At 31.9% G+C, this 115343-nt stretch carries 94 protein-coding genes, 1 pseudogene and 2 riboswitches (1 of these 97 running past the window's edge); of the genes and pseudogenes, 71 read left to right on the forward strand and 24 right to left on the reverse strand.

Annotated features, from left to right (window positions below):
• The first annotated feature begins 112 nt into the window (after window positions 1–112).
• The 7 genes from GXK57_RS09070 (at window position 113) to GXK57_RS09100 (ending at window position 9221) form a co-directional block, all read left to right on the forward strand.
• Window positions 113–1225, forward strand: coding sequence for a histidine kinase (locus GXK57_RS09070; RefSeq protein ID WP_160674688.1), 1113 nt, complete (start codon window positions 113–115; stop codon window positions 1223–1225).
• A 12-nt stretch (window positions 1226–1237) separates the two neighbouring features.
• Complete coding sequence (locus GXK57_RS09075) at window positions 1238–1864, forward strand: response regulator transcription factor (RefSeq protein ID WP_160674691.1); 627 nt, start codon at window positions 1238–1240, stop codon at window positions 1862–1864.
• A gap of 160 nt (window positions 1865–2024) precedes the next feature.
• Window positions 2025–2960 (forward strand): ABC transporter ATP-binding protein, encoded by a 936-nt coding sequence (locus GXK57_RS09080; protein ID WP_160674694.1) that lies wholly within the window; start codon window positions 2025–2027, stop codon window positions 2958–2960.
• 11 nt (window positions 2961–2971) lie between these two features.
• On the forward strand, window positions 2972–4090 hold the full coding sequence (locus GXK57_RS09085) for an ABC transporter permease (protein WP_160674697.1): 1119 nt from the start codon (window positions 2972–2974) through the stop codon (window positions 4088–4090).
• Window position 4091: 1 nt separating this feature from the next.
• On the forward strand, window positions 4092–5237 hold the full coding sequence (locus tag GXK57_RS09090) for an ABC transporter permease (RefSeq protein ID WP_160674700.1): 1146 nt from the start codon (window positions 4092–4094) through the stop codon (window positions 5235–5237).
• A gap of 180 nt (window positions 5238–5417) precedes the next feature.
• Entirely contained in the window at window positions 5418–7583 is a 2166-nt protein-coding gene (locus GXK57_RS09095) for a methyl-accepting chemotaxis protein (RefSeq protein WP_160674703.1), read from the forward strand.
• 573 nt (window positions 7584–8156) lie between these two features.
• Window positions 8157–9221 (forward strand): right-handed parallel beta-helix repeat-containing protein, encoded by a 1065-nt coding sequence (locus tag GXK57_RS09100; protein ID WP_160674706.1) that lies wholly within the window; start codon window positions 8157–8159, stop codon window positions 9219–9221.
• 153 nt (window positions 9222–9374) lie between these two features.
• Here the strand turns inward: GXK57_RS09100 and hydE are convergent, their stop codons facing one another.
• Window positions 9375–10439, reverse strand: a complete 1065-nt coding sequence (hydE, locus tag GXK57_RS09105) for a [FeFe] hydrogenase H-cluster radical SAM maturase HydE (protein WP_160674709.1) — start codon at window positions 10437–10439, stop codon at window positions 9375–9377.
• Between the two features lie 399 nt (window positions 10440–10838).
• Between hydE and GXK57_RS09110 the strand changes: the two genes are divergently transcribed.
• From GXK57_RS09110 to GXK57_RS09155, 11 genes are all read left to right on the forward strand, one after another.
• Window positions 10839–11552, forward strand: coding sequence for a pirin family protein (locus GXK57_RS09110; RefSeq protein ID WP_160674712.1), 714 nt, complete (start codon window positions 10839–10841; stop codon window positions 11550–11552).
• Window positions 11553–11685: 133 nt separating this feature from the next.
• Entirely contained in the window at window positions 11686–11961 is a 276-nt protein-coding gene (locus GXK57_RS09115; RefSeq protein ID WP_160674715.1) for a sugar phosphate nucleotidyltransferase, read from the forward strand.
• A gap of 362 nt (window positions 11962–12323) precedes the next feature.
• The gene (locus GXK57_RS26860; RefSeq protein ID WP_279285492.1) at window positions 12324–12455 is read left to right on the forward strand and encodes a hypothetical protein; all 132 of its coding nucleotides are present in this window, start codon (window positions 12324–12326) and stop codon (window positions 12453–12455) included.
• A gap of 215 nt (window positions 12456–12670) precedes the next feature.
• The gene (locus GXK57_RS09120) at window positions 12671–13786 is read left to right on the forward strand and encodes a 3'-5' exonuclease (RefSeq protein WP_160674718.1); all 1116 of its coding nucleotides are present in this window, start codon (window positions 12671–12673) and stop codon (window positions 13784–13786) included.
• A gap of 17 nt (window positions 13787–13803) precedes the next feature.
• Window positions 13804–14349 carry a hypothetical protein gene (locus GXK57_RS09125; protein ID WP_160674721.1) on the forward strand — a complete coding sequence of 182 codons (546 nt, stop codon included), beginning with the start codon at window positions 13804–13806 and terminating at the stop codon, window positions 14347–14349.
• 109 nt (window positions 14350–14458) lie between these two features.
• Window positions 14459–15886, forward strand: a complete 1428-nt coding sequence (locus GXK57_RS09130) for a hypothetical protein (RefSeq protein WP_160674724.1) — start codon at window positions 14459–14461, stop codon at window positions 15884–15886.
• Between the two features lie 538 nt (window positions 15887–16424).
• Window positions 16425–16736 (forward strand): hypothetical protein, encoded by a 312-nt coding sequence (locus GXK57_RS09135; RefSeq protein WP_160674728.1) that lies wholly within the window; start codon window positions 16425–16427, stop codon window positions 16734–16736.
• 75 nt (window positions 16737–16811) lie between these two features.
• A complete protein-coding gene (locus GXK57_RS09140) occupies window positions 16812–17054 on the forward strand; it encodes a hypothetical protein (protein WP_160674731.1) in 243 nt (80 codons plus the stop codon).
• A gap of 63 nt (window positions 17055–17117) precedes the next feature.
• Complete coding sequence (locus GXK57_RS09145; RefSeq protein WP_160674734.1) at window positions 17118–17594, forward strand: DUF2716 domain-containing protein; 477 nt, start codon at window positions 17118–17120, stop codon at window positions 17592–17594.
• A 106-nt stretch (window positions 17595–17700) separates the two neighbouring features.
• A complete protein-coding gene (locus GXK57_RS09150; protein WP_160674737.1) occupies window positions 17701–18183 on the forward strand; it encodes a hypothetical protein in 483 nt (160 codons plus the stop codon).
• A 139-nt stretch (window positions 18184–18322) separates the two neighbouring features.
• Window positions 18323–18601: a hypothetical protein gene (locus tag GXK57_RS09155; RefSeq protein WP_160674740.1), complete on the forward strand. Its 279-nt coding sequence runs from the start codon at window positions 18323–18325 to the stop codon at window positions 18599–18601.
• A 106-nt stretch (window positions 18602–18707) separates the two neighbouring features.
• Here the strand turns inward: GXK57_RS09155 and GXK57_RS09160 are convergent, their stop codons facing one another.
• A complete protein-coding gene (locus tag GXK57_RS09160) occupies window positions 18708–18896 on the reverse strand; it encodes a hypothetical protein (protein WP_160674743.1) in 189 nt (62 codons plus the stop codon).
• A 412-nt stretch (window positions 18897–19308) separates the two neighbouring features.
• Entirely contained in the window at window positions 19309–19689 is a 381-nt protein-coding gene (locus tag GXK57_RS09165) for a hypothetical protein (RefSeq protein ID WP_160674746.1), read from the reverse strand.
• A 239-nt stretch (window positions 19690–19928) separates the two neighbouring features.
• Here GXK57_RS09165 and GXK57_RS09170 point away from each other — a divergent pair, with 239 nt between their 5' ends.
• From GXK57_RS09170 to GXK57_RS09195, 6 genes are all read left to right on the forward strand, one after another.
• Window positions 19929–21398, forward strand: coding sequence for a competence protein CoiA family protein (locus tag GXK57_RS09170; protein WP_160674749.1), 1470 nt, complete (start codon window positions 19929–19931; stop codon window positions 21396–21398).
• 36 nt (window positions 21399–21434) lie between these two features.
• Window positions 21435–21602: a hypothetical protein gene (locus GXK57_RS09175; RefSeq protein WP_160674752.1), complete on the forward strand. Its 168-nt coding sequence runs from the start codon at window positions 21435–21437 to the stop codon at window positions 21600–21602.
• A gap of 1088 nt (window positions 21603–22690) precedes the next feature.
• Window positions 22691–24061 (forward strand): hypothetical protein, encoded by a 1371-nt coding sequence (locus tag GXK57_RS09180; protein WP_160674755.1) that lies wholly within the window; start codon window positions 22691–22693, stop codon window positions 24059–24061.
• Window positions 24062–26056 carry a hypothetical protein gene (locus GXK57_RS09185; RefSeq protein ID WP_160674758.1) on the forward strand — a complete coding sequence of 665 codons (1995 nt, stop codon included), beginning with the start codon at window positions 24062–24064 and terminating at the stop codon, window positions 26054–26056. It abuts the gene before it with no gap.
• On the forward strand, window positions 26046–27881 hold the full coding sequence (locus GXK57_RS09190) for a hypothetical protein (RefSeq protein WP_160674761.1): 1836 nt from the start codon (window positions 26046–26048) through the stop codon (window positions 27879–27881). The genes GXK57_RS09185 and GXK57_RS09190 overlap by 11 nt, the downstream gene beginning before the upstream one ends.
• 472 nt (window positions 27882–28353) lie before the next feature.
• Window positions 28354–28668, forward strand: coding sequence for a hypothetical protein (locus GXK57_RS09195; protein WP_160674764.1), 315 nt, complete (start codon window positions 28354–28356; stop codon window positions 28666–28668).
• A gap of 237 nt (window positions 28669–28905) precedes the next feature.
• On the opposite strand, the gene GXK57_RS09200 is transcribed toward GXK57_RS09195, so the two are convergent.
• Window positions 28906–29997, reverse strand: coding sequence for a phage/plasmid replication protein (locus GXK57_RS09200; RefSeq protein WP_160674767.1), 1092 nt, complete (start codon window positions 29995–29997; stop codon window positions 28906–28908).
• 450 nt (window positions 29998–30447) lie between these two features.
• Here GXK57_RS09200 and GXK57_RS09205 point away from each other — a divergent pair, with 450 nt between their 5' ends.
• The 8 genes and pseudogenes from GXK57_RS09205 (at window position 30448) to GXK57_RS09240 (ending at window position 38594) form a co-directional block, all read left to right on the forward strand.
• On the forward strand, window positions 30448–30618 hold the full coding sequence (locus GXK57_RS09205) for a hypothetical protein (protein ID WP_160674770.1): 171 nt from the start codon (window positions 30448–30450) through the stop codon (window positions 30616–30618).
• The gene (locus GXK57_RS09210) at window positions 30608–32185 is read left to right on the forward strand and encodes a recombinase family protein (protein ID WP_160674773.1); all 1578 of its coding nucleotides are present in this window, start codon (window positions 30608–30610) and stop codon (window positions 32183–32185) included. The genes GXK57_RS09205 and GXK57_RS09210 overlap by 11 nt, the downstream gene beginning before the upstream one ends.
• Before the next feature lie 298 nt (window positions 32186–32483).
• Window positions 32484–32648, forward strand: coding sequence for a hypothetical protein (locus GXK57_RS09215; protein WP_160674777.1), 165 nt, complete (start codon window positions 32484–32486; stop codon window positions 32646–32648).
• 12 nt (window positions 32649–32660) lie between these two features.
• The gene (locus tag GXK57_RS09220; protein ID WP_160674780.1) at window positions 32661–34220 is read left to right on the forward strand and encodes a recombinase family protein; all 1560 of its coding nucleotides are present in this window, start codon (window positions 32661–32663) and stop codon (window positions 34218–34220) included.
• 68 nt (window positions 34221–34288) lie between these two features.
• Window positions 34289–35110, forward strand: a pseudogene (locus GXK57_RS09225) (sugar phosphate nucleotidyltransferase); the annotation flags it as partial.
• Between the two features lie 427 nt (window positions 35111–35537).
• Window positions 35538–36659 (forward strand): ABC transporter permease, encoded by a 1122-nt coding sequence (locus GXK57_RS09230; protein WP_160674783.1) that lies wholly within the window; start codon window positions 35538–35540, stop codon window positions 36657–36659.
• A 16-nt stretch (window positions 36660–36675) separates the two neighbouring features.
• Complete coding sequence (locus tag GXK57_RS09235) at window positions 36676–37920, forward strand: FtsX-like permease family protein (RefSeq protein ID WP_160674786.1); 1245 nt, start codon at window positions 36676–36678, stop codon at window positions 37918–37920.
• Window positions 37911–38594: an ABC transporter ATP-binding protein gene (locus tag GXK57_RS09240; protein ID WP_160674789.1), complete on the forward strand. Its 684-nt coding sequence runs from the start codon at window positions 37911–37913 to the stop codon at window positions 38592–38594. The genes GXK57_RS09235 and GXK57_RS09240 overlap by 10 nt, the downstream gene beginning before the upstream one ends.
• A gap of 50 nt (window positions 38595–38644) precedes the next feature.
• Here GXK57_RS09240 and GXK57_RS09245 read toward each other — a convergent pair whose 3' ends face one another.
• Window positions 38645–39637 (reverse strand): NADH:flavin oxidoreductase, encoded by a 993-nt coding sequence (locus tag GXK57_RS09245; protein ID WP_160674792.1) that lies wholly within the window; start codon window positions 39635–39637, stop codon window positions 38645–38647.
• 262 nt (window positions 39638–39899) lie between these two features.
• Here GXK57_RS09245 and GXK57_RS09250 point away from each other — a divergent pair, with 262 nt between their 5' ends.
• From GXK57_RS09250 to GXK57_RS09270, 5 genes are all read left to right on the forward strand, one after another.
• Window positions 39900–40844 (forward strand): metal ABC transporter substrate-binding protein, encoded by a 945-nt coding sequence (locus GXK57_RS09250; RefSeq protein WP_160674795.1) that lies wholly within the window; start codon window positions 39900–39902, stop codon window positions 40842–40844.
• 53 nt (window positions 40845–40897) lie between these two features.
• Window positions 40898–41674 carry an ABC transporter ATP-binding protein gene (locus GXK57_RS09255; RefSeq protein WP_160674798.1) on the forward strand — a complete coding sequence of 259 codons (777 nt, stop codon included), beginning with the start codon at window positions 40898–40900 and terminating at the stop codon, window positions 41672–41674.
• Window positions 41668–42507: a metal ABC transporter permease gene (locus tag GXK57_RS09260; protein WP_160674801.1), complete on the forward strand. Its 840-nt coding sequence runs from the start codon at window positions 41668–41670 to the stop codon at window positions 42505–42507. The genes GXK57_RS09255 and GXK57_RS09260 overlap by 7 nt, the downstream gene beginning before the upstream one ends.
• A gap of 100 nt (window positions 42508–42607) precedes the next feature.
• A complete protein-coding gene (locus GXK57_RS09265; RefSeq protein WP_160674803.1) occupies window positions 42608–44197 on the forward strand; it encodes a permease in 1590 nt (529 codons plus the stop codon).
• Between the two features lie 197 nt (window positions 44198–44394).
• On the forward strand, window positions 44395–45216 hold the full coding sequence (locus GXK57_RS09270; RefSeq protein WP_160674806.1) for a TIGR03943 family protein: 822 nt from the start codon (window positions 44395–44397) through the stop codon (window positions 45214–45216).
• A 105-nt stretch (window positions 45217–45321) separates the two neighbouring features.
• On the opposite strand, the gene GXK57_RS09275 is transcribed toward GXK57_RS09270, so the two are convergent.
• Together GXK57_RS09275 and GXK57_RS09280 are read right to left on the reverse strand one after the other, a co-directional pair.
• A complete protein-coding gene (locus GXK57_RS09275; protein WP_160674809.1) occupies window positions 45322–46878 on the reverse strand; it encodes a response regulator in 1557 nt (518 codons plus the stop codon).
• Between the two features lie 4 nt (window positions 46879–46882).
• The gene (locus GXK57_RS09280; protein ID WP_160674812.1) at window positions 46883–48691 is read right to left on the reverse strand and encodes a sensor histidine kinase; all 1809 of its coding nucleotides are present in this window, start codon (window positions 48689–48691) and stop codon (window positions 46883–46885) included.
• Window positions 48692–48908: 217 nt separating this feature from the next.
• Here GXK57_RS09280 and GXK57_RS09285 point away from each other — a divergent pair, with 217 nt between their 5' ends.
• The 3 genes from GXK57_RS09285 (at window position 48909) to GXK57_RS09295 (ending at window position 59948) form a co-directional block, all read left to right on the forward strand.
• Window positions 48909–50234, forward strand: coding sequence for an ABC transporter substrate-binding protein (locus tag GXK57_RS09285; protein WP_160674815.1), 1326 nt, complete (start codon window positions 48909–48911; stop codon window positions 50232–50234).
• 158 nt (window positions 50235–50392) lie between these two features.
• Window positions 50393–57892 carry a glycoside hydrolase family 3 N-terminal domain-containing protein gene (locus GXK57_RS09290; protein ID WP_160674818.1) on the forward strand — a complete coding sequence of 2500 codons (7500 nt, stop codon included), beginning with the start codon at window positions 50393–50395 and terminating at the stop codon, window positions 57890–57892.
• A gap of 355 nt (window positions 57893–58247) precedes the next feature.
• Window positions 58248–59948 carry a methyl-accepting chemotaxis protein gene (locus GXK57_RS09295; RefSeq protein WP_160674821.1) on the forward strand — a complete coding sequence of 567 codons (1701 nt, stop codon included), beginning with the start codon at window positions 58248–58250 and terminating at the stop codon, window positions 59946–59948.
• Between the two features lie 55 nt (window positions 59949–60003).
• On the opposite strand, the gene GXK57_RS09300 is transcribed toward GXK57_RS09295, so the two are convergent.
• Window positions 60004–60765 carry a DeoR/GlpR family DNA-binding transcription regulator gene (locus GXK57_RS09300; RefSeq protein ID WP_160674824.1) on the reverse strand — a complete coding sequence of 254 codons (762 nt, stop codon included), beginning with the start codon at window positions 60763–60765 and terminating at the stop codon, window positions 60004–60006.
• A 361-nt stretch (window positions 60766–61126) separates the two neighbouring features.
• Here GXK57_RS09300 and fsa point away from each other — a divergent pair, with 361 nt between their 5' ends.
• The 3 genes from fsa to GXK57_RS09315 all read left to right on the forward strand — a co-directional run bounded on the left by fsa (window position 61127) and on the right by GXK57_RS09315 (window position 66712).
• Window positions 61127–61798, forward strand: coding sequence for a fructose-6-phosphate aldolase (gene fsa / locus GXK57_RS09305; protein ID WP_160675259.1), 672 nt, complete (start codon window positions 61127–61129; stop codon window positions 61796–61798).
• A 371-nt stretch (window positions 61799–62169) separates the two neighbouring features.
• The gene (locus GXK57_RS09310; protein WP_160674827.1) at window positions 62170–63519 is read left to right on the forward strand and encodes a glycoside hydrolase family 30 protein; all 1350 of its coding nucleotides are present in this window, start codon (window positions 62170–62172) and stop codon (window positions 63517–63519) included.
• A gap of 7 nt (window positions 63520–63526) precedes the next feature.
• Window positions 63527–66712: a cellobiose phosphorylase gene (locus GXK57_RS09315; protein WP_160674830.1), complete on the forward strand. Its 3186-nt coding sequence runs from the start codon at window positions 63527–63529 to the stop codon at window positions 66710–66712.
• Between the two features lie 117 nt (window positions 66713–66829).
• On the opposite strand, the gene GXK57_RS09320 is transcribed toward GXK57_RS09315, so the two are convergent.
• The 5 genes from GXK57_RS09320 to GXK57_RS09340 are packed head-to-tail and all read right to left on the reverse strand — an operon-like array spanning window position 66830 to window position 71148.
• Window positions 66830–67534 (reverse strand): ABC transporter ATP-binding protein, encoded by a 705-nt coding sequence (locus GXK57_RS09320; RefSeq protein ID WP_160674833.1) that lies wholly within the window; start codon window positions 67532–67534, stop codon window positions 66830–66832.
• The gene (locus tag GXK57_RS09325) at window positions 67531–68724 is read right to left on the reverse strand and encodes an ABC transporter permease (RefSeq protein WP_160674836.1); all 1194 of its coding nucleotides are present in this window, start codon (window positions 68722–68724) and stop codon (window positions 67531–67533) included. Before GXK57_RS09325 ends, GXK57_RS09320 begins: the two co-directional genes overlap by 4 nt.
• Window positions 68725–68732: 8 nt before the next feature.
• A complete protein-coding gene (locus GXK57_RS09330) occupies window positions 68733–69860 on the reverse strand; it encodes an ABC transporter permease (protein WP_160674839.1) in 1128 nt (375 codons plus the stop codon).
• Window positions 69861–69871: 11 nt separating this feature from the next.
• A complete protein-coding gene (locus GXK57_RS09335; RefSeq protein WP_160674842.1) occupies window positions 69872–70726 on the reverse strand; it encodes a hypothetical protein in 855 nt (284 codons plus the stop codon).
• Window positions 70727–70782: 56 nt separating this feature from the next.
• Window positions 70783–71148, reverse strand: a complete 366-nt coding sequence (locus tag GXK57_RS09340) for a hypothetical protein (protein WP_160674845.1) — start codon at window positions 71146–71148, stop codon at window positions 70783–70785.
• A gap of 464 nt (window positions 71149–71612) precedes the next feature.
• Window positions 71613–71813, forward strand: a riboswitch (cobalamin riboswitch).
• Window positions 71814–72460: 647 nt separating this feature from the next.
• On the opposite strand from GXK57_RS09340, the gene GXK57_RS09345 reads away from it, so the two are divergent.
• The 17 genes from GXK57_RS09345 to GXK57_RS09425 all read left to right on the forward strand — a co-directional run bounded on the left by GXK57_RS09345 (window position 72461) and on the right by GXK57_RS09425 (window position 88463).
• Entirely contained in the window at window positions 72461–73336 is an 876-nt protein-coding gene (locus tag GXK57_RS09345) for a sirohydrochlorin cobaltochelatase (RefSeq protein ID WP_160674848.1), read from the forward strand.
• Between the two features lie 12 nt (window positions 73337–73348).
• The gene (locus GXK57_RS09350) at window positions 73349–74893 is read left to right on the forward strand and encodes a cobyric acid synthase (RefSeq protein ID WP_160674851.1); all 1545 of its coding nucleotides are present in this window, start codon (window positions 73349–73351) and stop codon (window positions 74891–74893) included.
• 2 nt (window positions 74894–74895) lie between these two features.
• Entirely contained in the window at window positions 74896–76218 is a 1323-nt protein-coding gene (locus tag GXK57_RS09355) for a cobyrinate a,c-diamide synthase (RefSeq protein ID WP_160674854.1), read from the forward strand.
• A gap of 164 nt (window positions 76219–76382) precedes the next feature.
• The gene (locus tag GXK57_RS09360) at window positions 76383–77009 is read left to right on the forward strand and encodes a precorrin-8X methylmutase (protein WP_160674857.1); all 627 of its coding nucleotides are present in this window, start codon (window positions 76383–76385) and stop codon (window positions 77007–77009) included.
• A 1-nt stretch (window position 77010) separates the two neighbouring features.
• The gene (cbiD, locus tag GXK57_RS09365; protein ID WP_160674860.1) at window positions 77011–78090 is read left to right on the forward strand and encodes a cobalt-precorrin-5B (C(1))-methyltransferase CbiD; all 1080 of its coding nucleotides are present in this window, start codon (window positions 77011–77013) and stop codon (window positions 78088–78090) included.
• Between the two features lie 10 nt (window positions 78091–78100).
• Entirely contained in the window at window positions 78101–78709 is a 609-nt protein-coding gene (gene cbiE, locus GXK57_RS09370; protein WP_160674863.1) for a precorrin-6y C5,15-methyltransferase (decarboxylating) subunit CbiE, read from the forward strand.
• Window positions 78696–79259, forward strand: coding sequence for a precorrin-6Y C5,15-methyltransferase (decarboxylating) subunit CbiT (gene cbiT / locus GXK57_RS09375; RefSeq protein ID WP_160674866.1), 564 nt, complete (start codon window positions 78696–78698; stop codon window positions 79257–79259). Before cbiE ends, cbiT begins: the two co-directional genes overlap by 14 nt.
• Window positions 79260–79798: 539 nt before the next feature.
• Window positions 79799–80461, forward strand: coding sequence for a cobalt-factor II C(20)-methyltransferase (locus tag GXK57_RS09380; protein ID WP_160674869.1), 663 nt, complete (start codon window positions 79799–79801; stop codon window positions 80459–80461).
• Between the two features lie 408 nt (window positions 80462–80869).
• Entirely contained in the window at window positions 80870–81646 is a 777-nt protein-coding gene (gene cobM, locus GXK57_RS09385; protein ID WP_202127701.1) for a precorrin-4 C(11)-methyltransferase, read from the forward strand.
• A complete protein-coding gene (gene cbiG, locus GXK57_RS09390; protein WP_160674872.1) occupies window positions 81618–82724 on the forward strand; it encodes a cobalt-precorrin 5A hydrolase in 1107 nt (368 codons plus the stop codon). Before cobM ends, cbiG begins: the two co-directional genes overlap by 29 nt.
• On the forward strand, window positions 82724–83440 hold the full coding sequence (gene cobJ / locus GXK57_RS09395; RefSeq protein ID WP_160674875.1) for a precorrin-3B C(17)-methyltransferase: 717 nt from the start codon (window positions 82724–82726) through the stop codon (window positions 83438–83440). Before cbiG ends, cobJ begins: the two co-directional genes overlap by 1 nt.
• Window positions 83437–84198: a cobalt-precorrin-6A reductase gene (locus tag GXK57_RS09400; protein ID WP_160674878.1), complete on the forward strand. Its 762-nt coding sequence runs from the start codon at window positions 83437–83439 to the stop codon at window positions 84196–84198. Before cobJ ends, GXK57_RS09400 begins: the two co-directional genes overlap by 4 nt.
• Before the next feature lie 478 nt (window positions 84199–84676).
• A complete protein-coding gene (locus tag GXK57_RS09405; protein WP_160674881.1) occupies window positions 84677–85417 on the forward strand; it encodes an energy-coupling factor ABC transporter permease in 741 nt (246 codons plus the stop codon).
• 3 nt (window positions 85418–85420) lie between these two features.
• On the forward strand, window positions 85421–85729 hold the full coding sequence (locus GXK57_RS09410) for an energy-coupling factor ABC transporter substrate-binding protein (protein WP_160674884.1): 309 nt from the start codon (window positions 85421–85423) through the stop codon (window positions 85727–85729).
• Complete coding sequence (cbiQ, locus tag GXK57_RS09415) at window positions 85672–86499, forward strand: cobalt ECF transporter T component CbiQ (protein ID WP_347709086.1); 828 nt, start codon at window positions 85672–85674, stop codon at window positions 86497–86499. Before GXK57_RS09410 ends, cbiQ begins: the two co-directional genes overlap by 58 nt.
• A gap of 177 nt (window positions 86500–86676) precedes the next feature.
• Window positions 86677–87513 carry an ATP-binding cassette domain-containing protein gene (locus GXK57_RS09420; RefSeq protein WP_160674887.1) on the forward strand — a complete coding sequence of 279 codons (837 nt, stop codon included), beginning with the start codon at window positions 86677–86679 and terminating at the stop codon, window positions 87511–87513.
• 263 nt (window positions 87514–87776) lie between these two features.
• Window positions 87777–88463: a ferric reductase-like transmembrane domain-containing protein gene (locus GXK57_RS09425; RefSeq protein WP_160674890.1), complete on the forward strand. Its 687-nt coding sequence runs from the start codon at window positions 87777–87779 to the stop codon at window positions 88461–88463.
• 77 nt (window positions 88464–88540) lie between these two features.
• Here the strand turns inward: GXK57_RS09425 and GXK57_RS09430 are convergent, their stop codons facing one another.
• Window positions 88541–88831: a hypothetical protein gene (locus GXK57_RS09430; protein WP_160674893.1), complete on the reverse strand. Its 291-nt coding sequence runs from the start codon at window positions 88829–88831 to the stop codon at window positions 88541–88543.
• Window positions 88832–89283: 452 nt separating this feature from the next.
• On the opposite strand from GXK57_RS09430, the gene tlp reads away from it, so the two are divergent.
• The gene (tlp, locus tag GXK57_RS09435; protein WP_160674896.1) at window positions 89284–89511 is read left to right on the forward strand and encodes a small acid-soluble spore protein Tlp; all 228 of its coding nucleotides are present in this window, start codon (window positions 89284–89286) and stop codon (window positions 89509–89511) included.
• A 582-nt stretch (window positions 89512–90093) separates the two neighbouring features.
• Window positions 90094–91986: a beta-glucoside-specific PTS transporter subunit IIABC gene (locus GXK57_RS09440; RefSeq protein ID WP_160674899.1), complete on the forward strand. Its 1893-nt coding sequence runs from the start codon at window positions 90094–90096 to the stop codon at window positions 91984–91986.
• 89 nt (window positions 91987–92075) lie between these two features.
• Here GXK57_RS09440 and GXK57_RS09445 read toward each other — a convergent pair whose 3' ends face one another.
• From GXK57_RS09445 to GXK57_RS09470, 6 genes are all read right to left on the reverse strand, one after another.
• Entirely contained in the window at window positions 92076–95198 is a 3123-nt protein-coding gene (locus GXK57_RS09445; protein ID WP_160674902.1) for an MMPL family transporter, read from the reverse strand.
• Window positions 95199–95211: 13 nt separating this feature from the next.
• Window positions 95212–95877 (reverse strand): TetR/AcrR family transcriptional regulator, encoded by a 666-nt coding sequence (locus GXK57_RS09450; RefSeq protein ID WP_160674905.1) that lies wholly within the window; start codon window positions 95875–95877, stop codon window positions 95212–95214.
• 620 nt (window positions 95878–96497) lie between these two features.
• Window positions 96498–96656: a hypothetical protein gene (locus GXK57_RS09455; protein WP_160674908.1), complete on the reverse strand. Its 159-nt coding sequence runs from the start codon at window positions 96654–96656 to the stop codon at window positions 96498–96500.
• Between the two features lie 13 nt (window positions 96657–96669).
• A complete protein-coding gene (locus tag GXK57_RS09460; RefSeq protein ID WP_160674911.1) occupies window positions 96670–97944 on the reverse strand; it encodes a Ger(x)C family spore germination protein in 1275 nt (424 codons plus the stop codon).
• Window positions 97937–98995, reverse strand: a complete 1059-nt coding sequence (locus GXK57_RS09465) for an endospore germination permease (RefSeq protein WP_160674914.1) — start codon at window positions 98993–98995, stop codon at window positions 97937–97939. Before GXK57_RS09465 ends, GXK57_RS09460 begins: the two co-directional genes overlap by 8 nt.
• 28 nt (window positions 98996–99023) lie before the next feature.
• The gene (locus tag GXK57_RS09470) at window positions 99024–100712 is read right to left on the reverse strand and encodes a spore germination protein (RefSeq protein WP_160674917.1); all 1689 of its coding nucleotides are present in this window, start codon (window positions 100710–100712) and stop codon (window positions 99024–99026) included.
• 495 nt (window positions 100713–101207) lie between these two features.
• On the opposite strand from GXK57_RS09470, the gene gpmA reads away from it, so the two are divergent.
• Window positions 101208–101972: a 2,3-diphosphoglycerate-dependent phosphoglycerate mutase gene (gene gpmA, locus GXK57_RS09475; protein ID WP_160674920.1), complete on the forward strand. Its 765-nt coding sequence runs from the start codon at window positions 101208–101210 to the stop codon at window positions 101970–101972.
• Window positions 101973–102028: 56 nt separating this feature from the next.
• Here gpmA and GXK57_RS09480 read toward each other — a convergent pair whose 3' ends face one another.
• A complete protein-coding gene (locus GXK57_RS09480; protein WP_160674923.1) occupies window positions 102029–102268 on the reverse strand; it encodes a zinc ribbon domain-containing protein in 240 nt (79 codons plus the stop codon).
• Between the two features lie 22 nt (window positions 102269–102290).
• Window positions 102291–102878 (reverse strand): TetR/AcrR family transcriptional regulator, encoded by a 588-nt coding sequence (locus GXK57_RS09485; RefSeq protein WP_160674926.1) that lies wholly within the window; start codon window positions 102876–102878, stop codon window positions 102291–102293.
• A gap of 158 nt (window positions 102879–103036) precedes the next feature.
• Window positions 103037–103142, forward strand: a riboswitch (SAM riboswitch).
• A gap of 225 nt (window positions 103143–103367) precedes the next feature.
• Here GXK57_RS09485 and GXK57_RS09490 point away from each other — a divergent pair.
• The gene (locus tag GXK57_RS09490) at window positions 103368–104210 is read left to right on the forward strand and encodes an epoxyqueuosine reductase (protein WP_160674929.1); all 843 of its coding nucleotides are present in this window, start codon (window positions 103368–103370) and stop codon (window positions 104208–104210) included.
• A gap of 90 nt (window positions 104211–104300) precedes the next feature.
• Entirely contained in the window at window positions 104301–105482 is a 1182-nt protein-coding gene (locus GXK57_RS09495) for a PLP-dependent aspartate aminotransferase family protein (RefSeq protein WP_160674932.1), read from the forward strand.
• A gap of 146 nt (window positions 105483–105628) precedes the next feature.
• Here the strand turns inward: GXK57_RS09495 and GXK57_RS09500 are convergent, their stop codons facing one another.
• On the reverse strand, window positions 105629–106246 hold the full coding sequence (locus GXK57_RS09500) for a permease prefix domain 1-containing protein (RefSeq protein WP_160674935.1): 618 nt from the start codon (window positions 106244–106246) through the stop codon (window positions 105629–105631).
• Entirely contained in the window at window positions 106213–106569 is a 357-nt protein-coding gene (locus tag GXK57_RS09505) for a helix-turn-helix transcriptional regulator (RefSeq protein WP_160674938.1), read from the reverse strand. Before GXK57_RS09505 ends, GXK57_RS09500 begins: the two co-directional genes overlap by 34 nt.
• Before the next feature lie 232 nt (window positions 106570–106801).
• On the opposite strand from GXK57_RS09505, the gene GXK57_RS09510 reads away from it, so the two are divergent.
• The 6 genes from GXK57_RS09510 to GXK57_RS09535 form a co-directional block, all read left to right on the forward strand.
• Window positions 106802–107383, forward strand: coding sequence for a TetR/AcrR family transcriptional regulator (locus tag GXK57_RS09510; protein ID WP_160674941.1), 582 nt, complete (start codon window positions 106802–106804; stop codon window positions 107381–107383).
• Window positions 107384–107414: 31 nt separating this feature from the next.
• Entirely contained in the window at window positions 107415–107768 is a 354-nt protein-coding gene (locus tag GXK57_RS09515; protein ID WP_160674944.1) for a response regulator, read from the forward strand.
• 40 nt (window positions 107769–107808) lie between these two features.
• On the forward strand, window positions 107809–108234 hold the full coding sequence (locus tag GXK57_RS09520; protein WP_160674947.1) for a chemotaxis protein CheW: 426 nt from the start codon (window positions 107809–107811) through the stop codon (window positions 108232–108234).
• Window positions 108235–108245: 11 nt separating this feature from the next.
• The gene (locus tag GXK57_RS09525; protein ID WP_160674950.1) at window positions 108246–110417 is read left to right on the forward strand and encodes a chemotaxis protein CheA; all 2172 of its coding nucleotides are present in this window, start codon (window positions 108246–108248) and stop codon (window positions 110415–110417) included.
• Between the two features lie 23 nt (window positions 110418–110440).
• Window positions 110441–114535 carry a methyl-accepting chemotaxis protein gene (locus GXK57_RS09530; protein ID WP_160674953.1) on the forward strand — a complete coding sequence of 1365 codons (4095 nt, stop codon included), beginning with the start codon at window positions 110441–110443 and terminating at the stop codon, window positions 114533–114535.
• A 248-nt stretch (window positions 114536–114783) separates the two neighbouring features.
• Window positions 114784–115343, forward strand: the 5' portion of a protein-coding gene (locus GXK57_RS09535) for a protein-glutamate O-methyltransferase CheR (RefSeq protein ID WP_160674956.1). It continues 250 nt past the right edge of the window; the window shows 560 of its 810 coding nt (coding positions 1–560); the start codon lies at window positions 114784–114786; its stop codon lies off the right edge, out of view.

Genomic DNA, 115343 nt, shown 5'->3' on the forward strand with positions numbered 1-115343 from the left:
CGCCTGCCAGAATTTCTTCACATACGTTCAGAAAAGGCAGATGCGCAAAAAAAATTCACTGAAGAAAATCGCTTCAGCGAATTTTTTATTATAGACGAAGGAGAAAATTAGTTTGAAAAATAGAAGTGACTATTTGCTGATACTTAGAGTTTTGATTATAATTTACGCTACCTATAACTATATAGATGAAGGAAAGTCTTCGTTTTATATAGTTGTGTTAATACTTCTTTATTGTATATCTAGCATAGTGTACTTTATGATTATTGATTATAAATATTCTCTTTGTATATCGATAATTTCAATACTTATAATTTTGTATTCAGGTTACTATATAAATTATTCTTATATATTGCTAATACCTTGCTCTATATATGATATTGTGGACAGGTTAAAAGTAAATAAATTTATGTTTCCTGTAATATCAATACTGGCCATAGTAATTATCAATGTAAATAAAGCTATCAATCCTACTTATCTATTTATAATTTTTATTTTAGTTATATTTGATTCTATGTTTACGAATTACTTTTTTAGAGTAAAACAATTGATAGAAGAAAATGATATTCTTAGAGAAAAGAATAATAAGTATTCTAGAGAAATTGATGATTTGAAATCCCATGAAAAACAAGTTCAGTATACCACTCAGCTAGAAGAGAGAAACTCTCTGTCTCAGAAAATGCATGATAAAATAGGACATACTATAGCTGCTAGTTTAATGCAGTTAGAAGCAGCAAAGTATATAATGAAGGGTGACAGTGATAAAGCTACTGAGATGCTTAACAGCTCTATAAAAGTTTTAAGAGAAGGTATGGATGATATAAGGATTACCTTAAGAAAAATTAAACCGGTCACTGAACAGTTAGGTATAAATAGAGTGAAAATGATTCTAGAGGAGTGTACAAAAGGAACAGAATTAAAGTATATGTTAGTATATACAGGAGATTTAGATAGAATAAGGTACAACCATTGGAGTATTATATTAGATAGTATTAAAGAGAGTCTTACTAATACAATTAAGTATTCTAATGCCTCTAGGATAGAGGTAAATATCGATGTATTAAATAAGGTTATAAGAGTATTTATAAAGGACAATGGAATAGGTATAGATAACATAAAAAAGGGTTTGGGGCTAATTGGGATCGAACAAAGGTGCATAGATTGTGGTGGAAATGCGCTTTTTGATGGTAGTGATGGCTTTGTAGTAACCTTATTATTACCAATATAAAGGGGAAATATTATGAGTATAAGACTTTTAATATGCGATGATGACGCATTAATAAGAGAGAGTTTAAGAATAATTTTATCAATGGACAAGGAAATAGAAGTTATTGATGTTGCTGAAAATGGTTTAAAAGCCTTAGATGTATGTATTAAAAATAAAATAGATATAGCATTGTTGGATGTGAGAATGCCTGTTATGAATGGGGTAGAGGCAGCGAGAGAGATAATAAGTAAGACGTCGTCAAAGGTCATAATACTTACAACCTTTGATGAAGATGAATATATAAAGGAAGCGTTAAGAAATGGTGCTAGCGGATATATACTAAAGAATAATCCTCCAGACAAGATAATTAATACTATAAAGTTAGTAGCAAGTGGGAATAGTGTAATGGAGGAAAGTGTATTTAATAAGTTTAAAGAAAATATGGTAAGTGACAGAGAACAAATCGATACTTCTATGTTTACTGAAAGAGAAATAGAAGTTATAAAAGCAATCTCTGAAGGTTTATCCAATAAAGAAATAGCCTCTAAGCTATTTATTTCAGAAGGAACTGTAAAAAATTATATAACTAATATATTAAATAAGACTGGACTAAGCCATAGGACGCAAATTGCTATCTATTATATAAAAGGATATAAGTAATGTAAAATTAATCCTATAAATATGACAAAAGTCACATGAAGTTATGACCTTCTCTACTGATGCGGTAGAGGAGTTTTTTTTATAATATAAATATGGAAAGCAAGTTGAGAGATCGTTAAGCGATATTAAATAAATTATTGTTTCGAAGGGAGTTTTTATAATGAATATATTAAATATCAAAAACATAACAAAGAGATTTGGAGACTATGTAGCTGTAGATAATCTTTCACTAGATGTTAGAGAAGGTGAAATTTTTGGACTACTTGGGCCTAATGGTGCAGGCAAAAGTACTACAATAAATATGATTACTGGATTACTAAAACCAACAAGAGGAGATATACAGATATTTGGCAAGGATTTCAAAAGTAATGAAAACTCAATAAAAGGCCAAATTGGATTAGTACCTCAAAGTCTTGCTATATACAACGCTTTGAGTGCAGAGGATAATGTAAGTTTTTTCGCAGGGTTATATGGATTGAAGGGAAAAGCATTAAAGGCTGCTGTAGAAGAAGCTTTAGAGTTTACAGGACTTTTGGAGCATAGGAAAACCCAAGCTAAAAAATTCTCTGGTGGTATGGCAAGAAGACTTAACATAGCTTGTGCCATAGCTCATAAGCCAAAACTAATAATAATGGATGAACCAACAGTAGGGATAGATCCTCAATCTAGGAATCACATATTAAGGTCTGTTAAGGAGCTTAATAAGCAGGGATGTACTATCATATATACTTCTCACTATATGGAAGAAGTTGAGGAGCTTTGTTCAAGAATAGTGATAGTGGATCATGGAAAAGTCATTGCAGAGGGAACAAAGGAATCACTTATAGCTATAGTATCAGATACTCAAAGTCTTGATATTCAAGTAGAAGGCTTAGAAAAGTTGGTTGAGGAAGAGCTAAGAGAAATACCAGGAGTTAAGGGCTTTGAAATAAACGATCAAAAGATAACAGTGAATTCTTTAAGAGAAATAAATAATTTGGATAAAATAATCAGTTATTTTAGTAATAAAGATATGGCAATTAGAAATATTGAATATAAGAAGATAAATCTAGAAACTGTGTTTTTAAGTCTTACAGGAAGAAAGCTTAGAGATTAGGGGGGAGTTTTGTGAGAATTATAAATCATATAAAATACACCATATTAAATTCAATTAAAGAGAGATCAGGCGTAATATCAATGGTCGTATTTCCAATAATCTTCATGCTTATATTAGGAAGTGCTCTCGCTAATACCTTTGATAATAATGTTGATCTAGATAAGTTAAATATAGTTTATGTAGATAATGGATCTAAGAATACAAAGGATATATTTGATCAATTTAAGTCTGAACAAAAGGATGGTAAGGTAACATTTAAAAAGGCAGATAGCATAGATGAAGGTAAGGAAATAGTAAGGAAAGATTCTGACAACATCTTAATAGAACTTCAAAGTGACAATATACAAGTGTACAAGAATGAGAAAGATAATATATCGGTAAATATAGTTATGGGGGGATTGCAAGGAATTGCTGAGAGATATGGTATTTATGGAGCTATAGTAAAGTTTGCTCCTAATGCTATTAAGAGCATAGACAATGATTTTTCTAAAAGCTATACAAAGATAAGTAAAGTAGAGATAGGAAGACAAACAACCTCTTTTGATTATTATGGAATAGTTGAAATAACTATGATGACCTTGTATGGTTCTATGTTTGGTTTTTACATGGTGGTTATGGGAAGAGATATGAAAATAGAAGGAAGAACTATAGTTTCAGGTATGTCAAGAGTAGAGTATGTTTTTACAAAGATAATAGCGACCTTTATAATAACCTTTGTTACATTAATACCAGCATTTTTATTTGCGACCTTTGTACTTAAGGTTTACTGGGGAGATCATCTTATGAGCATTATAGCCATAATGCTAGCTTTAGATCTTTTCGCATCTTCCTTAGGAGTATGTTTAGGCTTTATGTTTAAAGAAGAAAAGACAGGACAAATGATTTTAAATGTTGTATTAATTCCAGCTATGACCTTCTTAGGTGGTGGATATATGTATATAGGAGAACATGTAAATGCTGCTTTAGACCTAGCTACTAAGATATCTCCAGTAAGATGGGTAAATAGAACTATAATAAATATAGCCTTTAACAATGATTTTTCTAAGTTCAATACAACACTAATCATATGTTTATCTTTATCAATTATTTTGATGATTGTACCGTTTGTTATAAGAAGGGAGGAAGCTTAAAATGAACGAAATTATGGTTTTAGTAAAGAAAAATTTGAAGCTAATCTTTGATTCGCCAAAATCTTTAATACAACTTTTAGTTCCAGCTTTAATAATATTGATATTCATGAAGCTTTATAGTGTATCAGGAGGTATATTAAGAGTAGGAATTATAGATAATGACAATACAAAGGTATCAAAACAAGTGATTGAAAATGTTAAAAACATGACTCAGGTAGATATAGTAACTGTTAAAGATGCTGCTGATATAAAGGAAAAACTTAGTCAAAATGATATATTTGTAGCTATATCCATTCCAAAAGACTTTGAAGAGGACATTGTAGGTGGAAACTCTACAGGGGCTACAGTATACTCAGCAAAAGCTAATAGCTTATCTAATAATATAAAAGGTGTATTAGACTTTCAGACGAAAAACTTATATGACCTAGCAAAAGCTTCCTCAGGAGATAAGAATAAGTTTTATAGTATGTTAAGTGAAGCAAAAAACGGAGCTGTAAAGCTTGAGAAAACACCACTAAAGGATATAGGCTCTGGTTTATCAGTAACTGAAGCAAGTATAGGATTCATGATATATTATATGATGGTAAGGTCAATAACAATATCTGGGTTAATATTAAAAGAAAAAAGAGAAAACACTTATTCAAGGATATTTACTGCTCCAATTTCTTCGATAAAGTACACTTTTGCCAGTATATTATCAAATATGATCTTCTTAGCTATTCAGGTAATTGTAATATTAGTTTGCCTCAAGTATGTATTTAATATAGAGACTGGCGTTGACCTTATATCAATGTTCTTGCTGCTACTTATGATAAGCGTAGTAACAGTTGCCTTTGGAATGTTATGTGTAGCATTGTTTAATGATTCTCAAAGCTATGGTACATTTTCAAATTTAATAATCACAGCTACTGCTATGTTCTCAGGATGCTTCGTTCCAGCAAAACTTTTACCAGATACAGTTCAGAAAGTATCATTCTTTACTCCCCAGAGATGGGTTATTGATGGGATACAAAAGCTTCAAAATGGTAATAACCTTGGGGATATAAAAATGAATTTTATAGTGTTGTTCTTATTTACAGTTGCATTTTTAGTGGTAGCAGCTTATAGAATGAAAAATTCTCAAAAAGCTATGACTGCAGTAGGTTAAATAGAAAATATAGGATAGTTAAAAAAACAATAAAAAATATAGCAAGATGAGAATAAAAAGTCGACTTACAGTTCTGTGTAAGTTGACTTTTTTGTCAAAAAGTGTTTATATATAATTATAGATGTTTTAGGTGCATGCAGTTGTGCAATCGATTGCTCAAGAGATGAGGAGGAGAGTTTTATGTTCAAAACAAGGCTTGTTAAGGCTAAGAAAAAAGATAAGAAGTTAAAGTCAGGCGTTGAATCTAAACGTTTAAATTGGGTGTTTTCATCTAAAAGTGGTAAAAGGAAAATAAATAAGGATTTTGTTAATGATGTATTGAGCACTAAGAGTTTGTTAGGACGATTGGTTATCGCCTTTGTTGCTTTAGTACTGATTGTTATGGTGATAACTACCTCATTCAATCTTGTTGTTATGACAAGTAATATGACCAAAGAATTTAAGACATCTACAGATCATATCCTAAATCAGAACAAGCATTATGTACGATTAATTAATGATTTTTCAGAACAAATTTCTTATCAAATCTTGTCTGATACACAGATAAAAGATGGTATGGCTTTTTCAAGTACTGAAAGAGATCAAGTTATAAGTAAAGCAACAGATGCTAAGACTAACCTACAAAAGATTATAGGACTGAACAACAGTGAGGTGTTGGATAGCATTTATCTATATAAAGATAACGATGGTTTATCAATAAATACAAAAACAGATGTTTTCGCTGATGCTTCTCAGAAGATTGGTGATGAAGCTAAGAAAACAGATTGGTATAAGACTGCAATGGAACAACCAGGAAAGGCCTTTTGGGCAGTAACAGATACAGATGGAACAAAAAAATTAAGCTTTATAAAATCAGTTGGCAATGGGGTTTCTAGTAAGGAACTTGGAGTCCTTCAGATAAATGTAGCAGATAGTATATTTAAAAAAGCTATGGAAGATATAAATATAGGGGACAATGGTAAGGTAATAATCGTTGATGATAAGGGACAAGTTATTGGGGGAAATACAGAAGTAACCGTTGGGGAAAAGTATAGTGCGGATTTCTACTCATCAATTAAAGGTAAGGAAGAAGGTGCCTTTAGTGGAAAGGTTGATGGCAAATCTTATTACATAATGTATTCTACTTTATCAGAAACAGGGTGGAAGTACATAGCACTTATACCTTCTAGTGAACTTTACGGCAGTGCATTACATGTAGGAAAGTATTCACTAATAATATTGATTATTAGTTTAATATTGGCAGCAGCGGCTTCTATTCCTATATCAATGCAGATTACAGTGCCAATTAAGAACTTTATTGGATTAATAACAAAGGTTTCAAACTGTGACTTTACAGTTTTATCTGATAAAACTTATAAGATAAAAGAGTTAAATGAGTTATCTGTTAACTTTAATAATATGGTTGCTAGACTAAAGGGAGCTCTTACAAACACAGCTATATTAGCTGATGAAACTGCAGCTATATCTTCAGACTTACTTAAGGTTTCAAATAATATTAATGAAAAATCAGAGGATATAGTGAGAAATATACAAGAAATATCCATGGGGTCTTCGAAACAGGCTGAGGATACTATGAACTGTGCTTCAATTAATAACGAACTAGATGATCAAATCACAGGTACTACTAACACCTTAGGTCAGTTAGAGGGAGCAAAGGAGCATGCGGTTAGTGCTATAAGAAATAGCAAAAAAGATATAAATGAGCTTCATGAAACCTCAATAGAGAACTCAAAGGCTATGAGTGATGTAGCTTCTACAATTAACAAACTAACTAGTAGTACTCAATTAATATTAAAGATTTTAAATGAAATAAATAGTATAACTAATCAAACAAATCTTCTTTCATTAAATGCTTCTATAGAGGCAGCCAGAGCTGGAGAAGCTGGAAAGGGCTTCTCAGTAGTTGCAAATGAGATAAGAAAGTTAGCTGAACAATCTCAAAAAGCATCATTAGAGATAAAGGGGATAATCGAAGATGTAAACTCGGCAATAAATGACTCTATGCTTATTGCTGAAAATGCTAAAGAGGCCTTTGTAAAAGAACAATTCCAAGTTAAATCAGCTATAGATTCATTTTCTCAACTAGGAGAGACCTTTGAAGAAGTATCAGCTGCTATAGAAAAGTCAATGGTTTCGGTAAGAAGCATTGATGAAGCTAAGAATAACTTAAATATTGCAATAGGAAACATTGCTGCTATATCTCAACAAAATACTGCGGCTACTGAGGAAGTTACAGCTGTTATAGAAGATGAAGCTATTGACAATAAGAGAATAAACGAGTTAGCTCTAGATTTAAATGGACAAGCTGAAAGCTTAAAGGAAGTTATTGAAAAGTTTAAGCTGTAGAGAGAAACTGGATTTAGCTATAATAACCTAATATAGTGATTTAAAATATATATTCAGTTTAAGAATTTTTAATATGATGGTATGTTCAACAGATTACTTTAATAGATCGTAATATAACATTTTTATAATGTGAATAGATAAGCATGGATATAAGACAGTTGTTAACAACTTTAGTTGCTAACAACTGTCTAGTTATTTTTGCAGAATATATAAATTAAATTATTTAAATACAGAGCATAACATATATGAAACCACAACGGCAAATATCTATTAGTGAGAAATGTTTGAATTATTGTTATATATTACAAAACAATAGGCTGAATTAGACAATAAATTGGAATTTTTACAAGAAAAATATTTTAATAATTACAATAAATTGATTTTAATGTACAATAATTATCAAATACAGTTACATAAATGATTTATGCTTAACTTATAGTGACTTGAAAATGTTTATGTTAACGTGAAACGAGGTGATAATATATAATTGAATGTTAATTAATATGGGTGACTGAAATGACTTACTAGTTAGAATTGTTAATAAATATAAAAGATATAGGAGAGTGTCATAGTATGAAAAAAATCTTAAGTATATTTTCAACGTTAATGCTTTCAGTTTTATTTTTAGCCGTAAGTGGATTTACAACTGTACGTGCAGCATCCACAGCCTTATATATTTCACCTAATGGAAACGATAACAACGATGGGCTAAGTGCTGCTAAGCCACTAAAGACTTTTGAAAAAGCTGTATCAAAAGCTACAGCTGGAACCACTATATATGTATCTAGTGGAACCTATAAATTAAATGTTAATATGTCAGGAACTATTAACTTAGCTAAGAGTGGAGCCAATGGAAGTCCTATAACCATAGCCGCTTCAAACTCAAGTAATAAACCAGTTTTAGATTTTACTGGTCAGTCAAAGAGTGGTAACGATAATTCTTTAGGATTTAAGGTTACTGGTAGTTACTGGACTTTAAGAAATATAAAGATATACAATGCAGGAGATAATGGAGTAAAGATTACAGGTTCGGCAGCTGGCTACAATACCTTTGATTACTGCGAATTTGACAGCAATGGAGATAGCGGACTTCAAATAACTAATGGAGCACACCATACAACAGTTTCAAACTGTTTCTCCCATGATAACTATGATCAAGCAGCAGCAGGCGGAAATGCAGATGGGTATGCATGTAAGGATTTACCTGGAGTAGGTAACAAGTTTATAAACTGTACAGCTCAAGATAACTCTGATGATGGATGGGATTTTTTCAACAATATGAATGCAGTAGAATTGCAAGGATGTACTGCTACACACAATGGATACCATAAAGGTTCTCCAGCAGGAAATGGAGAAGGGTTTAAGCTTGGCGGAACAAGAGATGCACGTTCTACAGGAGCTCATAAATTAACTAATTGTACTGCCAACAACAACAGAGCTAGTGGATATGCACAAAATCATGGTGGTGGAGCTTTTGTTATTACAAAATGCACTGCTACAGGCAATTTGAAAAATAATTATAATTTCCCTGAACAACCTATCAGCGGAAAGATAACTTTTACTGACTGTTATTCTTATAATGGAACTGTTAGCATAGTTTCAGGTTCATCTGTTATAACAGGCGGAAATATAAAGTAGATTAATAAAGAAGGTTAATGCAAGTATAGATAATAGGCATGCCTTCTAAGAAATTTTAGCTATTCCCACCCTTGATATAATAAAGGGGCCGTCAGCTTAACTAAATGTTAATCTGGCAGCCCTAAAAATATACTTTTAAATATTAAGATTAGATTAATTTGAAGCTATATTATTATTAGCAATTGTTAGAATAGATGCATCGTTTGAAATATCAGATACAGTTCTTCCAAGTGCTTTTATTTTACCAGAAATACATCCTCTGCAATGAGCAGGAGTGTCATTTATACATATCTTACCTGGATAAAGTGCGTATAATCTTCTGTAATCACCCTCAGTGACATTTGGCATAACTACATTTGCACCGCTTTCTAATGCAATAACTCTTCCGTTTTTGTTTAGAGTCTCCATTGCAGTTGTAGCAGTGATTCTTATACCAGGCATAAGTAATCTAGTCAAAGCCATTACCTTTATTGACATATGAAAATCACCGCCAGCACAAGCTGCAAGAGGCGTGTCCCCATTTGGTATAAAAGGACCGATACCGATCATATTTGCATCTATTCCCTTAAAGAATAATATATCATCAGCTATTGATTCTATAGTCTGGTTAGGAAGTCCCACTAGCGAACCGCAGCCAACTTCGTAGCCTAGGCTCTTTAGATCTCTAAGACATCTCTTTCTTTCAGCGTGACTCATCCCAGGATCAAGCTCATGGTATAAATCTTCATCAGTAGTTTCTATTCTAAGTAGATATCTATCAGCTCCAGCTTCTTTCAAAGCTTTATATTCTTCATAAGTCTTTTCGCCAATACTTATGGTAAGAGTAACTCCAAGAGCCTTTATCTTTCTAATAATATTGGACATTCTTTCTATAGTAAAATAATCGTCCTCTCCACCTTGAAGAACTAGATTTTTATAACCATAGCCTACAGCTTTAGTAGCAAAATCCAATATTTCTTCTTCAGATAATCTATATCTTTCAATATTTTTATTGTCTCTTCTAAGACCACAATACATACAATTTCTCTTACATATGTTTGTAAATTCTATAAGCCCTCTTAAAAGTACTTCATTGCCACGATATTCTTCTCTTACTTCATCTGCAGCCTTATATATAGTCTCATTTATTTCGTCATTCTTCAAAAGTTCAACTAGCTCGTCTTTTGTAAGACAATGAGTAGTTTTCGCTTTTTTTACTAAATCAATTAGTTTATCCATAAATTCCTCCTAATAACGGACCTTTGCTATTCTTAATAATTATACTATTTAAGTAGGGTTTTTAAAAGTAAAAAGTGTAACTAAATTGGTTACCGAATATTAATCTTTGGTATAAGTAGATATAAGGGCGGTAAAACTTAATACAAGATAAAAAGTAAGGGTATTTTAAAGTACTGTGTTGAAATTAAGTGTTCAGTCATCAGATGCTTAGATAAGCTTGCGCTAATTTCTTGCTCATATAGATCTCCTTAGTAACCCCGTAATCTCAATGATATTAGTAGTAGTAATCTATATTTAAATTATATGGGATTATTAGATTGACAACTGATAAAAGATAATATATTATAAAGTTACAAGGTTATTAAAAGTAATTAACTATAATTAATATAGAGGTGCAATATGATTAGAAAAATTAAAAATAGTGATATGGGAAAAAGTAAGAACCAGTGGTTAGATAGTATATTCCATTTTTCATTTGCAGATTATTTTAATGTTGAGAATATAAGTTTTGGCGATTTAAGAGTAATAAATGACGATTTAATTCAGCCCCATACTGGCTTTGATATGCATCCACATAAGGATATGGAGATAATATCTTACGGAATTGAAGGAGAACTTACCCATGAGGACTCTATGGGTAGTAAAGGTGTCATTGGAAGAGGCCAGGTACAATACATGAGTGCTGGAACTGGAGTTTATCATAGTGAGCACAACAGAGGAGATGTAACTGCAAGATTTCTTCAGATATGGGTGTTACCAGATAAGAAGAACCATACTCCTCAATATGGAGATTTTAAGTTCGATTGGGAATTGAGAAAAAATAAATGGTTCCACTTTGTTTCGTCAAAAGCAGGAGATGCACCAATAAAGGTTAATCAAGATATAAACTTCTATGCTCTAGAACTAGATGAAGGTAATGAGATCGATTTTGCTGTAGGGAGTAGAAGACAGGCTTATATGCTGCAAATAGAAGGCTCAAGTACTGTTAATGATGTTGACCTGGACCAAAGAGATGCTGCTGAGATTGTTGAAGAAGATGTAAAGATAAAGGCTAAAGAGAAATCTCATATATTAATAATTGAGATGACAAAGAAAAATGTAATTTGGAGATAATTTTTAAATCCCGTAGACTTTTAATAGAAAAGTTTACGGGATTTATTATTTCCATTAATAGTAAAACATATTTCACATTACCTCATATATAGACATAGTATAGTATATAACAATACTTGGAGTTGAAGGCTAAATGCTTTATGCACTGATTTTAGCAGGAGGCAAGGGAACAAGACTCTATCCACTATCTAGATCGGACAGACCTAAACAGTTTTTGAAGGTGGTAAATAACAAAAGCTTTTTGGTTAATACTGTTGAAAGAATTCACCCATTGGTACCGACAGACAATATCTATGTTATTACTAATAAGGATTATGAGGATCAAATAAAAGAAGAGTTATCAGACATTTGCGCTGACAATATATTCACAGAACCCAGTAATAAGGAGACCGCTTTATTCACATTATAGGTCATTTGGATATAGATGGTAGTTGTGTGAGATTAATAATATTAAAATAGTATCATACAATAAGATACATATAGACAGAATGTTCATCAGAAGTATCAATGGTTTTACAAGAGTATGAAAATAGACATAAATAATATTTGGAGTGCAAGATAATAGTTTTTGCTCTCCTTTTATTTGCTTTTAAATAGGTGAAGAGAATCAGTGTATTAATGAATCGCCTTACTATATTATATATGATTTATAATATCATTGTTTATTTTAGGACTAATACTTTTATGTTCCTATTGGAAATGGTATAACTATAACAAGATGGTAACTAAGAAATTAAAGAATAGATATACAAATTGGAGTTGATGATTATTATGGCACTATCTATGAATGATTCGCCAACAGCGAAATTGTTTATAAACGAGTATCAGATTAGAGTTGCTAAAAAGATGCTTGAAGATGGATATGATAAACAGAAAATTTTAAAGATTTTAGAACTGTCATAAGAAGAGGTAGTTAAAGAAGTTTTGAATAAAATAAAAGAATAAAATGGATATTGGGATGTATCCAGTCATAAGAAATATTGATTAGTGTAAAAATGCCATATTATAGAGTCAGTATAGCATTTGAATAAGTCTATGTAAGATAAATTAAAATTTATGGTATAATATGAATTGTCATGAAATTTATACCATTTTTATTGTGTTTTAGGGGGAAGAGTATGGGATTGATAAGTAAGTTGTTACAAGGGATATTTGGTTCTAATAAAGAAAGTAAAACTACTAATGATGGACAAGGAAGTGTTTCGACAGAATATAATAAAAGTATTGAACCCTACGATGAATATATGACCTATAAAAACAGCAGCGAATATCCTGATGATTTCGTAGTATTCGATTTTGAAACAACAGGCTTAGATGCAAAGGCAGATAGGATAATTCAGATTGGGGCTTTAAGGTATAGAAATAATGAAAAAGTAGATGAATTTATTACATATGTAAATCCTCAAAAACCAATACAGAGTAATATAACGGACTTAACTGGAATTACAAGTAGTGATGTTAAAAATGCACCAACTATATCTCAGATATTTCCAAGATTCACAGAGTTCATAGGGGATTATAAATTGATTGCTCATAATGCAGATTTTGATATTAAGTTCTTCCTTAATAATGCTTATAATTTAAGAGTTGAAAAACCTAAAAATGAAGTAATTGATACACTAGCACTGGCTAGAAAATATATAAAAGATGAAAAGGGCTTGAAACTAGAAAACTATAAACTTCCTACTTTGAAGAAATTTTTAGGTATTACAGTAGGATCTCATAATTCAGCAGATGATTGTATTGTTTGTGCTGAAGTCTATAAGAAATGCAAGGAAAAGATAGTTGCAACTACTAAGCCTAAGAAGAATGAAAATACTGAAGTTGATAATAAATTTAAAGAAATAGAACAGCAATGCTATGAGAATATTAAACAAATATTATTGAGGAATAATAGGCCAATAAAATTCCTAAAGCCAGGGCATACAGGTAATTATTTTGATATACTAACCTTCTATACTCTTGTTAGAATAAAGTTACAGGGTAAAAAACAGTATATACTAACAAAGCACAGCGAATATGAAGTAAAAGTCCTATGGCCTGATTCTATATGTGAGGCTGCTACAAAGAGTGAAACTGGAGTTACAAGAATTGCGTATAATTCTCCAGAGGATCTATTTAAAATTGAACCTCTAATAGTAAAAGACTTTGACGACCTTATGAAGAGTCTTGAATATTATAGGGAAGGTGTTAGTTCTGCTGAAAGACATATTAAGGAGTATTTAAGTTCATAATAAACAGGAGTGATTGCATGATATACAGAGTAGAAGGTAAAGTTCATTTATGGGGATGGATAGATTTTAAAAGTAGCATAAATGCTCGAATCATAGATTATAAAACAGAAGGTAATTACATACGATGGATAGAGTTTCAGACAAATATTAGTGATGATTCATTGAATAAAATTCTTGAAGAATATGGACTTAAAATTGTCACTGAAAGTAAGGTTAAAGAAACTCCTACTAATGACACTAAAAATGAGCCTATGATGTTTTATAAAATGGATAAAAACAAACAGGATATACTTGTAAAATGGATCAATACAAATTTTGCTAAGATAAAGACCATAAATAAAGATAAGACAAGCCTTGAATTAAAAGACTTTTTTAAGGAATTTCCTATTACTAACGGTGAATTTAAAGGGGCTATGGTAGAGAAGTGTGGCTTTCAGTACGACTCCAATGACGGGATAAACTGGTATTTTAATATATCAAAGAAATCATCAGCATTTCTATCTAATAATAAGAACTATTATTTTGGCTACACAAAAGAAAAGTCTCAATGGTCAAAAGACTAGTTCTAATAGTGAATACTTTTTCATTTTATTATTAACATAATATTTTTTTCTATTGAGTTATCAAGTTTACCAATACAAGTTTTGAAAAGTTTTTATGGGGGGGAGTTATATGAAATCAATACTTATTGGAAATGGAGTTAATATACAATTTGGTGGTAAAGCATATACAAGTGACTTTATTATGAAAAGGATTAAGTATAAAGCCAAGTTAGGATGTTACGACATTCTATTTAATGGTACTCTTAGTAAAGAGGGGATTATTGGAATTCTTAATGCTTTTGTTGAAATTACAAATGATATCTTAGAGAATAAATATGATGACTGTGTAAGTGATGATGGGCTATTGGCTACTCTTGATGATTTTAAACGTAGGTATAAAAAAATAAATGCATCACATGAGTTAATGCTTGAAGATTGGTTCTTTGTTTTACATATATTTTTCTTAAAAAACAGTGATTTATCAAACAATCTTATGGCTTCAAAGCAAGGATTTGAAAGGCTAATCTTAGATGGAATTTATAATGAATCAAAATTACAAGAAATATATAACGATATACCTAAAAGAGCGAAGAAATTTTTTTCTGATTTTGATAATATTTTTACTTTGAATTATGATAATAATTTAGAAAATTTGACAGGGAAAAATGTATATCATCTGCATGGTGATTTCTCGGTTTTATCAAACAGTGAAAATCCTGAAAATGTTTGGGGGTTTATTAGACAGAAAAGGAATAGTAGAGTAGTTATAGAAGGTATGGAACATTGTTTTTGTAATGCTCTATTAGATTATAGTGGATATGAAAAATTAAATGTGGCTAATACTAACCACAATCTTATAGAATACTCAGAAAAATTCAAATGCCTATATGATAATGATGATGAAGAGTTTAAAACGTACTTATTAAGCATTAAAGATATAAGACCTGATGAATATCAAATGATTATGACTAAAATAAATCATCCCAACCTCAAGATGGCAACAGAATATTATTTTCATGAGTTTGAGAATATAAAAGATGAACTTCATATTATTGGCATGTCTCCAAATAATGATGGTCATATCTTTGAGTACATCAATAAAAATAGAAATTTAAGTAAAGTTTATTTTTATTATTATTCAGATTCCGAAAGGAAGTATATAAATGAACTACTTCCAAAAGATTTGTATATACCTATGAATGTGAATGATTTGTGGCAATCCCTAAATTGTGTTAAGAAAAAGTATAATGTAAAATATAACATACCTGCTAAAATAGATGATTTCATAAAGTGTTTTAATGAGTTATCAGGTGATACTGTTTCAAAAGATAATATTTTATGGGAAGTAAGTTGTATCCCAAGTTTTGAGGCTGTGCGACTTTGTAAACTTGTAAAAGAAGATTTGAGGAAGAGAAATCCAGAAAATAAATCAACTAGCGAAGAGGAGTTTAAAATAACATCTGCAAGTGTTAGTTATATTGCTTTATCAGAAGGAGTTTTACCATCTACATTATATATGCTATATGTCATTTTTTGTGATGTAATTAAAGATATATAGTCAAACTAAAAAATTAAGAGTTAATAAAATAAAATGAAATCATATGTTATTTAAGGTGGGATAGAATGGATTTGGCAGAAAATCAGAGAGTAATGTTACAAAAAAATTTGGAATATCTTAAAAGATAAATTTATTAGATTTGCTGGTAAAACAAGAAGTAAGGATATATCAGTAGTTGAAGGAATAAAAAGCATCAGTCATGAGACTTTTAAGTTGTTTCAATATAACACAACAGAAGAGGCAACTATTGCAAATGAATTTATACAATTTGCAGCAAATACTATAATTACTACTAAATCTTTAGAACGAACATTAGTTGAGGTTAAAAAAATATATAAACTTTCATAAAAGAAATATAATTGATTTAAAGAAATATTTTTTGATTGCAAGTTTTTTATATTTATTATTTACTTGACTTTATATTTTTAACATAGGCTTTGTTAAAGAATATTGTTAAAAATTATATAATTTCTATAGAGTTATCTCACACATGTAAAATATTACGAATGTAAATTTATTTTTAGATGGGGTATTTGTTATGGATATAATATTTAGTAATTTCAAAAATTGGATTAATAGCAAAAAAGAATTATGGAAAGAACAGGGCTTGATTATGGATGAAATTATTGAACCTGCTCATGCTCACCAAATCCATATTAATTTACATTCAAATGATGGTTTTGGACATATCGGGTTGTTTGAGAGTAACAATATTTATTGGGTAGAATTTGAGGCTGCTGCAAGAAAATTCAAGGACTTTTATAGGTATTTTGAATTTGAAATATTACCATGTTTTGATAATGTTGAACAAGAATATATAAGGTTTATGACACTCAGGGAAGATAAATAACATATTAGTTTATTTTCAATATTTATAATACACTTAGTGCAAGATAGAGCGAAAGGATTAGAGTGGAGGCATTCTATGAAGATAAAAGAGTTAGAGCAAAGACTAATTATTGAAGGTATACCAAAGAACTCGTATTGCATATATGGTGGATTTCCTTGGGAAGCATATTGTCTAAATGAATATTATGGTACTTGGGAAGTTTATTATAGCGAAAAAGGTAATAAGACAGGATTAAAACTATTTAAAAATGAAGATGAAGCCTGTGAATATTTTTATAACAAACTTATATCAGATTTGAAGATTATGGGAATAATTTGATTCCGAATTTTCATGTTGTTCATTAAGGAAAAAATGCGTAGTATATTTATTTGGGGTGATTTTGTGGATAACTGGATAAAACTTAATGGTATTGAATATAACGGAATATGGGATAGATTCTATGAGATCTTTAATTTCAACCCAAGCATTTATAAAAGAAATTGGCCAAGTTTTAAAGAACCTTCACCATTTATAACATATGATATTAGTAACAATTATGATGATAGCGTACTTGATGAATGGTATGAAATTTCATTAAAAGTTATGAAGGAATGTACTGGCGAAGAAGAGTTCATTTATGCTTTAGATTGGCAACATGAATCATATCTATTTAATCCACATCTTGATAAGCCAATTGGAAGATGGACTATTGAACCATTTCCAGATGGAGATTACTATATATTTCTTCCAAAGGATTTTAGATGGGGAATACTCACTCACCCATGGGAAGAAACAATTTGCATTTTTGGAAAGGATCTGTTAGATAGTTTTTTGAAGTATAATCCTAAAATGATCCAAACTGTAAAAAGACATGGATAATTAAATAATTATATGTTGCAATATTATTTATTAACAGAACCTTATAAAAAAAATTAGTTCCGATAGCAAACTAATATACATAAATAAGGTACAAGGATGTGAAAATATGTTATCCCTAAAAGATGAAGCCGAGATATATAGAATCGGATTAGTTACAGGCTTATTTACGAAAGATGATGTTATCAGTTGGGCTGATAAGATTATTGAAATACAAGAAAGTATTGAATATGAAATTATTGAAATTTCATTACTTCAAAGGTCTAATAAAGCAGATATTGCTCTAAAACTTTCAGAGTTTAAAGGCGTGACAGACAAGCACAAGATTATTAATACATTTCTTGGTTTATGTTCATATTTTTATAATAATAAAAAATTCACTGCGGATGATATGTGTACTATTTTATACCGTTTAGTTTCAACAAAAGTTGATATATCCATATGTTCTGATATAGAGCAAAAGATTCATTATCTATCAGATGGTTATTATTTAGCCTCTGAAGGGATATATGGGGACTTGGAAAACATTTGTAGTGACTTAAATGGATTTTTAGAACAATACCTTATATACGCAAAAGAGTTTAGTTTTTGATGAACAATTTTCTTTTAATATTAATCAAACCAATATATGATTTAGAGAATAACAGTTAAATAAATAATGTGAAGTAAAAATTATTTGTATAACATACAGATAAATAGTAATTTGTTTAATATAGAGGGGATGAAGCATAATGATGCAAACATTAGATTTCTTAGCAACTGTTTGGAAGTCAAATAGTATAAGAGAAGAATTATTAAATAACCTTCAATGTGAGAAAAAAGAATTTATTGATATTGGAATACATCGCTTAAAGTTTGATTTTAGGCACCAGATCATATATATAACCTGTAATGATATTGATTACATTTTTATGTCTAAAATGATTCCTTTGAAAATGTCATTTGAAACACTGATAAATTTAATTAATAAGGATTTTGATAATAAGAATAATAAATGGGATGTATTGTAAGTAAAAGATAATTTCCAATTTGTAGTTGAATTATTTTACATTATTCATTTATAACGAAAAAAAGAGATCATAGTTGACCTCTTTTTATAATGTTATAAAATCAACACTATTCATTAACAGAGCGTTTAAATAAAGCAATTAATTTATTTGTTTTCATCTTTAACTTAGAGTAGTTATCTTTTCTTATATCTAAAGGAGGAAGTTTTGACCCTCTATGAGATACATCATTATCTGTATTAATGGCATGATTTATCTTTTCAATAGTAATTATACCAATATTATCTATTTCATCCATAAGTAATCACCTCCATGCATTTCTTACGTATAAATTATTAATATTCGTTTTCAGTTCTGCAATTAATGCAGCACTTATATTCAAAACTATGATAATGCTTACTACATATACTTGAAAGTATCGATCTGTTTTTATCCCACATATAGGAACATTTTTTGCAGAAAGTAACTGTATCTATACAGGAGATATATCTCTTATGTTCTTCTATACCCTTTAAGACAGCATAATTTCAAATTTCTTCAGTGTTCTTTTTCCAAATATTAATTCTTAATTCCTTATTTTTACGGATTAATATTCTAAATTCGATATCTTTATCTGTTCTACAGCCTTTAACGTATAATTTAGTAACTGGATCACTAAAAATATTCTTACACCTATTACAAGTAAAAGATTCTTCTTTTGAGGATTTGAGTTAAATATTTACAGAGCCACATTTAGGACAGGAAGCCCTTGGTTCACCATACCTTTTTATAAACTGGTCAAGTTCTTCATGTGATACTATATTAATAGATGGATTATTTTCAGTTTCTTTGTTAAAGAGGACTGCTATATAATGGTCTATATGTGATTGATATTCCGTAGGATGCCAAGTATGTTGAATAACAAATGGCCCTTCAGTAGTACCACATTGTTCACAGTGATCTTTTATCAATTTATCACGCAATCCTTTCCACTCTTTAGTCATCCAAGGCTTTTGACCGTTAGTAGGGTAAACAAGTTTAGCAGCCTCGTCAGATGTGATTCTGCCATTTATTAATCTATGCTCAATTTCTTCTAATTCTAATATATCCAATAGTGACTTCCCCCCAATAATTCCTATAAAAATATACTATAAATTATATCATAACATTGATAATAACCCTGTAAGTTTTTGTGTTTAACTTCCAATAAGTAATTTAATTACTATGGGATAACGTTCTTATAGGAAGGTTTTAAAAAATATTTATCTGTATATATGTCGGAATAAATACTTTTCTGTTCAATTTAAAAACAATATAATACATACAAGAAGTAAGTATTAAGGAGTATATAATGGCTAGTGAATTAACATTTGGAATACATAACGGTAATCTAATTCATATCTCAGAAGCAAAGAATGGAGATGCTTGTAATTGCATATGTCCTCACTGTAAAAGCCAATTAAGTGCTAGGCAGGGGAAGGTAAATAGTTGGTGCTTTGCTCATAAGAATAAAGAAGAATGTGCTTATGGTCAAGAAACAGCATTGCATCAATTCGCAAAAGAGATACTAGTAAAGCATTTAAAGATAAAAGTACCATCTCCTTTACCAAAGAAATACAAGGATACTTACATATCATTTGACAAAGTGGAACTTGAGAAGAGGTTAGGGGATATAATACCTGACGTACTGCTTTATAAGGGGCAGCCACCAAATGAAAAATTATTGCTAGTTGAAATTAAAGTAACTCATGCGGTAGATGATATAAAACTGAAAAAACTGAAAGATACAGGATTATCAGCAATAGAGATTGACTTATCAGATTTTGACTTTGAAAACTTTGATAGGGAATCTATAGAGGATCAAATCATTCATAGTGTTAATAAAAAATGCTGGTTGTACAATAAAATGATTAAAGAAAATGAATCAGATGATAATAATGATGACCTGGGAGATGAAGAATTGCTTGATAATGAGGATTTGGATAATATTGAAGAAACTGAAGATGAAAATGAAACCTCAACTACTACTATTATTAGAAAACCTGCTTATAAAAAAATGGATACATCAGGATTACTAGAAAAATATATATCCATAAAGAAAGGTAAACTAAACCTAAATAAATCTTTTTATAAACACAATGATAAAAATACTATAATATGTTATGTAGGTGATACCAGCAAAATAACACCTGATCCTAGTATCTGTGGATCAGATAAATGTAATGATTGTGAGTTTTTTATTAGTGAGTTTGGGCTTTATGAGTTTCTTGATAATACTTGTTATGCTGCTATGAAATGTACTAATCCTAAGATGAATATAGACAGCATAATAGAGGCCCTACAGCATAGATTAGAGAAAGAAGAAAGTGATAAAAAGGAAATAGGATTTATTACAAGTAATACTGTAGTATGGTCTATTGATAAGAAATATAATTATGAAATGATAAAGATAATATATGATTATATTGATAGGTCAGCACCGCCATATTCAAATAATGTTTTGTGTGTTAAAGATGAACATGAGCGGTTTGAGCCTATACCTAGAATATGCAGTCAACAAAGATGTGGCAAATGGTGTAAGAACTTTTTATCAGTAAATCCAGTAATAATACCTTACTTTTTTCATGATACATATGTTTATGTATGTAAATGTACGCTTGAAAATAACACAAAACAGAATAGGAATAAATATTTACAGGATAAGTTAAAAGCACTAAGATATGTTCATTATAGGCAGAAGAAGCAAAGGGAACGGAAAGAACTGCATGAGCAGGGGAGACAATTTAGAGAATATATGAAAAATTATAAAGACAATAAGTAAGATTTATAGGTCTATTCTATGGAGGTAGATATAATCATGGGTTTAGAATTAAAAAAGTCGGAGACTTTTGGATATTTAGCAAAAAAAAGAGATATTGAAATTGCTAAGAAAATGTATGTAGGGGGAATGAACAAAGAAGAGATTATCCATTATACTGAATTGACAGAAGAGGAATTTGAAAATAAGGTTGTAAAAAGGCTATAAAAAGAAAAATAAGGCTTGGTGTTCAAGTCAAGTGGATTGAGTCAAAAGTTGATATATAACTAGAACAAAGCCGTAAATGAAAAATCTGTAAGCACCATAACTTATAGAAAATGCTTACAGATAGACATAGGTACACGCTCAAATATACCTCTATCATCATATCATATTTATTTCTTAATATACAATACATGTTAAAATTCATTTTAATAAAAGTACACTAAAGAAACCGAGATTAAGTTTAATAAAGAAGCAAATAAAAAGATGGGTAAGCCAGGTGATTAAAAAAATTATAAAATCCATTTATTTTCTATTATATTAGAAAGTTTTTAAAAACTATTAAGAAGAATAAATGATTATAAAAAGAAAAGGATGGCAAAACAGAATGCTATCCTTTTCCTTGTTCAGAAAATCTATTATATTTAACACAATACAATAAATATATTAATTCATATACTCTTACATCAAGTTTTTAATTATATAAATTAGCCCTTATAGTTTTTTATCTTACTGTGCATATAATTACATTAGATTTTATAGAAGAGATTTTGTAATTAGAAGTTCAAGTATTTGGATTTATATTAGGTTATGCTAGATATTTCTATTCTATCTCAAGGAAAACCGTTTATCTACTAAAAGTATGCAGTGATCTTATATTTATCTTTTCTATTTTCTAATTAAGGAGAGCGTTTCTAAAATCAACGGCTTCATTTTAGAAATACAAAACATAAAAATATCATAAAAAATATGACTTGATTTAACTATAGCCATGGTTGTGAGAGATTTTGATATATATATTACAGTAAGACACTAGGATAAATGATTCTTAGTGTCTTTAATCGTATAAAGTTTTTTATTATAACAGCATATAATTATGGTAAACGTTATAATAAATCTTTTATATTAGGGGGACATATATGAATATGTATTACCATTATGTTACAATGTATGTATATATTACAATTTTTTAAATCAATTTGAAGGGAGGGATAATAATTGAAAATTTTTATAAAAACATAACAAAACCTATAATATATGATAATGAAAAAATATTTAATTTTAAGTAATAAAAATTATGGGGAGAGGTTAAGTTGAATGAAATTGATTTTTACGTGAGTTTAATTGATGAAAAAGAAGCAAATAGCATACTAAAACTTTGTAATAAAAGTATTATGTCTGATAAATTGGAATTAAAAAAAACTAAAATTAAAACTATTTTTAGAGGGATTGAACAAGTAAAAAAAGGTAAAAAAGTAATGGACAATCCTTTTTGGACTTGTATTTCAAGACATAAATTAGATTTACCATTAAATTTAACAGAAAAAGAATTTATCAATTATTTAAATGAAGAGAAAAATAAAATACCAGATTATAAAAAGTTTGCATATTTGAGGCTTAGGTTTCCAGATAATATACAGGAGTATTTAGAAAGAATAAGTAAAAATATTGAGAATAACAGGTATATGTTCGACTTTGGACTAGACTTTCAAACCGAAAGCGAGGTTGAGGAATATTTTAATAAAGTAACGTATCTAAATAATAAAGAAGAATTAATTTCGGTAGTTGATAAATTCTATGAGATTGCATTAAAGAATAACTTAATTGATGGGAATATAAAGGAATTTGATAATATTAAAAATTGGTCATTATTAGAGTTGTATTCAGAGATTAATAGTTTAAATCCACCTAAAAACCTTGCTGTAGAATATTCTTTTATTAAGTCCCATTCTGATATTAATAAAGATATCTTGAACATATTTGCAGTTGATGTATTAGTTGGACTATTACTTAAATTTTCAACAAATAAATTAGTTGCAGATGAAAGCGAAATAAATAAACATTCAGAGGAAATAAGTGCCATTAAAGAAAATATTAAAAAGGTTGAACAAGAGAAGAAGGAAATAGATAAAGAATATAAAAAGGCTATTAAAGATGCTCAAAAAGATATATCAAATAAAGTAACAGAACTAGAAGTTCTAAGAAATAAAATAAACACTCTTGAAGAAGAATTAAAATCATTAACAGCAGAAAAAGAGAAAGTAAATACCTTAACTAATAAGAATATTGAATTAAAAACTTTATTAAATAACAAAAAAGTAGAATGTGAGCAACTTGAGAAACGCCTTATGGCAGCAGAGGTATATTATGAATATGCATTTGGATTAGATGAAACTAATAATAAAAAAGTATTTGGAATAATACATTCAAATGATATGGATATTAAGATAACAAAAACAATATTTAGTGAGGTGGAATTTATTTCTTCGGATAAGTGGAGGGATAAGGTTAATAACGTAAATAAAATATATATACAGAGACAGGGGATTACAACAAAAAAATTAAATGAAATTAAAAAGTATTGTTTAGAATGTGGTATAGCAAATAAGGTTATTTCTGTAGATAATGAAAAAACACTTATAGAAACAATATCTATTTTGAAACATAATATAGGGGGAGTATAAATGGATTATTCACAAGAGAATAGGGCTAAATTAATGAAATCAAATGATTGTTACATGGTTGGAATATTAGCAGAAAATGAACCATACTATCCACCTTTAGGAGATGAACAAGAGGCAATTACAACTCTTAAAAATAGCAATTATTTAATATTTTATATTAGACCATTAAGTATAGATCCGCAACCTATTACAGAACTAATAGATCCAAATCTATCTAATCCTTTATATATTGGAATAGATAATGATCAAAACAATGTAGTCAAGCCTATGACATATAAATTTACTCAAGATATTAGAGATAAGAAAAGAATATTATATGAAAAATTAAAAGGAAAACTTATATTGTTTAAACCGAAAATAACATTTTCAAAAGAGGATAAACCATATAAGAATTTAGTGATTTTTAATATTGAACCAGATGTGAAAATAGATAAAGATATGGAATTTATACCTATTCCTATTGTAGATATGAGGAATTCAGAGTTTCAACAAAAATTATTAGATGGAAGTAGCATTATTTTGGAGGATTTTAACCATGCAATGTATCCACCTGAATATGTTATATGCAATAATTATCTATATTTTAATTTTCCTGAGTGGACAAAGCACTCCAGTAATCCGAAAGCATGGATTTGTGAAAAGTATTCAGACAAAATAAATCGTATAAAAATAGATACTAGTAATTGTGAAATACGTGGTGGAGATAATGATAAAATTATTTTTATTGATAAACAACTGCTGCATCAGATGGAGAATGAAAGTAAGGTTGAAAAAATTACTGATCCTTTAGAAGAATCAGAATATACTAAAAATGCATCAGGGGAAACACTAAGTGAGGATACTAATAATAGTTTTTCTAATGGTGAATTTGAATTTATTGAGGCTTTTAAAGAAACTACTATTCGCAATAATTTATGTTATTCAATAGAGGATCTAATTAATTTGCATATATGTGCTAAAACAAATCCATTAACTATATTAGCAGGTATGTCTGGCACAGGAAAATCTGAATTAGCAAACTCTTATGCTAAGATGTTAAAAGCATCGGAAAAAGATGGGACATTATTGTTTCTCCCTATAAGTCCTTCATATACTGAACCAGGAGATATATTAGGATTTTTAAATAATACAACAGGATTGTATGTGCCTTCTGAAACAAGATTAGTTGATTTCCTTATTCACGCTCAAAATAATACTAATTTTATGCATTTAGTAATATTTGATGAAATGAACCTATCACAAGTTGAACATTGGTTTGCACCGTTTATTTCCCTTTTAGAGAAAAAACCTGAGGAGAGAAGGTTATACCTTTATAGTCCTGAAGCACATTGTATCAATAGAAAGGCTTATCCAGACTATATAATAATCAATGATAATGTAAAATTCATTGGAACTGTAAATATTGATGAAACAACTAAAGATTTTTCTGATAGACTTCTTGATAGGGCAAACATTATTAACTTGAGAAAAGAAAAATTAGCAAAATTACAAGTTGAAATGAGTGAATTAAGTCTTAAAGGTCAGTCCTATGATAAGTTTGAATGTGATGATGTTACAAAATATCAATCATGGATTGCAAATAATAATTGGATAGAAGCATATTTGCCTGAAGAAATAGAATTCTTAGATGAACTTCATGACTTATTAAATAAATATGACGTTCAAAAGGGTGTTTCATTTAGAATTACTAGAAAAATTGGTGAGTATCTTTTAAATATTCCATCAGATACTAATGGAAATAAACTTTTATCAAAGGAAGTTGCATTTGATATTCAAATCAAGCAGCGACTTATTACAAAGATAAAAGGAACAGAAAAGCAATATGGCAAATTAATTGGAGTAATAAAAGAAAGTATTAATAATGAACCCGTAAATAGTGAACTATTCAAATTCTTTAATTCAGATAAAGCATCTAAAATTAGCACATTTACACTTACAAAAAATGAGATTATAAGAAAAGCAAAAGAACTAGGAGTTTATGGTTATGCAAACTAAGGTAACTTTTTTTGTGTATAATAAGGATAATTATGCAGTAGGAAATCCTCAAAAACTAGTAATTGATGAATTTACTAAAGAAGATTTAGGGGATAGGGTTGCTACATTTTATGAGTATTATAAAATTGTTGTATCCGTTGAGAGTACAGACCCTAATGCTATACTTATAATAGATAGTAGTACATCTGAATTACCAATACAGTTGACTGCAAAGGATAGACCCTTTGTTTTATCGGGATCAGGAGATCATGATATTATGCTAACTCCTGGGTATTATGGAATACAAGTTATTACTTCTGATGGTATATATAATGGATTATACTTAATTAATCCTACTTCAGTATCATGGAATGGTCTTATTAACCTTAGAAATTATTTGGAGAAAATAATGATAGGACTTTCTCAAAATCTCTATATACAAAGAATGACTGGACAAAAGAACATATATGGAGACAATGAGTATTCTTTAAATAAGTTATATTCATATATTATCAGTAACATAGAAACAGTGAGTAGTAATATTGAAAATATAATTAAGAAACCACTTTCAGATATAGACAAGTTATATAGGGAACAACATTATTCAGTGAGACAGGACATGAAAAGTCAAAAGTGGCTAAGTTCAAAAGGAGTAAATAAAAATAAAAATCCATATGTACCAGAAGTCGTTTATGAAAAGCATACGGTTTTAAATAGAGATATCTCTGAAAATCAATGGATAAAAAAAATAATAAACAAAACTATAGAAATATTATGTGATATGGAAAGTAAGTACATTGTCATTCTAAATGAATTTTCTAAAAAGGTTAATTCTAAGGAAACTGTTCTATTAGAAAAAACATCTAAATATAACAGTATTATTAATGATGCCATTGTAAGCAATGAACACAAATATAGCGTTGCTAAAGAACTACAGGTTATGGAAACTGATTTAAATAAACTAAAATCAAATAGGATATTTATTTCAGATATAGTATTAAATTTAGAGAAACTAAAATCAATACTGATACATTATGCAAATGAAACATGGTTTGGAGAGATATTCGATAACTTAGCATTGACCAAAGTTAGTCAAAAGATGTTAAAGGACAATAGGTACTTTGTACTTTATGATTTTTATAATAATATAATATCACTTGAAAATAACGAAAATATAGATAGGAAGCCATACTTCCCAAGTAAAAAGACTTCTAAACTTTTTGAATACTATGCACTTGTAATGGTAATAGGAATATTGGAGGATTGTGGTTTTGAATGGGAAAGTGGTTGGCTAAGAGATATGAAAAATGAGGAAATGTTTAATGGTGAAATTCCAACTAATGAACCCATTATTTTTAGCAAAGACAACATTTTATGCGAGTTGTTTTATGAGAAGGAAGTAAAACAAAACATAGACGTTGCATCCAATAACATAAGTGATTTTGTAAGAATGAGTGCAAGGCATTATAAGCCAGATATTTTAATTAGCCTATTTGATAAGGAAAGTCATGTACTTATAAAGTCGGCAGTAGTTGAAGTAAAATGTGCAATGAGTAAAAACCTGCATAGCAGCAATGGGCCAACAAGAGCGATAGAACAGGCTAAAGATTATTATAGTTTTTGTTATTATGATAAAAATAAGCGTGGAAAAAATAAAACTAAAAGAGGCGTTATAGAAGAAATAATAATCATTTATCCTAAGCAAGAAAAGAAGATAACTTATGACTATGATGATATCAATTTATCTTTTATTCAGGTAGAAGCATTGGAAGATGAAGATATAAACAAACACTACGGCTATAATGAATTAAAGAGAGAACTTAAAGAGTGCTTAGATTTAATTTAATACCAAAACGATTTTAAGAGTTAAAAGACTACTGAAACAAATCGAAAATATTAAACAATCTAAAGAATACAGTAAAATCTTAATACAATCTGTCTTACAAGAAGAATTTAAATAACATGATAATGCAGCAGGGAGGTAATTCTCTGCTGTTTATTTTAAACTTATTTTTATATTACTAATGTCCACTTCAAAAATCATATAAAGTCTCTTTATAAACGTTAATGAATTATGAGTTGCGAAGGGATTAAATATTAAACAAAATATCTATATTGTCTAATCCTTTTGAAAAATATATCCATACTACAAAGCCAAATTACTTGAGACCAGAATTATCGTAATAACAATAAGAAGTACACCAGGGTTCTTTATAGTACATTTAATTCCTTTACAGTCAATATCTTACCTCAAAACTTGAAAATAACTTGAAAGAATTATTATAAATTAGTATCAAAGTCTAAGGAGGTATTTAGTTATGGAAATGCTAGGAGAGATGTTAATGAGACTAAAGAAGGGATGGTTTATATCAATCATGGAAACTAATAATCCATTCACTGTATGCTTAGGGCAGCAGGGAATGATATTGTATGAGTTATGTAATTCACGTAATCTTGGGGAAAATATCACAGAATATGTGATTGGACAATTTACCACTAAAGAAATTAATTTAGGCTGGTGCTGCTTTTATGAATTCCCATCCAATATACCACAAACGATGCTTTATTGTAGAAATAATGAGTTTCTAAGAAAAAGATTTGAAAAATTTTTGGAGTCAATAAAGTGTAATTAATTCTATTTACCAATCGTCACAAAAAGTAATGCTGATAAGGTTAAGAAGCATAATATGCTTGTATAATCAATAAAAACACAAATAGTCATGCTATCTAATTCTCAAAATTTGTAGCATGACTTTGTATCATATATTTTCTTCATTAGGTTATTGAAGTATGTTATAGGTTATTGGCTAATTAGTTATTGGTATTGGTTATTCAATAAAAACTTTCAGTTTTTACACATGATATATGGCTTATCCATCATCAATATAATAGTAAGGAAAACTATATTTAAGATGATTTAAATATCTAATGATCATTATAAATTCAAGATAGGAAAAAGTTAAATCACTAGGAAGATGTATTAAGGTATCTAATTTTTTAGCAGCACGAAAATAACCAAAATTAATAACTGAATTTACTTTGCCTGGAAGATAGATGCCGTTTGAATCTATCTTTTTTAATTGGTTTAAGTAGTTATTAATGGTTGATTTTTCATATTTTTTAAATAGTTCTTTTCTGCTAATTTCATTATAGTCAATTACAAAGTCAACTATATTTTTGCCAAGCCTTTTACTAAAACTATTCCTAATTTTGTATAGTAGATGACGTTTTTCATAGAAAAGGAGGTTTAGGCCTGTCCTTTTAATAAATTCATTAAAAAGTTTTTTTACAGTAATGTAATTCAAAAGTTCAGAAACAGTTCTTTTATTTTTAAGCCTATAGTACAAAGCATGTTTTTTCAATTGCAATTCAACTCTTAAAATAGATTTTGAAATCTCCTTTAATTCAACATCTACTTCAGTATAATTTTTTTGATTTGTGATTTTATAGTCTATTTCATCTTTTTTTGAATAAACATTAATGTTTTTGCTCCTTGATTTTGCTTGGTTTCCAGTTTCATATACAGTATTAATATATCCTGCATATTTTAATTTGCTCATGCAGTTTATATAAATATATTTGTCATTTTCACTAGCGACTTGATAATCAACAAAAATATCCAATCTATTGACTGACCAATTTTCAATTTTATTGAGTGCAAGATATGGTAGTACATTATCTATAGCAGTATTAATTATTTGAAATAAAATATATTTATCTTTAAAAATGAAAGGTAATACATTACTACCATTAATAACCTTACTAGCAGAAAATTGAATGCTTAAATATGAGTATTTAGGCAAATAAGAAAAATTTAGATTGTTATAACAAATAAAGAATTCGATTTCCTTATTTTTGTTAATCTTAAATCTCCAATCTTTATTTAGCAATTTATTAGTATCTAGATAAGTAATTATAAAGGCATTAATTGTATCAACACTTAAAATGTTTTTAATCAACATAAAATTCACCTCCTCTCAAAACGCTGGAGGCATTTTAGTTAATCTATTTTAAGGTTTCAAGTTTTAGATAGCGATTTTAGAAGATATTATATGTAAGTTTTAGACAAGTCGGGATTGTTATTATGAAATTATGGAATTGAGGTTGTTTTTCCTACTCTATTATTAAATTTCACAATAAGTCTTGCTAAATTTTTGAATACAACTTATACGATTGATATATTAGAGGAACTAAGTTCCACAAATATGTTCTTTTCCATATGTTTTAACTATTGTATATTGATTGTTAAACAGATCACTTGGAGGAATATTATTCCCAAAAATCCAAAAGGTTTTATTAATATTTTTATAGACACTCAAAAAATTCAGATTTTAGATGTTATGTTGAAGGTATAAGGCCTTAAATTTAAAACAATGACTTGATCAAGTCGATTTTTTGGAGGTTAATACCAAATGGCTAAGATCGACTTAAAAAGAATAAAAGTTACTGAATGTTATGAAGGGAATTTAGACATTAATGATTTAATGTTTGAAGCCATGTTAGTGTATTCTGAAAGTTTTAAAAAAGAGATAGATGAAGAAATTGAAAAATATATGGAGGAAAAGAGAGAAAATGAAAGTTAATGATTTTATTCAACAGATTAGTAAAGAGGGGTACAATACTGAAAATGTCTTTAATAGTGAGATATATAAGAAGATAAAGGATGATGATGTAAGTGTTGGTATTTATTCAAGAATATCACGAGATGTTGAGAATGATATATCTATAGAACGACAAGTTTCAACTATGACCAGATTTATTACAAACATAGGTTTAAAAAGTGGTCAGGTTAAAATATATGTAGATGATGGTGCCTCAGGGACAAATCCTAATAGACCTGGGTATGTTTCGCTCATAAATGATGCCTTGGCAAACAAAATAAATGTTGTAATAGTTGTAAGAATTGATAGATTTGGAAGATCCTTTTATCATATATATAATACTTTATATGATATATTTTACAAGTCATCAACATTATTCCTATCAATAAATGATAAGTTAATAAATACAGAAAGCGAAGTAATGGAAATCTTAGAAGAAGGGCTAATTGCAGAGAAATATGCAAAAAAAGTTTCAAGAGATGTAAAAGATGCTCTTAAAGAAAGAATGTTAGACGGTACATACATAGGGGGCGGCCTTTATGGATACAAAGTTTTGGAGCAGGAAGGAATAGACGAAAATGGATTTAAGCAGCGGAGGAGAGCATTGTTAATAAATAGTGATGGTTCATCAGATGTTATTAGAAAGATATTTTCATTATACCTTAGTGGACAAGGTTATGAGAAAATAGCCAATCAACTTCAATCTAACGGCATAGTTTCGCCTACAGGTGAAAAAATTTGGTGGGGAAATACTATTAAGATGATTTTAGTAAATCCCTTATATGGCGGACTTATGGCACAAGGTCGCTATAGAAAACATAATTATCTTAATAAAAAGGTAAGCAAAACTAGAAAAGAGGATTGGATAATTTCAAATGAATTTGAAGGGATTGTATCTAAAGAAATTTATATTGAAGTGCAAAAACAAATGGAGGTGAGGAAAGAAAAATATAGATACAAGGCAGATAAACCGCATATACTTTGTGGGATAATGCGATGTGGTGAGTGTGGTAAGACACTAATTTATAAAGGTAATGGAAATTACAAGTGTCTAGGGTCTCAAGATGGCTCTGGATGCAGTACACATTTGATTAAAGAGAATGAAATGTTAAATATAATCAGTATTAAGTTAAAAAATTTTTCTATTGATGAAGAATCCATGTTTAATAGGCTTGTTGATAATTACGAGAGAATAAACAATATTAAACGTATAGATAGATTAATTGATAGCAATGACAGAGAAATAGTGAACTTTAGAAAAAAGATAATAGATTGCCATTCTCAAAAATTTGATGGAAAGATGGATGAAGAAACATATGAATTTTTATTATATCAATATCAGCAGTCTATACAGGATTTAAAAAGAAGAAATAATGATTTAGCGGTTAAAAAAGACATTATACCAATAGTTAAAGGAAAGTTTGAGGAAGTATATGAAAGGTACAAGAACTTTGAATTAATTGACAATTCCATTTTAAGGCTTCTTATAAAAGAAATAAAAGTATATCAGTATAAAGGAATTGAAATATTATGGAATATTAAAAGATAACTAAATATAATAAGCATTATTAGGCTATTATAAATTAGAATTAGAGAGAGGTTGTTATGCTTATAGATGTAGCAATTGAATATATGATTTTTGTAGTAAAGTGGTAGTAATTATACCACTTTATTTTTTTATTATATTTGTAGTGGATAGATATAGTTTTCAGTTTATATATCTAAAGAAACAGTTTAGTAGATAAAATTATATAACAGTAATTAAATTGATTAATATAGAAATATAGGAAATCATTATCAAGTTAGAACATATTATGATATTGAGAGTAATATATTGGGGTTTTTATATGCCAAAAGAAACTATAAAGGTTATATATAATTATGGAGAAGATAACTTCAAGGACATAATAGGAAAGATTGTAAAAACTAAGTTACTACTAGATGATAAAGATAAAGAATTACAGTATAATAAAAATAATCACATAACTACCATCCACAAACAAGAGATTTGAGGTGTGGATGGAATGAAAAAAGTATGGAATGTGGCTATATATGCCCGTGTATCAAGCGACAAGAAAGAGCAGCAGGAGTCTATACCTGCTCAGGTGGAAAGCCTGAAGAAATGGCTTATTGATAAAAGTAAACTGGATACTGAAGTTATATACAATCTTGTTGAAGTGTACGAAGATCAAGGATTTTCTGGATCGAATTTTGAAAGAGATAGTTTCATAAAGATGAAGGGGGACATTGAACAAGGTAAAATAAATATGGTATTGACTAGAGATTTATCTCGCTTTGGTCGTAACTATATAATGGCTGGTTATTATTTAGAAGACTTTTTTAAAATCAATGGAGTTAGGTTTATATCAACACTAGATGCCGTTGATACATTAGAAGAGGTCAATGATATTATACCATTTAAAAATATATTAAATGAAATGTACATCAAAGATTGTTCAAGGAGAGTAAAAGACGCTCTGAAGCAGCGTATGATTAGAGGATCTAGTATTGCAAGTAAGGCCCCCTTTGGATATAGGCTACAGGAAGAATACAATGGCAACATTAAAACTATTACTTTAGTATCAGCAGAAGATGAAACCAGTGACACAGTTAAAGAAATCTTCAAATTGTACTTAGGAGGATGGGGTGTTGGTAGAATAGCCACATATTTAAATAGTAGAGGCATTCTTCCACCATCAAGCAGACTTGAGAATTTCGGAAGATCAAAGTTCGGGATATGGACTAATAACGGTGTTAAGTCTATTCTAACAAATCCCAAATATGCGGGTATCATGGTACAAGGAAGATGGAAAAAAGTTAGTTATAAGGTCAATAAGGTTAAAGTTACTCCCGAAAGTGAATGGATTTATGGAGGTCAATTTGAAGGGATAATATCAAAGGAGGTTTTTGAAGAAGTTCAAAAACAAATTAAGGCTAGAGCGAAAAATCTCAGATACAAAGATGGAGAAGTACACCTATTTTCTTCAATCCTAAAGTGTGCTGAATGCGGTGGCAGTATGTCATTTCGTAAGAAATACAAGGGTTATAAATGCACAAATTCGCAGATGGGTGGCGGACGCTGTACCACACACTCAGTAAAGGAAGAGGACTTGAAAAATATTATAACTAAGGATCTTCATAGATATGTAGAATATATAAATAAAGATGAACTATATGATGGTGCAAGAGAACTTGCTAATAAGACTACTGGTCTTAGTAATACCCTAAAAAAAATAGAAAGCGAGTTAAACAAACTGGATAGGCAGTTTGAGAAGTTGTATATGGATAAACTCAATGACTTGATTAATGAAAGGAACTTTGAAATGATTATAAAGAAAGTTCAAGCGAGGCAAGAGGAATTGTCACAGAAAAAACAGGAGATTGTCGAGCAAATAAGTTCAAATAATAGCCCACAAAAGGTATATGAAGTGTATGAAGGTAAAATAAATAGGATATTAGGCTTTCAGCAATTTGATAGAATGATACTAGAAAGTTTGATTAATAATATTGAGGTATCAGAGGATAAGAAAACTAGGGAAAAGAGGATTACTATTAATTATAAATTCAGGATGCCTAATGGCTAGAGGCTGTGGAATGCTTGAAAAATCAAGCGTCTCAATAAGGTAATGATTGTAAAAAGACCAATAAGGTGAATAAAGAGACCGCTACCTGCATAGGTCTAGCAGCAGTCAAGTTATTGAAGAAAGACAAGGATGCTGTGATGATAGTATTACCTTCTGACCATCATATAGAAGGTGAGAAAAACTTCTTAGACACCTTAACACAGGCAGTAGAAATAGCTGACAGGAGAAGAGGAGTGGTAACTTTAGGAATAGAGCCAAGTAGACCTGAAACAGGCTACGGTTATATAGAAATGGGTGAAAGAGTTGGAGGAAATATAGCTACTTTTAAGGTTGCTAGATTTACTGAAAAGCCGAATGTAGAAGTAGCTAAGGATTTTATTTTAAAAGGAACTTATCTTTGGAATAGCGGCATGTTTGTTTTTAGAGCAGATGTTATTTTAAGAGAAATGGAAAAGTATCTTCCTAAGATGTACAGAAGCTTGATGGAAATATATAAGAATGTAGATACGGAAAACGAGGCTAGTGCCATAGCTGAACAGTATGCTTTGATAGATGGTATCTCTATAGATTTTGGAGTAATGCAAAAAACAAGAAAGGCTTACGTGCTAAAAAGTGATTTTCTTTGGGATGATATAGGAAGCTTTAGCGCTTTAAGCAGATTCTTAGGCAACCATAGAAGCAACAGCATTTCTCAAAATGTATTTTTGGAGGAATGTGAAAACTGCTCTATATTTGGCAGTAAAAATCTTATAATCGGATTCGGAATAAAAGACTTAGTAATAGTTGATGCAGGCGACGTTATACTGGTTATGGATAAGGATAAGGACCAAGAGATTAAACATCTTTTAAATACCATAAATCAGGATGATAATTATAAGGAATATATTTAATTTAAAAGGGCAGCCATGATGGCTGCCCTTTTATTTTTACTGTTCAGGCTAGTAAAAATACTTCTAGCTAAACTCAGCAACTTAAAGGGTTTACAGAAGTTAGTTAATATAAACAGTAAAAAGGAATTGTTATTAAATAAATTAGTAACCAAGTATTTTTAAAATATTTCTGTAATTTTATAGTTTGAATAGATGATTTAGCAATAAAATATGGCTTATAAATTCATAAATGAAATTATATTACATAATTATTAGTACATAATAGTGTCCAGCATGTTTTTTTGTAGAAAAAAATATTAATATAGCGACATAAAACAACAGTGAAATAAAAAAATACATGTTAATATAGTTAGGTGTTTGTTTACAATAAGGATTATATTTAGAAACATAATATAGCATATTCTAACAAGGTTAAGGAGTATATAATTTGTTAAAACAAGTATTTAAGAATATAAAGACTTACAAGGGTATAGCTTTAGTATTTATTATAATATTAGCTATTTGTCAGCTTTCAATCACTCTATTTGTAGTAGGATATAAAAATACGGTTGAGGGATTGAAGAAAGAAAATAATGGTTTGGAGAAGACGTCTATAGACTTTTATTACGGAAGTGGCTTGAAGGACAAAAGTTACCTTCTTAGTGTATTTGATTCTATCGACCAGGCTATGCAGTATAGATTAAAAGCTAATGTTTCTTTAAATAATCTAGATGGAAAACCTCTATTATATGTGGATTTGTATAAGAATAATAAGCCTATAGTACCAATACCTGTAGTTGAGGGCAGCAACTTTACTTGGTCAGATATAAACAACGGCGATTCTATACTTATAGGTAAAGCACTATACAAACAAATAGGGTTAACTAGTAATAACAATACGCTGAATATATTAGGAAAGACCTACAACATAATAGGTGTTATGGGAAATGAAAAATATAAGACTAAGTTAGATTATTGTGTAATTTTAGCTTGTAGCAAGTTAAACAATGATTTAGCTAACGAGATACTTAAAAATAATGATTTTGAAATGATTCTAAATGGAAATGGCAATGAGGTATCAATTGCAAAATATATAAGTAATAAAATATATGAAAAGGAGGAAAATCCTCAGGTTGAAGTAAAAGATATGGATAGTAATCAAGATATTTTACTTAATGCATTTGGAGATAATTCGTACTCTGTAGTATTGATTATAATGACCTATGCCTTAGCTATATCAGCTTGTATATATATTACTAATTATATGATTAAGGTCATGGAAGCTAAGTTATCTATAAGAATAGCTTTCGGAGGAAGTATTGCTAATACGATTAGCTTTGTGCTTCTTAACGTTTTATTGCTGTCGATGATAGCAACAGGTATTGCTATAGTTGTACTTTTAATTATTAATTCTTATTTATCAAATATAATTGAAGTAAGCTTCGGGTTATACTTGGATAATTTAATGATTTCAGCAATTTTATGCGTGATTAATAGCATACTTATTGTAGGAGTAAATTTATTTAATATTCTAAGGATAAATCCTTCATTGAATATTAATAAGCTCTAAGATTTAAGGAGGAAGAATGAGAAGCTTATTATTTAATTCTATTAAAAAAAGAAAATTCAGTATAGGGTTTATGCTAATAAACCTAATTATAGCTGTAATAATTATGTATGATTTGTTGCATATGATGAAAATGAATGATTTACAAAACAACATAATAAAAAATTATGTTGATTTAGATACTACGATTCTGCTCCAGTATGAGGAGTATAATAAAGATTTAAAGGATATGAAAAAAGACTTAGATAGTATAAGTGAATTTTTACATAATAAAGATGTTAGGAATGGAGGCTATGCTTATACAAACTATCAATTTAAAGAGTTAGCAAGTAATAAAAACTACATAGCTCTAAATGATAAATTGTGGAAGAATGAAGCATTAGGCTTAAAACCCATGGCATCTAAGCTATTATACCTGGATAAGGATATAGTAAATATGATGCCTGATAAAGATAACAAAGTTAAACTCTTATATAGCAAGTCTTTTGATTATGTACCAGTGGTAGTAGGAGCAGCTTATAAAGATATATTCAATATCGGACAAGAGTTAACAGATGTTGAAGGAGTTAAGTATAGGATAATAGCTTTCTTAGACAAGGATGCTAGTTGGATTAGTGCAGGAGACTTTTATAGACAGATACCTAAAAGTTTAAACGATTATTTTATAGTTCCATACAATACAAAAACCGACTTTCAGTCTTTTGCTGTTACGTCTATAGGAAAAAACTATATAGTCGAAGCTAAGGATAAAGCAAGTGCTGATAAGGTTACTGCTGCTTTGCAAGAGTTCGCAAACCATAGAAAAATTAATATTAGCCCATTAAGTACATATAGTCTTTTGCTTGATGTAAAGCAATCTAGGCAGGAATATATAAGATATATGAGTGCAATAGCATTAATAGTAATTGTTTTTGTAACTGTAATTGCTTCTTTGTCTATGATTATTTCTATAGATGAAAGAAAGGCTGATATTGCCGTTATGATAACTCAAGGCGCTAGCAATAAGTTTTTATCAACTTATGTATTTATTGAAAATACAATTATATTTTTGTTGGCATTAATATTAGGGTTTGTTTTGAACTTTTTATGTAAGAATGATAAGGTGTTGTTCTTGTTTACTTATAAGAATATAGAGTTTAAACCTATACTTATGGTTTCGGGTATATTTCTAGCCGTATGTTTCTTTTCAACATTATTACCTATAAAAAAAAATTCTAAGTATAAATCCAAGCAAATTGATTATGGAGTGATAACATGGCTATAGAATTAAGAAAGATAAATAAAACTTATGGTGCCCCAAATAGCAGGTTTAAGGCATTAGAAGACATAAATCTAATTATAGAAGATGGAGAGATGGTAGCAATAATGGGACCATCTGGCTCTGGAAAAACTACTTTGTTAAATATTATAGGGCTTATGGATAAACCTACGGAAGGTACTTATATGCTGGATGGAGAAGATACCTCAGGCTTTAAAAATCTAAAGCTTTCAAAATATAGAAATAAAAATATTGCATTTATATTTCAAAACTTTGCGCTTATAAACAATGAAACAGTACTTGATAATGTTATATTACCTCTAAGTTTCAGAAAGCTGAAATCTGGCATAAAGAAAAAAATAGCTAATGAGGCAATAGAAGCAGTAGGCTTAAGTGACAAGGTAAAGAATAAAATTAAGGAGCTCTCTGGTGGACAAAAACAGAGAGTGGCTATTGCAAGAGCTATAGCATCTGATGCTGATATTATTTTAGCTGATGAACCAACAGGAGCTTTAGATAGAAATACTGGAAGAGATATCTTGGAAACACTTAAGCAGCTAAACCAAAAGGGGAAGACTATAGTAATCATAACTCATGACATATCTGTTGCAGAGTTTTGTGATAGAACTATCTACATAGAGGACGGAAGGATAATAAAAGAAGAAGCAATCTCTGTTTAAGAGTTGCTTCTTTTCATTAAAAGGTAATTGTGTTGACTAGGAACAGTATATTACTTTAGGCTCTCTATAGCATTCTTTGCCCAGTCAGAATCTTTAAGTATAGGTCTTCCTACACCTATCAAGTCGGCCTTCTCATTTTCCAATAGCTTTTCAGCAGCTGCGCCGTCAACAACTCCACCAGTTAGTAGTATTGGAGTAGATACGACCTTCTTAAGTTCTTCAGTTACAGGGTAGAAGTACCCTTGTTCGTTAAAGTCAGGAACAGTGAAACCTCTAAAACCACCTGATATATCTAATATAGAAATTCCAGCCTTTTCAAATTCCTTTGCAGCAACCTTAGCGTCTTCTAATTGGCTGCCACCAGCTGTATAGTCTAATGCTCCTAATCTAAGAAATACAGGGAAGTCTTGTCCTACAGCTTCTTTTACTGCCTTTATTACTTCTAGATGAATTCTTATTCTATTTAATATATCACCGCCATATTCATCAGTTCTCTTATTAAATATTGGAGAGTAGAACTGATTAAGTAGATAGCCATGGGCTGAGTGAATTTCTACAGCGTCAAAGCCAGCTTCTTTTACTCTTCTTGCAGCTTCTGCAAAGTCAGCTACTACTTTTTTAATATCTTCCTTAGACAGTTCTTTAGTTACGATTTTAGTGTATGGATTCTCAATAGCAGAAGGGGCTTCTGGAGTTGATCCTGTTATCTCTTCCTTTGTAGAGCCACCTGCATGATTTATCTGCATAACAGCTTTAGAGCCATTACTTTGAATAGTTTTTGCAAGCTTTTTTAGAGGTTCTATATCAGAATCCTTTGAGATTGAGAGTTGGTGGTTACCAGCTTTTCCTGCTTTTGAGATATAACTATGCTCTATGATTATTAATCCTATATATCCACCTTTGGATTTTTCATCATAGTATTTTATTATATCTTCTGTTAGTTCCCCATCTGCTCCAGCCTTTGAGGTTGCCATAGGAGGCATTACCAAACGATTAGATAAATTTAAGGAACCTATTTTTAATGAATTAAGTAAAACTGCCATAAATATCCCTCCTAACTTGTATACGATTTAATTATATACTATTCAGATAAGAAAAGTATATAAAGATATATAATTTCCATACGGTAATAAAGTATTTATTGTAAAGTAGTACATTTGTGATGGATATTTTTAGAAATAAAGTATTCTATTTAAATTTCCATTTATTTATAAAAAAATCTTGCATAAATAGAGATTATAAATTATATTAATAAATAGAGTTGCAAATGCAAAGCATTCGCATAAAAACGCAGGGGGATTGTAAATGAATAAAAGTATAATTAAAAAAGCTTTAGGATTAATGGCTCTAGTGAGTTTAAGTGCATCAGTTTTTGTTGGTTGTGGAAGCAAGAGTACTGGAAATAGTTCTAGTGCCCAAGGTGAACATAAAAAGATACAAGTATATACTAGCTTTTATGCAATGTATGATTTTACTAAGAAAGTTGGTGGCGACAAGATTAACGTAACAAACTTAGTTCCTTCAGGAACAGAGCCTCATGATTGGGAACCAAGTACAACGGATGTTGCAAACCTAGAGAAGGCTGATGTATTGGTTTATAGTGGTGCTGGTATGGAGCACTGGATAGATAAAGTATCTAAAACCCTTAACAATGAAAAACTTATAAAGGTTGAAGCTTCCAAAGAAGTAAAGCTAATGGATAATCCAGAAAAAGATGAGGCTGATTTAAAATATGATCCTCATGTATGGCTTTACCCGATGAATGCAAAGAAAGAAATGAAGGCAATAAAGGAGGAATTAGAAAAGGCTGATCCTTCAAACAAGGATTATTATGAAAGCAATTATGAGGAAAATGCTAAAAAGTTAGATGACTTAGATAAAGAGTTTAAAGATACAACTTCAAAGTTTAAGAAGAAGGATATAGTTGTAGCTCATCAAGCCTTTGGGTATATATGTGCCACTTATGGACTTAATCAGGTTCCTATAGAAGGTTTACAGGCTGATGCAGAGCCTACAGCTGCAAAGATGGCAGAAATAGCTGAATTCGCCAAGAAAAATGATGTTAAGTATATATTTTATGAAGATTTAATAAGTCCTAAGGTTTCACAAGCTATAGCTAAGGAAATAGGAGCAAAAACAGAAGTTCTCAATCCATTAGAGGGACTTGATGATGAGGATATAAAGGCAGGAAAAGAATATTTCTCAGTAATGAGGGACAATCTCAAAATGCTAAAAAAGGCATTGGAGTAGCAAATAGCTAAAAATAAATCAGTATCTACTGAAGTTAATTGGGAGAAAAAAACATGAAGGAAGTTGTCAAGGTTAAAAATCTAAGCTTTAGTTACGGAGCATTACCTATCTTAAAAAATATAAGTTTTAAAGTTAATAAGGGAGAATTTATTGGTATCATAGGAGCTAATGGTGAAGGCAAGAGTACTTTGATGAAGATATTGACTAGAACTTTAGTAAGTAACACTGGAGAAATTCAGCTTTTAGATGAGAAGCTAGAAGCCTTTAATGCTTGGGATAGAGTAGGATACCTATCCCAAAAAGCAACTTCCTTTAACTTAAGCTTTCCTGCAACTGTTGAAGAGGTAGTTGGTGCCAATTTATATAAAAAAATAGGTTTATTTAAACGTCCTAATAAAAATCATAAAAGAATGATAGCTGAGGCTCTAGATAAAGTAGGCATGACTGGATATGAAGCTAGAATGATTGGTGCACTTTCAGGGGGACAGCAGCAAAGAGTGTTCATAGCGAGAATGCTGGTAAATCAACCAGAAATACTTCTTTTAGATGAACCTACTATTGGAGTAGATGCAAAGTCTCAAGAAATAATTTTATCTTTAGTCAGAAAGTTTAATAGAGAAAATGGCATCACGGTTATAATTATCTCTCATGATATGAAAGCCATAGATGAGTACTGTAATAGAGTGCTAATACTAAAGGATGGAAGAATAAAACAGAGATTTGAAGAGGACAATATAGGACCAGGGGAAAAAGAAGAACAGTCAGTAGATTATTCTTCGGATGGAATTATTATAAAAACCTATTTAAGGACGGAGAAGGATATATGTTAAGTATTTTTAGTTATGATTTTATGATAAAGGCCTTTGTAGTAGGCATATTAATTTCAGTGATAACCCCATGTATAGGGTTGACCATTGTACTTAGGAGATTTTCTATGCTTGGAGATGCTATATCACATAATTCCTTAGCTGGTGTAGCAGGAGGACTTATTATGGGAATTAATCCGGTACTTGGTGCCATAGCTTTTTCTGTGCTTTCTACACTTGCCATAGAAAAGATAAGAAAATCCTTCTCTAAGTATTCAGAAATAGCAATAGCAGTAATAATGTCAACAGGAATTGGACTTGCAGGAGTTTTATCTGGCTTTGTAAAAAATACTGCCAATTTTAATAGTTTTCTTTTTGGAAGTATAGTTGCAATAGAAGATTTTGAGCTTAAGCTAGTGATTGGGTTAAGTATTGTGGTTATAATAGCAGTAGTTGCCTTGTATAAAGAATTATTTTATATGAGCTTTGATGAAGAGGCAGCAAGGCTTGCGGGCATACCTGTAAGAACTATAAATTTTGTATTTATGATATTAACCGCTTTAACAATCTCACTAGCTTCTAGGACTGTAGGGACTTTAGTTGTATCCTCCCTTATGGTTTTACCTGTTGCTTGCGCAATGCAGATAGCTAAGAGCTATAAAAAGACAATGCTTTTTTCAATACTTTTTGCTATTAGCTTTACCGTAATAGGTCTTTATCTATCCTACTATTGCAATTTGAGACCAGGTGGAACTATAGTGCTTACAGGGGTAATTAATCTTGTTGCAATAATCATTACAAAGAATGTAATTAATGCATTTAGAGTTAAAAGAGAAGAAACTTATAAAACAATATAAAAAATTAGTCTATTATTAAAAAGACTGCCATATATTTATTAAAAATATCTTAGACCAAACTTTTATAGGATAATAAATAGTTAAACTAAGGGTGGGATTTATGAAAACAAATATAATTCTAGTTACAGGTTTTTTAGGAGCAGGAAAGACATCATTTATAAATGGCTTATTAAGAGAAGCTTATAAACATAAATCTAGGGTAGTTGTTATACAGAAAGAAAAAGGTGAAGCAGTGATTAATTCTGAATATATCAATGCTGCTTCTATAAATGTAATAGACCATGAAAAAGATAAATCTATAACAGTAGAGTATTTGGAGGGAATAATTAAAAAATTCTTGCCGGATACTTTGGTGATTGAGTGTAATGGCTTTGATAAGCTTGAGCCTGTAATAAATATTATAGATACAAGGCAGGTACGAAAGGTGAGTTCTTTGAGTAATGTTATCAATATAGTAGATGCAAAGGCCTTTAAAATGTATTTTACTAATTTGAAGAGCAATACCATTGAACATATTTCTAACTGCGATCTATTGGTTATAAATAAAACATCTGGTGAAGAGGAAAAAGATGCCTTATATATAGAGAAAGTAGCTAAAAAAATAAATAAGAATATAAAGGTTCTTATAGGAATTGAGGATGAGACAAACAGTTTAGAGGTATATGAGAAAAGTACAAGGGTAAATAAGTATTTAGAGTTTAATATTTTAAACTTAACAATATGGTTTCTTCTCGCAGTTTTCTTAGGATACTTTAGTTTTTTCTTAACGAAGTGGACAAGTACCTCGGACTTTAACTTTTCAAAAGTGCAAATATTTAGTACTGTGTTCTTAAGCATACTAATACAGGCTGTACCTTTTATATTGGTAGGGGTTCTTTTCTCTTCGATAATTCAAGTCTTTGTAACTAGCGAGGTTTTAGGAAGGTTTTTCCCGAAGAACCCCATTCTAGGTTTTCTGTTTGCCTTGATCAGTGGAGTGGCCTTACCGGTATGTGATTGTGCAATAGTTCCAGTTGCATCTAGGCTTATCAAGAAAGGAATACCACTGCCCATAGCTATAACTTTTATGCTTGCAGCACCAATAGTTAATCCCATAGCAATAGCTTCTACCTTGTATGCTTTCCCAAATCAACCTACCACAGCATTATATAGAATATACTTTGGAGCAACTGTAGCTTTCTTTGTAGGACTTATATTTTATATTTTCCCTGAAAAAGATGTAGCTTTAGATAGCTTTGACAGCTTAGCCCAGTGTGAGTGTGCGGTATGTAGTGATTATTATGGTGGAACCAAGGGGATTGTAGAAAAGTTAAAAGCTATTTTTAAGCATTCAAGTATGGAGTTTTTTCAAGTTGGAAAGTTTCTAATAATAGGAGCATTTCTTTCATCGTTGCTACAAGTTATGGTACCTAAAGACATCATCTTTAACTTAGGAGGAACTACAATAACCTCTCTGCTTGTTATGATGTTAGCTGCCTTTATACTGTCAGTATGCTCTACCTCTGATGCATTTATAGCAAGAACCTTTATTAATCAGCTACCTTTTAGGTCTGTTCTTGGATTTATGGTAGTAGGACCAATGATAGATATAAAAAACCTATCAATGCTATTAGGAAACTTTAAAAAGAGATTTGTACTTAAGGTAGTAGTACTCATCTTCTTTGTAGCATTTATAAGACTAACTATTTAAAGTATAAGCAAGGTTTTATAAAGCAACTTAACAGAACAAAACATAAAGAAGCTTTAAGTTTAGACGTTACTAATCAGCTTGATTAAATTACGTGAGTGATTATATTATAGCCACTAATAATGTTAGGCCAATAATTGATATTGAAACGTCGCGTTCAATAGTTGAAGTTATATGTGCTTATAGTAGGAGGGAGTTAGTTGGGAAAGAGTAGATATAATATAGAAGCTATTTTTAAGATTTTAATTCTTAGCGCTATTACATTATTTTTCGTGTATCTAGTTTTTACTGGTAAAGTTTTATTTTATGTTCATCCTAGGATTATACCTTATATTAAGTTCGCTATTGTAACTATGATATTTCTAATTTTGACCATGGTTCCGGAGGTATTTCATCCGAGAAAAAAGAATAAAAGTAGAGAATACTTGTTTTTTCTTATCCCTATAGTTTTTGCTCTGGCAATACCTGCAAAAGCAATGGATTCAAGCTCTATGTCCTTTAATGATATTGAAGCCAATACTGTTGCTTCAAGTGCCAAAAAAACTAAAGGCTTAAGTAAGGATATTAATAAAGCTGGAGGTCAACAGTTAAATAATTCTAATGACAATAGCTCAAGTGCAGCAGACAAATTTCAAGTGGAAAATGGTCTTATGATAGTGGACGATACTATTGTGATGACAGATGTAAACTTTGTGAAATGGGTAACTGAGATCTCTACCAATATGGATAAATATAAAGGTAAAAAAATTAGACTAGTAGGTTCGGTTTTTAAAAGCCAAGATTTTACTAATAATGAATTCGTTCCTGCCCGTCTTATGATGACTTGCTGTACTGCAGATTTGCAGCCTGTTGGTTTTCTCTGCAGATACAATGCGGCAGAGCTTTTACAAAAAGATTCTTGGGTTATGGTTAATGGAACTATAGATGTTGTTAACTACAAGGGTGAGAATATGCCTGTTATAGAAGCAGAACAGGTAGATAAGGCTGAGAAGCCAAAAGCTGACTATGTTTATCCTTATTAAGTATTAACAGCTCTAATATAAAAACTATTTTTAAAAGCTCCTCTCGGTTCTGAGAGGAGCTTTTGAAAGTATATATGTTGCATTACTTACTGCTCTTTACGATAGCTAAGAAACTATGCTAGCTTTATATTGGCTAGGAGTAAGACCAGTGTAGCGTTTAAAGGTCTTGGAAAAGTGTTTTTCATTAGTATAGCCTACCATATAGGCTACCTGATAATTTTTTAATAGTTTATTTTTTAAAAGTGCTTTGGACTTTTCAATTCGGTATTTGTGAAGAAACTCAAGAAAGTTTATTCCAGTCTCTTGTTTAAATAGTTGGCTTACATAGCCAGGAGTAAAGTGTATCTCTTTTGCTACGCTCTCCAAGGTTATGTCTTTATCGTAATTACTGGTGATGAAGTCTAATGCAAGCTTTATTAAACTATTATTTTTGTTAGTGTTATTAATTTTATCAAATAGGTTAGAGATAATAATTTCAAGCTGGTTTTTCAGCTCGTTTATTGTTTCACATTGAAGAATTACATCAAAAGGAGAGGCTGGTTTTGAAAGGGAACTTATATCAATATCGCTTTCTATACAAAACTTATTTATAGAGCCTAAAAGTGACAATGTATAGGATTGAATAGTCTTTTTTCTAGGAAGACCACCTTTACAAAGCTTGCTATAAAACCTTTCTAGGATACTATGAATATCGTCTATTGACCCGGATCTGAGATAACTCATTAGTTTTAGTTCTTCATCCAAGGGATATGGATTTGAGACAATATTGTAACTGCTTATATGCTCAGAATATATTATATTGCCCTCTCCAAGAAAAAACTTATACTCTAAAGCTTTTTTGCAACTGCTATATGAAAGATTTATAGCCTCTAACTTATCTACGGTTTTTCCTATAGCTATTGTTATAGAAAAACCTAGAGAGCTCCTTATGAGATCTTTAAGCTTTAAAAGTATTGCAGAGATTTGAGTTCCAGTTGCAAAGCTACTTCTAGGAGCTATTAAAAGCACTAGGTTATAGGCTTCTTCAAAAAGGTTAACTATATTGAGGCAATCAAGAGTTTCAAGAGTCATGTTTTTTATAGAGTCTTTTAAAAAATCTATGTCGTTATTATCAAAAAGATTGTAGATAATAGTGGAGTGATCTATTGATAGTATAATAATTTGTAGGTTATCCTGTTCAAAATTATTTATAGAAAGACTAGTATAACTTGTTTTATTATTGCTAACTGGGTTTAATATAAGTTCCTTAAGCACATTGGATTGAATTATTTTTTCCTTTGAGCGTTCTTCTATTAATTTACTTTTTGCCTCCAGCACAGCCTCTAATATTTCTGAAGGACGGCAGGGTTTTAGAAGATAATTATAGGCAGATAGATTTATAGCTTGTTTAGCATAAGAAAAATCATCATAACCGCTTAATATTATATACTTAATACTTAAAGCTTTAGAATATAGTTTTTCAAGAAGTTCTAGACCAGTCATTTTAGGCATTCTTATGTCCATAATAACTATATCAGGTTTAAGTGTAAGGATCTTTCCAAGGGCATCTATACCGTTGTTTGCCTCTCCGCAGATTTCTATATCATTATTTTTCCAATCTACCAATTCTTTTAGTCCTTCAACAAGTTCTATTTCATCATCTACTAAGAATAATTTATACATATCATCAAACTCCTTTGACTGGTATAGATATTTTAATTTTCGTTCCTTTTCCTAATTTGCTTTGTATATCTAGAGAGTACTCATCACCATAGTAAAGAGCCAATCGTTGACTAACATTGCTAATAGCATAACCTTTTTTATAACTTGAGGTATTGTTGATATTACAATTGTCAGTTAGAGTTTTCAAAGTTATATCATCAATTCCAGCTCCATTATCTTCAATAATGAATATAAGCTTCCACTGTACTAGACTTCCAGATATATTCAAGTAACTTTTATCGTTGTCAGTCTCAGTGCCATGTATTATTGAATTTTCCACAAAAGGCTGAAGAATTAGTTTCGGAATAGAATAATCAAGAATGTCTTCGTCAATATCTATTGAATAATTTAATTTATCCCTATATCTCTTTCCTTGAAGTAGTAAATAATTTTCAATAAATTCTTTTTCTGATTTTACTATTATAAAGTCATTACCATTGCTTAAGCTAGTCCTAAATATCTTGGATAAAGCATATATCATTTCACTTATTTCAGTTTGTTTTGCTCTTTCTGATTTCCAAAATATCATGTCCAAGGTGTTATATAAAAAATGAGGATTTATTTGAGCTTGAAGAGCTTTAAGCTCAGCTTCTTTTTCTTTTAACTGGAGCTTGTATACTTTATTGATTAAGTTTTGAAGGTTATCAATCATATCATTATATTCACAAACTAGATTTCCTATTTCATCATTATATTTGTAATCTACTTTTTCTTTAAAGTTTCCATTTTTCACCCTTTTCATTGATTGAAGTAATTTTTGTATAGGATTGACCAGTTTAGAGGATACAAAGATAGATATAAAAAATGAGATTATTATGCATAAAGCAATTACTGCAAGGGTCATGGTCATTATGGATTTTACGCTTTTAAACATTTCAGACTGAGAGGTAAGAGAAACCAGTTTCCAACCACTTTCTTTTATAGTGCCATAAGTAACCAAAACTTCAGAGCCACCTAAGGTCATATTTTCATAACCACTGTTTGTTTTTATTACATGAGAAAGTTTAGGTATATCCGTTGAGTTAAGAATTTTCTTAGAATCCTTTGAAGATATTATGTTGTTTTTATTATCCAACAATACAATGCTGTCTGAGCCTTTTAAGTCCTGAGAATATATAGTTTCTATGAAAGAGGTGTTAATGCATATAACCATTAACCCAGACTCCTGTAAGGTGTTGGTATCTATTATGGTTCTAACCATTGCAATCTTAGGATTTCTGTTATCAGTTATAAATATATTATTTCTAGTATCTAAGTTAACCCACAGTGGTGCACCCTTTAGAGCATGGGCAGTTTTATATATATCACTTCTTTTTATTTTGTCGTAGGAGTTTAGTCCATTACTTCCATCCTTACTTAAATAATATTTAGATCCTTGCTCACCATATATAAATATGAAGCTTATATAGTCTTTGGAGGCTAACAATATATTTAGAGGTTCAAGTCCATATTTGGTAAAGTTCTCGTATTCTGGGGATGCCTCACTATTAGTAACAAGAGACTGAATTAGGGGATTTAAGCAGATGAAGGTTGATAAGTCTGTAATATCTTTCTGGAGAAAATTGATGTTATCTGAGGTTTGATTTATATCCTTAATATTAATAGAGGTTACCTCATCCTTTAAAGATTTTGATGCAACTACATAAGAGTAGCTTCCAAGGATAAGACATATTATTGACAGAATGCATACATAAAAAATTAGTATTTTATTTTTTATACTCAAATTCATATAACTGATGTGGAATGAAACGGTAGGAGTTTTAAATAGCCTCATATACATCCTCCTATATGGAATAAATTTACTTTTATTTGGTTCAAGTATATTTTACATTAAAAAGAAAAGCTTTTCAATTTGATTATATTAGCTATAACTTCTTAAAAATGGAACCATTTTCTACAATTTGAGTACTACCATTTTATTACAGGTAATTTTATAATTACACTGTAAACAGCCTGAGGTATTAGTAAAGATATAGAAAATGGTGAGGTATATGAAGAAGCAGACTGTAAAAAATATTAAATGCATAGTAGTAGTAGTGATTTTATTATTCACTCTTATAGGATGTGGCAATGAGACCTCAACTAGAAGAGAAGATAAAACAAAAGTTACTATAAGTTTCTTGTCCAATCTACCTGATAGGCAGTCAGGTCAAGGAAAGCTTGAACAACTACTGATTGATAAATATATTAGTGAGCATCCTGACGTCCGTATAGAAGTGGAGGCTTATCAAGATGAACCTTATAAACAAAGATTTAAGGCATATGCCATAAGTGATAAACTACCTGATATATTTTTTGTTTGGGGACAACCATCTTTCTTTAATCCTGTAATGAAGGGCGGTTATGCTGAAGCTTTAGATTCTAATAAGTTCAGAAAGGCTGATTTTAAAGAAGGAGCTTTAGATGGATTTAGCTTTGAAGGAAAGCTTTATGGAATCCCTAAGAGTATGGATTATATGGTTTTGTATTATAATAAAGAGCTTTTCCATAGAAATAACATAGATATTCCTAAAAATTTCAAAGAACTTATGGAAGTGTGTAAGAGGTTTAAAGAGAAAGGAATCAATCCAATCTCAATAAATATAAAAGACAAGTGGCCCTTAGCTTTGCTGTATCAGGAGTTGGTACTTATGGAGGGAAAGGAGCAAGGTCTTATATACAATGCAATATCAGGACAAATAAGCTTTAGAGAGAATAGTGTATTAAAAAAAGCTGCTGAAGATCTGAAATTGCTACTTGAAGCTTGTGGATTTGAGGATAGTACGTCCCAGCTAGACTATAACAACTCTATGAATTTATTTACAAAAAAACAAAGTGCAATGCTGTATACAGGGTCCTGGGAAGTTGGCATGGTTAGTAACCCTAACTTATCAGAAGAGTTTAGAAAACAAGTAGAGGTATCTAAGATGCCCTTGTTTGTAGAAGGGCAAACTGTTGAAAATAGTTTGATTGCTTGGAATGGGGGAGGATATGCAGTAGCTTCCAAGTCTAAGGTGAAAAATCAAGCTATAAAGTTTTTAGAGTATATGATGAAGCCTGAAAATTGGGCTGAAAATGGTTTTGAACAGGGGTTAATAGTTCCTGCACAGAAGTATGAGAACTATTCAAATAAAAATGAAACAAAACTTCAAAAAGAATTGGTAGATATTTTGAGTAAAGCTAGTTCTTTAAGTGGTACATCTTGGCATGATAGCTTGACTCCAAACTTTAAAGTATCTATAGAAGAATTATGTTATCAGTTAGCAGCAGGAAGGATAAGCCCTGAAAATTTTTTGAATGAGATAGATAAGGAGGTAAATAAGGAAAAGCTCAAGTAATCAAATGTACAGTCTCTGTTAAAATAACCTATTGAAATTAAGTGGTCAGTCATAGGATGCTTAGATGAGCTTACGCAAAGAATTAATATGATTCTTTCATATTTATGAGATTTGAGATTAGAGTAAATACTATATTTGGTTAAAGGGGGAGTATAGGGATGTTAAAAAAGTGGTTGTCTAGATTTTTAACAGTGACCTTTGTAACAACTATGGTTTTAGGCAATGGAACAGCAGCTATTGTAAAAGCTGAAGATACGCCTAAATACCTAGATTCTAGACTTTCTGTGGATGAAAGAGTCCAGGACTTGATTACTAGGATGACTCTTGATGAAAAGGTCGGACAAATGGTACAGGCTGAAAGAAAAACTGCCACAACAGAAGATGTGAAAAATTACTTTTTAGGTTCCATATTGAGTGGAGGAGGTTCGCTACCTACGCCTAATACAGCTAAGAGCTGGGCTGATATGGTAGATGGATTTCAAAAGGCTGCATCAGAGACTAGACTTAGGATACCAATATTGTATGGTGTAGATGCAGTACATGGTCATAACAACGTTTTTGGAGCAACAATATTCCCACATAACATAGGACTTGGAGCATCAGGAGATGCAGACATTATAAAAAAGATAGGACAGGCAACTGCTGAGGAGATGAGAGCAACAGGTGTAACCTGGACTTTTGCACCTACTCTTGGAATTGCTCATAATGAAAGATGGGGAAGAACCTATGAGACCTTTGGAGAAAGTTCTGAGCTTGCTTCAAAACTTGGAGCGGCCTATGTTAAAGGTTTACAGGGAGATGAGCCAAGTAGAACTCTTAAAAAGAATAACACCGTAATAGCTACTGCTAAGCACTATATAGGTGAAGGTTTAACTACTGATGGAGTAAATCAAGGAAATGCTGTAATAAGCAATCTAAGTGAGACCCTTAAAGATGAGTTACTTCCTCCTTATATTGCAGCAGTAAATGCTGGTGCCAGATCAGTTATGATTTCTTACAATAGTATCAATGGTGAGAAGTGCCATGGTAATGTAGATCTTATAACAAATGTTCTTAAAGGCCAGTTAGGCTTTAAAGGAATAGTTGTATCTGATTATGAAGGAATAGCTCAGCTTCCAGGAACTGAAAGAGAGCAGATAAAGAAGGCTATTAATGCTGGAATTGATATGGCCATGGTACCTAATTCCTGGAGGAGTTTTATAACTAATTTGAAGGACTTGGTAGAAAAGAAGGAAGTTACAGACGATAGAATAAATGATGCAGTTACACGAATACTAAAGGTTAAGTTTGAGCAAGGATTATTTGAGGACCCTTATGCTCAAAGAGATTTACTAAATACAGTAGGTTCTCAAGCTCATAGAGATATAGGGAGACAAGCGGTTAGAGAATCCTTAGTGTTATTGAAAAATGATAATGATATAGTAGGCAAGCTAAAGGATAAGAAAAATATACTTGTAGCAGGAAAAAGTGCAGATGATATAGGAATTCAGTGTGGTGGTTGGACTATAACTTGGCAAGGGGCTTCAGGTAACACAACCAATGGAACTACTATTTTACAAGGAATAAAAAATACTGTAGGTAAAGACGTAAAGGTAACCTATAATAGCCGTGGAAGAGCAGCTTCAGACAATGACGTAGCTGTGGTTGTAATAGGTGAAAAACCTTATGCTGAAACTGATGGAGATAGATCTCCTGATGCTTTGGCTCTTGACTCTGATGATATTACAACTCTAAAAAATATTAAAGCTACCAATCCGAAGCTTCCAATAGTAGTGGTATTGGTTTCTGGAAGACCATTAACTATAGCAGATCAAATAGGTAATATGGATGGTTTAGTTGAGGCTTGGCTTCCAGGTACTGAAGGCCAAGGCGTTGCAGATGTATTGTTTGGTAATTATGATTTTACTGGTAAGCTTAATATTACTTGGCCATGGTATGCTTCTGATATTCCTAACAAAAAGGAAGATGGAAAAGCCTTATTTAATTTTGGTTATGGATTGAAAAAGGGACAAATGTCATCTTTGCCAGCAAAACCAAATCAACCTGATAACTCTATAGCTATACCTGGAAAAGTGGAGGCTGAAGCTTATACTAGTATGTATGGCGTACAAACAGAGAATGTAAGTGATGCAGGTGGAGGAAAGGATGTAGGCTATATAGACGGCGGAGATTGGATGGACTATGGTGTTAATGTTAAAGAGGATGGTAAGTATAAAGTTGAATTTAGAGTTGCCAGTCCTGGTGGTTCTGCCTCTGGAGCTCAGTTGTTTTTAGGTTCGAAAAATCTTACAAAGGTAGATGTACCAGATACTGGTGGATGGCAGAATTGGGCTACTGTAGAGGGTGTAGCCAACATTAAAGCTGGAAAACAAACCTTAAGATTCAAGGCTGGTAATGGAAACTTCAATATGAACTGGATAAACTTTACTAGAATTGGAGACTATGAAGACAATGGTGGAGATAATGGCGGTGGACAGACACCAGTACCAAATCCTTCAGGCCCAATAATAAAAGCTGGGGCTGTCGATGTATACATGAGTTCTTCTGAGCAGTCTGGCAGTATGAGCTGGTATGATGCTCCTAAGGATTTATCTAATACTCTCAGTGTGAAGGATAAGCTAGATATAACCTCAGAAGATGATACAAAGGTTACTAATATAAAAATAGATCCAGACAAGGAATATCAAAAGTTCTTGGGTATGGGAACTTCTTTAGAGGAGTCAACCATTAATAATATATCCAAGATGTCACCAGAGAAAAGAACTGAGTTTTTAAAGAAACTAGTAGACCCTGTGGATGGAGCTGGAATGAGTCTTATGAGACTTACTATAGGTACAGCAGATTTTACAGGAAGAGATTTCTATACCTATTATGATAATGTTCCAGGAACAGGTGGACCAGATTGGTACAATACTACAGGCAAAGGTTTCTCTATACAAAAAGATATAGATTACAATATAGTTGCTACAATCAAAGAGGCATTAAAGATAAATCCAAATCTAAAGTTGTTCTCTTCTCCTTGGACTCCTCCTGGATGGATGAAGGAGCAGACAGACAGCAGTAAGAGCTATGAAAATAATGATAAGCTTATAAAAGGCGGAAAGTTAAGTGATGGGCATATTTCTGATGCAGCTATGTACTATACTAGATATCTTGAAGAATATGCTAAGCAGGGTATTCCAATATATGCTATGACCCTTCAAAATGAACCAGGACTTCAGATAGATTATCCAAGCTGTTATATTACACCAGAGCAAGAACAAAAGTTGGCTATAGCAATTAAGGCTGATATTGCTAAGAGTGATGTACTAAAAGGAAAAGATATTAAGATATGGGCTTTTGATCATAACTTTGATAGCGGAGTTAGTTTTGCAACTCAGGCTCTAAATAATGATGCTTCAAAGTCCGCAATTGACGGTATAGCTTTCCATGACTATGGTGGAGAGCCAACTGCAATGACTCAGGTTCATAATTTGTTCCCAGATCACTCGGTAAATCTTACAGAGAGGTCTGTTTGGGGGACAACTGGTGCTGATAGAATAATACAGTACTATAGAAACTATGCTGAAAGCTATAACTCCTGGGTAACTATGTTAGATAGTAATATATCACCGGAGCAATGGACAGGTACTCCTGATCCTACCATGTTTGTTTTGGATGCAAATGATAACAATAATTACTGGGCTACACCAGAATACTATATAACTGGACAGTTTTCAAAATTCATCAGACCGGGAGCAGTGAGAGTGGATAGTAATTATGGTTCTTCAGATACTGTTACAAATGTTGTATTTAAGAACACAGACGGTACTTTAGTAGCAGTAGTAGTAAATCAGACTGATCAAACTCAAAGTTTCAAGTTAACAACTAGTGGAGCTCAAGTTTTTGCCAGCATACCTTCAAAGAATGTAGCTACCTATGTTTGGAAGCCTATTGCTGCAGATAAAATAAATGCGGTTCCAGGAACTTTTAGTTCAACCAATTATACCGATGCTAGTTCCAATATAAAGGTAGAGGGAGACCATACCGCTTATATCCATGACAATAATTATCTTGATTATTATGTAAAGGTTGATGAAGCAGGTTTATACAATATGACCTTTGAAACAGCAACACCATGGGGAAACTATGATGACAATGCTAAAAAGAACAGACAGATACACGTTCTTTTAGGAGATAAAGAGTTAACAAATGTATTAGTACCTCAAACTGCCTGGGACAATCAAACCTGGAGTAATTACTTTACAGTTAAGAATACAATTAACTTCAAGAATAAAGGCCTGCAAAAGATAAGATTCAATATTGATGCAGGAGAATTTAATATAAGAAACATTAAATTTGAAAAAGCAGTACCAATATATAATCTTCCTGGAAGAGTAGAAGGTGTAAATTACATCAACTCAAAAGGTGTAGTAGTTGAAAATGGTAAGGTAGGTTATGTAGATAAAGATGACTTTATGGAATACAAAGTTAATGTAGCAGAGGATGGACAATACAGTCTTAAGCTTAATCTGGCGTCGAAGAATGATAAACCAGACTTTGATATATATTCTGATGATAAACTTATCAAAAATGTAGAGCTTGAAGGTACTGGTGATTGGGATAGTTGGAAGGTTGAAGACACAAATATAAATCTTACAAAAGGAGAACATACTCTTAAGCTATACGCTAAAGTAGGGTTTAATTTGGATTGGTTTTCTGTAGGATCAGCAATAAATGCTAGTAGTGACATTATAAATGAGGGGAAAGAAGACAAAGCTGTAGTAAATGTAAAGCTTTATGATGGCAAGTTTGTAGCTAATCTTACAAAAGCAGATTGGAAACTAAGTGTATTGCCTTCTGGGGTGGATTATGAGGTTACAAGAGTAGATGATACAACAGCAATGATTGTGCTTCATGGTAATTCGAGCCTTGATTTTGATTATAATAAACTTATAAATATAGATATGTGTGCTAAGGAAATAGAAGGCTTAAGTGATAAAACGTATAGTATTAGCAGCAGCTTTGTAATAACTGCTAATAATGACAAAGAAGTTTTGCTTTCTGACAAGTCAATTCCTATAAATACACCATATATAGACGTAACCTTAAGGGGAGGAACTTTTGTAAAGGAAAAGATAAAAGATATAAGTTTATCAGGAGCACTCATTGATGGGAAGTATGCTCAGCTAGATTCTGTAGAGTACTTAGATGCAACTCATATAAGAGTTCATTTAAAATGGCTTGCAACCTATTATGAGGATCTTTCGATGGATATAAATGTACCTGTAACAGCATATGGTGACTCTACAAACGATAGTGGATTAGCTACTGAGATTACCTGTGGAAAGAGTAATCTAAAGCCAGTTCCATACAAGGTTGGTGATAAGGCTGTTACTTTAACAGAAGATAAGGCTTATAGAACTAAAGGTTCACTAAATAGTGAGGTTCAGGCAGGTAATAGAGTTGATTACTACCTAGATGTAGCAGAAGCTGGAGACTACACAATTACCTATACTGCAAATAACAATGCTTCAATTACTAATGCTATAAAGATAAGCACTGGAAATGACCTTAATGTTTCAGGAAATATAGCTACTTTAAGCCTAGCTAAGTTTTGGGGAAATACACTGGATGTAAAGGATACTGTAAGGCTAGAGGCTGGTCTTCAGACTTTAAGATTAGAAGCAGTAAATGGAGGCTTTAGTTTAAATTCGATATCAATAGCTAAGAAACAAGGACCACAGGACATAAAGGCAGATAGTAATGGAGATATAACCGTTATAAAAGCTGATAGTGTTTTTGGTGGATCAAGAGATAAGGGATATGCTATTGAAACTAAGGATGGTGTTAAGAATATAGGTGACACTTCTGTAGGTTCATACATGGATTATTCTGTGAATGTGAAGAAATCAGGAATTTACCAAATATCTTATAATTATGCTGATTCAGTAAGTTCAGTACCTATAGCAGTGCTTCAGGATGGAATGGGAAAAGAACTTGGAAGAGTAAAGCTTCCATCTACAGGTGATTGGAATAAGTGGGCAGACTCTGACTCAATAGCAGTGTATCTTAAAGAAGGAGTACAAACTTTAAGAGTTTATGTAGATGTTGATGGCTTTAATATACGTTCCTTTAACCTGAAGTATATATTGGACAGCACAGCGCCTAGTATATATGGAAGTGACGCTGTTATTCAAAAGGGAGAAAAACCAGACTTGATGAAGGCTATTGGCTTAAGTGCAATAGATGATATGGATGGAGATATAACTAGTAAGGTGGTATTAGATGATAGTAAGCTTGATATTAATACTATAGGAACTTATGAAGTTACTGCCACAGTATCAGACACTTCTGGTAATAAATCATCAAAGGTATTTAAAATAACTGTAAAAGAAGACGCTACTGCACCTGTCATAGAGGGTCATAATGCAGTGCTTCCAGTAGGAGCAAGCTTTGATCCAATAAAGGATTTAGGTCTAAAGATAACTGATAATAAGGATGGAGATATAACTAATAAAGCAGTAATTACTCAGGTTGTAGATACATCAAAGGATGGAGTATTTAGAGTAAAAGTATCAGTTGCTGATACTTCAGGAAATAGTTCCGTAAGCTATTTTATAGTAAGAGTATTGAGCATGGGGGCAATTGATACAAGTGATATAAATATAAATGTAGGAGATAAGTTTAATCCTCTAGATGGAGTTAAAGCTGTAGACATTAATGGAGAAGATTTGACCTCAAAGATTGAAGTTGTATTTAACAATTTAGATACTAGTAAAGCTGGAAGCTATAAGATTGTTTATAAGATAGTTGATAAAGAGGGCAATATAATAAATAAAGAGAGAATGGTAACTGTAAAAGAGGTACCGCATAATCCTGATAATGGAGGATCTAATCAAGGAGGAAACGGAAACAACAATAATGGCGGAAACAACAACTCAGGAGGAAATGGAAATTCCAATAACAATTCAGGAAATGGGAACTCAAATAATGGTCAGGGCAGTACTATAATAACCGATGAAAATGGTAAGAAGCTTATTCAGGTTTCTAAGTTATCCTCAGGAAATAACTTGATTCAGATATCTGATAATTCTAGTGAGTTTACTGTTGAAGTAACTGATATAGAAGCCTTAAAGAGTGGTAATGGAAGTTTAGAGATAAGAAACTCAAAGGTGGACGCTTTGATTCCATTTACAACTGTAAGTAAAGAGTTATTAAAACAAGGTTCGAGAATAGTCTTAAGCTTTAGTATTGTGGATGGAAGTGATATTACAAAAGATATTAGAGGTATAAAGAGACTTTACCAACTAAGATTATCTGTTGTCACTGGAGAAAATAAAGTTGATATATACAACTTTGCTGATGGAAAAGCTCAAATATCTTTAATACTCACTGACGATGAGCTTAAAGGCTTAGACAAGAATAAGCTTTCAGTATTCTACTACAATGAAAATACAAAACAATTTGAGGTTATGTATACAAAGCTTGATGGAAATAAAGTAACCTTTAATACAAATAAACTTTCAACATTTATAATAGCTGAAAAAGCTGAAAGTGGCAGTCAAGTTCTTCCTAAAACTGGCTCACCTATTGATAGCGAGGTATTGATAGTATTGGCGCTGCTAATGATAGTTTTAGGAGTAGGTGCTACCATTAAGCTAAGAAAAACAAAATAAAGCTAACATTTAAAACAAGTCATAGTTTGAAATACTATGGCTTGTTTTTTCATTTTTATTCACTATGGAAGTAATATGCAGGTATTCTTTATAAAAATTTAATTTGCTGATGTTCGATAATATCGGCTTCTAGAGAATATCGGGAATGTGTAATTAATAGTTGCAGTTGGATACATATAATAAAAAATTCCGAACAATTATTATATTAAAGTTATAAATCATCTATGAACTTTTAAAATATTCGGACGATAATTTAATTAATAATTTGTATTATTAAAAATTATTAGGAATATTTTTGAAAGAATTGTGTGAATATTCTAATAATAACAACGATGTTTAAGTTTGGAGGGATTGTATGAAAAAGGGAAGGAAAGATTTCAAGATAGTTCATGGGATTGTAGCTTTGTGGTTAATTGCGGTAATTTCTTTATTGTCAGTAGTATCTGTAGCCATAACAAATATGTACAAAATAAATGGCGATCTCACTAGTCTCAATGAGAAGGAACTTCAAAATATTAAAATTCTTGGAGATATCAATGGTTCTTTTAATGGAATGAGAAATGTACTTACTAAAATAATCGATAGACCCTATGATGAGGCAATGATAACAACTGTTAAGGATACTGATAGCAAGATAAGAACGCGTATTAGTGAGCTTAACACTAAAGATAATTCTGATGAAAAGAATAAACTTATAAGTGATATGAAAGATTATTATGATAAGTATATGGAAAAGTTTCCGCCACTAGCTGAAAAAAGAAAAGTTGGACAGGCAATGACTAAGGAGTACATGGACGACTATACTAAGGTTGGTACAGGAGTGAGCACAAGTATAGAAAAGCTTGTTGCTAGTGAAAAGCAGTCCGCAGACCTTATAAATAAGCAAAGTCAAGATGATTTTGTATCAACAAGAACCAAATTTATATTAATTACCACTGGTATTTTTATTTTGGTTACAGCTATATCTATGTTTATATTGTGGTACATAAGAAACTCTATAAAAGAATTTACAGCTCAGTTAAAGGTGGTAGCTTCTGGGGATTTGACTTTAGATATAGAAACAAACGAGAATAATGAGTTTGGAATAATGAAAAGAGAATTGGCTTCAACGGTAGATGCAATAGCTATTATATTGGGTGAAGTTAAGCAAGATGCTGGTAAGATGAATGAACAGGCATTATCTCTATCTGCCATTTCAGAAGAGATGACATCTTCATCTCAAGAAGTTAGCACTGCTATACAAGAAGTTGCAATAGGTTCTACATCTCAAGCTCAGGAGTTAATGACCATAGCCGGTGTTGTTAATGAGTTCGGAGAAGCCATAGAAAACATTTCAGGCATTGTAAGTAATGTTAATAAATCAACGGAAACCATAAGTTCCATGGCAAACCTTAGTAATGAACAAATGCAAAGCTTGGTGCTTTCGGTTAAGACAGTAAGTGCATCTTTTGAGAAGGTTACCGATAAGATTGATAAGCTTGGATCAAACATAAAAGAAATAAATGGCATAACCACACTTATAAATAGTATTGCAGATCAAACTAATCTTTTAGCCTTAAACGCAGCTATAGAGGCAGCAAGAGCTGGAGAGGCAGGAAAAGGTTTTGCTGTAGTAGCAGATGAAATCAGAAAACTGGCAGAGCAAAGCAAAAATTCATCTACAGAAATAAATAGTAGACTTGATATGATATCAAAGGAAACTAGTGAGGTGGTAGATACCACAAATGTGGTTAATGATGAATTTACAGGTCAAATAAATACTATAGAAGAGTCTATAGCTTCCTTTAAAAATATAATAGAGCTAGTAGAAGAAGTGATTCCATTGATGAAAGAAGTAAGTGGAGCTATGAATAGTATCGATTCTGATAAGAATGATATAATTGCGAGAATTGGTAATGCTTCTGCAGTAGCGGAGGAAAATTCAGCTTCATCGGAAGAAATAACAGCATCTTCAGAGCAAATGAGCAGTTCCTCAGAAGAAGTAGCAGAATCAGCTCAAACACTCTCTGAAATGTCAAGCAGTATGGTTTCAGTGGTAAATAGGTTTAAAGTATAAAATAAAAGGCAGCTTAACAGCTGCTTTTTATTTTATAGAAAATTATCAACTAAGTCTAAATTACGTCAATATTGAAGTCTGATAGGATGCTAGCAATTTCTTCTTTTGGATCAGTATCTGTAACTATGGAATCTATATCTCCTAGACCTGCAAATTTATAGTTTCCATCTATATGAAACTTTGAACTTTCCATTACTACAAAGCTTTTTTTACTTGATTCTAATATAGCTTTTTTTGTTATTCCGTCATCAATATCAAAGGTTGTGATGCTTTCATCAAAGACATCAATTCCACAACTTCCTATAAAGGATTTATCAAATTTATATTTTGATATGGATTCAATAGTTGGAGCGCCTGTAAAGCCATCTAGGTTTCTGTTAAGGATTCCGCCAGTAGCAATAACTCTTATATTACTTGGCTTTGAAAGAACGTTTAGTATATCAAGCATATTTGTTACTACAGTTATCTGCTTATCACTGGAAGCCAGTAGCTTAGCAAGTAAAATGTTAGTGGTTGATATATCTAAGAAGATAGTTTCTCTATGATTAATTAGCTTAAAGGCTTTCTCTGCTATTATGTTCTTAGTAGATATATTGATATCTTTTCTTGTTACTACATCTTTAACTTCAGCGGTTCCTCTAACTTGGACAGCTCCTCCATAAGTTCTTTTTAAAAGCCCTTGGTTTTCTAAAGTCTTTAAGTCTTTCCTTATACAATCCTCTGTAACATTAAATTTTATACTTAGATCTTTAACCTTAATCTTTCCTTCACTTTCCAATATATTAATAATTGAATCTAATCTTTCTTCTGCAAACAACTACTGTACCTCCAATTCATATTAATTCTTAACATAAGTTCATCTAAGCAGCGGATAATTAACTACTTAATTTCAATACGGTTCTTTAATACCAATTATTTTTTATAGAATATCTATTTGCTATCTTTTTTAGTATATATTAATTATGAAATAAAAATAAGAATCAATCAATAATAATATCCATCTAAAATATAAAAAAATTACACTTGAAATAATAAACAATAAGCGATAAAATAATAGTAAATGATAATTAACAATAAGAAGTAATAAAATTTTATAAGTATATAAAGATAGAATTTGTAATTAATCTAAGTTTTAGCCAGCATTTTACACTAATAAAAAGAATTAGGGGGAATCAATGATGCAACTGATATTAGATACTGGTAATTTGGAGGAAATTAAAGAAATTTCTACAATTTTGGACATAGATGGTGTAACAACTAATCCTACAATTGTAGCTAAGGAAAAGAAGAATTTTGTAGATTTAATAAAACAAATAGGGGAGATAATCGGAGAGGAAACTCCTATACATGCACAGGTTATAAGTACTAGTTATGAGGAAATATTAGAAGAGGCATCCTTTATAAGTGGACTTCGTGAGAATATCTATGTAAAAATACCTGTAACTCATGATGGCTTAAGAGCTATAAAGGAATTGAAAAAGAAGGGGATAAAGATAACTGCTACAGCTATATTCACTGCCCATCAAGGTTTTTTAGCGGCTAAGGCTGGTGCTGACTATGTGGCTCCCTACGTAAATAGGCTTGACAACATATCTGCAGATGGAGTAGGAACTGTTAAGGATCTTATTCAGATAATAGACAGATATGGGTTTTCAACTAAGGTGCTTGCTGCAAGCTTTAAGAATACTCAACAGGTCATAGAATTAATGAAGGCTGGTGTTCACAGTGTAACTGTACCTTATGACATAGCCAAAGCTATGATGGATCATCCATTGACTGATTGGAGTGTAGAAAAGTTTATACAAGACTGGGAAACTATTTATGGAGTGGGTGTTAAAACTAAAGGTTAAAAAGTAATTAATACTATATACTAATTCGTGAAACTAGCGTCCAATATATAAGAAAACATAAAAAATAATATAAATTTATAAAAAAATACGAATATTCTTTGATTATGTGGTCAAAATATTAATGTTTGCAACGCATAAGTCCAATAATCAAAAAAGGTACCTAAATCAAATTTGCTGGAAATTTGTTTTAGGTATCTTTTTTACTTTCTAATAAAATAAAAATATTAATAGCTAAGCATAAACATCTAAAAAATCAACTCTATAACTAAAAAAACTGACCTTTACCATAGGCATTAGAAATAATACCATATTAATGTAAAGCTATACATTAATATAGGCAAATTATATTAAAGAATTGTTGAGGTGTAGGGATGGAGAAAATAAGAGTGATTCACACATCAAGAGATACTACTGACAGGCTAAAAGAAAAGAAGTCCATATTATTTAGTAAAGAAAAATCATCGAATAGTATTTTAAAGATAAATAAAGCTAGAAACTATCAAAAGATAGTTGGATTTGGAGGTGCTTTTACTGAAGCAGCAGCTTATACCTTTTATAGGATGGATAAAGAAAAACAAGAGGAGATAGTAAGGAGTTATTTTGATCCTGTATATGGATTAGGATATTCCTTAGGAAGGGTTCATATTCACAGCTGTGATTTCGCTTTAGGAAATTATACTTATGTTGAAGAAAATGATAAAGAACTTACAACCTTTGATATAAGTCGTGAGAGAAAGTGGGTGTTACCCTTTATAGATTTTGCAAGAAAAGCAAGAAAACAAGACTTATTACTTCTTGCATCACCTTGGAGTCCTCCAGGCTGGATGAAATCAAACGGAGAGATGAATAATGGAGGTAAGCTGTTACCAGAATATTATCAAGTTTGGTCAAACTATTACGTTAAATATATACAAGCTATGAAGCAAGAAGGCTTTGATATATGGGCTATAACAGTACAAAATGAGCCTGCGGCAGTTCAGGTATGGGATTCTTGTATATATTCTGCTGAAGAAGAACGAGATTTTCTTAAAAATCACTTAGGACCAACCTTAGAAAATGCTGGACTAGCTAATATAAAGATATATATATGGGACCACAATAGAGATATTTTGTTTGAAAGGGCAGACACTGTTTTATCTGATGTAGAAGCAGCAAAATATGTTTATGGAGTAGGTAACCACTGGTACGTTTCAGAAGAGTTTGAAAGCCTTTCGAAGCTTCACCATAAGTATCCAGACAAGCACATACTATTTACAGAAGGTTGTCAAGAAGGCGGAGTTCACCTTGGCTCTTGGGATACTGGAGAAAGATATGCTAGAAATATGATAGGTGACTTTGCCAACTGGCAGGAAGGCTGGATTGATTGGAACTTAATTTTAGATGAAACTGGAGGCCCTAACCATGTAGGTAATCTTTGTGATGCACCGATAATTGCTGATACAAAAACTCAGCAGCTACATTATAATAGCTCTTATTACTACATCGGTCATTTTAGTAAATATATAAAGCCAGGTGCAGTTAGGATAGAAAGCACTTTAGAAGGAAATTCGAATATTAAACAAGTGGCATTTTTGAATGAAGATAATTCTATAACTTTAGTAGCTATGAATGAAAGTGAGAACAGTGAGGTTTTCAATATAGAGCATGAAGGGCAATATGCTGAGTATGAGTTAAAACCACATTCCATTGCTACTTTTATAATAGCAGATATAGAAGGGTAGTGAAAACATGGCAGTTAAATATAGTTTTAATGAAGATAAACAGTTTATAATAGAGGATTATGACAAAGCTAAAACCTTTGCTAGCTTTTTACCAGGAGTTGCAGGAATAGATGGAATACCTATGTGGGCTTATTATGTTAATCGTGGTCAAGGTCTTGGAAGCTTTGGAGTAAAGGATAAAAATAATACTATAATGGAGTTCTTCCCAGCACATTTGATGTATAAAAATGTTGAGCTACAAGGTTTTAGAACTTTTATAAAATACAATGGACAAGTTCATGAGATTTTCTCTTCCGCTTCAACAGATGTAATAAAAAGAAAAATGTATATAGAGAAGAATTTTCTTAAGGTAGAGGAAGTTAATGATAGCTTAAAGCTTAAAGTTACTGTGACTTATTTTACAGTACCTAAGGAAAGTTATGCTGGACTCATAAGAAAAGTTAAGATTGAGAATCTGGATAAACAAGAAAAAACTATAGAAATTTTAGATGGATTAACTCAGGTTCTTCCTTATGGTATATCAAATGGAGACTATCAAGCTATGGCTAATCTTATGAAGTCATGGTTTGACGTATTTAACTTAGAAAATAACATAGCGTACTATAAAGTTAGAGCAACTACTAGTGATTCGGCAGAAGTTGGAGAGGTTAACAAAGGTAATTTCTTCTTGGCTTTTTCTAGCGATGAAGAAGGCTTAATAAAACCAATAATAGATATGGATTTGATTTTTGGAGCTAATACTTCTCTTACAAGAGCAGCTAACTTTGAAGTAGAAAACTTAAGCTCTATATATTCTAAAAATCAAGTTCCTGAAAATAAGGTTTCAGGAGGTTTTTTAGGTAAAGAGGTTACTTTAAAGAGTGAAGTTACTCTATGTAGTGTTTATGGACATATAGCTAGTGTCGAGCTTATAGATTCTATAAAAGATAGGTTTAATATAAGTTATGTAGAGGAGAAGGAAAAAGAAGCTGGAGTATTAGTAGAAAAGCTTGTAGAGGATACTTATACAAAAACCTCAAGTCATATTTTTGATGAATATATTAGTCAATGCTATCTGGACAACATCCTTAGAGGGGGATATCCACTAGTATTTAAGGCAGGAGAAAAAAATCACGTATATCATGTATTCTCAAGAAAACATGGGGATCTAGAAAGAGAATATAACTTCTTTTCCTTAGAGCCTTCCTATTATTCACAAGGTAATGGCAATTTTAGAGACGTTAATCAAAATCGTAGAAATGATGTTTTGATTAATCCTAAAGTAAAGGAATTTAACGTAAAGCAGTTCATGGATTTGATTCAAGCTGACGGTTATAATCCTTTGTCAGTAAAAGGCTCCTATTTTACTTTTAATAAGGAAAAACTCACAGACATATTAGAGTTATCTGTGGATAATAATAAAGGCCTTGTGGATATTTTTAGCGAGAAGTTTACTCCAGGAAAACTGATTAACTATATTTCAGAGAATGAAATAAAGTTAAATATCTCTAAAGATGAGTTTGTAAAAATAGTGTTACAGCACTCTGCTCAAGTCTTTGAAGCTGAGTTTGGAGAAGGGTACTGGACAGATCACTGGACTTATAATATGGATCTCATAGAAAACTATCTTAATATATATCCGGATAAACTGCAAGAGTTTCTATTTGAAAGAAAAGATTATAAATTTTTTGATAGTGCTGTAAGGGTACTTCCGAGAAGAGATAAGTACGTACTAGCTTCAGGAAGAGTTCGTCAGTATGATGCTATTTTAGAAGATGAAGAAAAGTGCCAAAAGCTAAATATAAGTATTAGTGATAATAATTGGCTTAAAAAGGCTAATGGTCTTGGTGAAGTTTATGAGACAAATCTATACGGAAAGCTTATTTCTCTTGCTGTAAACAAGTTTGTAAATCTAGATCCTATGGGAATAGGTATTGAGATGGAAGCAAACAAACCAGGTTGGAATGATGCCATGAACGGATTGCCAGGAATCTTTGGTTCTAGTGTAAACGAAGCTGCAGAACTACTAAGAGTTTTTAATTTTATTATAGAGGCTTCAGGAAGCTTTGATAAAAAAGTAGAAATATATGTTGAGTTAGCTGAATTAATTAAGCAAGTAGAAGGTCTTGTAGATGATAATTTATGTGGAAAGTTATCAGATTACAACTACTGGGATAAGATTTCTGACTTAAAGGAAGGCTACAGAGATAACATAAGGTTTGGTATCCTGGGAGAAGAACAGGAGTTTACTACAATAGAGTTAGTAGAAAGCTTGAAAAAGCTTAAGACTAAGCTTAGCAACGGGCTAGAAAAAGCATTAGAAATAGGAAATGGAATATATCCTACTTACATGACCTATGAAGCTGAGGAATACGAAGTTATAGAAGGAAAGAGAAATCCTGTAAATGGATATGAAAATGTTCTGGTTAAGAAGTTTAAGTATGTACCAATACCTTTATTTCTAGAAGCTCCAGCTAGGATGCTAAAGAGTATAAAGGATAAGGATCAGGCAAGGGAGCTTTATGAAAAAATAAAGCAAAGCAAGATCTATGACGCTAAGCTTAAAATGTACAAGACCTCTGAACCCTTAAATGAAACTACCTATGAGATAGGAAGAGCTAGAGCCTTTACAGCAGGATGGCTTGAGAGAGAGTCTATTTTCCTTCATATGGAGTATAAGTATCTACTAGGTTTATTGAAAGCTGGATTATATGACCAATACTTTGAAGATATAAAAACCGCTCTAGTGCCTTTTATGGATCCAAAGGTTTATGGTAGAAGCACCCTTGAAAATTCTTCTTTTATAGCTAGCTCCGTAAACCCAGATGAGGCTGTTCATGGAAGAGGATTTGTATCTAGGCTTACAGGCTCTACCTCTGAGATGCTAAGCATGTGGTTCTTAATGATGGCTGGTAAGAAGGTATTTAGCTATGAAGAAGGAAAGCTAAAGCTACAACTTAAACCTATACTTCCACATTGGATGTTTGACAGCAACAATGAAGTAAGCTTTGAGTTCTTAGGAACTGCTTTAGTTACTTATCATAACCCAAACAGGAAGAATACCTTTGGAGATAACTGTGCTGTGATAGAAAGAATCTGTTTGAAGGATTCTGAAAATCAAGTATATGAGATAAAAGGTGGCATAGTAGAAGGACAATATGCTGAACTTGTTAGAGAAGGCAATATTAAAAAAATAGATGTTTATATGATATAAAGTATTAATAATATTATTAGTTTATATTCTTATATATTTAGAAACCACAGTCTATGGGTATTTAGGCTGTGGTTCTTAAATTTCTTAAAATTTTTGTATTTTCAAACTAAGGATAGTTTAATATTTCTTTGAATCTTCTACGATAGAACCATCTTCAATTCTAATAATTCTATTGCAACATTCAGCAATTTTGTTATCATGGGTAACGATTATAACTGTCTTACCCTCCTTATTAATGTCCAATAATAAGTTGAGAATATCCTTTGCATTAGAGCTATCTAATGCACCTGTAGGTTCATCAGCCAATATTATATCTGGATCAAGAATTAATGCTCTAGATATTGCAACTCTTTGCTGCTGCCCCCCAGAAAGGCTTGAGGCCTTTTTGGTTGAGAACTGAGACATATTTACTTTACTCAAATAATCATCTATTCTTTTTGACATTTCTTTATAAGGAATTTTGTTTTTGCTTTTTAATATATTGCTGTATAATAAAGGAATTTGTAAATTTTCTTTTACTGTATATTGAGGAAAAAGGGAGAAATTTTGAAATACGTATCCAAACCTTTCATTTCTAAATTTGCTTTTTTGATTACTACTTATTTTGGCTATATCAATATTGTCTAATGTATATTGTCCATTATTAAAATCATCTATAAGACCTAGTACGTTCAATAAGGTACTCTTCCCAGATCCAGAAGAACCGACAATTGATATTAGTTCACCTCTATTTATATCTAACGTTATTCCTTTAAGAGCTGTTACTTGGTTAGTATTGTTTCCATAGGTTTTAATTAAATTATTGAGTTTTATAATATTCATTGTGCAATCCCCCTAATAAGATCAGATATACTTTGATTAACAATTCTTTTTATTGAAGAAAATGACATAATGGAAGCTAGTATAATACAAAATAAAGTAGTTATAATAGATGTTACAATATGAAATTCTCCTAAATTTAAATAATTGCTCATAAGAATTATAAGTGAATATGATACAATATTTGATATTACAACAATTAGAAAGAATTGCCCATAGATTAGTAACGATAATTCTTTTTTTCTAGCACCTAACGCTAGTCTAGTTCCATACTCTTTTTTTCGTAACATTGCTTCTGATAATAATGCTCCAGAAACTCCAAGTAAAGCTAGAAAAAAAACAACTATACTCATTAGTAATATTAGCCTATAAGTAGGTGTATTCAGTTTAGAACTCAAAGCTATAGTTTCTAGAAGATTAGAATATCTGTAATCCATTAAATATTTATCTTGCTTTTTTAAGTTTTCTAAGTTTTGATTCAAATTATTTAAAGTAGCTTCAGGTTTTAATCTTATTATCAGATTTCTTATAAAATCTGTGTAATTCTCATCACCAATATATTTAAAGAAGTCATCTGTGACAATTACTATTGAATTGTTCAAGTTAATTAAGTTTTTTCCGTTAGTGGTTACTTGATTTTTTTTCAAAATTCCATTAACTAATAAGTTTTCTTCAATCTCTTGATTATCTTTTATAAAAGTCCGATGTATATTTGTTTTTAAAGGGAATTCATCTTTTAAAGCAAAACCTACAAATATTCCATTTGGTACAGTATCTTTGTTTCCTTTTAAAAAGCTAAAATTATTTTCTGAAAAGTCTTTTTTGCTCATTATTATTACTTCTATGGCCTCATTTTTTATATTATGTTCTTTTATATATTCTTGTCCGAAAAAACCTTTAGTAGTAGTGCTATCTGATTTTATATAAAGTATATTTTCAATAGATGAAAAGCTTTTGATCCTATTAAGTGTTTCTGTTGCATTATTTTTATTGCCTGATAAGTCTAAAGTTAATTTGCAGATAACATTGTTTCCCCATATCCTTTCAATATTATTTTTAGTACTAAAAACTTCTATTGCCCAATTAACAGTAATGTTTACCAGGAATAATACAATTATCAATTGTACAGAAATAAGAATTACTTTAAGCTTTATTTTTTTTAAAGAATCTATAATCATTTTTAAAGTATACATGTTATCACCTAATCCATTTTTAATTGTTCACTCAAATCCATTTTTGAAATTGTATAACCTTGATATATAGAAATTAATAGATTAATAATTATAACACCAGCCAATGGAATGATTATTTCATAATAACTTAAGCTTATGTTACTTATGAATAAGTAGTCATATATCATATCTTTAAATATAAAACTTACACCAAAGCAGGTAAGTATTCCTAACAGTGCTGATATTAACGATATCAATGTATATTCAAGGAACGAAATCAATGAGGAAACTAAAATATTTGAACCTAATACTAAATTTAATACAATTTTCTTTTTGTTTTTATTTATAATATAGTTGTAAAATAAGAACATATTGAAGGAACTTATTATAATTGATGCAATTATAAGCAAAGTGTATTTGCTATTATAATCTTCATCTAGAAGGACAGAAGTATTATCTTCATAGCTTTCTATATTATTTTTGCTTAGATTATTTTGAATAGATTCAAGTTCCTTAGTTGGAGAACTGCCATTTTTAAATAGTGTAATTTTAGCATTTGATATATTTACTGTTTTGTCTGTAGCATTAGAAAGAGGTAAGAAGACTGTTGATATATATGGAGCATCTGTTTTGTAATCACCTACTACACCTAAAATTTTATATTTTTCATTTGTAGGATCTAAGAATACATAAGAATCTGTTACCCCTGTAAATTCACCTCTATAAACTCCTTCACCGATTACTGCTACTTTTTCAGATTTTTTACTAAAGTCTTTTGGGATGAAGTTTCTTCCGTAAATAACTTTTGGCATCCATTCTGGAAGTGACTTAAAGTTTGTAAAGCTTATGGTTAGTACTTTATTATTTTTTTCATCTATTTTATGAATGTATTGAATTCCATCAACTGATATTTGAGTATCATCTATGTTATTTAACAAATTAAGCAAGTATTTGAAGTCAGCTTCATTTTTGTTTTTTACAACTAATACTTTTTTATGGTTCGTGTTCCCCATGCTTGCTTCTAATGCGTTATTTTTACCATCATGTATCCCTATAGCGTTAAAGGTTAGAAGTATAGAAGTTAAAAATATAATTAGGGCTATTATAAATTTATCTCCAATGTCATTTTTTATAAAAATTTTTATTAATCTTAACATAAAAGCACCTACTATCTTATAATTTTAACTATATTAGATATTGAACTAAAGTATTTTCCTTGACTACATTGTGATAAATTGGCTAGAAATAAGTAGTCTCCATCTTTTATATCAGATGAATTTAAAGCTAAAGTAAAAGTTGTCTTTGTTATTTCTTTTGATATTTCTTTTACTTCAAATTTTAATTGGTGTTCAAGAGAATATAAATTAAGATTGTCCAATGATTCTAAGTTTGTAGAACATTTAATGTATGTTTTTTCATTACTTTTTTTTATCTGATTATTAATTGAATCAGTAGCATAGTCGCTTATATTTAATTTTATATAATAACTAGAATTATTTTCGAAATTTATAGATTTACTATCAATTAAGGTATTATCTTTAACGAGTAAGTAATTTCCACTAAACATAATATTATTAGGTTCATCAATGTCTGTAAATGCCACATATGAAAGTATATTTACATCATTTTTTAAGTTTAATTCATTAAGATCAATTAGAACATCTTGTTTACTACTTGCTAAAACTTTTATTGTTGATTTAAATTTATCTTTATTGATTTTTATTCCATTAGAATCAGTGTTTACAAAGGCGGCTATATTTAATTTATTAGCAGATAGAGTAGTTTTATTGTCAAGTACAAGAGTAACATTTTTATATTTATCTAAACATAAAGTAGAACCACTAGTTGAATTATTATCGTTCTTACCATATATGCCAATACCATCAGCGGCTATATTTTCTGAGCTACTTGTATATTTTGGTTTTTCTTTAGAAATTGAAAATCTACTAATTACTAGCCCTGTTAAAATTGCTAATATGATTATTGAGAAAATTTCAATTAGAGTTTTCATGTTTTTTTTCATTAGAATACCCTCCAAATTGTTAAGTAGAGTAGTCTAAAGACTACTCTACTACATTTTTACCATCTTACTGATAGTACTCCATTATCTAGTTTTAACCCTCTAGACCAGTTACCAAAACTACTATCATTAATTCTATGACCAGACCAAGCTGTTTTGCTACTTGCTCTGTCTATTCTAACTGTAGCACTAACATCATTTGGGCTTGTCTTTGAATCAAAGTATGCATTGTTTTCTACAGTCGTATATAGAGAATCAACTGCATGATCTGCTGAAGTGGCTGCAACAGCATAGCTTCCTTGTATGTTTAAGCTAGCCCAGTAATGTACACTTGAATTGTTTGGTGAAGTATCAGCTTTAGCTGCAAAACCTGTAGTTATTACAACAACTCCAGCAAATAATAAAGAATAAAAAACCTTTTTCATAAAAAATACCCCTTTTATATTAAATTTTGTACAAGCCTGTAACAATTTAAATCATATCATAATTTATTTGGGAAATATGTAAAAAGAAGGAGTGAAAATTAAAAAAAAACGACATATATATACATGTTTTTAGTTACATATCAATATACTTATAAAACATAATACGATTTATATTATGCTTTTGAGTTAAACTAAATTGTTACTAGTAATTAGATATAAAGTGAATTAATTGTATATATGTAACATTATGAAACTTATTCATTTTAAAATATATAAAAATAATATTAACTTTGTGAATAAATAAGTACGAGATATTTAAAGATAAAAATAGATAAATTTATAATTATATATATTAAAGTGAAAAACTGAGTTCAAATATACTAGCATAATATTAAAAATAAGTAGATTTATATTTTTTTTTATTTATTGACAAAGCCAATATATAAAGGTAAGCTAATTTTGACAACTTAATAACAAACTTAGGTGTCTTTCGATAGTTTTTCGAAAGGTGAAAAGGGAATGCGGTTAAAATCCGCAGCAGCCCCCGCTACTGTAAGTGAAGACGAACCTTTAAATACCACTCTTTAAATTCTAAATGTAAAGGGGAAGGAGAAGGTTAGGATGAAACACAAGCCAGGAGACCTGCCTAAGTTAGTGAAAAGTATGGCTTTCGGTGGGAAAGTGCTATTTTTATGGATGATTTGTACAGTATAAATTTGCCCTTATATCTGTTCATTTATTATATGAAGGTTAGAGTAAACTAATCTTACGTATTCTTTACTAAGCTTTAGGCTTATAAAAATACAAAAAGCAATAGTTGAAATTAATTCATACTAATAATTTCTGCATATTGATTTAAGTAATGTTTGTTTTGCAGTGTAAATGAATAGACTTAATGTTTTTGTGCAGCAGTATTAAAGAAGCTTCTGATTAACTTAGTTTATGAATAATTATAATCTGAGTGTACAACTACTTTTAGAAGTTTACTTAATATAAATAAGGAGCAAAATTTCTATATATTTAGTCAATTATAAGGGTAGTGTTCTCTGAGTGAGACGCTACCTTTTTTTACTGTCTAGGAAATAATAAAATTTTTTCTTGGCCGAAATCAGCGATATCAAGGTTTCAGAGTAACTGTTTAAGGCAAATAGTAAAATAGAATTATATAATATGTTAGATTTTACTAGTATGCAGTGGTAGAGGTAGATGTACATAAGATTGATAAAGTAGACGGCTTTGGGGAAGTTTACATTATTTAAGGAAAGTTAGATGGATACAGTAGTGATTATCAAGAGTTTTAGGAGGAAGTTTCATGAGTGCTAAGTTAAAGTTTAGTGGTCTAAAAAAGAAAGCAATATTGGTTATAAGTTTTGGTACTACCTATGAAAATACAAGAAAGCTTACTATAGAAAAGATAGAAAAGCTTATAGAGGAGAAATATAAGGATTATGAGATAAGGAGAGCTTTTACCGCTCACGGAGTTATAAAAAAGCTGGCTAGCAAATACCAAATGCATGTAGATACACCTGAGGAAGCGTTAAATAGGCTGAAGGAAGAGGGCTTTTCTCAAATAATAGTTCAACCACTTCATCTTATACCAGGGCTTGAGTATGATTATGTAAGAAATGTAATAGACAGCTTTTCAAAGGAAGATTGTTTTGAGAGCATTAAGTTAGGACGACCTCTTTTATACTTTAAGGGGGAAGAAGAGGATATACCAGATGATTATACCTTGATGATAAAGGCTTTAGAAAACCAAGTTCCAAGAGATGAGGCTGTTGTATTCATGGGACATGGAACTCACCATCCTGCTAACTCAACTTATAGCTGCCTTCAAACAGTTTTTTGGGACAACGACTTTCATAAAGTGTTTATAGGAACTATAGACGGGTATCCAACTTTAGATCACGTTATAAAGAAGCTTAAGAAAAACAATATAACTAAGTTGACTTTAATGCCACTTCTTTTAGTAGCTGGTGACCATGCACAAAATGATATGGCTGGGGAGGAAGAGGATTCCTGGAAGAATATTTTACAGAGAGAAGGCTTTGAGGTTGATATATACTTGCATGGACTTGGAGAAAACCTCAATATACAGAAGTTGTATTTAGAACATTTAGAGGATGCTATAAGTGAAAAATACTCTAATATAGGTAAAAATAAAAAAGGTATGGCTAGCAATTTTTAAGGGGGAATAAAAATGGCTAAAATTATGATACAGGGTACTGCGTCTTCTGTAGGTAAGAGCATATTAGTGGCAGCTCTTTGTAGGATCTTTAAACAAGATGGCTACAAGGTAGTGCCCTTTAAGTCTCAGAATATGTCCTTAAATTCCTACATAACCTTAGATGGCAAAGAGATGGGAAGAGCTCAGGTACTGCAAGCTTATGCCAGCGGGTTAGAGCCTGAGGTGTATATGAATCCTATTCTTTTAAAGCCAACTTCAGATAAAAAGTCACAGGTAATAGTCAATGGTAAGGTTTTTGGAAACTATACTGCCATGGAATATCACAATATGAAACCTGGTTTCAAGGATATGCTAAAAAAGCATTTTGATAAACTGGAAGAGGAATTTGATATTGTGGTTATGGAGGGAGCTGGAAGCCCTGCTGAAATAAATTTGAGAGATAAAGATATAGTAAACATGGGGATGGCAGAACTGGTGGATGCACCGGTGCTAATAGTCGGAGATATAGACAAAGGAGGCGTTTTTGCAGCATTAGCAGGAACTATGCTGCTTTTGAAAGATGAAGAAAAGAAAAGAGTAAAAGGTACTATAATAAATAAGTTTAGGGGAGATGTAAAGATACTTGAACCTGGGCTTAATATGCTAGAAGAAATAATTGATAAACCTACTGTTGGAGTTGTACCTTACTTTAAGCTAAAGCTTGAGGATGAAGATGGTGCTATTGAGTTTAATAAAAAGGTAACTGCTCCTTTAGATATAGCAGTAATTAAGCTTCCTAGGATTTCAAACTTTACGGATATTGATGCTCTTAACAATGAAGATGATGTATCCATAAGATTTATAACCTCTTTGGAGGAGTTTGGTGAACCAGATCTTTTAATAATTCCAGGAAGTAAGAATACCATAGAAGATCTTATGACTTTAAGAGACAATGGGCTTGAAGCTAAGATAAAAGCCTACTCAGAGACTGGTATGATTCTTGGAATATGCGGAGGTTATCAAATGCTTGGCAAGAGTATAGAAGATCCTTATGGTGTAGAGACAGAGCTAAAAGAGATAAGTGGAATGGGACTTTTAGATATAAGTACTGTATTTGAAAGAGATAAGGTAACGACTAGAGTTAAGGCTGATATAGCTTCAGAGTTTTTGAAGAAGTCAGAGCAGAAATATATCCTTAATAAAGGATTTGAGCATATATACGGTTATGAAATACACATGGGTATAAGCAACTATGGACAGAATGCAGAGCCTTTATTTTTAATAGTTGATAAAAACGGACAAGAATTAGTTTCAGAGGCTTTGGTATACAAGGATGGGGCCATAAATAAAACTGGCAACATTATGGGCACTTACATCCATGGAATCTTTGATGGAAGTTATTTTAGAGAGTATATAGTTAACAGATTAAGAGAGAAAAAAGGTATTGGATTAAAAGAAGCAAAGAATTATGAAAGTTTAAGAGAAAAAGAACTTGATAGGTTAGCGGAATTGGTTAGAGGTTCTTTAGATATTGATAAGATATATGAAATAATGGGAGTTGAGAAAAAGGAGGATTAGGCTTGAAAAGTATAATTATATCCTCAAATTCCAGTGGCGGAGGAAAAACTACCTTTACCTTAGGGCTTTTGAAGCTTCTTAAGAGTAAGAAAATCAAGGTTCAGAGCTATAAGGCAGGACCAGACTATATTGATCCAGCATTTCACACACATATAACTAAAACAGCTTCACGTAATCTAGACCTTTTCTTGATGGGAGAAAAGGGAGTTAAGTCTAGTTTCTCTAGAGGAAATGGCGAATATGGAATAATTGAAGGGGTTATGGGCATTTATGATGGCAAAGGAATAACCTATGAATATTCTACAGCCCACTTGGCAGAAGTACTTGATATACCAGTGATTTTAATACTTTCACCAAAGGCTCAGGTTGCTACCTTGTGTGCAGAGATAATGGGGTTAAAGAACTTTAAAAAGATAAATATAGCTGGAGTTGTACTTAACAACATAAGTGAAAGCTATTATAAGCTTCTTAAGCTTGCAATAGAGAAAAACTGTGGAGTAAAGGTTTTTGGTTATGTACCAAAGGATGAAAGATTAAGTTTAAAAAGCAGACATCTTGGACTAGTTCAAAGCAGTGAAGTAGAGGATCTAGATGATAAAGTCACACTATGCTCGGAGCTTATACAAAGGTTTGTTGATGTAGAGGAACTTATGAAGTCCTTTAAGGATACATCAGATTATGAGGATAGCTTTAAGGTATCTAATAAAAAGCTAAGATCAGCAGTAGCTTACGATAAAGCCTTCAGTTTTTATTATAAGGAGAACCTTGAGCTTTTAGAGGAAATGGGAGAAGTAGAGTATTTCAGCCCACTTAAGGATAAAGCTTTGCCAAAAGGGATAGATTTTTTATATCTTGGGGGAGGCTATCCTGAGGTATTTATAAAGGAGCTAAACGAAAATAAATCAATGCTGACAGATATAAATAATCAGTTAAGTAATGGATTAAGGTGTTATGGTGAGTGTGGCGGACTCATGTACCTTATGGAGCAGATAGAAGGTGTAGATGCTGTTGGATTTTTCAAAGGTCAATCTATGCTTACCACTAAGCTTCAGAACTTTGGATATGCAGAGTTAGAGGTTGTGAAAGAAAATAGTATTCTAAAAACAGGCACTAAGATCAATTGCCATGAGTTTCATAAGTCAATGATAGAATCAGAAGAAAATAAGTTATATAAGGTTACAAAGAACGTATTTGATGGAACCATTAAGAATTGGCAGTGCGGATATCATAAAAATAATACCTTAGCAGCTTATGCACACATACATTTCTTCGGAAATATTAATATGTTTGGCAGCTTAGTCACAGGTGGCTTCAAGAAAGTATAATAACATAATTTAAAATATATTGCTTAAATACGTACCATTGCTAAGTAAGCTATTCTTAAAAGTCAGCTAGGTTATGAGTGGAGAATTTGATAATACAAATTTTTTACCCAGTGGAGTATGGAACGGATTAAGAGTTATAAATAAGGATTTTAGGAGAGAAAAGCATGGACTATATAAAAATTCCAATGGATATAGAGAAAAGAAGCTTTGAGATAATTGGTGAGGAGCTGGGAGAGCATAGTTTTGATGCTAGAGAGCTTAGTATAGTAAAAAGAGTAATACATACTACTGCAGACTTTCAGTATAAGGATTTAATCTATATAAGAGATAATGCAATTGATGAAGCTCTAAATCTTTTGAAGTCAGGAATTACAATATACACTGATACAAAAATGGCTTTATCAGGAATAAACAAAAAAGCCTTAAGTGAACTAAACTGTAAGGTTGAATGCTTTGTTGATAGAGAAGATGTAGCTTTAATAGCCAAGGAGAGAGGAATAACTCGTTCTATGGCTGCAGTAGAAAAGGCTGTTGAAGAAGGAGTAAGCTTCTTTGTTTTTGGAAATGCGCCAACAGCACTATATAGACTAAAAGAGCTTATTGAAGCAGGAAAAGCTAATGCCAAGTTTATCATAGGAGCACCAATAGGCTTTGTAGGAGCAGCAGAGTCAAAGGAAGAAGCTGAAAAGCTGCCACTACCAATGATAACTATAAGAGGCAGAAAGGGCGGAAGCACTGTAGCGGCAGCTATTGTAAATGCTCTTATGTACCTTTTAGTAAATAGAGGCTAAGATGCTAGAGCTATATGTTAACTGTGATGGGAAAAAGCTTAGATGCGGGTATACAACTGGCTCTTGTGCAGCTGGAGCGGCCAAGGCTGCAACACAGATGTTATATGAAAATACAGAGCTAAGAGAGATAAAAATAGATACCCCTAAAGGTATAGTACTTTTACTACCAATAGAAAAGCTAGTAAGAGGAGAAGACTATGTTGAGTGCTGTATTCTTAAAGATGGTGGAGATGATCCTGATGTAACTCACGGTCTTGAGATTTGGGCAAGAGCTGAGAGAAAAAGTGAAGGTTATGCGTTAAAAGGCGGAAAAGGTGTAGGTGTAGTCATGGGTGATGGGCTATACGTTAAAAAAGGTGAGCCAGCCATAAATCCAGTCCCAAGAGCTATGATAGAGAAAGAAGTAAAAGAAGTTCTACCAAAAGATAAAGGTGTGGAAATAACCATATTTGTTCCCAAAGGAGAAGAAGTAGCTAAGAGAACTTTTAATCCGAGACTAAATATAATAGGTGGAATTTCTATTTTAGGAACTACAGGTATAGTAACTCCTATGTCTGAGGAAGCCTTAAGAGAATCAATTAAGCTTGAAATAAATCAGAAGGTAGCCAATGGATATGATGAATTGATCTTAGTTTTTGGAAACATGGGAGAAGATAAGGCAGAAACCATGGGCTTAGATATTAGAAAAGTAGTGGTGATGTCAAACTACGTAGGAGATGCTTTAAACTACTGCATGGAGAAAGCTATAAAGAAGGTTACTATAGTGGGACATATAGGTAAGATATGCAAGATTGCAGCAGGCTGCTTTAATACTCATAGCAGAGTATGTGATGTAAGACTAGAGGTTTTATCCTTAGAGCTTGCTCTTATGGGGGAAAGTAATGAGCTGGTGAAGAAGGTTTATGAGCAAAAGACCACAGAAGGTGCAGTTAAACTTCTTGGTGACGGTTATGAAGCTTTGTATAAAAATATTGGACAAAAGATAATAAATAGAATAAACATATTTACCTATAACCAGCTTGAAGCTGATGCAATAATGTATTCTATGGACAATGGAGTGCTTTACGATAGCAGAAAGTGATGTGATTTTTATGTTATATATAGTGGGAATAGGACCTGGTAGTAGAGAGTATATACTTCCTAAAGCGCTTAGCACACTTAAAGCTTGTGATTTGATACTAGGCTTTTCAAGGGCTTTAGAAAGCATAAGTGAAGTTAAGACAGATATGATAGCCGTTAAGGAGCTAAAAGATATTATTAATATAGCTAATGAAAATAAGGATAAAGATCTGTCAGTTATAGCTTCTGGAGATCCTGGTTTTTATGGAATATCTAATTATATAAGAAGTAAATATGAAGGCCCTGTGAGAGTTATACCTGGAATAAGCTCCTTTCAATACTTTATGGCAAAGCTTAATAAGTCTTGGCAGAATAGTTATTTAGGCAGTCTTCACGGAAGAGAAGACAGTTTTTTAGAGGAAGTAAAAAGCAATAAACTATCTGTTTGGTTAACAGATAAGAAGAATTGCCCCGAGGCTTTGTGTAGAAAGCTTTATGAGGAAGAGATAAAAGTTAAGGTTTATGTAGGAGAAAACTTATCTTATGATGATGAAGTTATCTCCAGTGGTTCTCCTGAACAATTAATGAATAAAGCTTTTAGTGAGCTTTCAGTGGTGGTGATAGAAAATGAAATATATTAAGGATGAAGAATTCATAAGAGGAAACTGTCCTATGACCAAGGAAGAAGTCAGGATAGTGAGCATAGCAAAGTTAGGCATTGAAGAAGACTATAGCCTTTTAGATGTTGGAGCTGGAACAGGGTCTGTGTCTATACAGATGAGTAAGCTGGCTTCAAAGGGAAAGATCATTTCCATAGAGCGAGATGGGGAAGCCCTAGAATTACTTTACAAAAACAAAGAAAAGTTTGCTGCAGACAATATGCAGATAATAAATGGAGAAGCGCTTGAGGTAGCTGGTTCCATAGAAGGGCAGTATGATGGAATCTTTATAGGCGGCAGTGGCGGTAACCTTGAAGAGATAATAAGAGTTTATGGAAGTAAGCTAAAACCTAATAAGAGTATGGTTCTTAACTTCATAACCATAGATAATCTTTACAAGGCAATTAATTGTCTTAGAGAGCTGAACTATGAAGTAGAGTGTACTCAGCTTGCAGTAAGTAAGGCAAAAGGAAAAGGGCTTATGCTTACAGCTAATAACCCTATATTTATTGTAACTGCAATGTTGAAGTAACCTATGAAATTAAGAGGTCATTCATCCTATGCTTTAATGAGCTTGCGCAAAGAATTAATATGATTTTATCATATTCCATGGCTAAAACTGTAAACTCACTACGTTCGAACATACAGTTTTACTCTTTATTTAACCATTCACTTTTTATAAGTTTTATGTATCTTAATCTTAAGAACATTAAGAATGCTATTCAAATAAAGAGTAAAGATAGAGAATATGTCGCCTGCCAGAATTTCTTCACATGCGTTCAGAAAAGGCAGATGCGCAAAAAAATCATTTAATTCTAGTTGCTCGCTCATATAGCATCTCCTGAATAACCACTTAATTTTAACAGTCTTATTAAACATTGACTTAGAAATTAAAGTATATTGTGTTAAGTGGTTAGTCATCCGATGTTTGGAGGATATACGAAAATAATTAAATATTAGATGTACAACTTCTATCTGTAATCTATTTTGAAATCCTCTCTGGGCTCTGAGAGGAGAATTTAAAAATATAAATTTTGTTACGAAGTGATACATTCATAGTAGGAGGATAACATGGCGAAGTTATATGGAGTTGGGGTAGGACCTGGAGATAAAGAGCTTATTACAATAAAGGCGGTAAGGGTTATAGAAAGCTGCGACGTTGTAGTGGTTCCAAGTGGAATGGCTGGTGGAAAAAGCATAGCTTTAGAAATAGCCGAAGATTATATAAAAGAAGGTACAGAGATATTAGTGAAACACTTTCCAATGGGGGGAGAGGAGCAAGAGGCTAAGATATATGAGGCTTTTCAAGCAGTTGAGGAAAAGCTTAAGGAAGGAAAGAACGTTGCATTCTTAACCATAGGGGATCCGTTCATATATAGTACCTATATCTACTTGATAAGGCATATAGAAGAACACGGTTATGATACTGAAACAGTTCCAGGAATAACATCCTTCTGTGCCTGTGCAAGCCTTGCAAAGGAACCCTTAGTAATAGGAGATGAACCTCTTTTAATACTTCCAGGAAACCAAATAGACAAGATAACAGACGAAAAGAATGTGGTTCTAATGAAGGTATATAAGCAAGAAGAAAAAATAATTAATGCTTTAGAGGAAAAGGGCTTTAATTATGTATATATAAAAAGAGCTGGAAGAGAAGGACAAGAAGTTCTAAGAGATAAAGCGGACATAATAAAGAATAGAGAGTATATGGCACTAATTATAGCGCATAGATAGGTATAAGCTTAAAGGTTACTAAAACAAGGTGCTTTTATAGTAGATTACTGAAATTAAGGGGTTAGTAATACCATGCTTTAGTGGACTTATGTGGCTATATCAGGTATATAGAAGCTCCCACATAATTGTTTAGCTTAATCATTATTTTTAAACATATTTTAAATATGAATAATTAAGAATAAAATTACTTAAGAACTAAGAACTAAGAACTAAGAACTAAGAACTAAGAACTAAGAACTAAGAACTTAAGAACTTAAGAACTTAACAGTTTAAGAGTATAACAATATAACAACAAAAGAATTTAAACATTTAAAAATATAACAAGCTAAGAATATAAGAATATAAGAATTTATAGGAAACATGCGGGTTTAGAGTTTTTTAAGGAACAAAAATAGGAGGATAAGAGAGATGGTTTATTTTATAGGGGCAGGTCCAGGGGATGCAGACTTGATAACTGTGAAAGGGAGAGACATATTATCAAAGGCTGATGTGGTTATTTATGCTGGTTCTTTAGTTAGCAAAGAACATTTAGAATTTTGCAAAGAAGGAGTGCGTATATTTAACTCCGCTGTGATGAATTTGGATGAAGTTATTGAGGTTATGAAGCAAAGTGAGGATAAAGGTAAGATGGTTGTAAGACTTCATACTGGAGATCCTTCTATTTATGGTGCTATAAAAGAGCAGATGGATGAGCTTAAGACTTTAGGAATAGATTACGAGGTTGTTCCAGGAGTTAGCTCCTTTACTGCAGCAGCTGCTGCCATAAAGAGCGAGTTTACTCTTCCAAAGGTTACTCAGACTGTAATTCTTACAAGAGTTGAAGGAAGGACTCCAGTACCAGAAGGTGAAGACTTAGAGGCTTTAGCGAAGATAGGTGCATCGATGGCCATATTCTTATCTATAAGTATGATAGACAAGGTAGTAGCTAAACTTAGAAAGGGTTATGGAAGAAATGTGCCTATAGCAGTGGTTGAAAGAGCTACCTGGGAGGATGAAAGGGTCATATATGGAACTCTTGATGATATATCAGAAAAGGTTAAAGCTGCGAAGATAACTAAATGTGCTCAGATTTTGGTCGGTGATTTTATAGACTGCGATTATGAGAAAAGTAAGTTATATGATAAGAGCTTTACTCACATGTTTAGAGAGGGAATCAATGAAAATAGCAGCGATTTGCATAAATAGTCAAGGTGAAGAGCTTTATAATAGGATAAATAAAGAGCTTAAGGCTGACCTATACAAAAAGCAGGAAGGTGAAGTTTTTAAGCTTAAAGAAGTTACAGAAAAGCTTATGGAAAGCTACGAAGCTATCATATTTTTTTCATCTACAGGCATTGCTGTTAGAGCAATAGCGCCTTTTTTAAAAGGAAAGGATAAAGATCCAGCAGTACTTGTTATAGATATCTTAGGTAACTATGTAATCAGTCTTTTAAGCGGGCACTTAGGAGGAGCTAATGCTCTAACTTTGGACATTGCTGACATAATAAATTCAGAGCCAGTAATAACCACTGCCACTGACAACCTTGGGCTATGTGCACCTGATATAGTAGCAAAGGATAATGGGCTTATAATAGAGGATTTAAAGAAGGCAAAATGCATCGCAGCTAGTTTAGTTGCTGGTGAAAAAGTCTTTTTTGTTGATGAAGAAGATAAGCTTGAAACTCCTACAGGATATGAAAGAAGAGATTTTAAGGAATATTACAAAGACATAAGATGTGACTTACCAGATGCGATAGATAGCAGGGAGCTTGATAAGAAATCATCTAGCAATATATATGGTTCTGTTAGTGATAACTTATTAGAGGATTGTAATACAAAGAAAGCTAACACAGTACTTGTGACAAATAAAAGTAACTTTTCAAAAGGCAATAAAACTTTATGCCTAATAAGAAAAAACTTAATCTTAGGGATAGGCTGCAGGAAAAGCTATTCGCCAGATAAGATGAGTGATATAGTTACCAAAAAACTTGAAGAGCTTGGATATGATAAAAGGGCTGTGAAGACTGTTGCAACTGTGGAGATTAAAAAGGATGAAGAAGCTATAAGAAGGCTTTCACAGTATCTAGAGGCAGAACTAAAGATAGCAGCTATAGAAGATATAAGAAAGATTCAACATAGATATAAGGGCAGTGATTTTGTGGAAAAGACCATAGGGGTAAGAGCTGTGTGTGAACCCTCTGTGGAGCTTTTTGGAGGAACACTTTTAACAGAAAAACTAAGTATTGATGGAATGACTTTGTGCATTGGAGTGGAGGATATATAATGGGAAAACTATATGTAATAGGAATTGGTCCTGGTGGACTTGAACATATGTCAATAAGAGCTAAGGAAGCTATTGAGGAAAGCGATATAGTAGTTGGATATACAAGGTATATAGAATTTGTAAAACCATTACTAGAGGAAAAAAGAGTTTTTTCAACAGGTATGATGGGTGAAGAAGAGAGATGTAAGGAAGCCCTAAAACTATGTAAAGAAGGTACAGTTTCTGTAATAAGTACTGGAGATTCAGGAATATATGGAATGGCAGGTTTGATACTTGAGCTCAGAAGTGACGAAGAGGTAGAGGTTATTCCAGGGATAACAGCTTCGTCAGCAGCAGGTTCTATAGTAGGAGCACCACTTATGCATGACTCTTGCAATATAAGTCTAAGTGACCTTATGACCCCTTATGAGCTTATAAAGAAGAGAGTACAGCTAGCAGCGGAAGGTGACTTTGTAATATCTTTATATAATCCAAGAAGTAAGGGAAGAGCAGATTATTTAAGAGAAAACTTAGATACTATAAGAAAATATAGAAACGGCAATACTCCTGTTGCTTTAGTAAAGAATGCTTTAAGAGATGGACAAGAGGTGACCTTAGCAACCTTAGACACTTTTGATTGCACTAAAGCTGATATGCTTTCAATAGTTATTATAGGGAACAGTCAAAGCTACATTAAAGATGGATATTTCGTAACCCCAAGAGGTTATAAGCTATGATAGCTTTAATCTTAGGTACTTCTGAAGGAAAGAAGATCCTTTCTCTATTAAATCAGTTTACGGAAAATATTGTTGTTTCAACTGCTACCAGCTATGGAGGAGAGCTTCTAAAGGATTATAAGTATAGGTTGTTAAATACAAAGCCTTTGGACTATGGAGAGCTAAAAAGCTTCCTTCTAGAAAATAATATTAAAACTCTTGTGGATGCCTCTCATCCTTATGCACAGGTGGTTACAGAAAACGCAGTAAAGGCCTGTGAAGCTTTAAATATAGAATATTTAAGGTATGAAAGACCATCAGTTGCTGATAAGTACAAAGATAAGATAGTCAGCGTTAAAGATTACGAGGAGCTTTACGTAGAACTTTCTAAAATAGATGGTGCTATATTAAATACAACTGGAAGTAATAATATTAACAAATTTATATCTATGAAGCTTAAAAGTAGAGTTATCCATAGAGTTCTTCCTTCGGTTAAGGTTATGGAAAAATGCTTTGAGCTTGGCTTAAAAACTGAAGATATAATAGCTATTAAAGGGCCTATAAGTTATGAACTGAATCTAGCCTTTATAGATGAATATTCTGCTAAGGCTATGGTGGTTAAGGACAGTGGAGCAGAAGGTGGAACAGAAGAAAAGATAAGAGCAGCTATTGATAGAGGCGTTAAGATATTTCTCATAGAAAGAGCTGAAACTAAGTATAAAAACACCTTTGACCATATAGAAGCATTGGTAAACTATGTAGGTAGAAGATTTTACTAGATATAACCTTATCTCAATTTAGGTATTCTGTTGAGATTGAGATAGGGTGTTTTATGATGAACTTTGATATTTTGCTTTCAAGAATTTAGTATAAATACTGTTCTAAGAGAGTACTGAAGTTAAAAAAAGATAATTTGTCTAACAATGTTTTTTATAAACAAAGAAATTATTTAGTTACGTGCCAGTATTGAACAATTGTATAAGTCTTATAGTTATACTATATAAATGTAAATAATAGTAATAAATTAAGACAAAGTATACATGATTAAAAACAATAAACAATAATAAGCAATAATAAATAAAAATATAAGTTAATATTAAACATCACTACTAAGTTTTAAGTCCAAGTAGATACTTTAACAGCGTGTAGTTAAAAAATAGTATATTTGTATTTATGTAAATATGTAGTCTAAATATAAAATAAGTAAAATCGATCAGTGTACAAGTATGTACACTAGATATAAGATGAGGTGATAAAATGGCAAAAAAATATCAGATTGCTCTTGGAATATTCTTAGTATTTTTTCTTTGGCCAAGAAATGCCTATGCCATGCATATAATGGAGGGGTACCTTCCACTTGGCTGGTGTATAGCCTGGGGAGTTTTGACCATACCTTTTATAATAGTTGGATTTTTTAATATAAAAAAAATGATTGAAGAAAATCCTAAGACAAAGATGCTTATAGCCATGGTTGGAGCTTTTGCGTTTGTGCTTTCGGCTTTAAAGATACCTTCAGTTACAGGTAGCAGTTCTCACCCAACTGGGGTTGGTCTTGGAGCGATTCTTTTTGGACCTGCAGTTATGAGCGTATTAGGACTTATAGTATTAATATTTCAAGCTTTGCTTTTAGCACATGGAGGAATCACCACTCTTGGAGCTAATACTTTTTCCATGGCTATTGTAGGACCATTAGTTTCATACATTTTGTACAAACTTTTAAGCAAGTTTAAGGTACCAAGCGGTGTAGCTGTTTTTATAGCTGCAATGTTAGGAGACTTAATGACCTATGTAACTACCTCGGTTCAGCTTTCTTTAGCTTTTCCTGATCAAAATGGGGGAGTTATTGCTTCAGTGATAAAGTTTATGGGGATTTTCGCAGTTACTCAAATTCCTCTTGCCATAAGTGAAGGTTTACTTACAGTGATAATCTTTAATCTATTAAAGAATTATAACAAACAGGAGTTGGTAGAGCTTAAGGTTATAAAAGAGGAGGAGTAACAAATGGCTGAAAGAAAAAAGAATTTTTGGGTAAAGAATATAATATTAGGCGTACTGGTTGTAGCTATAGCAGCAGTACCATTGATTTTTATGAAAAATGCAGAGTTTTCAGGTTCAGACGATCAGGCTGAAAAGGCTATAAGTGATATAAATAAAGATTATAAGCCTTGGTTTAAGCCCTTATGGCAGCCACCTAGCGGAGAGATAGAAAGCTTGCTGTTTGCGGTACAAGCTGCCATTGGTTCAGGGGTGGTATGCTATTACTTTGGATACCAAAAGGGGAAGCGCAGGAAGGAAAAAGAAAAGCTATGATATCTATAGATAAGTTAGCTTATATATCAGCTTTAAGGAATGAAAGTCCCATTGAAAAGTTTTTATTTTCCATGATGACGTTAATTCTTTGCCTTGGATTAAACAACCCTTTGATATCTTTAATAGTATTAATCTCTATGTCTATTGCTTTAGTTTGTAAAGGAAAGTTGGACTTGAAGACTTATATAAGACTAATGCTTTTACCTTGCACCTTTTTAGTAATAGGAGTTATCACTATTGCTATAAATATAGTTGATGGCAGTAAAGCCGCACTTGTTATTTTCCATTTTAAAAGCCTCACTTTCGGATGTACTATGGATAGTCTCAGAGCTGCAGGGGAGATATCATTAAAGGCCTTGGCTTCTGTTGCCTGCCTGTATTTTTTAATACTTACCACACCAGTATTTGAAATACTTATAGTTTTAAGAAAGCTTAAATGCCCTAAGCTATTTGTAGAGCTTATGGGACTTATCTATAGATTTATTTTTGTTATTCTTGATAGAGCGAATATGATCTTTATTTCTCAGAATTCTAGGTTAGGATATTCAAATATTAGATTAGGATATAACTCCTTAGGAAAATTGGTAGCCTCATTATTTATTAGCTCCTATAAAAAGTCCCAGGATGTTTATATGGCTATGGAAGCAAGAGGTTACATGGGGGAAATAAATCTTATCTATGATAAACAACATACTTCCTATAGAAATATGTTAAAGATCTTAAGCTTTGAGATTGTATTATTAATTATAAAAATTGTTATATATTCTTAAATGAGCTTTTATATAGTTGGCAGTATAAAATACTCATACAGATATACAGCTTCAACTGTTAATGTATGTATACCTGATAATCTCCAGAAGTTTTGATTATGTAACGTATATATATTAAATTTTCATAAAGCATAACTATATTAAAGCTTATAAATTTTAATTAGTGGGAGGAATAACTTGAGTAATTATATATTGGAATGTAAAAACTTAAGTTTCAAATATCCTGATGGAACCTTGGCATTAAAGGATGTAAGCATTAAGCTTGAAAAAGGAAAGAAGATAGCTTTCCTTGGAGTAAATGGTTCAGGTAAATCCACATTATTTCTAAATTTTAATGGTATATTGAAGCCAAGTGGAGGCTTTATTTATTACAATGGTGAAGAAATAAAATATAATACAAAGTACCTAAGACAGCTAAGAAAAAACATAGGAATTGTATTTCAAGATCCGGAAAATCAACTGTTTTCAGCAAATGTTTATCAGGAAGTATCTTTTGGGGCTATGAATTTAAAGCTGCCAGAAGAAGAGGTTAAGAAAAGAGTTGATAAAGCCTTAAATGATACGGGAATGTATTCTTTTAAGAATAAAGCCGTGCATTTTTTAAGCTACGGACAGAAAAAGCGAATATCTATATCTGATATATTGGTTATGGATCCGGAGGTTATAATTTTGGATGAGCCAACCTCAAGTCTTGACCCTAAGCATTCTAGTCAGGTAGTGGAGATGCTTGATGGACTAAATTCGAAAGGCATGACTGTAATCCTATCTACTCATGATGTGGATTTAGCTTATCAGTGGGCAGATTATATATTTATAATGAAAGATGGAACTTTAGTTAAAGAAGGGGATCCAGAAGAAATATTTAAAGATAGTGATTTTTTGCATCAGTGCTATCTTAAAAAGCCAACTATACTAACCATATATGAAGAATTGATAGGCTTAGGAAAGATAAAGCGAGATAAAGTACCTAGAGGATTAGATGAACTAATAAGTCTTTTAAGAACCTGTAAGTAGTTAAAAAATGTATAGAATTTGATAGAAAATTTACAAAGAAGTCTGATGTAAAGTACAAGCTATGTATTTATATCAGACTTCTTTGTATTTTATTGATTTCTATAGAGCATAGTTTAAGTTTTAACAAAAACAGAAAATCAAGGTTTTAGGGAGGTTTTTAAATTTTCATTGGAAATGAAGAATGTTATTGACAAATAGAGTAGATTAAATTAATATGTAAATGATAATCATTATCGACAACTATTTAACAAAGGAGAAATCATATGACATTCATTTATTCATTAATTGCAGTAATAATATTTACATTAATTTTCTCAGAAGCTATCAGGAAAAAGCCTGTGGTTTTCTATTGTGTAGCTATATTTATAAGCTTAGTTACTGGTGGCTTTGAATTGTACAAGCTATCCGTAAAAATAAATTTATCTGGATTCGTAAATCAATTAGAAAAGGCTGCTGCTCAAGGTTTTATTGCACTTGCATTCTTTGTATTAGTGATGTATGCTGGGGCTTTAAGTACAAAATGGTCAATAACTAAGAAGCTAATGAGCATAAGAGGACCGCTTGCCATTATAGGATCAATTTTAATACTTTCTCATGTAACTACATATTTGACAAGGTTTGTTGTGCTTAAGTTACCAAAGCTTATATCTGGAGAAGGATTGCCAGTTATATATTTAGTTTATATAACCATAGGTTTTATAGCCTTTGCAATAATGCTTCCATTATTTATAACATCCTTTAGAAAGATAAGAAAAAATATTAGACCATTGGTGTGGAAGAGACTACATAGATGTGCTTTTATATTTTATATATTAATCTATTTACATGTTATATTAAGATTAATGAATAGCAAGACCGTAGATGTATTTAAAGTTTCCTGTTACACAATTGTATTTGGTCTATACTTAGTATTAAAGCTAGTAAAAGTGTTTAAAAGTAAAAAAAGATAATCGAATATAACTTAAATTATAAAATCAGAGTATCCTTGATAACCATTGGTATTTACATGGTAATCAAGGATACTTTTTTAAAAAATTAAAGCGTAGTTTATAGTGGCATCAGTGGCTTTGTTAAAGGTTTTAGATCTTAAACCATAGGTTATAGATACTTTTATTTGATAAATACTAATTATTTCGGTTTTTATATCTATGGTACATCGAAAAAATGGTCCTTCATCATCTGAGAAACCGTAGTCTATGCCTTGAAGAGCTGCAGCAACCTTAAATACCCTTACAGGATATGTATTAAAACTTCTAGTAATAACTCTTCCTCCAGATATGGCTTCAGGAAACTTAACAGTGTCATTAATAATATTCATAAAATGCACCTCCCATAAATTATATTAGGAAAGCTTAAGGAATATTTTCTTATTTGTCTATGTTTAAAAGTATTGTTGAAATTAAATGATTAGTCAGCATATCCATTAATTCTAGTAGCTCTCTCATATAGTATCTATTTAATAATCGCTTAATTTCAAAAAGGTATTTTAAAAGGGCCGTACTAAAAAAAATTCAAATTATAGTTATATACTGAAAGTATTCTCACGGATAATAAGCCTTCTTTTACACATAATAAATCATAGTATAAGCCATATATGAATTATAAAATTATATATTGGATTATATGATTAAAGATGTAACAGTTCAATCTGAAATATATTTTTAGAGTACCTCTGGTTTCTGAAAGGAGAATTTAAAAATATAAATTTTAATATGAAATGGTACATCTATAATAAAACATCAATCTACTAAGTGAAGGAGATGTGTAACTATGAAAGTTAATCCAGATGATAGACGTGATAATGTTGATAAGATACAACAGCATATCAATGATACTTTAGAAAATATACATTTAGCAAATGACATGATAGAAATAACTGATGATGAAAAAACTAAACAAGATTTGAAAGCAAAAAATGATAGAAGAGAAGAGGCTCTGGATTCCTTTAGAAAAGAGATTAAAGATGAGGCTTTAGATAAAGAAAAAGGCTATAGATAAGTTTATGAAAATGTTTTCTAAAAATGTGTTGACAAGCATATGAATTTAAGTTATTATTAAAACATAAATTAAACGCTTACATATTGGTATATGGGATTGTAACTAACTCGATTAGGCAAGACCCTAGCTGATGAAAGAGTGCAGAGATGTCTCTTTTGATTGGTTAGGGTCTTTTATATTTAAATCATTAATAAAGATTTAAATACAGGTCTAAGTCAGTGAATATGTTTAGGGTTTAGTTTTAAAAATCAATATTGAATGGATCGTAACCGGTTAAGCGGGCGAGACCAAAGTAGATAGTAGCTCTATAAATACTGTTTATTTGGTCTCGCCTTTTTTATTCTTTAGGAATTCATATCAAGGATGAAATAGTGGATAAGTATGTATTGTCGATCTAAATGTACATATGAGAGAAAGAATAAAAAAAGAGAAATTATATCGCCTGCCAGAATTTCTTCACATACGTTTAGAAAAGGCAGATGCGCAAAAAATCCACTAAAGAAGATCGCGTTAGCGAATTTTTAAACAAAATTAATACCAAAAAATATAAAAAAATCAAAAAAATGAAAAGGAGAATGCCATATGAAATACGAAAAATTAGCAAAAGACATTATAAAAAATGTCGGTGGTAAAGAAAATGTTAATAGCCTAACTCACTGTGTTACGCGTTTACGTTTTAAATTAAAGGACGAAAGTAAAGCAAATACAGAAGTTTTAAAGAAAATGGATGGAGTAGTTACAGTTATTAAGAGTGGTGGACAGTATCAGGTGGTTATCGGAAACCATGTGCCAGATGTATATGCCGATGTAGTAGCTGTAGGAGGATTTGCAGCATCTTCAGAAGATGGCCCAGAAGAAAAGATGAGCCCATTTAATAAATTTATAGATATTATATCGGGGGTATTTACTCCAACCTTAGGTGTTTTATGTGCTACTGGTATGATTAAAGGTTTTAATGCATTATTTGTAGCTTTACATTTGATAAGCAATACTTCAGGAACTTATGCAATTTTAAATGGAATAGGAGATTGTTTATTCTACTTCTTCCCTATATTCTTAGGTTACACTGCTTCACAAAAGTTCAAAGGCAATCACTTCATTGGTATGGCAATAGGTGCATCCCTTGTATATCCTAAGATAGCGGCATTAACAGCAGCTAAACCTTTATATACAGTATTTAAAGGTACAATTATTGAGTCAGGAGTAAACTTAACTTTCTTAGGTATTCCAGTAATACTTATGGATTATTCTTCAACAGTTATTCCAATTATTCTAGCAGCATATGTTGGTGCTAAAATAGAAAAGGGTTTCAAGAAGGTAATTCCAGATGTAGTAAAAACTTTCTTAGTTCCATTCTGTACATTATTAGTAATAGTTCCATTAACATTTATAGTTATAGGACCAATAGCAACATGGGCTGGAAAGCTTCTTGGAGCAGCAACATTAGGAATTTATAACTTAAGTCCTATCATAGCAGGATTATTTATAGGAGCATTCTGGCAAGTATTTGTTATCTTCGGATTACATTGGGGATTAGTTCCTATAGCAATAAACAACATGGCAGTACTTAAACATGACCCAGTACTAGCAACTACTTTTGCAGCATCATTTGCTCAAACAGGTGTAGTATTAGCTATATTATTAAAAACTAAAAATACTAAGTTAAGATCAATTGCAATACCAGCATTTATTTCAGGGATATTTGGTGTTACAGAACCAGCTATATACGGTATAACATTACCTAAGAAAAAACCTTTTGTACTAAGCTGTATCGGAGCTGCAATTGGTGGAGGTATACTTGGAGCAGCAGGAAGTAACCTTTATATAATGGGTGGTATGGGAGTTTTCGGAATACCAAGTTATATAGGACCAAATGGTATGGATAAAGGCTTCTTTGGAGCTATAATAGGAATGGCAGCAGGTTTCATAATAGGCTTTGTATTAATGATGTTAACTAAGTTTGAAGATGATGAAGAAGTTACAGAAACTACTACTTCAAACAATACAATAATAGAAGTAAAGGCAGAAACTTTAGTTAGTCCAATCAAGGGTGAAGTAAAACCTTTAGCAGTAGTAAAAGATGAGGCTTTTGCATCAGGTGCACTAGGAAAAGGAATTGCTATAGAACCTTCAGAAGGTAAAGTAGTAGCTCCAGTAGATGGAGTTTTGACAACAATGTTCCCAACAGGACATGCATTAGGAATCACAAGTGAAAATGGTGCTGAAATATTGATTCATATAGGAATGGACACTGTTGAATTAAACGGTAAACACTTTGTAGTTAAAGCTAAGCAAGGAGAAACAGTAAGAAAAGGACAAGTCTTGGTAGAATTTGATATCCAAGCTATAAAAGCAGCAGGATATGCAGTAACAACACCTGTTATTGTTACTAACTCAGATAACTATGCAGACATTGTTGAGACAGATAAAAAAGCTATAAACTTTAATGAAGAATTATTAACAGTACTAGCATAAAGCATCAAAATAAAGTGATATTAAATATAATGTAGATATACAAAAAAGATCCGCTGAAGCAATTAACTTCAGCGGACCTTTTTTGCTGTTTAAGCTATATATTCATTATCTACTGATTCTGAGTTGAAGCTCTGATCTGCTTTTCTAGATATCTTTTCAGCAATAGATATTAAAGCAGGTATAACTATTGGAAGTAAAACAACACTTAGTAGGAATAATCCAGTAACAACACAAATAGCAAGTTCCATAAGAACATGGATATTTGATGGGTACAAGGTAGCAAAGGTACCAGCTAGGATTATTGCTGCTGACATTACAACGCCACCTACATTCTTAGCTGCTAGAATTATTGCCTCCTTAGGATCCGTGTTTGGATATTCCTTGAAACGAGTCATAAGGAAGATACTATAGTCTACTCCCAGTGCAGCTATTACTACAAAGGAGAAGAATGGTACATTCCAAGACATACCGTCTACGTTGCTAAATAGCTTAGAAGTTAAGAAGGAAGTTACTGAAATTGCTGTATAGTATGCTGCCACTAAAGAACCAACTATATATACAGGTATCCAGAAGGATCTTATTACTAATACTAACAATACAAATATAGCTGCAAGCACTATTATCTGTGTAAAGGTAATGTCATGAGTTGCTATATTGTTCAAATCGTTAGTTGTTGCTGTTGGACCAGCGACTCCAAACTTAGCATCTGAAAGTTTAGTTCCCTTTAATTGATTCTTAACTAGTTCATTGATTTCATCTATGGTCTTGATTGATTCCTTCGCATATGGGTCAGAATCAAGATTTATTGTAATCTTAGTGATTTTTCTATCACTTGACATATAAGTATCAAACATTTTTGTAAGATCTGACTTTTCAAAGGCTTCCTTAGGTATATAGAAGCTCTTTGTACCAGTTGTCAATTGTGTTAGGAAGTCATTGGTTTTGTTTATACCATCATGAATAGTACCTAGACCATCACTGCTCTTACTTATACCATCTTTAAGCTGACCTAAGCCACCAGTTAATTGAGTTAATCCAGCATATAACTTGTCTTGGCCATCTTTAATCTTACCAGCACCATCTTGTAATTTTGCCATGTTTTCAATTACGGTCTTTTGCCCAGCACTACCTTGTCTTAAACCAGCTGCAAGGCCTGCTTCTCCTTGCTCTAATTGAGCAATTCCTTGAACTAATTCTGAATTTGAGCTTGTATTAGCTATGATTTGATTTATACCATCATTTAATGCTGATAAACCATTTGTAAGCTGATCATAGTTTGCATTAGCAGCATTTATTCCTTTAGAAAGTCCATCTAAACCACCAGAAAGCTGAGCCATTAGAACTCTTAGTTTTGCAATATCAGGATCATTTGCTGGAAGCTTTTGCTCAAGTGATGCTACTACACCATTAATCATTGTAACTAGTTGCTTTAGTTGAGGTATTGAACCTGCGGCACCTTTATAGCCTTCACCAAGCTTCACATAGTTTTGTTGTATAAAGGCAAGCTTATCATGTATAGTTTGAAGTCCTCCGTTTATTTTACTAACTCCATCCTTAACACCAGCTATACCACCGGTAAGTTTGTCAGCGCCATTAGCACCTTGATCTATACCATCACTGATCTTCTTAAGTCCATCTGTAACTGCGCCCATACCATTTTGTATTGCTCCAGTACCAGTGGAAAGCTCTTTAACACTTGAGAAATCAGGGGTAGTAAGACTGGTTTCTATCTTTTTCATTCCATCATTAATCTGACCTACACCGTTATTGGCAGAACCTAATCCATCAACTACAGTTTTAGTTTGAGAGTTTGTATAGAAGTTTTCTATAGCATCTCCCTTTGGCTGAGTAACGCTGGATACTTGTTGTATTCCTTTTAATCCTTTAAGCTTCACAGTTAACTCATCTATAACTGATAGAGCTTCATTGTTGTCCATCGCATCTTTATTCTCAATTACTACAGTAGTAGGCATAGCTTTACCTCTGCCGAACTTGTCTGCAACTAGAGTAAAGCCCTTAACAGAAGGAGTATCAGCACTCAAATCTTTAAGACTATCAAAAGATAGCTTAGTGCTATTAAAGGCTATTACAGGAGCTATTATAGCAGCTACCACTAGAACTGATATCAATGGATGCTTAACCGATGCTGAGGTAACCTTTTCCCAAAGCTTGTTTTCTTTATGGCCGGCAACATTATGAGATGGCCAAAAGAGTTTCTTTGCTAATAGCTTCATTATTACTGGAGTTAAAGTAACAAGTTCAATTAGAAGAACTGCAATACCTATAGCAACAGCATTAGCTGAACGGTAGATAGGGAAGCTTACAAAAGTAAGGCTTGCGAAAGCCATGAAAACAGTAAGTCCACTGAAAATTACAGTCTTACCAGCGGTTTTATAGGTTACAACCACAGCCTCATCTATAGATAAGCCATGACCTAATTCTTCTTTAAATCTATTAAATAGTAAAATGTTATAGTCTGTACCTATACCAAATAAAACAAGAATTATAAACATTTGAGTTAAGCTTGTTATTGGGAAGTTAAAGGCATTTATAAGAACACCTATTATTCCCATACTGCATAGGTATGAAACGCCTACTGCAAGTAATGATACGAAAGGTGTAACCACTGAGCGAAACATTAGCATAAGTACTACTAATATAAAGCCTACGGTTATAAAGGCGCTTTTATCTACACCTTTGTTTGTAGCTTCTAAATAGTCATTGTTAATAGCTAGCTCGCCAGTGATATAATGAGTGGTTTTAACATCTTTTAAAGCGTCTTTAAAGCTATTTACTATAGTTTCACTATCCCTAGTTCCTCTTTCATAAGTAACTTGAGTTATTAGGGTAGTGCCGTCCTTTGATATCATTTGATCCTTAGCCTCAGGAGTGCCAAAAGGATCTACTATATTATTTATTTTTAGTTCAGTTTTTTTATCTTTAAGCTTATCTATACCTTTTTCAATATCTTTCATACCATCATCGGAGATTTTATTTGGGTCATTGAACACAAATATTGCGGTATCACCCTTTGAGGTTCCCATCTTGTTTATCATCTCTGATGCTAGCTTTGATGGTGAATCTTCACTTATTGAAGCTTGACCTTTCTGGTTTAATATCTGCTTTAGGTTAGGTTGATTTATGGTAAATAATACTGTAGCTACTGCCCATAGAGCTAACAAAACCCATCGAAATTTAAGCATCTTTCTCATGTATTTTTCCCCTTTACTTTTTGTTATTAAGAATATCAGCTATTCCTTTTTTTACATTTTCATCATTGTAAGCAACACCTAGTGCCTGAAGATTGTAGATTATAAGTGCATAAGCATATTCTGTAAGGCTGGTTGAAGTATCACTTTGAAGCCATTCCATTATTACGTTATACAATGTGCCAATAAAAGCTAAAGAAAATATTTTTACATCAGCTATCTTAATATTTTCACATTGCTGCATTTTTTGAAAATGCTCAGCAGTATAAGTAACGTATTTGTGTGTTACCTCATATCGCATTTTTTCAAATTTTGAGTTTAAACCTACTGCTTCAATAAGCAGAATTTTTGCGAAGGGTTTATTTACATCTATAACTTTTAGGAAGAAGGAGATAGCCCTGCTAAAACCTAAGTCAATTTCATTATTTATGTTGTCTAAAGAGTTTATTAAAGCAGTATAAAATTCCTCAGACACCTCATCATAAAGAGTGGCAAATAAGTCCTCTTTATTCTTGAAGTAAAAATAGAAGGTTCCTACAGATATATCAGCCGCTTCAACTACGTCTTTAACCGTAGTTCCATGATAACCCTTCGCAGCAAAAACCCTCGTTGCTACTTCAAGAATATGTTTCTTTTTTAAGTCTTTTCTTTCTTGTGTTTCCTTTGAACTTTTGTAAACCATGATATTACCTCGCTTCAAGCATAGAATGACGCTTCATTTTATGCTTATTATAATTCTGCTGAAAGCTAATGTCAATCGGGTGAAAACCTTTGCAGGAAATTAAATTATATTTGTATAGAGTACAAACAGACTGATTTAGTATATATAAGTAGTTAATTAGGAAAACTATGTTAAAAGTATAAGGGTAGGAGATAGTAAAAGATGATCGGAGTTTCTAAGTTATTATGTGGTACCCAAAGTTTTGGTGATCAGCTGAGATATGTTAATTAGATCCAGAACATAATCGATATACATGAATATGAGATTTTATATAGTACTAAGGAACTTAAAAAGACAAGCATGAAGTACTTTGTGGAAGATTAAAGTGTGAATGAAGGTTCCTAGACAGAGGGGATTATATCTAAAAATATTGTGAAGTAATTACTATAAAAGGCTAGAGTTTATTTAGATAACTCTAGCCTTTTATATGTAAATTCTTTGAACAAGCCATTCTAATTTTCTGATTAATAAAAGCCGATTTTTAATTATATAAGCTTTATTCATAGAACAGTTTAAACAAATATATTCTAATAAAATAATTAATGAAGTAAATTAGTAAGAACTTATATATGTAAGAATCCCTATCTTATTAATATTAATATAATAGGTAAAACTACAGCTATTATTACAAGAAATATAGAACCTATGGAACCTAACTTATTATCGGCCCATTGATATCTTGCAAAATTTATGAGATACATATTAAAAGCAAATACTAATGGAATTATTAATAATTTCATGGCTAATATTCTCCTAATGATTTTCTCCAGACTCAATTATTGGGGCGTTATAGATCTTTGTGCCATTACGTCTAATAATAAACTCAATATCAGTATGAACCTCGCAATCTTTGAAGTGCTTTAACCAGTTATAGGCTTCAAGCTCTTGAATTGTAGCAAAATCCTTTGCTATATAAGTACCAAATCTTAAGACATCTGACTTAAGCATTATGCATTTATCGATAGTTTTATTTACTTGCTTTTCGATGGAACTCTTTGCTGCCAGTTCTAACATTGGTTTTAAGTCTTTGCTATCGTAATCTATAGTACTTTGAATGGAAGCTATATCTGCTTCTAAAAACAATTTTAAGTTAACAACTGGTTTATCACCTTTTATATTTACCTTTATCTTAGGTGCTTTTTGAGGCCTTACCTCAAGTATTACAAACTTGTTTTCCTCCAAAGGGTCTTCAAAGAAGAAAAAACCTTTTTCAAACTCATCTCTTATCATAAGTAGAGATCTAGTTTCATCGCCTGTTAGTTCTCCTACCATTTTACCGCCATCGAATACCGCAGAACCAAAAAGCTCTATTTCTATACCACCTTTTCTAGGAAGATCCCCAGCATAATAGGAGCCGCCACTCCTAAAATGAACATCGTCTACATCTTTGTTACTATAAAAGTTTTTGCCACTATTTGGAGCCCCTAGTGGAAGTACTGTCTGTTCCACAGGACTCTTAATTTCATCTATTATATTTCTATAGGTAGTTACTGGGAAAAAACCTGTATTTCTTGACTGGAATAGCAAGCCTTGTTCCATCTTTGATAGTGAAGGTGTTAGTGCTGGAGAGTTGTTTTCAAGAAAATCCAAGGCAGAGCCTTTGGCTACCAAACAATACAAATCTCTTCTAACTTCACGTTTTCTAACTATTCCATTAATGTAGGAATCTATACCTTCCTTAGCCAAGTCTTCAGAAAATACCATGTACATTGTATGGTTGAAGGTTAGTTCTCTAGATAAACATGAATTTATCATATTTACACCCATAAAAAATACTGGACAATCAACTGATATTAGTAGCGTATTGCCTTTTTGCTTACTGCTTACTCCGCTGTCTTCGGTGTTATTCTTAACCTGAGTATTTGATGAAGAAAGTTGAACCGTTAATCTAAGTTTATCTTTCACTCCTTTTTCTAGCCCGATACTATATACAAAGGCATATTCTGTTACTTCATTAGAGTCAAAGCAGCCACAAAGAGTTGAGGCTGAAACAATGCATATTAGAGCAATTGCAATTATTTTACGCATCCTCAATCACCTTCTTTTTTCTTAGTATAGAAGTAATAAGTGCAAGCAACGGTATGACAAAGAATACAGTCCAGCCATATTGTCTTATAATGACTATATAGCTCATAAGTGATACTAAGTCTTTTGGTATCATACTTATTGCAAAAAATACTAAAGCTGAAGGTAATATCAAAGGACGCATATCATCTATGTTGAAGGCTTTGCAATAAGAAGATAAATAGCAGTAAAAAAGTGCACTTACAGAAACTAAGGTTCCTAAGCTCCAAGAAAATATAAATATAGGGTCAAGTCTATTAAAGAAAAAGCCGAGCTGTATTATCTCTGTTAAGGTATATAGCACAGAAGTTGGCTCCTGTGACTGACCATATCTAAAAATCAAAGTTACTGAAAGATATAAAACTGATATCAACAAGCCAGAAATAAGTAAGGAGATAAAACCGGATTTCTTTAAGTTTTTAACATCTTGAAGTGTGCCGGCTACGATTCCAAGTATTACTACTTCTCCATAATAAGAGCTTTCTTTTAATCCTAAAGTTACAGTAGTTTTAAGACCGTAGCCTAGTATGGGAAACAATCTGGAATAATCAAAATGATTATAATTTAACAGTATAATGCCAATAAAGCTAAAAAGAGTAAAGTATGCTATTAGCTTAGCAAATCTTGCAATGGTTTCAATTCCTAAATAGGTTAGTATGCATATAATTATAAGTTGAAGTGAAATATGGAAGGTTAGTGGGGTCTTGGGTATAATATAAATCTTAGAGACCTCGCTAAATTCCCTAGTAAGAGCAACAGCGCATATTAATATAATAATAGATAAAAGTAAAGAAGCTATTAAACCAAGAACTTTTCCCAAGCTAGCTTTAAAAGCAAATATCAAATCCTTGCCTGGAAAACGCTTCAATAGCAGATAGATACATAGAAAACCTAGCATAGCGGTAATATTTGAAATCAGTGTCATATACCATGTTGCTGTTCCTACAGCTCTTATTGCTCCACTAGGACTTACAAAATATATCTTAACGACTATAATTATTACAGTAAGGCACACTGCCTATTGCAGTCCAATCTTTCCTTCTTTAATCATTGTCTTTTCCCTTCTTTCCGCCTTTCTTCCATAAGAATGAAATTGGATTTTGTCTCCTTTTATTTAAACTATTTAGAAAGTCAGGACGCATACTTTCTAATTCCATAGGCTTTCTTACAAGAAGGCTGGAGAAGTCCTTAGTAGTAGGAGCTATAGGTGAGAGAAAAGGAACACCAAAGGATTTCATGCTACAAGCTAAAGCTCCAATTAATACTATACCTTCAGTTATACCTAAAAAACCGAGGAAAGCTGCCAAGAATATAAAGAGAAATCTGAGCATTCTAAGTCCTAAGGCTATTGAGTAATTTGGGATAGCAAAGCTTCCGAGACCAGTTATCGCTACTACAATTATCAATATTGGACTAACAAGCTTCGCAGCTACAGCAGCTTGCCCTAAGATAAGTGCGCCTACGATTCCAAGGGTTTGACCTATTACTCCAGGTACACGAATTCCCCCTTCACGAATGAGCTCGAAGGAAAACTCAAGCATAAGTATTTCCATAACTGTTGGGAATGGGACTTCTTCTTTTGCAGTAGACATAGCAATCAATAATTCTGTCGGTATGGCCTCATGGTGAAATAGTGATAAGGCTATATACAAAGCTGGTGCTAAAACTGTAACTAGCATACCTAAAATTCTTACAATCCTCAAAAAGGCACCATAATGCCACCGTAGGGTTTTATCCTCTTCTGCATGGATAAAATCAAATAGAGTCACTGGTACAATACATACAAAAGGGGAGCCTTCAGTTATCATAGCCACTCTGCCTTCACTTAGATATCTAGCAGTTCTGTCAGGTCTTTCTGTGTGCAGCACCTGTGGAAATATTGAGTAGGTGTGGTCTTCTATGTATTGACTCAGCATACCTCCACCAGAAATAAAATCTGTATCTATACTGTTTAACCTTCTTTTTGCTTCATTAACTATGTCGGGATTTACAATACCATCTATATACATTAGAGTGCAGAAAGCTTGATTAGTTCTACTAACCTTAAGGAGCTCAGCTTTCAACTTCTGGTTTTTTATAACTCTTCTTATTAAAGAGGTATTAGTTCTCATATTTTCGGTAAAGGCTTCCTGAGAGCCTAAGATTACACCTTCAGCGGTAGGTTTATCGATACTTCTTTTTTCAAAGCCCTTAGAATCTATAATGATGCATTGGGTAGAGCCATCTATGAATAATGCTGCATTTCCAATCAATATTTGGATTAAAATATCATTAAAATTAGTGAATTTAGAAACTTCATTTGCTGTAATTATATTGTTTGATATATAGTCATAGATTTCAATGGAATTTGCATTAGCGAAATATTGATTAAAGCTTTCAGTTTTCATAAGTGGACGAATTATAAAGTCGCTGACAAATATCTTATCTACCATACCGTCAATATAAATAATGAAGGCATCTATCTTTTGAGCAATTTTAAAGCTTCTGGTCTTGATGTCATTGTTGTTGGCAAGATCAAACTCATTTTTTATTCTTTCCAGGTTTATTGATAGCTTTGAAGCAACTATGGCGTTAGAAGCTTGTTTTGAATTTGGTAAAGTATTATCTTTATCTGTATTAGAAGGATTAGCTTTTTCATTATTAGTATCTTTTTGCTCGTTTTCTAGAAGCTCGAACTGTTTTGTTTCCTTTGGTTTATATGCAAATAAGTTTTTCATAACATCTTTAATCATTGGTAATCTTCCTTGCTTGTTATTTTATTCTAGTATTACACATATGATGTTCATTATTCATATCTTTAAAATTATAGAGGAGTTTCCTGTACTACTGATAATATGCTTAGGTATCCAAGTTCAACTAATAATTTATGAATGTCTGATGGTCACCAAAAGCTAGAATCATCGAACATTTATAAATTAAGTTTTCTTAATAGGATAGCTATAGGTATAACCCCGTACAATACTTTTAAGTCAGTAGAATTAAGAAAAAGTATTATGGATTAAGTTATAGGCTATTTATTATACAAAAATTTCACAAAATATTTGGTTTTGCTATGGAATTTATTTGAATAAGGTGTATAATATAACTAAGAAGTGAGAATGATTATCAAATGTTTATTGTAGAAATGTAAAGAATTAATAAAAATATGATTAATAGATTATTTTAAAGAATTATATATATAACAAATAAGAATAATATTAGATATAACATATGAAAGGAGTATAACAATGAAAAGATTAGTTTTAATCAGACACGGCGAAAGTCTTTGGAATTTAGAAAATAAATTTACTGGATGGACAGATGTAGATTTATCAGAAAATGGACTTATTGAAGCAAGAAAAGCAGGGAAGATACTTAAGGAGAACGGATTTACTTTTGATGTTGCTTATACATCAGTGCTAAAGCGAGCTATAAGAACCTTGTGGATAATCCTTCATGAGATGGACTTAATGTGGATACCAATTCATAACTCTTGGAAGTTAAATGAAAGACATTATGGAGCTTTACAAGGTCTAAATAAGCAGGAAACAGCTGAAAAATATGGAGAAGAGCAAGTTCATAAGTGGAGAAGATTTGTAGATGTAAGACCACCTGAACTAAGTAAAGATGATCCAAGATATCCAGGACATGAGATAAAATATAAGGGGTTAAGTGAAGAAGAGTTGCCACGTACTGAAAACTTATCAGACACAGAAAAGAGAGTACTTCAGGATTGGTTCCAAGAAATAGTACCTGCTTTAAAAGAAGATAAGAAGGTAATAATAGCAGCTCATGGTAACACTTTAAGAGCTTTGGTAAGATATCTAGATAATATATCTAGTGATGGTATTGCCAGTCTTAATATACCAACTGGAACACCTTTAGTATATGAGTTGGACGATGATTTAAAGCCAATAAGACATTACTATCTAGACTTAGACGGAAAGCTTCCAGAAGTGGCTATTCCAAAGGATATTAATGAAAGTGATAAGGCTATAGATAAGGAAAAATAAATGAAGATGGACAAAAAAATCACTGAAGCAGCTTCAGTGATTTTTTTGTACTATTCTTAGCAGTTTTGCCATGCTGGAAGTTTCTCCATCATGGATTTGGCAGCACTATTTCCAGCATCTTCAGATAAACCTTGAGTTCTTATCATGAAGTTTGTTAGTGACGCTAATTTTTCTTCATATGACTGCATGGAGCCGTCAGGTCTAGAGCAGTATTTGCAATAATCCTTAGTTTCATCTTCATTTGGAAAGTCGGAAGTTTTCTCCATTGGCATTCCACAAGCAACACATTTTTTCATATTAATAAATACCTCCTAAAATCTAAACTTTTATTAATTTTATATAATGATTTAATAATTGAGTCCCATAGGTTTTTAACACAGATTGGTCTGAGGAAAATAAATCACTGTTTGTTAGATAGTAATGAATTAATCCTATCCATGTATTGTATAGGAGATGGATAGGAATAGGTCGAAGTGTTCCATCAGAAATCTCTTTTTCTGCAGCTAGGCTTATATGATGAGAAATCATTGAGTTAATAGATATATAAGTATTTCGAGCTTCAAGAGGAAGCCTTCTTCTTTCAAGTATTAGTTTTTCGTAAAAATCTTCAAATTCTGATAAGGCATCTAAATGACATTGAAGTACCTGCTCTAAGGTTTTATTCTTACCAACTAGTTCATGTAATCTAGCTGCAATTTTAGTACCAACAGTATTTATTACCTCTATTATTAAGGCTTCCTGAGTAGGAAAGTGAGAAAATACAGTTCCATGAGATACCTTAGCAGCATTGGCTATATCTATGGTTTTAGTTGATAGTATACCATTCTTACTGAATATTTCTGCAGCGATTTCTATCAATTTATTTCTTGTTTCCCTTTTTTGAATTTGTCTCTTATTTTCTGACATTTAAAAACCTTCCTTTGATGAGTATAAACTCATTGAGTTATGACTCAATTATAAGATTCCTGTATTATATTGTCAATAAGTTTTTTGATAAAATATATTTATTAATATCATTGACACCATATAGAAAATATTATATAAATAATATAATAATTTAATAAGTCTTATTAAGAGTGGTGGAGGGACTGGCCCTGTGAAGCCCGGCAACCAGTATGTGTTATTTACATACATGGTGCTAAGTCCTGCAGCAATGCTGAAAGATAAGAAACGATTTATCTAAACCTCTTTCAGTAAAGAGGTCTTTTTGCTGTATCAGTGAAAAAGTGTTAGCTAAACCTAGTAAGATAAAGGGGTGAAAGAGGCTTTTTCAAATTTATAGTGGAAAATAAAACTTATTTTTCAAGCTCTTAATGATAAAGTTATTTTAACGACTTAAATTTTCAGCACAAGTTATTTATAAACAGTCAGAAAGAAAGGATTGGGGAGTTTTTTATGTCTGATGTTAATAAAAAAAGCAATAGTTTTAAAAAGGAGATCATAAGCAAAGCAAAAGAGATGGGGGCAAATATAATAGGCTTTGCACCAGTAGAGAGATGGGAACAGTTTAAGGATACCTCACAAGAGTACTTTCCACAGAATATATGGCCTGAGACCAAAACTGTAATTGTTTTAGGTATACAAATATTTTTACCAATGCTTGAAACAACACCTTCAATTGTTTACTCTGAGTTGTACAATACAACAAATAGAGTGCTAGACGAAACAGCGTACAAGCTTGCTAATTATTTGAATACTTTAGGGTATGGGGCTTTCTTTTTCCCGAGAGATGGATATGGAGATATTTCAATTCTGGTAAAGAAACCAGCAGCTGCTTTTTCGCATGTTATAGCTGGTAAGTATGCAGGACTTGGCACAATAGGATACAATCATACCTTAATCACTAAGGAATTTGGGCCGAGGGTTAGATTGGTTTCCATTCTTACAGATGCTGACCTTGAGGCAGATGAAGTAGTAGAAAAGGAGCTTTGCATCAAATGTGAGATGTGTAAAAGGTGTTGCCCTGCAGGAGTTTATACTACCAGGGACACCTTGATAGCAGATATGGATAAGATAAAATGCGCAGAATACCATGCCAACCTTAAAGAAGCCTACGCATTCCCTTGTGGAGTGTGTATTAAGGTGTGTCCAGTAGGCGAAGATAGAAACATTTATGGTAACAATGCTAAGAAGTATTTAAATGAAAGAGAAGCTTTAAAAACTGGTGTAGGAATTGAAGAATACTCAGGTTGGATTCATACAAGAAATCATGGCTCAAAGGATATAAGAGAAGTTTAAAAATATTTATGAAATTTTAATAATAGTCTTAACTGCAGCATAAAAATTCAATTTTGTATAGATATTAAAATTATAATTGGGGGATTTATTATGAAAGATAAAAATTTTAGTACAAAACTTACTCATCTAGGTGAAAAGAGTCCAAAATCAGTTTCAAGATCGAAGACTATTCCTATATCAATGACTTCTGTTTTTGTATTTGATGATGTTGAGACTCTTGATAAGGTTTATGAAAGCGAAGAAGAGGGCTATGTATATTCAAGAAATGGCAATCCAGGACACGATGCTTTAGAGGAGATAATTGCTGGAATAGATGAAGGGGAAGAAGCTCAAGTTTTCTCTTCAGGTATGGGCGCAATTGCAATGTCTATCGTTGCAAATGTGAAGGCTGGTGATCATATAATAGCAGCAAGTGTTTTGTATGGAGGTAGTTATACCTTTCTTAAGGAGGAGCTTTCAAAGTTCAATGTTGAAGTAACTTTTGTAGATGTAGTAAATGAAAGTATAGAACAATATTTTAAGTCAAATACAAAAGTGGTTTATGTAGAAACTATATCTAATCCTTTGATGGAAGTTATAGACATAAAGGCTATAGCAGAGTTATCTCACAAAAATAATGCTAAGTTGATTGTAGATAACACCTTTGCAACAGCTGTAATATGTCAGCCCTTAAAGCTTGGAGCTGATGTTGTAGTTTATAGTGCAACTAAATACCTATGTGGGCATAGTGATGTTACTGGTGGAATAGTTGTGGCTGATAAGGAAAATGTAAAGAACATAAGAAATACTGGATCTTTGTACGGACCAATGATGAGTCCTTTCGATGCTTGGCTGTTAATAAGAAGCTTAAGAACCTTAGAGCTTAGGGTAAAGAAGCATTCTGAAAATGCATTAAAGCTGGCAGAGTATTTAGAAAAGCATGAAAAGATTAAAAGCGTTTATTATCCTGGACTTAAAAACTCACCTTACTTTGATACAGCAAAACAACTGTTCAATGGGGATGATTTTGGAGGCATGCTTAGTATTGATGTAGTAGATGGAGAAAGAGGAGCTTATGAATTAATAAGAAATCTTGAAAATATAAAATTTGTTCCGAGCCTTGCAGGTGTTACTACCTCAGTATCATATCCAGTTAAAACTTCTCATAGGGCACTTACAGATGAAGAACTAAAAAAAGCTAATATATCCAAAGGACTTATAAGAGTTTCTGTTGGGCTTGAAGATATTAATGATATAATAGCTGAGTTTGAAAAAGCCTTAGCAAAGATATAGCTACAAATAAATAAAAAAACACCACCTAGTTTAAGGCCTAATTGTCTTATCTAGGTGGTGTTTTTTTAAATACCTTTTATATGCCTTTAAAAATACATAACTTAAATCTTTAATGGTTATAAAGTCTTTTATTAAATAAAAGAGTATTAATTTATCTTTAACTTTTTTACTATAGAATAAGCTAATTCATTAACTGATAATAAAATACCATATCCAACTAGGCTGCCTAAGAAGCTACATAGTACAGCAACTGCACTGTATGTAATAGGGATTGAAGGTGTTTTAGATAAGCTAAGCAAAATGCCTAAAGCCAAATCTATACTTGAAGTGAAGAATAAAACTTTTAGTATTGAGGTTGTTTTGGAAGATAAAAAGCATATCCAATAACCTACAGGTAAGAACAATGTAATAAATACTAGACCTGTTGATACTAAAGAAATGTTTTCTTGAAGATCAATACCAGGCATAGGCGTTCTATTTCCTATAAACAATATGATAAACAATAACATTGTTCCTACAATAAAAGATGTTTTATTTCTATAGCTGCAGAAGGAATTTTTTATTGAAGCTTTTAAGTTATTTATTTCTCCAAAACTTTCAATAGCTTTTTCTATAGACTCAGTTTCAGAAAAACCCTCAGAGATATATTGAGCTTTTAACATCATCAGATGATCCTTAAGTTCATCTGCTAGTTCAGATTTTTTATTTTTAGTAGTTTTTAATTCTGATACTATGGCTTTAATGTACTGATCAAATGGTCCCATGAAAATCCCTCCCTGCAATTGTTAATAAGCTTATTTAGAAGATCCCACTCATTAAGTTTTTGAGACAATACCTTTCTGCCATTGGCGGTGATACTGTAATATTTACGCCTACCCCCAGTTTCTGAATCCCCCCAATAAGCGGTTATTAAGTCCTTTTTTTCTAGTCTCTGAAGTGCAGGGTATAATGTGCCTTCACCAATAATATAGATCTCATCACTTTTTTCTTTTAACCTTTTGGCGATTTCGTAACCATAAAGGTCTTCTTTTTCAATAAGAGATAACAGAAGTATTTCTATACTTCCTCTCATAAGCTCTTTATCCATAATTATACTCCCTTCTAGTTATTTATTACTATTGTATATCTTAATACATCGTAACACAAGGCTATTTGGAAAGAATATTCCTAATATGATAAATGGAGTCATTTTTGTACTTTTATGTGACAAAAATATGTAAATAATGACATGCTTCGAGTTTTATTGACATGGAGTTTATGAGAATTTATAATTATATCAAGCGAGTGCTTACTCGCCTGTGAATGGAGGAAGATAAGTTATGGAATTCTTCATAAAAAGAAAAGAAAGAATAATTCTAACAGCTATTGAGATTATAAGTGAATTAGGGTTTCAAGGACTAGCAACTAAGGAAATATCACAAAGACAGGGGATTTCCGATGGAACTTTATATAAGCATTTTAAAAATAAAGATGAGATTATATTAGGTATATTAGATTACTTTTCAAAGTTTGATGATAGTATAAGACAATCAATTGAATTAAGTAATTTTTCAGCTAAGGAAAGTATAAGGTTTTTTGTAAAGATGCGTATAGAGTATTACGAAAACTATCCAGCTATCACTGCAGTGGCAGAGTTACATGAGACCTTTAAACATGAAAGTGAAGAAATTCAAAAAAGAAATAAAGATATTTTTGAGGATAGATATAAATTAATCATGCATTATATAGAAAAAGGTAAAAAGAATGGGGAGTTTCGAGTAGAAGTTGATAGCGAAGCATTAACTGATATGATTTTAGGCTCTAGTAGGGAGGCCATATTAAAGTGGAGGTTAAATGATTATAATTTCCCTTTAAAAGATAGGGTTATGAATACAATAGATATGATTTTAAAGTATAGCTAATAATACTAATTATAAATAGGAAGGTGTAGTTATGAAAAGAATTCTAATTGTTGATGATGCTGCTTTTATGAGGATGACGCTTAAAGCAATACTTGAGAGAAATGGCTTTGAAGTAGTAGGGGAAGGGGTAAATGGTGTTGATGCAGTAAATAAATATATGACCTTAAAGCCTGATATTGTAACTATGGACATAACAATGCCAGAGATGGATGGGGTTGAGGCCTTAGCAGAGATTAAAAAGAAAGACCCGGCTGCCAAAGTTGTTATGATATCAGCATTAGGACAAGAAACTTGGGTTAAGAAAGCCGTTATGCTAGGAGCAAAAGGTTTCGTGGTAAAGCCATATAAGGAAGAGTATGTTGTAGAAACTTTAAATAAACTATAAGCTTGAAATTATATCTTTCAAGCTTTATGGAGGAAAATCTATGAATGAATTATTGGATATTCAGTTCATTGCTTATGAACTTGCAGATGAGAAGTACGCACTGAAGATTAGTGATGTTTACGAGATAATAAGAATGCAGCAAATAACACCAGTTCATAACAGCAAACCTTTCTTAGAGGGTGTAATAAACTTAAGAGGAAAGGTTATTCCAGTTGTTAACTTGCATAAAAGATTTGGTCTTCCAAACTATACTTCTACGAAGTATACAAGAATCATGATATTAAAGAGTAGAGAAGATATGATTGGGGTAATTGTGGACAAGGTTAATCAGGTTATTAAGTTTGATGATATTCAGCCACCACCAGAAATGGTTGCAGGGATTGAGGGAGAGTATTTTGAAGGCTTGGGGATTACTAAAGAAGGAGTTGTAAGTCTTCTCAAGATAGAGGTAGTATTACATAAGTAGGGAGGTGCACAATGTCGGGAATATTTGAAAGCTCAGAAATGATAGGAGCCTTCTTAGATGAAATAGAAGAACAGCTACAGTTTCTAGAGCAAGGTATTTTAGAATTAGAACAAGAAAAAGAAAATCCTGAGGTTATTCAAAAGATTTTCCGTGTAGCACATACCCTAAAAGGTTCCTCTGCTACTATGGGATATGATAAGATGAAAAATTTAACCCATGAGATGGAAAATGTATTTGATAGGATAAGAAACAATCTTTTAATTGCAGATAAGGCAATTGTAAACGTGCTTTTTAAGTGTTTAGATGTTCTAAGATTTCTTAGAGATGATTTCGTAGAAAGTAAGAATAATACAAAGATAGATATTTCTGAAGTTTTAGAAGACTTAAAGCTTATACTTGAAGGTAAAGATAAAGAAGTTAATCAAGTACAAGTTGAAAAGCAGGAAGCCGTTGATGCATTAAGTACTAGTAAAGAAGATACATTCGATTTAGATGATGAGCAGTTAAGTATTCTAAAAAACTCTAGTTTATCTGGTCTTAATAATTTAGTTTGTAGTGTTAAGATTTCAGAGAATAGCTTTATGAAGGCAACTAGGGCTTGCTTAATAATTAATTCTCTGAACGATATGGGAACTGTAGTAACATCTAGTCCTAATGTATTGGATATTCCTTTAGATGCTGATATTTCTGTGGTTAATTATCTTATGACAACATATTTGAGCATAGAGGAACTAAAAGAAAAAGCTTCTCAAGAGCTTATGGATGTAGAAGAAGTTGAGGTAACTGAGTATTCGAATGAAAGTACTTTTGAAGAAGAAAAAAGTTCATCAGAAAAAGAAGATATAGATGATACTGAGGTTGTTAAAGCAGGAAAGAAGTTAGATGAAGTTACTGAAAAGGCTCATTTAGAGGAAAATAAAAAGAAGGAGACTGAAAAAAGAACTTCTCAAACTGTAAGAGTTGACATAGAAAGATTAGAGCAGATGATGAATCTAGTTGGAGAAATGGTAATAGAGCAAACTAGAATATCACAGGTTGGAAGCATACTTCATGGCAGATACTCTCAAGATGAAACTGTAGAAGATCTTATTGGAATTTCCAATCATGTATCTAGAGTGGTTAGCGAACTTCAAGAAAGTATAATGAAGGCTAGAATGTTACCAGTGCAACAGCTATTTAATCGTTTACCTAGACTTGTTAGAGATTTAAGCCAGACCTTAAACAAGGAGATAGATTTAGTTCTTGAAGGCGGAGAGACTGAGATGGATAGAACTATAATCGAGGACATAACAGATCCACTGATTCATATTGTTAGAAATTCACTGGATCATGGTATTGAAAAATCAGAATTACGTGAGGCTAATGGAAAACCATCAAAAGGAACCATAAAGATAAAGGCCTTCCATCAAGAAAATCATGTGATTATAACCATAGAGGATGATGGGGCAGGATTAGATTTAGAAAAAATCAAGAATTCTGCAGTAAAAAAGAAGGTTTTATCAAAGCAGGAAGCTGATAACTTGTCTAAGAGTGAAATAATAAATTTAATTTTTGAGACTGGACTGTCAACAGCGGAAAGCGTTAGTGATGTTTCTGGAAGAGGTGTAGGTATGGATATTGTTAGAAACCATATCGACAAGCTTAACGGGATAATAGATGTTGATACCAATCCAGGAGAAGGAACTAAGTTTACTATAAAGCTACCATTGACCTTGGCTATACTTACAGGACTGTTAGTTAAGATTCATGACGAAACCTATGCTATACCAATGAGTAATATAGTAGAAATAGTAAGAAAACCTATAGATGAAATAGAGTCTGTTAAGAAACAATCCATTGTTGTTATTAGGGATAAGGTTCATCCTTTAATATGGCTTCATGATTATTTCAAGTTGCCAAGAGGAGAAAAGAAGAAAAATGTTTTTATTGTTGTTTTAGGAACGGCTGAAAAGCGTTTTGGAATTGTAGTTGATAAATTAGTTGGTAATCAAGAGATAGTTATAAAACCATTAGGTTCATATGTTGGAAAAGTAGAAGGTGTTTCAGGAGCCACAATATTAGGAGATGGAAGTGTAGCTTGTATCTTCGATGTAGTTGGCATGTCTAAAATGGTTAGCAATAAAGTAAAAAGAGAAAGTATAACTTTAGCTTCAGAAGATAGTGATACAGATAAACTAAAATAATAAGAACTACGGAGGAATATTTAATGGGGAACTTTGGTAGAAATATGGCTATAAAGTATATGAAATCTTCAGGTATATCAAGCAAAGTTAAGGGAGCTTTATCTAGTGCTAAAAGGCTTGATGAAAAACTAAAGGATTTAATTGATATAAATACTCAAGTAACAAGAGGAACAACAGAGCAAGCATCAGCAGTGGAATCTACTAATTTAATGACAGCGGAGTTATCTAAGTCAATAACAGGAGTTGTAAGAAATGCTGAACAATTAACCAGCTTTGCAATAGACTCACAGGAATCCTTAGAAGACATGGCGGTATCAATTAAAGAGGTGGCGGATAGCAGTGAAAATGTGACTAGATCAGTAGAAGATATATCTGTAGCCATAGAACAAATGGGAAAATCCATTAAGGGAGTTTCAGGAAATGCTCAAAGCTTAACTTCTTCTGCTCAGGAATCTACAGCGGCTATACAAGAAGTTGTAGCTTCAATACAACAGGTGGCAGGAAATAGTGAAAGTACAGCTAAATCTGTAGAGAATATCTCTGTATCAATAGAGCAGATGGGTAAGTCAGTTAAAGGCGTAGCTGGTAATGCTGAAAACCTTGCAGCTTCAGCACAAGAAGCTACTGCAGCAGTTCAAGAATTGGTGGCATCAGTACAGCAGGTAGCAGGTAATAGTGAAAGTACAGCAAGTTCAGTAGAACAGATATCTGCATCTATTGAAGAAATGGGAAAATCAATAAAAGGTGTAGCCTCCAATGCTGAACAGCTAAAAAGTACTTCAGAGGATACGGCAGATACTATTAAGGACATGATAACTTCTATAGAAAAAGTAGCAAAAAATAGTGAAAGCAGTGCTAGCTCTGTAGAACAAATCTCAGCTTCCATAGAGCAAATGGGCAAATCTATAAAGAGCGTAGCTGGCAATGCTGAAAGTTTAACAGGATCAGTGGAAGAAACTTCAGCAGCAGTACAAGAGATAGTAGCATCAATAGAGCAAGTAGCAGGAAACAGTGAAAGTACAGCAAGCTCAGTGGAACAAATATCATCTTCCATAGAGCAGATGGGTAAGTCTATAAAAGGTGTAGCTGGCAATGCAGAGAGCTTAAAGGGATCTGCAGAAGAAACTTCAGCAGCAGTACAAGAGATAGTAGCATCAATAGAGCAAGTGGCAGGAAACAGTGAAAGCACTGCAAGCTCAGTAGAAGAGATATCAGCTGCTATTGAAGAAATGGGTAAGACAATTCAAGGTGTTGCTAAAAATGCTGACAATTTAAAGATGTCTACTGAAGAGTCTGCAGCAGCAGTACAAGAGATGGTTGCTTCTGTAGAGCAAGTAGCAGGAAACAGTGAAAGTACAGCAAGCTCAGTGGAGCAAATATCTTCATCCATAGAACAAATGGGTAAATCCGTTAAAGGAGTAGCAGGAAATGCTGAGACCTTAAAAGGATCAACTGATGAAGTAGCGGCTGCAATTCAAGAAATGGTAGCATCTATCCAGCAAGTAGCAGGAAATAGTGAAAGTACAGCAAGCTCAGTAGAACAGATATCTTCATCTATAGAACAGATGGGTAAATCAATTAAAGGAGTAGCAGGTAATGCTGAGAGTTTAAAGGGGTCTGCAGAAGAAGCCACAGCTGCTGTTCAGGAAGTAGTAGCATCTATAGAGCAGGTAGCAGGAAACAGTGAAAGTACTTCTAGGTCAGTAGAAGAAATATCAGCTTCAATAGAAGAGATGGGTAAATCTATTCAAGGAGTTGCAGGAAACTCTGTAGAACTTCAAAAGGCTTCTGAAGATACTTATAAGGTAGTAGAAAATATGGCCGCATCTATTAATCAAGTTGCTCAAAATGCTCAAAATGTTAATAAGTTAAGCGAAGTAGTAAGAGAAGATGCAAAGGATGGTCAATCAGCAGTAGCAAATACCTTAGATGCTATAAAAGAGATATCTGAGGTAATACACAAAGCAGAAAATGTAATTACAAACCTAGGAAAGAGCTCAGATAAGATAGGAAGCATTATAGATGTTATAGATGATATTGCTGATCAAACAAATCTTCTTGCGTTAAATGCAGCCATAGAAGCAGCAAGAGCAGGTGAACATGGAAAAGGCTTTGCGGTTGTAGCAGATGAAGTAAGAAAGCTTGCAGAGAGAAGTGCATCAGCAACTAAAGAGATATCTGAACTTATAAAAGGTATTCAGGGTGAAACTTCAAATGCTATAAAAGCTATAGAAGTAGGAACTGAAAAGGTTGAGTATGGAACTAGATTAAGTAACGAGGTTGGGACTGTAATTAATAAAATCGTTGGTGGAATAGAAAATGTAAGTTCTGAAATTAAAGAGATAACTCTAGCTACAGAGAATCAAAGTAAAGGCAGCGGAGAAATCCTAGAAGCTATGAAAATGGTGACCAACCAAGTCGCAATGGTGACTTCTGCTACGAAAGAACAAGCTATAGGGGCTGAAAATGTAATTAAGGGAGTTGCAAATGCAAAGGAACAAGTAAACCAAATAACAATAGCTATGAAAGAGCAAGCAAAGCAAGGACAGGATATTGTTACAGCAGTTTCTAATGTTACTAGCCAAGCTATACAGGTTACTCAAGCAACAAGGGAGCAGGTTGTTGGTGTGGAAGAGGTTATAAAAGGTGTTGGAAACGCAAGAGAACAAGTAAGACAAATAACAGTTGCAGTAAAAGAGCAAGCAAGTCAAGGAAAAAATGTAGTTGAGTCTGTGGAGAGCATGGTTAAGCAAACCAGTGAGGTTGCTATAGCTGTTAAGGAGCAAGCTAGCGGAATTGATGAAGTAATAAAAGGTGTTGGAAACGCTAGGGAGCAAGTAAGACAGATAACAGTGGCAGTTAAAGAGCAGGCTAATCAAGGAAAAGAGATAGCTAGATTAGTTCGAAATGTTACTGGCCAAGCTGCTGAAGTAACTCAAGCTACAAAGGAACAAGCGGCAGGTGTTGAAGAGATAATAAAGGGTGTTATTAATGCAAAGGAGCAAGTAAGACAAATAACATCAGCGGTTAAAGAGCAAGCAAAACAAGGGCAAAATATTGTTGAGGCAGTGAGCAACGTTACCGAACAAGCAGCTCAAGTAACTCAAGCAGTTAAAGAGCAAGCAGTTGGAGTAGATGAAGTAATAAAAGGTGTGGTTAATGCTAGAGAACAGGTATTACAAATAACTGTAGCAGTGAAAGAACAGGCAAAACAAGGTAAAAATGTTTCTATAGCAGTGGAAAGCGTAGCTGACCAAACTAAACAAGTATCTCAGTCTGTTATAGAGCAGGCTAAGGCAGTTGAAGAGATAATAACTGGAGTTTCTAACACTAGGGAACAGGTTAAACAAATTGCAGATTCTATGATATCTCAAGCTGAACAAGGGAAGAACATTACCAATCTTGCACAAAAGGTTACTAATCAAACTTCAGAAGTAGCTCTAGCAGTTAAGGAGCAGGCTAATGGTGTAGATGAAGTGATAAAAGGGGTAGAAAATGCTAGAGATCAAGTGAAGCAGATAACAGTAGCAGTAAAGGAACAGGCAAAGCAAGGAAAAGATATAGTTTCATCAGTGGAAAATGTGACTAAGCAAGCAGAGCAAGTAACTTTAGCAGTGAAAGAACAAGCTGTTTCAGTGGAGGAAGTTATTACTGGAGTAGAAAACTCTAGAGAACAAGTAAAGCAGATTGCTATGGCAGTAAAAGAACAAGCAAAGCAAGGACAAGACATTGTTTTATCAGTGGAAAGTGTTACTAAGCAGGCTTTAGAAGTGACTAAGGCAACAAAAGAACAGGTTATTGGTGTAGAAGACATAATAAAAGGTGTAGGTTCCTCAAGAGATGATATTAAAAAGATAACTTGGTCTATGAAGGAACAGACTAAGAATACAGAAAAGATTGTTAGGAATATAAAAAATGTCACTGACCAAGCTACTGAAGTAACCTCTGCTACTAAGGTTCAGGCTAAGGAAGTGGAGCAATTAGTTAAGCATATTAACGAAATTAATCGTGTTGTAAACTCTAATAAGAATGATCTTGAAAAGTCAACTAATTCTGCAAAAGAGCTTACAAGATATTCTGATGACATCAAAGAAGCTTTAGAAGAGATACAAGAATAATAAATATTTAAGTTTTGAGAGCTGTTAAAGTACCAATTCGAAATTAAGTGTTTAATTTTTATATTATCAAAGTGCTTTGAGTTAGCTTAGGCATAAAAAGTAACTTGAAGTGGTACATCTTATTATGTATCACTTCAACTTTTATATATAGAGTTAAGGTAGAGGTTTTAAAGTAAAATTGGCGTGAAATGATTGATAATCAAGGATAAATTTGAATATATAATCAGAAGTGGAGGGGGCATTTTATCGTGAATAACACTGAATTACAACTATTAGCAAATTACATATATGAGTTTTGTGGTATCGATTATCGCAAAAACCTTCCTTCACTGGAATCAAAGATTGAAGGAAGAATTAAGGAACTTAAGTTAAGTCTGTGGGAATACACAGGATATGTTAAAGTAGATGATAAGGAAAAAGATTTGTTAATAGAACTGATAACAGTTAATGAAACTTACTTTTTTAGAGAAGACAATCTACTAACTGAAATAGAGAAGGTAATTTATCCTCAGTATAAAGATAGAACAAGTATTAATCCTTTAAGGATATGGTGTGCAGCTTGCTCTAGTGGAGAAGAACCTTATACCTTAGCTATGCTGGTTAAAGAAACTAATCTTTTTAAGGAAGGTGCAGTTGAAATAATAGCTTCTGATATAAATAAAAAGGTGTTGAATAAAGCTAAAAAAGCACTTTATCATAAAAAATCCTTATCCTTTAGAAAGATGCCAGCTGGTATGACTCAGAAATACTTTGACGATGATGGAGATAACTATAAAATAAAAGATGAAGTCAGAAGCATAGTGAAATT

The organism is Clostridium sp. C8-1-8 (assembly GCF_009928445.1).
In the GTDB taxonomy this organism is placed as follows: Bacteria; Bacillota; Clostridia; order Clostridiales; family Clostridiaceae; genus Clostridium_AR.

What these genes read in the sequence shown, in the direction of transcription:
- GXK57_RS09275 (WP_160674809.1), bottom strand. Translation starts at nt 46,878, where the DNA reads ATGTATAAATTATTCTTAGTAGATGATGAAATAGAACTTGTTGAAGGA.
- GXK57_RS09505 (WP_160674938.1), bottom strand. Translation starts at nt 106,569, where the DNA reads ATGGATAAAGAGCTTATGAGAGGAAGTATAGAAATACTTCTGTTATCT.
- GXK57_RS09135 (WP_160674728.1), top strand. Translation starts at nt 16,425, where the DNA reads ATGGATATAATATTTAGTAATTTCAAAAATTGGATTAATAGCAAAAAA.
- GXK57_RS09290 (WP_160674818.1), top strand. Translation starts at nt 50,393, where the DNA reads ATGTTAAAAAAGTGGTTGTCTAGATTTTTAACAGTGACCTTTGTAACA.
- GXK57_RS09380 (WP_160674869.1), top strand. Translation starts at nt 79,799, where the DNA reads ATGGCGAAGTTATATGGAGTTGGGGTAGGACCTGGAGATAAAGAGCTT.
- GXK57_RS09210 (WP_160674773.1), top strand. Translation starts at nt 30,608, where the DNA reads ATGAAAGTTAATGATTTTATTCAACAGATTAGTAAAGAGGGGTACAAT.
- GXK57_RS09240 (WP_160674789.1), top strand. Translation starts at nt 37,911, where the DNA reads ATGGCTATAGAATTAAGAAAGATAAATAAAACTTATGGTGCCCCAAAT.
- GXK57_RS09100 (WP_160674706.1), top strand. Translation starts at nt 8,157, where the DNA reads ATGAAAAAAATCTTAAGTATATTTTCAACGTTAATGCTTTCAGTTTTA.
- GXK57_RS09115 (WP_160674715.1), top strand. Translation starts at nt 11,686, where the DNA reads ATGCTTTATGCACTGATTTTAGCAGGAGGCAAGGGAACAAGACTCTAT.
- GXK57_RS09515 (WP_160674944.1), top strand. Translation starts at nt 107,415, where the DNA reads ATGAAAAGAATTCTAATTGTTGATGATGCTGCTTTTATGAGGATGACG.
- GXK57_RS09510 (WP_160674941.1), top strand. Translation starts at nt 106,802, where the DNA reads ATGGAATTCTTCATAAAAAGAAAAGAAAGAATAATTCTAACAGCTATT.
- GXK57_RS09470 (WP_160674917.1), bottom strand. Translation starts at nt 100,712, where the DNA reads ATGATTAAAGATGTTATGAAAAACTTATTTGCATATAAACCAAAGGAA.
- GXK57_RS09330 (WP_160674839.1), bottom strand. Translation starts at nt 69,860, where the DNA reads ATGTTAAGATTAATAAAAATTTTTATAAAAAATGACATTGGAGATAAA.
- GXK57_RS09250 (WP_160674795.1), top strand. Translation starts at nt 39,900, where the DNA reads ATGAATAAAAGTATAATTAAAAAAGCTTTAGGATTAATGGCTCTAGTG.
- GXK57_RS09220 (WP_160674780.1), top strand. Translation starts at nt 32,661, where the DNA reads ATGAAAAAAGTATGGAATGTGGCTATATATGCCCGTGTATCAAGCGAC.
- GXK57_RS09280 (WP_160674812.1), bottom strand. Translation starts at nt 48,691, where the DNA reads ATGAGGCTATTTAAAACTCCTACCGTTTCATTCCACATCAGTTATATG.
- GXK57_RS09075 (WP_160674691.1), top strand. Translation starts at nt 1,238, where the DNA reads ATGAGTATAAGACTTTTAATATGCGATGATGACGCATTAATAAGAGAG.
- GXK57_RS09405 (WP_160674881.1), top strand. Translation starts at nt 84,677, where the DNA reads ATGGCAAAAAAATATCAGATTGCTCTTGGAATATTCTTAGTATTTTTT.
- GXK57_RS09195 (WP_160674764.1), top strand. Translation starts at nt 28,354, where the DNA reads ATGGAAATGCTAGGAGAGATGTTAATGAGACTAAAGAAGGGATGGTTT.
- GXK57_RS09450 (WP_160674905.1), bottom strand. Translation starts at nt 95,877, where the DNA reads ATGGTTTACAAAAGTTCAAAGGAAACACAAGAAAGAAAAGACTTAAAA.
- GXK57_RS09295 (WP_160674821.1), top strand. Translation starts at nt 58,248, where the DNA reads ATGAAAAAGGGAAGGAAAGATTTCAAGATAGTTCATGGGATTGTAGCT.
- GXK57_RS09190 (WP_160674761.1), top strand. Translation starts at nt 26,046, where the DNA reads ATGCAAACTAAGGTAACTTTTTTTGTGTATAATAAGGATAATTATGCA.
- GXK57_RS09320 (WP_160674833.1), bottom strand. Translation starts at nt 67,534, where the DNA reads ATGAATATTATAAAACTCAATAATTTAATTAAAACCTATGGAAACAAT.
- GXK57_RS09345 (WP_160674848.1), top strand. Translation starts at nt 72,461, where the DNA reads ATGAGTGCTAAGTTAAAGTTTAGTGGTCTAAAAAAGAAAGCAATATTG.
- GXK57_RS09445 (WP_160674902.1), bottom strand. Translation starts at nt 95,198, where the DNA reads ATGAGAAAGATGCTTAAATTTCGATGGGTTTTGTTAGCTCTATGGGCA.
- GXK57_RS09205 (WP_160674770.1), top strand. Translation starts at nt 30,448, where the DNA reads ATGGCTAAGATCGACTTAAAAAGAATAAAAGTTACTGAATGTTATGAA.
- GXK57_RS09265 (WP_160674803.1), top strand. Translation starts at nt 42,608, where the DNA reads ATGAAAACAAATATAATTCTAGTTACAGGTTTTTTAGGAGCAGGAAAG.
- GXK57_RS09090 (WP_160674700.1), top strand. Translation starts at nt 4,092, where the DNA reads ATGAACGAAATTATGGTTTTAGTAAAGAAAAATTTGAAGCTAATCTTT.
- cbiT (WP_160674866.1), top strand. Translation starts at nt 78,696, where the DNA reads ATGAAATATATTAAGGATGAAGAATTCATAAGAGGAAACTGTCCTATG.
- GXK57_RS26860 (WP_279285492.1), top strand. Translation starts at nt 12,324, where the DNA reads ATGGCACTATCTATGAATGATTCGCCAACAGCGAAATTGTTTATAAAC.
- GXK57_RS09285 (WP_160674815.1), top strand. Translation starts at nt 48,909, where the DNA reads ATGAAGAAGCAGACTGTAAAAAATATTAAATGCATAGTAGTAGTAGTG.
- GXK57_RS09360 (WP_160674857.1), top strand. Translation starts at nt 76,383, where the DNA reads ATGGACTATATAAAAATTCCAATGGATATAGAGAAAAGAAGCTTTGAG.
- GXK57_RS09200 (WP_160674767.1), bottom strand. Translation starts at nt 29,997, where the DNA reads ATGTTGATTAAAAACATTTTAAGTGTTGATACAATTAATGCCTTTATA.
- GXK57_RS09530 (WP_160674953.1), top strand. Translation starts at nt 110,441, where the DNA reads ATGGGGAACTTTGGTAGAAATATGGCTATAAAGTATATGAAATCTTCA.
- GXK57_RS09315 (WP_160674830.1), top strand. Translation starts at nt 63,527, where the DNA reads ATGGCAGTTAAATATAGTTTTAATGAAGATAAACAGTTTATAATAGAG.
- GXK57_RS09170 (WP_160674749.1), top strand. Translation starts at nt 19,929, where the DNA reads ATGGCTAGTGAATTAACATTTGGAATACATAACGGTAATCTAATTCAT.
- GXK57_RS09185 (WP_160674758.1), top strand. Translation starts at nt 24,062, where the DNA reads ATGGATTATTCACAAGAGAATAGGGCTAAATTAATGAAATCAAATGAT.
- fsa (WP_160675259.1), top strand. Translation starts at nt 61,127, where the DNA reads ATGCAACTGATATTAGATACTGGTAATTTGGAGGAAATTAAAGAAATT.
- cbiG (WP_160674872.1), top strand. Translation starts at nt 81,618, where the DNA reads ATGAAAATAGCAGCGATTTGCATAAATAGTCAAGGTGAAGAGCTTTAT.
- GXK57_RS09245 (WP_160674792.1), bottom strand. Translation starts at nt 39,637, where the DNA reads ATGGCAGTTTTACTTAATTCATTAAAAATAGGTTCCTTAAATTTATCT.
- GXK57_RS09430 (WP_160674893.1), bottom strand. Translation starts at nt 88,831, where the DNA reads ATGAATATTATTAATGACACTGTTAAGTTTCCTGAAGCCATATCTGGA.
- GXK57_RS09140 (WP_160674731.1), top strand. Translation starts at nt 16,812, where the DNA reads ATGAAGATAAAAGAGTTAGAGCAAAGACTAATTATTGAAGGTATACCA.
- GXK57_RS09150 (WP_160674737.1), top strand. Translation starts at nt 17,701, where the DNA reads ATGTTATCCCTAAAAGATGAAGCCGAGATATATAGAATCGGATTAGTT.
- cbiE (WP_160674863.1), top strand. Translation starts at nt 78,101, where the DNA reads ATGTTATATATAGTGGGAATAGGACCTGGTAGTAGAGAGTATATACTT.
- GXK57_RS09425 (WP_160674890.1), top strand. Translation starts at nt 87,777, where the DNA reads ATGACATTCATTTATTCATTAATTGCAGTAATAATATTTACATTAATT.
- GXK57_RS09125 (WP_160674721.1), top strand. Translation starts at nt 13,804, where the DNA reads ATGATATACAGAGTAGAAGGTAAAGTTCATTTATGGGGATGGATAGAT.
- GXK57_RS09350 (WP_160674851.1), top strand. Translation starts at nt 73,349, where the DNA reads ATGGCTAAAATTATGATACAGGGTACTGCGTCTTCTGTAGGTAAGAGC.
- tlp (WP_160674896.1), top strand. Translation starts at nt 89,284, where the DNA reads ATGAAAGTTAATCCAGATGATAGACGTGATAATGTTGATAAGATACAA.
- GXK57_RS09260 (WP_160674801.1), top strand. Translation starts at nt 41,668, where the DNA reads ATGTTAAGTATTTTTAGTTATGATTTTATGATAAAGGCCTTTGTAGTA.
- GXK57_RS09480 (WP_160674923.1), bottom strand. Translation starts at nt 102,268, where the DNA reads ATGAAAAAATGTGTTGCTTGTGGAATGCCAATGGAGAAAACTTCCGAC.
- GXK57_RS09120 (WP_160674718.1), top strand. Translation starts at nt 12,671, where the DNA reads ATGGGATTGATAAGTAAGTTGTTACAAGGGATATTTGGTTCTAATAAA.
- GXK57_RS09525 (WP_160674950.1), top strand. Translation starts at nt 108,246, where the DNA reads ATGTCGGGAATATTTGAAAGCTCAGAAATGATAGGAGCCTTCTTAGAT.
- GXK57_RS09095 (WP_160674703.1), top strand. Translation starts at nt 5,418, where the DNA reads ATGTTCAAAACAAGGCTTGTTAAGGCTAAGAAAAAAGATAAGAAGTTA.
- GXK57_RS09235 (WP_160674786.1), top strand. Translation starts at nt 36,676, where the DNA reads ATGAGAAGCTTATTATTTAATTCTATTAAAAAAAGAAAATTCAGTATA.
- GXK57_RS09175 (WP_160674752.1), top strand. Translation starts at nt 21,435, where the DNA reads ATGGGTTTAGAATTAAAAAAGTCGGAGACTTTTGGATATTTAGCAAAA.
- cobJ (WP_160674875.1), top strand. Translation starts at nt 82,724, where the DNA reads ATGGGAAAACTATATGTAATAGGAATTGGTCCTGGTGGACTTGAACAT.
- GXK57_RS09460 (WP_160674911.1), bottom strand. Translation starts at nt 97,944, where the DNA reads ATGCGTAAAATAATTGCAATTGCTCTAATATGCATTGTTTCAGCCTCA.
- GXK57_RS09110 (WP_160674712.1), top strand. Translation starts at nt 10,839, where the DNA reads ATGATTAGAAAAATTAAAAATAGTGATATGGGAAAAAGTAAGAACCAG.
- GXK57_RS09400 (WP_160674878.1), top strand. Translation starts at nt 83,437, where the DNA reads ATGATAGCTTTAATCTTAGGTACTTCTGAAGGAAAGAAGATCCTTTCT.
- GXK57_RS09520 (WP_160674947.1), top strand. Translation starts at nt 107,809, where the DNA reads ATGAATGAATTATTGGATATTCAGTTCATTGCTTATGAACTTGCAGAT.
- GXK57_RS09500 (WP_160674935.1), bottom strand. Translation starts at nt 106,246, where the DNA reads ATGGGACCATTTGATCAGTACATTAAAGCCATAGTATCAGAATTAAAA.
- GXK57_RS09485 (WP_160674926.1), bottom strand. Translation starts at nt 102,878, where the DNA reads ATGTCAGAAAATAAGAGACAAATTCAAAAAAGGGAAACAAGAAATAAA.
- GXK57_RS09255 (WP_160674798.1), top strand. Translation starts at nt 40,898, where the DNA reads ATGAAGGAAGTTGTCAAGGTTAAAAATCTAAGCTTTAGTTACGGAGCA.
- GXK57_RS09215 (WP_160674777.1), top strand. Translation starts at nt 32,484, where the DNA reads ATGCCAAAAGAAACTATAAAGGTTATATATAATTATGGAGAAGATAAC.
- GXK57_RS09325 (WP_160674836.1), bottom strand. Translation starts at nt 68,724, where the DNA reads ATGTATACTTTAAAAATGATTATAGATTCTTTAAAAAAAATAAAGCTT.
- hydE (WP_160674709.1), bottom strand. Translation starts at nt 10,439, where the DNA reads ATGGATAAACTAATTGATTTAGTAAAAAAAGCGAAAACTACTCATTGT.
- GXK57_RS09155 (WP_160674740.1), top strand. Translation starts at nt 18,323, where the DNA reads ATGATGCAAACATTAGATTTCTTAGCAACTGTTTGGAAGTCAAATAGT.
- cbiQ (WP_347709086.1), top strand. Translation starts at nt 85,672, where the DNA reads ATGCTATTACTTTGGATACCAAAAGGGGAAGCGCAGGAAGGAAAAAGA.
- GXK57_RS09310 (WP_160674827.1), top strand. Translation starts at nt 62,170, where the DNA reads ATGGAGAAAATAAGAGTGATTCACACATCAAGAGATACTACTGACAGG.
- GXK57_RS09340 (WP_160674845.1), bottom strand. Translation starts at nt 71,148, where the DNA reads ATGAAAAAGGTTTTTTATTCTTTATTATTTGCTGGAGTTGTTGTAATA.
- cobM (WP_202127701.1), top strand. Translation starts at nt 80,870, where the DNA reads ATGGTTTATTTTATAGGGGCAGGTCCAGGGGATGCAGACTTGATAACT.
- GXK57_RS09080 (WP_160674694.1), top strand. Translation starts at nt 2,025, where the DNA reads ATGAATATATTAAATATCAAAAACATAACAAAGAGATTTGGAGACTAT.
- GXK57_RS09455 (WP_160674908.1), bottom strand. Translation starts at nt 96,656, where the DNA reads ATGAAATTATTAATAATTCCATTAGTATTTGCTTTTAATATGTATCTC.
- gpmA (WP_160674920.1), top strand. Translation starts at nt 101,208, where the DNA reads ATGAAAAGATTAGTTTTAATCAGACACGGCGAAAGTCTTTGGAATTTA.
- GXK57_RS09440 (WP_160674899.1), top strand. Translation starts at nt 90,094, where the DNA reads ATGAAATACGAAAAATTAGCAAAAGACATTATAAAAAATGTCGGTGGT.
- GXK57_RS09490 (WP_160674929.1), top strand. Translation starts at nt 103,368, where the DNA reads ATGTCTGATGTTAATAAAAAAAGCAATAGTTTTAAAAAGGAGATCATA.
- GXK57_RS09160 (WP_160674743.1), bottom strand. Translation starts at nt 18,896, where the DNA reads ATGGATGAAATAGATAATATTGGTATAATTACTATTGAAAAGATAAAT.
- GXK57_RS09130 (WP_160674724.1), top strand. Translation starts at nt 14,459, where the DNA reads ATGAAATCAATACTTATTGGAAATGGAGTTAATATACAATTTGGTGGT.
- GXK57_RS09495 (WP_160674932.1), top strand. Translation starts at nt 104,301, where the DNA reads ATGAAAGATAAAAATTTTAGTACAAAACTTACTCATCTAGGTGAAAAG.
- GXK57_RS09410 (WP_160674884.1), top strand. Translation starts at nt 85,421, where the DNA reads ATGGCTGAAAGAAAAAAGAATTTTTGGGTAAAGAATATAATATTAGGC.
- GXK57_RS09335 (WP_160674842.1), bottom strand. Translation starts at nt 70,726, where the DNA reads ATGAAAAAAAACATGAAAACTCTAATTGAAATTTTCTCAATAATCATA.
- cbiD (WP_160674860.1), top strand. Translation starts at nt 77,011, where the DNA reads ATGCTAGAGCTATATGTTAACTGTGATGGGAAAAAGCTTAGATGCGGG.